This window comes from Microbacterium sp. JAI119 (genome assembly GCF_013410135.1).
Taxonomy (GTDB): Bacteria; Actinomycetota; Actinomycetes; order Actinomycetales; family Microbacteriaceae; genus Microbacterium; species Microbacterium oxydans.
The window spans coordinates 1-115343 of sequence record NZ_JACCCK010000001.1; the positions used below are offsets into that span (position 1 = coordinate 1).

The 115343-nt window shown below is 69.8% G+C and carries 97 protein-coding genes (1 of these 97 running past the window's edge); 61 read left to right on the forward strand and 36 right to left on the reverse strand.

All coding sequences use genetic code 11. From position 1 onward, the window contains the following. Positions 1–132: 132 nt before the first annotated feature. Complete coding sequence (locus HDC31_RS00005) at positions 133–462, forward strand: VanZ family protein (RefSeq protein WP_179515688.1); 330 nt, start codon at positions 133–135, stop codon at positions 460–462. 182 nt (positions 463–644) lie between these two features. Continuing rightward, complete coding sequence (locus tag HDC31_RS00010; RefSeq protein ID WP_179515689.1) at positions 645–944, forward strand: DUF1330 domain-containing protein; 300 nt, start codon at positions 645–647, stop codon at positions 942–944. 62 nt (positions 945–1006) lie between these two features. Here the strand turns inward: HDC31_RS00010 and HDC31_RS00015 are convergent, their stop codons facing one another. The 4 genes from HDC31_RS00015 to HDC31_RS00030 form a co-directional block, all read right to left on the reverse strand. Further along, positions 1007–2128, reverse strand: coding sequence for a hypothetical protein (locus tag HDC31_RS00015; protein WP_058631943.1), 1122 nt, complete (start codon positions 2126–2128; stop codon positions 1007–1009). Then, positions 2115–2738, reverse strand: coding sequence for an RNA polymerase sigma factor (locus HDC31_RS00020; protein WP_170224083.1), 624 nt, complete (start codon positions 2736–2738; stop codon positions 2115–2117). The genes HDC31_RS00015 and HDC31_RS00020 overlap by 14 nt, the downstream gene beginning before the upstream one ends. 66 nt (positions 2739–2804) lie before the next feature. Beyond that, entirely contained in the window at positions 2805–4004 is a 1200-nt protein-coding gene (locus tag HDC31_RS00025; RefSeq protein ID WP_113680566.1) for an MFS transporter, read from the reverse strand. After that, on the reverse strand, positions 4001–4537 hold the full coding sequence (locus tag HDC31_RS00030; protein ID WP_258546275.1) for a Chromate resistance protein ChrB: 537 nt from the start codon (positions 4535–4537) through the stop codon (positions 4001–4003). Before HDC31_RS00030 ends, HDC31_RS00025 begins: the two co-directional genes overlap by 4 nt. A gap of 86 nt (positions 4538–4623) precedes the next feature. On the opposite strand from HDC31_RS00030, the gene HDC31_RS00035 reads away from it, so the two are divergent. Beyond that, complete coding sequence (locus HDC31_RS00035) at positions 4624–5238, forward strand: trans-aconitate 2-methyltransferase (RefSeq protein ID WP_113680564.1); 615 nt, start codon at positions 4624–4626, stop codon at positions 5236–5238. Between the two features lie 25 nt (positions 5239–5263). Here HDC31_RS00035 and HDC31_RS20065 read toward each other — a convergent pair whose 3' ends face one another. Both HDC31_RS20065 and HDC31_RS00040 read right to left on the reverse strand, forming a co-directional pair. Next, the gene (locus tag HDC31_RS20065; protein WP_257021908.1) at positions 5264–5386 is read right to left on the reverse strand and encodes a hypothetical protein; all 123 of its coding nucleotides are present in this window, start codon (positions 5384–5386) and stop codon (positions 5264–5266) included. Positions 5387–5422: 36 nt separating this feature from the next. After that, on the reverse strand, positions 5423–6400 hold the full coding sequence (locus HDC31_RS00040) for an epoxide hydrolase family protein (protein WP_218867265.1): 978 nt from the start codon (positions 6398–6400) through the stop codon (positions 5423–5425). Positions 6401–6461: 61 nt separating this feature from the next. On the opposite strand from HDC31_RS00040, the gene HDC31_RS00045 reads away from it, so the two are divergent. Further along, complete coding sequence (locus HDC31_RS00045; protein WP_208644282.1) at positions 6462–7172, forward strand: YafY family protein; 711 nt, start codon at positions 6462–6464, stop codon at positions 7170–7172. Here HDC31_RS00045 and uxaC read toward each other — a convergent pair. Both uxaC and HDC31_RS00055 read right to left on the reverse strand, forming a co-directional pair. Next, a complete protein-coding gene (gene uxaC, locus HDC31_RS00050; RefSeq protein ID WP_179515691.1) occupies positions 7167–8594 on the reverse strand; it encodes a glucuronate isomerase in 1428 nt (475 codons plus the stop codon). The two genes, HDC31_RS00045 and uxaC, sit on opposite strands and share 6 nt — an antisense overlap. Beyond that, positions 8591–9637, reverse strand: a complete 1047-nt coding sequence (locus HDC31_RS00055; RefSeq protein ID WP_179515692.1) for a LacI family DNA-binding transcriptional regulator — start codon at positions 9635–9637, stop codon at positions 8591–8593. Before HDC31_RS00055 ends, uxaC begins: the two co-directional genes overlap by 4 nt. A 116-nt stretch (positions 9638–9753) precedes the next feature. Between HDC31_RS00055 and HDC31_RS00060 the strand changes: the two genes are divergently transcribed. Genes HDC31_RS00060 through HDC31_RS00100 form a run of 9 tightly spaced genes read left to right on the forward strand, consistent with a single transcriptional unit; the run spans position 9754 to position 18719 of the window. Further along, on the forward strand, positions 9754–11112 hold the full coding sequence (locus tag HDC31_RS00060) for an extracellular solute-binding protein (protein ID WP_113680563.1): 1359 nt from the start codon (positions 9754–9756) through the stop codon (positions 11110–11112). A gap of 18 nt (positions 11113–11130) precedes the next feature. Further along, a complete protein-coding gene (locus HDC31_RS00065; protein WP_046748543.1) occupies positions 11131–12060 on the forward strand; it encodes a carbohydrate ABC transporter permease in 930 nt (309 codons plus the stop codon). Beyond that, positions 12057–12968 (forward strand): carbohydrate ABC transporter permease, encoded by a 912-nt coding sequence (locus HDC31_RS00070; protein WP_113680562.1) that lies wholly within the window; start codon positions 12057–12059, stop codon positions 12966–12968. Before HDC31_RS00065 ends, HDC31_RS00070 begins: the two co-directional genes overlap by 4 nt. Then, positions 12965–13798, forward strand: a complete 834-nt coding sequence (locus tag HDC31_RS00075; RefSeq protein ID WP_113680561.1) for a sugar phosphate isomerase/epimerase — start codon at positions 12965–12967, stop codon at positions 13796–13798. Before HDC31_RS00070 ends, HDC31_RS00075 begins: the two co-directional genes overlap by 4 nt. Next, positions 13795–14913, forward strand: a complete 1119-nt coding sequence (locus HDC31_RS00080) for a Gfo/Idh/MocA family protein (protein ID WP_113680560.1) — start codon at positions 13795–13797, stop codon at positions 14911–14913. Before HDC31_RS00075 ends, HDC31_RS00080 begins: the two co-directional genes overlap by 4 nt. Continuing rightward, positions 14910–15770 (forward strand): sugar phosphate isomerase/epimerase, encoded by an 861-nt coding sequence (locus HDC31_RS00085; RefSeq protein WP_113680559.1) that lies wholly within the window; start codon positions 14910–14912, stop codon positions 15768–15770. The genes HDC31_RS00080 and HDC31_RS00085 overlap by 4 nt, the downstream gene beginning before the upstream one ends. Beyond that, entirely contained in the window at positions 15767–16993 is a 1227-nt protein-coding gene (locus tag HDC31_RS00090; protein WP_179515693.1) for a mannitol dehydrogenase family protein, read from the forward strand. Before HDC31_RS00085 ends, HDC31_RS00090 begins: the two co-directional genes overlap by 4 nt. After that, complete coding sequence (manD, locus tag HDC31_RS00095; RefSeq protein ID WP_113680557.1) at positions 16990–18228, forward strand: D-mannonate dehydratase ManD; 1239 nt, start codon at positions 16990–16992, stop codon at positions 18226–18228. Before HDC31_RS00090 ends, manD begins: the two co-directional genes overlap by 4 nt. Further along, complete coding sequence (locus HDC31_RS00100) at positions 18225–18719, forward strand: gluconokinase (protein WP_258546269.1); 495 nt, start codon at positions 18225–18227, stop codon at positions 18717–18719. The genes manD and HDC31_RS00100 overlap by 4 nt, the downstream gene beginning before the upstream one ends. Positions 18720–18745: 26 nt before the next feature. Here the strand turns inward: HDC31_RS00100 and HDC31_RS00105 are convergent, their stop codons facing one another. Further along, positions 18746–19201: an Lrp/AsnC family transcriptional regulator gene (locus HDC31_RS00105; protein WP_113680556.1), complete on the reverse strand. Its 456-nt coding sequence runs from the start codon at positions 19199–19201 to the stop codon at positions 18746–18748. Positions 19202–19299: 98 nt separating this feature from the next. On the opposite strand from HDC31_RS00105, the gene HDC31_RS00110 reads away from it, so the two are divergent. Beyond that, positions 19300–19923 (forward strand): LysE family translocator, encoded by a 624-nt coding sequence (locus HDC31_RS00110; RefSeq protein ID WP_061018490.1) that lies wholly within the window; start codon positions 19300–19302, stop codon positions 19921–19923. A 133-nt stretch (positions 19924–20056) separates the two neighbouring features. Next, the gene (locus tag HDC31_RS00115) at positions 20057–20524 is read left to right on the forward strand and encodes a hypothetical protein (protein WP_046748552.1); all 468 of its coding nucleotides are present in this window, start codon (positions 20057–20059) and stop codon (positions 20522–20524) included. Between the two features lie 363 nt (positions 20525–20887). Here the strand turns inward: HDC31_RS00115 and HDC31_RS00120 are convergent, their stop codons facing one another. From HDC31_RS00120 to HDC31_RS00145, 6 genes are all read right to left on the reverse strand, one after another. Beyond that, a complete protein-coding gene (locus tag HDC31_RS00120) occupies positions 20888–21115 on the reverse strand; it encodes an RNA-binding S4 domain-containing protein (protein WP_058631948.1) in 228 nt (75 codons plus the stop codon). A gap of 139 nt (positions 21116–21254) precedes the next feature. Continuing rightward, positions 21255–22112, reverse strand: a complete 858-nt coding sequence (locus HDC31_RS00125) for a hypothetical protein (protein WP_218867267.1) — start codon at positions 22110–22112, stop codon at positions 21255–21257. A gap of 71 nt (positions 22113–22183) precedes the next feature. Further along, positions 22184–23500, reverse strand: coding sequence for a cell wall metabolism sensor histidine kinase WalK (locus tag HDC31_RS00130; RefSeq protein ID WP_258546231.1), 1317 nt, complete (start codon positions 23498–23500; stop codon positions 22184–22186). Beyond that, positions 23493–24170: a response regulator transcription factor gene (locus HDC31_RS00135; RefSeq protein WP_113680314.1), complete on the reverse strand. Its 678-nt coding sequence runs from the start codon at positions 24168–24170 to the stop codon at positions 23493–23495. The genes HDC31_RS00130 and HDC31_RS00135 overlap by 8 nt, the downstream gene beginning before the upstream one ends. 50 nt (positions 24171–24220) lie before the next feature. After that, the gene (locus HDC31_RS00140) at positions 24221–24784 is read right to left on the reverse strand and encodes a putative immunity protein (RefSeq protein WP_179515694.1); all 564 of its coding nucleotides are present in this window, start codon (positions 24782–24784) and stop codon (positions 24221–24223) included. Between the two features lie 5 nt (positions 24785–24789). Then, positions 24790–25248, reverse strand: a complete 459-nt coding sequence (locus tag HDC31_RS00145) for a DUF6194 family protein (protein ID WP_113680810.1) — start codon at positions 25246–25248, stop codon at positions 24790–24792. Between the two features lie 61 nt (positions 25249–25309). On the opposite strand from HDC31_RS00145, the gene HDC31_RS00150 reads away from it, so the two are divergent. Both HDC31_RS00150 and HDC31_RS00155 read left to right on the forward strand, forming a co-directional pair. After that, complete coding sequence (locus HDC31_RS00150) at positions 25310–26065, forward strand: MerR family transcriptional regulator (protein WP_308472265.1); 756 nt, start codon at positions 25310–25312, stop codon at positions 26063–26065. Positions 26066–27608: 1543 nt separating this feature from the next. Further along, positions 27609–28391 carry a MerR family transcriptional regulator gene (locus HDC31_RS00155; protein WP_257021909.1) on the forward strand — a complete coding sequence of 261 codons (783 nt, stop codon included), beginning with the start codon at positions 27609–27611 and terminating at the stop codon, positions 28389–28391. Here the strand turns inward: HDC31_RS00155 and HDC31_RS00160 are convergent. Then, positions 28324–29073 carry a DeoR/GlpR family DNA-binding transcription regulator gene (locus HDC31_RS00160; protein ID WP_046748558.1) on the reverse strand — a complete coding sequence of 250 codons (750 nt, stop codon included), beginning with the start codon at positions 29071–29073 and terminating at the stop codon, positions 28324–28326. The genes HDC31_RS00155 and HDC31_RS00160 overlap by 68 nt on opposite strands. A gap of 54 nt (positions 29074–29127) precedes the next feature. On the opposite strand from HDC31_RS00160, the gene HDC31_RS00165 reads away from it, so the two are divergent. Continuing rightward, complete coding sequence (locus tag HDC31_RS00165) at positions 29128–29493, forward strand: DUF4406 domain-containing protein (protein ID WP_113680103.1); 366 nt, start codon at positions 29128–29130, stop codon at positions 29491–29493. 9 nt (positions 29494–29502) lie between these two features. Then, entirely contained in the window at positions 29503–29679 is a 177-nt protein-coding gene (locus HDC31_RS00170; RefSeq protein WP_046748560.1) for a hypothetical protein, read from the forward strand. A 7-nt stretch (positions 29680–29686) separates the two neighbouring features. On the opposite strand, the gene HDC31_RS00175 is transcribed toward HDC31_RS00170, so the two are convergent. Continuing rightward, positions 29687–30628 carry an SDR family oxidoreductase gene (locus HDC31_RS00175; RefSeq protein ID WP_179515695.1) on the reverse strand — a complete coding sequence of 314 codons (942 nt, stop codon included), beginning with the start codon at positions 30626–30628 and terminating at the stop codon, positions 29687–29689. Between the two features lie 121 nt (positions 30629–30749). On the opposite strand from HDC31_RS00175, the gene HDC31_RS00180 reads away from it, so the two are divergent. Next, complete coding sequence (locus tag HDC31_RS00180) at positions 30750–31592, forward strand: helix-turn-helix transcriptional regulator (protein ID WP_179515696.1); 843 nt, start codon at positions 30750–30752, stop codon at positions 31590–31592. 73 nt (positions 31593–31665) lie between these two features. Here HDC31_RS00180 and HDC31_RS00185 read toward each other — a convergent pair whose 3' ends face one another. Then, positions 31666–33048, reverse strand: a complete 1383-nt coding sequence (locus HDC31_RS00185) for an LLM class flavin-dependent oxidoreductase (protein ID WP_046748563.1) — start codon at positions 33046–33048, stop codon at positions 31666–31668. A 121-nt stretch (positions 33049–33169) separates the two neighbouring features. Between HDC31_RS00185 and HDC31_RS00190 the strand changes: the two genes are divergently transcribed. The 7 genes from HDC31_RS00190 (at position 33170) to HDC31_RS00220 (ending at position 40362) form a co-directional block, all read left to right on the forward strand. Then, entirely contained in the window at positions 33170–34627 is a 1458-nt protein-coding gene (locus HDC31_RS00190; protein ID WP_218867269.1) for an adenosylhomocysteinase, read from the forward strand. Next, a complete protein-coding gene (locus HDC31_RS00195) occupies positions 34624–35919 on the forward strand; it encodes an amidohydrolase family protein (protein ID WP_179515697.1) in 1296 nt (431 codons plus the stop codon). Before HDC31_RS00190 ends, HDC31_RS00195 begins: the two co-directional genes overlap by 4 nt. Further along, positions 35916–36344 carry a cupin domain-containing protein gene (locus HDC31_RS00200; RefSeq protein WP_046748566.1) on the forward strand — a complete coding sequence of 143 codons (429 nt, stop codon included), beginning with the start codon at positions 35916–35918 and terminating at the stop codon, positions 36342–36344. Before HDC31_RS00195 ends, HDC31_RS00200 begins: the two co-directional genes overlap by 4 nt. 79 nt (positions 36345–36423) lie before the next feature. Continuing rightward, entirely contained in the window at positions 36424–37275 is an 852-nt protein-coding gene (locus HDC31_RS00205) for an ABC transporter substrate-binding protein (protein ID WP_046748567.1), read from the forward strand. Further along, positions 37272–38138, forward strand: a complete 867-nt coding sequence (locus HDC31_RS00210) for an amino acid ABC transporter permease (RefSeq protein ID WP_058631961.1) — start codon at positions 37272–37274, stop codon at positions 38136–38138. Before HDC31_RS00205 ends, HDC31_RS00210 begins: the two co-directional genes overlap by 4 nt. After that, a complete protein-coding gene (locus tag HDC31_RS00215) occupies positions 38135–38872 on the forward strand; it encodes an amino acid ABC transporter ATP-binding protein (RefSeq protein WP_113680371.1) in 738 nt (245 codons plus the stop codon). The genes HDC31_RS00210 and HDC31_RS00215 overlap by 4 nt, the downstream gene beginning before the upstream one ends. A 128-nt stretch (positions 38873–39000) precedes the next feature. After that, positions 39001–40362, forward strand: a complete 1362-nt coding sequence (locus tag HDC31_RS00220) for a heparan-alpha-glucosaminide N-acetyltransferase domain-containing protein (RefSeq protein WP_147251188.1) — start codon at positions 39001–39003, stop codon at positions 40360–40362. A 60-nt stretch (positions 40363–40422) separates the two neighbouring features. Here HDC31_RS00220 and pnuC read toward each other — a convergent pair whose 3' ends face one another. Continuing rightward, complete coding sequence (gene pnuC / locus HDC31_RS00225) at positions 40423–41136, reverse strand: nicotinamide riboside transporter PnuC (protein WP_113680373.1); 714 nt, start codon at positions 41134–41136, stop codon at positions 40423–40425. Between the two features lie 2 nt (positions 41137–41138). Continuing rightward, positions 41139–41678 carry a GNAT family N-acetyltransferase gene (locus tag HDC31_RS00230; protein ID WP_113680374.1) on the reverse strand — a complete coding sequence of 180 codons (540 nt, stop codon included), beginning with the start codon at positions 41676–41678 and terminating at the stop codon, positions 41139–41141. Between the two features lie 235 nt (positions 41679–41913). On the opposite strand from HDC31_RS00230, the gene HDC31_RS20555 reads away from it, so the two are divergent. The 4 genes from HDC31_RS20555 (at position 41914) to HDC31_RS20410 (ending at position 46491) form a co-directional block, all read left to right on the forward strand. Further along, positions 41914–42360: a peptidase inhibitor family I36 protein gene (locus HDC31_RS20555; protein WP_113680375.1), complete on the forward strand. Its 447-nt coding sequence runs from the start codon at positions 41914–41916 to the stop codon at positions 42358–42360. Between the two features lie 11 nt (positions 42361–42371). Continuing rightward, positions 42372–43262 carry a hypothetical protein gene (locus tag HDC31_RS00240; protein WP_147251189.1) on the forward strand — a complete coding sequence of 297 codons (891 nt, stop codon included), beginning with the start codon at positions 42372–42374 and terminating at the stop codon, positions 43260–43262. A gap of 63 nt (positions 43263–43325) precedes the next feature. Continuing rightward, the gene (locus HDC31_RS00245; RefSeq protein ID WP_113680377.1) at positions 43326–44546 is read left to right on the forward strand and encodes a peptidoglycan-binding domain-containing protein; all 1221 of its coding nucleotides are present in this window, start codon (positions 43326–43328) and stop codon (positions 44544–44546) included. Between the two features lies 1 nt (position 44547). Further along, positions 44548–46491 carry an ATP-binding cassette domain-containing protein gene (locus HDC31_RS20410; protein WP_113680378.1) on the forward strand — a complete coding sequence of 648 codons (1944 nt, stop codon included), beginning with the start codon at positions 44548–44550 and terminating at the stop codon, positions 46489–46491. Positions 46492–46533: 42 nt separating this feature from the next. Here HDC31_RS20410 and HDC31_RS00255 read toward each other — a convergent pair whose 3' ends face one another. Then, a complete protein-coding gene (locus tag HDC31_RS00255) occupies positions 46534–47748 on the reverse strand; it encodes a hypothetical protein (RefSeq protein ID WP_058631966.1) in 1215 nt (404 codons plus the stop codon). 81 nt (positions 47749–47829) lie between these two features. On the opposite strand from HDC31_RS00255, the gene HDC31_RS00260 reads away from it, so the two are divergent. After that, positions 47830–49179 carry an HNH endonuclease signature motif containing protein gene (locus tag HDC31_RS00260; protein WP_113681314.1) on the forward strand — a complete coding sequence of 450 codons (1350 nt, stop codon included), beginning with the start codon at positions 47830–47832 and terminating at the stop codon, positions 49177–49179. A gap of 131 nt (positions 49180–49310) precedes the next feature. On the opposite strand, the gene HDC31_RS00265 is transcribed toward HDC31_RS00260, so the two are convergent. Both HDC31_RS00265 and HDC31_RS00270 read right to left on the reverse strand, forming a co-directional pair. Continuing rightward, positions 49311–50228 (reverse strand): DUF808 domain-containing protein, encoded by a 918-nt coding sequence (locus HDC31_RS00265; RefSeq protein ID WP_113681313.1) that lies wholly within the window; start codon positions 50226–50228, stop codon positions 49311–49313. A 36-nt stretch (positions 50229–50264) separates the two neighbouring features. Next, positions 50265–51212, reverse strand: a complete 948-nt coding sequence (locus tag HDC31_RS00270; RefSeq protein ID WP_113681312.1) for an AraC family transcriptional regulator — start codon at positions 51210–51212, stop codon at positions 50265–50267. Between the two features lie 96 nt (positions 51213–51308). Between HDC31_RS00270 and HDC31_RS00275 the strand changes: the two genes are divergently transcribed. From HDC31_RS00275 to HDC31_RS00355, 17 genes are all read left to right on the forward strand, one after another. Beyond that, on the forward strand, positions 51309–52409 hold the full coding sequence (locus HDC31_RS00275) for an iron ABC transporter permease (protein ID WP_218867271.1): 1101 nt from the start codon (positions 51309–51311) through the stop codon (positions 52407–52409). Beyond that, complete coding sequence (locus HDC31_RS00280; RefSeq protein ID WP_058631970.1) at positions 52406–53491, forward strand: iron chelate uptake ABC transporter family permease subunit; 1086 nt, start codon at positions 52406–52408, stop codon at positions 53489–53491. Before HDC31_RS00275 ends, HDC31_RS00280 begins: the two co-directional genes overlap by 4 nt. After that, positions 53491–54327: an ABC transporter ATP-binding protein gene (locus HDC31_RS00285; protein WP_058631971.1), complete on the forward strand. Its 837-nt coding sequence runs from the start codon at positions 53491–53493 to the stop codon at positions 54325–54327. The genes HDC31_RS00280 and HDC31_RS00285 overlap by 1 nt, the downstream gene beginning before the upstream one ends. A gap of 76 nt (positions 54328–54403) precedes the next feature. Beyond that, positions 54404–55423 (forward strand): ABC transporter substrate-binding protein, encoded by a 1020-nt coding sequence (locus tag HDC31_RS00290; protein WP_113681311.1) that lies wholly within the window; start codon positions 54404–54406, stop codon positions 55421–55423. A 1-nt stretch (position 55424) separates the two neighbouring features. After that, positions 55425–56081 (forward strand): isochorismatase family protein, encoded by a 657-nt coding sequence (locus tag HDC31_RS00295; RefSeq protein ID WP_113681310.1) that lies wholly within the window; start codon positions 55425–55427, stop codon positions 56079–56081. Then, positions 56078–56815, forward strand: a complete 738-nt coding sequence (locus HDC31_RS00300; protein WP_179515699.1) for an SDR family oxidoreductase — start codon at positions 56078–56080, stop codon at positions 56813–56815. The genes HDC31_RS00295 and HDC31_RS00300 overlap by 4 nt, the downstream gene beginning before the upstream one ends. Before the next feature lie 59 nt (positions 56816–56874). Beyond that, a complete protein-coding gene (locus HDC31_RS00305) occupies positions 56875–58044 on the forward strand; it encodes an isochorismate synthase MenF (protein ID WP_113681472.1) in 1170 nt (389 codons plus the stop codon). Beyond that, complete coding sequence (locus HDC31_RS00310) at positions 58041–59687, forward strand: (2,3-dihydroxybenzoyl)adenylate synthase (RefSeq protein ID WP_179515700.1); 1647 nt, start codon at positions 58041–58043, stop codon at positions 59685–59687. The genes HDC31_RS00305 and HDC31_RS00310 overlap by 4 nt, the downstream gene beginning before the upstream one ends. After that, positions 59684–61048 (forward strand): lysine N(6)-hydroxylase/L-ornithine N(5)-oxygenase family protein, encoded by a 1365-nt coding sequence (locus HDC31_RS00315; protein WP_058631977.1) that lies wholly within the window; start codon positions 59684–59686, stop codon positions 61046–61048. Before HDC31_RS00310 ends, HDC31_RS00315 begins: the two co-directional genes overlap by 4 nt. Next, the gene (locus HDC31_RS00320) at positions 61035–61292 is read left to right on the forward strand and encodes a phosphopantetheine-binding protein (protein WP_113681471.1); all 258 of its coding nucleotides are present in this window, start codon (positions 61035–61037) and stop codon (positions 61290–61292) included. Before HDC31_RS00315 ends, HDC31_RS00320 begins: the two co-directional genes overlap by 14 nt. Beyond that, entirely contained in the window at positions 61289–61513 is a 225-nt protein-coding gene (locus HDC31_RS00325; protein WP_058631979.1) for an MbtH family protein, read from the forward strand. Before HDC31_RS00320 ends, HDC31_RS00325 begins: the two co-directional genes overlap by 4 nt. Then, positions 61510–62349 (forward strand): siderophore-interacting protein, encoded by an 840-nt coding sequence (locus HDC31_RS00330; RefSeq protein WP_113681470.1) that lies wholly within the window; start codon positions 61510–61512, stop codon positions 62347–62349. The genes HDC31_RS00325 and HDC31_RS00330 overlap by 4 nt, the downstream gene beginning before the upstream one ends. Before the next feature lie 72 nt (positions 62350–62421). Next, entirely contained in the window at positions 62422–73308 is a 10887-nt protein-coding gene (locus tag HDC31_RS00335; protein ID WP_179515701.1) for a non-ribosomal peptide synthetase, read from the forward strand. Further along, positions 73305–80696 (forward strand): non-ribosomal peptide synthetase, encoded by a 7392-nt coding sequence (locus tag HDC31_RS00340; RefSeq protein ID WP_179515702.1) that lies wholly within the window; start codon positions 73305–73307, stop codon positions 80694–80696. The genes HDC31_RS00335 and HDC31_RS00340 overlap by 4 nt, the downstream gene beginning before the upstream one ends. Beyond that, positions 80693–82345, forward strand: coding sequence for an ABC transporter ATP-binding protein (locus HDC31_RS00345; protein ID WP_179515703.1), 1653 nt, complete (start codon positions 80693–80695; stop codon positions 82343–82345). Before HDC31_RS00340 ends, HDC31_RS00345 begins: the two co-directional genes overlap by 4 nt. Further along, positions 82342–84162: an ABC transporter ATP-binding protein gene (locus HDC31_RS00350; RefSeq protein WP_179515704.1), complete on the forward strand. Its 1821-nt coding sequence runs from the start codon at positions 82342–82344 to the stop codon at positions 84160–84162. Before HDC31_RS00345 ends, HDC31_RS00350 begins: the two co-directional genes overlap by 4 nt. Continuing rightward, positions 84159–84956: a 4'-phosphopantetheinyl transferase superfamily protein gene (locus tag HDC31_RS00355; RefSeq protein WP_113680635.1), complete on the forward strand. Its 798-nt coding sequence runs from the start codon at positions 84159–84161 to the stop codon at positions 84954–84956. Before HDC31_RS00350 ends, HDC31_RS00355 begins: the two co-directional genes overlap by 4 nt. On the opposite strand, the gene HDC31_RS00360 is transcribed toward HDC31_RS00355, so the two are convergent. Next, the gene (locus tag HDC31_RS00360) at positions 84947–85672 is read right to left on the reverse strand and encodes a FadR/GntR family transcriptional regulator (protein ID WP_046748580.1); all 726 of its coding nucleotides are present in this window, start codon (positions 85670–85672) and stop codon (positions 84947–84949) included. The genes HDC31_RS00355 and HDC31_RS00360 overlap by 10 nt on opposite strands. A gap of 129 nt (positions 85673–85801) precedes the next feature. On the opposite strand from HDC31_RS00360, the gene HDC31_RS00365 reads away from it, so the two are divergent. The 11 genes from HDC31_RS00365 to msrA all read left to right on the forward strand — a co-directional run bounded on the left by HDC31_RS00365 (position 85802) and on the right by msrA (position 98999). Then, positions 85802–87400, forward strand: a complete 1599-nt coding sequence (locus tag HDC31_RS00365) for an ABC transporter substrate-binding protein (RefSeq protein WP_052748768.1) — start codon at positions 85802–85804, stop codon at positions 87398–87400. A gap of 90 nt (positions 87401–87490) precedes the next feature. Continuing rightward, a complete protein-coding gene (locus tag HDC31_RS00370; protein ID WP_058631986.1) occupies positions 87491–88447 on the forward strand; it encodes an ABC transporter permease in 957 nt (318 codons plus the stop codon). Position 88448: 1 nt separating this feature from the next. After that, on the forward strand, positions 88449–90500 hold the full coding sequence (locus HDC31_RS00375; protein ID WP_113680634.1) for a dipeptide/oligopeptide/nickel ABC transporter permease/ATP-binding protein: 2052 nt from the start codon (positions 88449–88451) through the stop codon (positions 90498–90500). After that, on the forward strand, positions 90497–91297 hold the full coding sequence (locus HDC31_RS00380) for an ABC transporter ATP-binding protein (RefSeq protein WP_046748582.1): 801 nt from the start codon (positions 90497–90499) through the stop codon (positions 91295–91297). The genes HDC31_RS00375 and HDC31_RS00380 overlap by 4 nt, the downstream gene beginning before the upstream one ends. A 16-nt stretch (positions 91298–91313) precedes the next feature. Beyond that, positions 91314–92261 (forward strand): dihydrodipicolinate synthase family protein, encoded by a 948-nt coding sequence (locus HDC31_RS00385; protein WP_113680633.1) that lies wholly within the window; start codon positions 91314–91316, stop codon positions 92259–92261. Then, positions 92261–93196: an ROK family protein gene (locus HDC31_RS00390; protein WP_061015848.1), complete on the forward strand. Its 936-nt coding sequence runs from the start codon at positions 92261–92263 to the stop codon at positions 93194–93196. Before HDC31_RS00385 ends, HDC31_RS00390 begins: the two co-directional genes overlap by 1 nt. Then, positions 93193–93879, forward strand: a complete 687-nt coding sequence (locus HDC31_RS00395; protein WP_113681729.1) for an N-acetylmannosamine-6-phosphate 2-epimerase — start codon at positions 93193–93195, stop codon at positions 93877–93879. Before HDC31_RS00390 ends, HDC31_RS00395 begins: the two co-directional genes overlap by 4 nt. Then, positions 93876–94805 carry a DUF4862 family protein gene (locus tag HDC31_RS00400; RefSeq protein WP_179515705.1) on the forward strand — a complete coding sequence of 310 codons (930 nt, stop codon included), beginning with the start codon at positions 93876–93878 and terminating at the stop codon, positions 94803–94805. Before HDC31_RS00395 ends, HDC31_RS00400 begins: the two co-directional genes overlap by 4 nt. Positions 94806–94874: 69 nt before the next feature. Next, positions 94875–97829: an exo-alpha-sialidase gene (locus HDC31_RS00405; RefSeq protein ID WP_179515706.1), complete on the forward strand. Its 2955-nt coding sequence runs from the start codon at positions 94875–94877 to the stop codon at positions 97827–97829. 139 nt (positions 97830–97968) lie between these two features. After that, the gene (gene msrB / locus HDC31_RS00410; protein WP_113680086.1) at positions 97969–98457 is read left to right on the forward strand and encodes a peptide-methionine (R)-S-oxide reductase MsrB; all 489 of its coding nucleotides are present in this window, start codon (positions 97969–97971) and stop codon (positions 98455–98457) included. Continuing rightward, positions 98454–98999, forward strand: coding sequence for a peptide-methionine (S)-S-oxide reductase MsrA (gene msrA / locus HDC31_RS00415; protein WP_058632294.1), 546 nt, complete (start codon positions 98454–98456; stop codon positions 98997–98999). Before msrB ends, msrA begins: the two co-directional genes overlap by 4 nt. Positions 99000–99083: 84 nt before the next feature. Here msrA and HDC31_RS00420 read toward each other — a convergent pair whose 3' ends face one another. The 3 genes from HDC31_RS00420 to HDC31_RS00430 form a co-directional block, all read right to left on the reverse strand. Further along, positions 99084–99899: an alpha/beta fold hydrolase gene (locus HDC31_RS00420; protein WP_174799745.1), complete on the reverse strand. Its 816-nt coding sequence runs from the start codon at positions 99897–99899 to the stop codon at positions 99084–99086. A gap of 156 nt (positions 99900–100055) precedes the next feature. Next, on the reverse strand, positions 100056–101507 hold the full coding sequence (locus HDC31_RS00425; protein WP_113680087.1) for a catalase: 1452 nt from the start codon (positions 101505–101507) through the stop codon (positions 100056–100058). A gap of 67 nt (positions 101508–101574) precedes the next feature. Continuing rightward, complete coding sequence (locus tag HDC31_RS00430; protein ID WP_058632292.1) at positions 101575–101997, reverse strand: Fur family transcriptional regulator; 423 nt, start codon at positions 101995–101997, stop codon at positions 101575–101577. A gap of 200 nt (positions 101998–102197) precedes the next feature. Between HDC31_RS00430 and HDC31_RS00435 the strand changes: the two genes are divergently transcribed. Continuing rightward, positions 102198–105752 carry a GEVED domain-containing protein gene (locus HDC31_RS00435; protein WP_179515707.1) on the forward strand — a complete coding sequence of 1185 codons (3555 nt, stop codon included), beginning with the start codon at positions 102198–102200 and terminating at the stop codon, positions 105750–105752. Between the two features lie 24 nt (positions 105753–105776). On the opposite strand, the gene HDC31_RS00440 is transcribed toward HDC31_RS00435, so the two are convergent. The 9 genes from HDC31_RS00440 to HDC31_RS00480 form a co-directional block, all read right to left on the reverse strand. Further along, on the reverse strand, positions 105777–106742 hold the full coding sequence (locus HDC31_RS00440) for a squalene cyclase (RefSeq protein WP_113680089.1): 966 nt from the start codon (positions 106740–106742) through the stop codon (positions 105777–105779). A gap of 44 nt (positions 106743–106786) precedes the next feature. Beyond that, complete coding sequence (locus HDC31_RS00445) at positions 106787–108823, reverse strand: hypothetical protein (RefSeq protein WP_179515708.1); 2037 nt, start codon at positions 108821–108823, stop codon at positions 106787–106789. Positions 108824–108827: 4 nt separating this feature from the next. After that, the gene (locus tag HDC31_RS00450) at positions 108828–109811 is read right to left on the reverse strand and encodes a glycoside hydrolase family 130 protein (RefSeq protein ID WP_113681481.1); all 984 of its coding nucleotides are present in this window, start codon (positions 109809–109811) and stop codon (positions 108828–108830) included. Positions 109812–109840: 29 nt separating this feature from the next. Continuing rightward, entirely contained in the window at positions 109841–110683 is an 843-nt protein-coding gene (locus tag HDC31_RS00455; protein WP_113681482.1) for a carbohydrate ABC transporter permease, read from the reverse strand. After that, entirely contained in the window at positions 110680–111576 is an 897-nt protein-coding gene (locus HDC31_RS00460) for a carbohydrate ABC transporter permease (protein WP_113681483.1), read from the reverse strand. The genes HDC31_RS00455 and HDC31_RS00460 overlap by 4 nt, the downstream gene beginning before the upstream one ends. Before the next feature lie 4 nt (positions 111577–111580). After that, the gene (locus tag HDC31_RS00465; RefSeq protein ID WP_113681484.1) at positions 111581–112846 is read right to left on the reverse strand and encodes an extracellular solute-binding protein; all 1266 of its coding nucleotides are present in this window, start codon (positions 112844–112846) and stop codon (positions 111581–111583) included. 67 nt (positions 112847–112913) lie between these two features. Then, a complete protein-coding gene (locus tag HDC31_RS00470) occupies positions 112914–113903 on the reverse strand; it encodes a LacI family DNA-binding transcriptional regulator (RefSeq protein ID WP_179515709.1) in 990 nt (329 codons plus the stop codon). 130 nt (positions 113904–114033) lie between these two features. Next, positions 114034–114975, reverse strand: a complete 942-nt coding sequence (locus HDC31_RS00475; protein ID WP_179515710.1) for a J domain-containing protein — start codon at positions 114973–114975, stop codon at positions 114034–114036. Positions 114976–115045: 70 nt separating this feature from the next. Next, positions 115046–115343, reverse strand: partial view of a YigZ family protein gene (locus HDC31_RS00480; RefSeq protein WP_113681717.1) — the 3' portion only. It continues 356 nt past the right edge of the window; 298 of the gene's 654 nt are visible here — the last part of the coding sequence; its start codon lies beyond the right edge, outside the window — the gene reads right to left on this strand; its stop codon occupies positions 115046–115048.

A 115343-nucleotide genomic window follows, 5' to 3' on the forward strand; every position in this document is an offset into this window, starting at 1 on the left:
CACCAGCATCGAGGAAGGCCCGCCTCATGCGGCGGAGCGACCCAGAGTGGGGAATTTCGATGAGCAGAACCGAGGAATTTCAGTGAGCGCCGTCAACCGCGCCGATTCGCGGGTCCTGCCCGCGCGCTCTTCATGGACTTCGCCCACGTCTTCGCCGCGCCGCTGGTCGAACCGATGAGCTATCTCCAGCTGGAGAGCATTCTCAATGCTCTGCTCTTCGTGCCGCTCGGAGCCGCAGTGGCGCTCGCGCTCAGCAGGCGCCTCTGGATACTCGCGCCCGTGCTGGTGTTCGGTACGTCGTTCGCGATCGAACACGTACAGGCCTCGATACCCGGTCGCGTTCCCGATGTGCAGGACATCGTCTGGAACACGGTGGGCGGCGTCGTGGGAGCAGTCGTGGTGGGGATCGTCCGAAGAGTTCTCCGGCCGATCCGCCGATCGCGCGCTGGCGACGGAGAGTAGTCGTTGATGCTGCTCCGGTAGCGGTCAGCCCGGTCCTGGCCCGCACGAACACCGAGTCGGCGCCGAGCCCGCGTTCGAGCGGAATCGGCAGGATCGAGTCGATCGTCGGCGGTTCTCGGCCTGGTCGGACATACGCCGGTCGCTCAGGATGGATTCTCCGAGATCGACGGGAGAGCATCACGGTGACTGTCTATTGGGTGAACACGTTCACGAGCATTCGAGATCACGAGACGCTTGCGCGGTACGTCGAGCGCGCAGGTCCCGCGATGCGGGCCGGGGGCGGCAGGTTCCTCGCGCGGGGTGCGCCTCTCGCAGTGCTGGAAGGCGAGTCGGCGTTGCGCACGACGATCATCGAGTTCCCGGATCTCGAGGCTGCGGTGGCGGCGTACCATTCCGAGGCCTATCAGGAGGCGCTGCGCAGCCTCGGTGATGCCGCGACGAGGGAGATCCGGGTGATCGCGGCGGTGCCGGCGGCGGACTGAGCCCGGCGACACTGCGCCTCCGCACCCGAGAGGATGCGGAGGCGCACTGCGGAGTGCCGGGCTCAGCCCACCGGTTCCGTCGTGAAGGTCACCGCGAAATCCGGAATCTCCTTCGGGAGGAAGGATGCGGAGCCGACCTCGACGGGAGTGGTGTCTTCGATGGACACGTTCCCGGGACCGGGGGGAACCCGGAGCAGGAACTTCTCGATCCGGAGGATGGAGCCGGTCGGGGGATTGACCGTCAGGCGGAAGCGGGCGTCGTCGGTCTCGTACACCAGGATCTTGTCGGCGGAGGCGTCGTTCTCAACGGCCATCCCGTCTGCCAGGGCGAGTGCCTCCAGGAACGTCGCGCGATACTCCGGGGAGGCGGAGAGGATGGGCACTGAATGTCCGAGTTCGTTGAGCATATGCTCCGCGGCGGGGATGTCGAGCCGTTCCTCGATGCTCGCGTACAGTCCGTTCGACTCCGGTTCGCCGTCCATGGGCATCCTCGCCGCTTCTGCTTTGGCAGCGATCAGTTGATCCTCCATGCCGGTCGTCCATGCGGCGAGGAAGGCCGCGGGGTCCGACGGGAAGTCGGTGGTCGACACCGGGAGTTCCCCGATGGGAGGGGCGTCGACGTCGACATCGCGCACCGTGAGGGGCTCCGCGCCGATGGGGAAGGATGACCCGTAGTACGAAGTCCAGGCGCGGTGGACGGCCGTGGCGTCGCCGTAGGTCTCGGTGGCGTGCAACTCGGTGTGCGACGTCTGCGACGAGCTTCCGTCCGCCGCATGGAGATACGTCACAGCCGATTCGGTGACGACGGCACCCGTGGCATCCGTCCTGAAGCTGCCGAACGGAGGGGACTGCTCATTCCGACCACCGACGAGGCGCAGGTGTCTGGTCGCCATGGTCACCTGGACCGGCTGCGCGGCAGCCGATCGGATGGAGGCCGCGGTCTCGTTGAGATAGGTCGATGCCGAGGCGGCCGGCGGTTGGCCGACGACTCCCGGCGGGATGAGTACGGAGGCGGCGACGGCGACCGCGGCGACCGCCGTGCCCGCGAGGGAGATCCCGATGATCCGTCCGAGTGGGCGGCGACGTCGCGACTGCGCGATCGCCTGGTGGAGGGCGCGGCGAGGCGCCTGCGGCGATGTGGGGTAGGTGGGCTTCATCTCCCGCACCGTGTCAAGGATGTCCATGGATGGTCTCTTTCTCGGCAAGTCGAATGTGGGTGGTCGCCGCGCGCGGCCGGTGAGGTGGAGCCGGCGACGGCGGGGGAGGAGCGGCGAGCTTCGCCCGGATGCGGCTGAGGCGTGAACGCACGGTACCGACCGGGATCGCGAGCGCCGCGGCGATCTGCTCGTATGTAAGATCGCCCCAGGCGTGCAGGAAGAGCACCTCGCGGTCACGGGCCGTCAGCGCGGCGATGCGGGGGTAGAGGCGCTCGATCTCGCCTGCTGCATCGAGCTGCGAGGAGGAGCGGTCGTGATCGTCGGCAGCCACCTGGTCGTGCTGACCGACGGACGCCTGCAGCGCGCGCCAGTGTTGCGCCTGGGCCCTTCGGTGCTGTCCGAGGACATTCGTCGCGATGCCCATCAGCCAGGGCAGCGCGGAACTCCGCGTCAAGTCGTAGCGCCTCCGCTTGCGGAACGCGATCAGGAACGTCTCGCTCACGATGTCATCGCTCGCAGCCGGTCCGACGCGGCGGGCGACGTAGGCCGAGACGGCGCCGATATGTCGCTCGAAGATCTCGGAGAACCGTTCCGCGGCCTCGAGCGATTCGCGGATGATGTCGTTGTCGTTGCTCACACTAGGTATTCGTCCGGCACGGAGATCCGGTTCCATCGGGCGGCCTGCGTCGGCGACGAAAGTGCATCAGGTGTCGCTCTCCGCCCGCTCTCCTCCCGGTGATCGCGGCAGGACCCGGGTGGTCGCTCCCGAAGCGGCGACCACGACCGCGAGTGCCGCGAGACCCCAGGGAAGCGTCGCCGCCACCGCGACGGCTCCGACCAGCAGCGGCCCACCGGCATCGCCGAGCTCGCGGCCGAGTTCGGCCGTGCCCATCGTGCGCCCCATCCGTTCGGGTGGTGTCGTCTCGGCGAGATGCGCGAAGGCGAAAGGCGTCGAGACGCCGATCCCGATGCCGAGCAGGGCGGCGGCGACGTAGAGACACGGGAGCACGGGGACGAACGCGGCGACCAGGATGCCGGCCGTGATCACCGCGAGGCCGAGTGTCATCGCGGTCCGATCGCTCAAGCGGCCGCTGTCGCGGAGCCTGCCCGCCCAGGGCTGGGTGAGTGCCGAGCTCAGCGCCAGAACCGAGGCGATCGCGATGCTCGCGAAGAGGGGAGCACCTTCACTGCTGGCGAGAGCGGGGAGGAAGCCGATCGCCGCACCGAGCGCGCCGGTGGACGCGGCGAGCACGAGCGTCGGGATGAGGAAGCCCCGCTCCGTCGTCTGACGGACCAGGTCGGCGACCGTGTACCGGGGTCGAGGCAGCGGCTCGAGTCGGGGCAGGGAGATCGCCACCCAGATCGCGGTGAGGACGGCGAGCGCGCTCAGGCACGTGAAGAGGAGGGGGAAGCCGCCCAGGAAGATCAGTGCGGCGCCTAGGAGAGGACCCAGTGTGTAGCCGAGGCCCTTCCAGGATCCGTATCTGCCGAAGTATCGCCCCTTCGCGCCCGGGGCCGCGAGCCGTGCGACCGTCGCCGAGGAAGCGGGCGAGAACGCTGAGGCTGCGGCGCCCTGCCCGAGACGTGCGATCGCGAGGGCTGCCGTGCTCGACGACCACACCCCGACGAGCGATGCGACGCCGAAGGCCAGAAGCCCGAACACGATCACCGGCTTGGCGCCGATCCGGTCGGACAGCGAGCCGAAGACGGGTTTGAGGAACACCTCGGCGAGGTCGTAGATCGCCAGAAGCGCCCCCAGACGCAGGAGGTCGAGACCGATGTCCCCGCCGGTCGCCCCGATGCCTGCGGCGATGCTGTGGGCGCCGAACGCCGTCACGAAGCCGGCTGCATACAGCGGTGCGACCTGGCGGGTCGCCGGTGCGGCGGCGGTCGGCAGGCTCACGCGTGGACGGCCTGGTAGACGAGGTCGGCGAACCGGGCGAGATCCTGAACGCACGCGGCCAACTCGCGGTCGGCGTCCTTGGACGAGGCGGAGTCGAACACGTCGCGGGCGCGGATCGTGCGGTGCCAGCGCTGCAGTCGGTCGAGGCTCTGCTCCTCCTCTTCGAGCTCGGCCAGCGTGAACTTCTTCTTCTCGATCTCACGCGCGATCTCGGCGCGGTACTTCGCGCAGTCGGCGACGAACTCCGCCCAGTCGTCTGCTCTCGCGGCGTCGAAGAGCTTCCGAAGTGCGGCGGTGTCACCGCCGTCGGCCTGGGTGCGTAGCACGAGGATGTCGCCGTTGCCGCGCTGTGCGAGCGCCAGCGCCCGGTCGACCCCCTCGACGCACGCAGGCACATCTGGCGTGACCCAGGTACCCTGCCCTGCGGGTACCGCACCGAAATGACGCAGCTCGCGCCAGACCGCGACGCGATGCCGCGAGGGTGATGCGGGTACCTGCACCAGGAGCACGAGCCAGCCATCCGATTTCGTCACACACGAAACTGTAACAGGTGTTACATCCATCTGCGGGCGAGACCTCGATAGCGTGGAGTCCGATCATCGCGAGAGCGGGGAGGGCCATGGCTCAGCAGGAGACGGAGGATGCGCGCGTGCGCGACGGGTATGCGGCGCGTGCGGTCGAGTACACGGAGTTGTTCGGCGACATCGCGCAGATGGATGACGTCGACCGGGAGCGCATCGGTCGCTGGGCGGACGGCGTCGACGGACGCATCCTCGACGTGGGGTGTGGTCCTGGACACTGGACGGCGTTCCTCGTCGAGCGCGGTGCCGATGCCGAGGGCATCGACCTGGTGCCGGACTTCATCGCCGGCGCCTCGGCGCGATTCCCCCACATCTCGTATCGGACGGCGTCTCTGGCCGATACCGACATCCCGCTCGGTTCCTTGGGCGGCGTGCTGGCTTGGTACTCGCTGATCCACGCGACTCCGGATGGGCTTCCGCATCTGCTCGAGGCCGCTCGCCGCGGGACCCGTGAGGGCGGACATCTGCTGGTCGGCTTCTTCGACGGGGCGGACGGGCAGCCTTTCCCGCACGCCGTCACGACGGCGCACTACTGGTCGGTGCAGGGTATGTCGAACCAGCTCGAGCGCGCCGGCTTCTCGGTGCTCGACAGCGAGACCAGGGTGCAGGAGAGAAGGCGCCCGCACGCATCGATCAGCGCGGTCGCGATCTGATCGATGCGCACGGTGCCTGAGCGGATCAGGCGAGACCGCGGAAGAACCTGCGGATGTCGTCGGCCAGCAGCTCCGGCTCCTCCATCGCCGGGAAGTGCCCACCCTCGGCGAACTCGCTCCAGTGGTCGATCGCACCGGCGGGATCCATCGTGCGCCGGATCAGGGGATGCGCGTCGAAGACGGCTCAGCCGGCGCGCACCCCGGAGGGCATGACGAAGTCCAGCTGGGCGTGCTCCGACTCGTAGAAGAACTGCGCGACTGAAGCACCGCTGCGGGTGAACCAGTAGAGACTCACGTTCGTCAGGAGCTGGTCGCGGTCGACATCCGGCGCCCCGTACCCGCCGTCGATCCTGCGCTTGAACTTCTCCACGATCCACGCGAGCTGGCCGACGGGCGAGTCGGTGAGGGCCGGTCCGACCGTGTCGGGTCGATGGTTGTGCATGCCGATGTAGCCGCGTTCCGCAGCGCTCGCAGCATGTGCGGCCTCGAGCTGGGCGAGCTCTTCCTCGGACAGACCATCGGGGGCGGGGAACATGGTGCCGACCAGTCCGAGCCACACGCGGTCGCTGGCGAAGTGCGTGCCGATGACGTGCTCCGGGTGCAGCGCGGCCAGTCTGCCGATGATGCCGGTGCCGACGTCCGTGCCGTGCGCCGCGAACCGGTCGTAGCCGAAGCGCGTCATGATCTCGGTGTAGGCGTCGGCGGTTCGAGCCAGATCCCACCCGGTGCCGGAGAGCGGGTTCGAGAACCCCAGTCCGGGCAGGGACGGGATGACCACGTGGAAGTCGTCCGTCAGCAGCGGGATCAGTCGCTGGTACTCGATGAACGACGCCGGCCAGCTGTCGCTGAGAAGCAGAGGCGTGGCTGCCGGGTTCGCCGAGCGCACATGGAGCACATGGAACGTCTGACCGTCGACGACCGTCGTGAACTGCTCATGCGCGTTGAGGGCCCTCTCCTGCGCCCGCCAGTCGAATCCATCGCGCCAGTGATCCGCGAGCTCCTGCAGGTAAGGAAGCGGGATCCCGCGGCTGAAGTCGGTGCGATCGTCACGTCCGGGAACGGGGAGCGGCCAGCGCGTGCGGGTCAGACGATCGTGCAGGTCATCGATGGCATCCTGCGGGATGTCGATGCGGAAAGGGCTGAGGGAGGTGTTCTGTGTCATGCTGTTGACGCTCTCAGGCAATGCGGAAGACCAGCTTCCGCATTTGCTGAGAGGATCAGACATGCTCGAGACCTCGGCCCGTCTGCTGGAACTGCTGTCATTGCTTCAGCTCAGACGCGACTGGACGAGTTCCGCACTCGCCGACCGACTGGGTGTGAGCACGAGGACCGTGCGCGCCGACATCGGCAAGCTCCGCTCGCTCGGTTATCCGGTGGATGCGCGCCCCGGCGTCGCGGGCGGATACCGCCTGGCCGCCGGAACCGCGATGCCTCCGTTGCTGCTCGACGACGACGAGGCGGTCGCGGTCGCCGTCGGGCTGGGGGTGGCCGCCACCTGGCGGCTCGGCGTCGAAGAGACCTCGCTCACCGCCCTCGCGAAACTCGAGCAGGTCATGCCCTCGCGACTGCGCCGTCGCGTCGACGCGATCCGTGAGGCGACGAGTGTGGTTCCTGGGGCCGAACCCCCGCTCGACCTCGCGGCGCTCAGCACGGTCGCCGCGGCCGTCCGTGCCCATGAACGGCTTCGCTTCGGCTACACGAAACCCGGCGGAGACGAAGAGAAGCGGCACACCGAACCGCAGCGCCTGGTGAGCTGGGGGTCGGTCTGGTACCTGCTCGCGTGGGATCTCGATCGTGACGACTGGCGCATCTTCCGCGTCGATCGCATGGTTCCACGGGCGTCGACCGGTGTGCGCTTCCGGCCCCGCGCGATCCCGGAGGGCGACGTCGTCGAGTACGTCGTCCGCAGGGTGACGAAGGCGTCCACGTCATGAAGCTGAGGCGGTACCCCCGGGCAGGCGGAACGTCGTCCTCGGGATGTCGTCCACGAAACGGTGCGCCAATGCGAAGGCCTGTTCTTCGGTGAGCCGGTGCTCGGAGACGAGTGCCGCCAGGTAGCCGGCGTCGAGTCGTCGGGACATGTCGTGGCGCGCGGGGATCGAGCAGAAGGCCCTGGTGTCGTCGACGAATCCGCTGGTCTTGGTGAACCCGGCACTGTCGGTCACCGATCGCCGGTAGCGCGAAATGGCGTCGGGGGTGTCGAGGAACCACCACGGCGCACCGGCGTAGACGGACGGATAGAAGCCCGCGAGTGGTCCGATCTCACGGCTGAACGCTGTCTCGTCGACCGTGAACAGCACCATCCGGAACGTCTCGTTCGTGCCGAAGTCGTTGAGGATCGGGGTGAGCGGCCGCGTGAAGGCGGCGACGTCCGGCAGATCGTGCCCGCTGTCTGGGCCGAACCGCGCGAGCGTGTCACGGTGGTGGTTGCGGATGACGCCGGGGTGCAGCTGCATCACGAGTCCGTCTTCGGACGACATCTCGGCCAGCCGGTAGAGCATGTTGCGGCGGTACGCCGTCGCGTCTTCCGCCGTGACTTCGCTCCGGAGCCCCGCGGCATGGATGCGCTCCGCATCGGCACTCGTGAGCGGCTGCGATCCGGCATCGAGCACCCCGGTGTCGGTCGCTGTGCCGCCCGCTGCCCGGAACGCGGCGCGGCGGCGGCGCAGGGCCTCGAGCAGCCCGGCGTAGTTCCCGGCATCGGTGCCGGCAGCTTCCGACAGCTCCGCGATCGCGATCGTCCAGCCCGCAGCCGATGGGTCCATGTAACGGTCGGCACGGAATGTCGGGAGCACATGCCCGTGGAAGGACGGATCGTCGCGCAGTCGTGCGTGAGCTGCGAGGTCGTCGGCGGGGTCGTCGGTCGTGGCGAGCACCGCGATGCGGAAGCGCTCGAACAACGCACGTGGGTGGAACTCGGCGGTGCGCAGCTGCGAGTCGATGTGCGCGTAGAGCTCGTCGGCGTTGCCCGCACTCGGCTGCTCCGTCACCCCGAACACCTCGGACAGCGAGGTCTCGAACCAGTAGCGCACCGGGGTTCCGAGGAAGACGTCCCAGTTCGCGCAGAACGCCCGCCATACCTCCTGCGGATCAGCGGGCGCGGCTCCCCGGCCCAGCGCGTCGAGGGGCACGCCGACTGCGTGGAGCAGACGCAGCACGTAGTGGTCGGGCGTGATCAGCAGTGTCGCAGGGTCTGGGAAGGGCTTGTCGTCGGCGAGCAATGCAGCATCGACATGGCCGTGCGGGGAGAGGATCGGCGCCGCGGCGACGGCGTCGTACAGCCTCCTGGCGAGCTCTCGCACTCCGGGATCGGCGGGGAGGAGTCGGTCGACGTGCGGGCTGAGTTCTCTGCTCATGATTCTCCTCCAGGGGTACGGCGCGGTGCGGAGCCGGTCGACTCCCGCACGGTCAGATGGGTCGGCAGCGCCGCGATGTGGCGGCGGGTGAGTGCGCTCGCGCCGATGCGCTCGCTCTGCAGTCGATCGAGCAGCATCGATACCGACAGCCGTGCGGCCTGTTCGACCGGAGCGGTGAGGGTGGTCAGCGGCGGGTTGCAGAAGTCGGCGCCGAAGATGTCGTCGCAGCCGACGATGCTCATGTCCTCCGGAACACGCACGCCTCGTTCCTTGAGCCGGATGAGCATGCCGATCGCGAGGAGGTCGTTGAAAGCCACGCACGCGGTGGCGCCGGTGTTCAGCGCAGCATCCGCCGCGGCCGCGCCCGCCTTCGTGCGCGGCTGGTACGGGCCCACCTTCGTGTGCTCGATCCCGAGGCGCTCGCACGCGGCCGCCACGGCACGCCAGCGGAGGTTGCTCGCCCAGCTGGTGGGGGGACCGGCCACGTAGCAAATGCGTCGATGGCCGAGCGAGGCGAGGTGCTCGACCGCCTGGTCGAACCCGAGCGGTGTGTCGATGAACACCGACGGCACCCCTGGTACCGCCCGGTTCAGCGCGACCAGAGGAAGCTCGGCGCTGAGCTCGGCGAGCCGCTCGTCGGACAGGCGGGACGCGGTGAGGATCGCCCCGTCGTAAGAGCTGCGCAGCTCTTCGAGCGTGCTCTCCTCCATCTCGGGCGACTCCTCGGTATGCACGAGGATCTGCGAGTAGCCCGCCACCCGCAGGGCCTGCTGGGTGCCGCGGATGATGTCGAAGTAGAACGGGTTGGTGACGTCGGATACGAGCACGGCGACCATGCGGGTCGATGGTGTCGCCGAGGCGTTCGACGCGGTGACGGGGGTGTAACCGAGGTCCTTCGCGATGCGGATGATGCGCTCGCGGGTGTCGGGGTTCCCGCGACCGGGGACGGCGAGTGCGCGCGAGGCCGTGGAGATCGCGACGCCGGCGGCATCGGCCACATCGGCGAGCGTCGGCCGATGCGGAGGGGGTGTGGGAGACGACATGCGGCAACAGAATCACAGGATGGCAATTACTGGCAATGGATTGCTAACAATTGCCATGCTTGCCTACCTTGGCGAAGACGCAGTCACGTCCACTCACTGTCTCGAAGGAGAGTTCAATGAAGTCTCGACCCCTGATCGCCCTCGGGGCGATGGCCGCAGCAGCGATCGCACTGACCGCATGCTCGGGATCCGGCGCTGGTACGGATGACGGCGGCACCGGTGGCGCTGTCGATGGGACAGGCCAGACGCTCACCGTGATGATGGCCGCGAACGGCCTCTACCCCGAGCAGCAGAAGGAATGGTTCGGGAAGGTCTCCGATGCATTCGAGGAGAAGACCGGAGCCACCGTCGAGTTCGAGACCTTCGCCAGCGCCAACGACGAGCTCACGAAGATCCAGACCTCCGTGCTCTCCGGACAGGGCCCCGACGTCTACGGTCTCGGCACCACCTTCACACCGACCGCCTACGCCACGGGAGCCTTCGTGAAGCTCACCGATGCCGACTGGGACAAGGTCGGGGGCCGTGACCGCTTCGTGCCATCCACCCTGGGTATCTCCGGCCCGAGCGAGGACGACGAGATCGCCATCCCGTTCGTGAGTCGTCCCTTCGTGATGGCCTACAACACCGAGCTGCTTGCCGCCGCCGGCATCGAGGAGCCGCCGACGACCTGGGATGAGCTGACGGCTGCGGCCGCGAAGATCGAATCAGGGGATGTGCACGGTCTCGCGATCGGCTACGCCGACAGCTTTGACCCCTGGAAGTTCGTCTGGGGTATGAGTGTGCAGGCGGGCAACCCGCTGATCGACGTCGACGCCAAGAAGGCGGAGATCGACGACCCGGCCGTGGTTGCCGCCTACGACACCTACTTCGGCTGGTACCAGGACGGGCTCGTCGACCCGGCATCGGTCGGGTGGAAGAACGCGCAGGCCGTCGCCGCCTTCGCCGACGGAAAGGCCGGCTTCCTGCCGATGACCTCCGCCAACTCCAAGCCCACGTTCGCGGGCTCGCCCGTCGCGGACTCCTACTCTTACGCGCTCCTGCCGACCATCCCGCCGGGGGAGACCGAACTTCCGAAGGGCGGCAAGGAGGCAGCCAGCATCCTCTCCGGCGACAACCTCGTCGTCGCCCAGTACTCGCCGAACCAGGACCTCGCCTTCGCGTTCATCGAGATGCTCACCAGCACCGAGTCGCAGCTCGACTACTTCGACACCTTCGGAGAGCTGCCCACCGGCGTGGAAGCTGCCGCGCAGGTCGAGAAGGACAACCCCGATCTGAGCGCCAACGTGCAGGCCGCCTCGCAGTCGGTGGCCACCCCGTTCACGGGCGCCTGGGGGGACACGCAGCTCGCCCTGACCAACGTGGTCGTCCAATCGCTGCCCGCCCTGCAGGGGGGATCGCTCAGCCAGAGCGCGATCGCCGCATCGATCGCCGAGGCTCAGGCGAGCGCGCAGTCGGCGCTCGACAAGTCCAAGTAGCGACGCGAGGACACGCACATGGCGATCGCCACCGACACGCGTCGGAAACGGACCGACGACACCCCGCCGAGCGAGCGGCCCCGCCCGCTGTGGATGCTGCTGCCCGGCGGGGTGCTGATGACACTGCTGATCCTGGTGCCGCTGCTGCTGGCCTTCTGGATCTCGATGCTCGACCTGGACCAGTACACGATCCGGCAGTGGCTGCAGGCGCCGTTCGTCGGATTGGGCAACTTCGTCGAGGCGTTCTCCTCCTCGCCGCTGCTGCGCGGGATCGGGCTGAGCGTCAGCTATGCGCTGATCGTGTCGGTGGCGGCGATCCCGATCGGAGTCACGGCGGCGCTGGCCACGCAGAACGCCTTCCGCGGTCGCGGGCTGGTGCGCTCCGTCTACCTGATCCCGTACATCCTCCCCGCCTTCGTGGTGGCCACGGTCTTTCGGGCGATGTTCCAGCCCGAAGGAGTGGTCGACGAGGCATTCGGCGTGTTCGGGGTCGACCCGGGGCTGTGGCTCAACGGGCCGCAGAGCTATTGGACCCTGGTCATCGCGCAGCTCTGGGTGAGCTGGCCGTTCGTGTACCTGTTGACGCTGGCCGGACTGCAGGCGGTGGATGCGGAGGTGCACGAGGCCGCGGCGCTCGACGGCGCGGGGTGGGGCATCAAGCTGCGCAAGGTCATCCTCCCGTATCTGCGCGGATCGATCCTGCTGGCATTCATCCTCACCTTCCTGCACAGCATCAACGCCTTCACGATGCCGTTCGTGCTCTTCGGGATACCGGCGCCGGTCGATGTCGAGGTGCTGCCGGTCCTCACCTACGTCACGGCGTTCCAGAGCTTCCGGTTCGGCCTCTCGGCGGCCATGGCGGTGGCCTCGCTCGCGATCGTCGCGATCCCCCTGTTCATCTACCTGCGCGCCGTGCGCCTGGACACCGGAGAGGACGCGAAGCGATGAGCGCCACCACCACGATCGCGCAGGTCAACCCGCGCCGGAGCCGCCCCGGCGGTCACAGCCAGGTGGATCGGCTGCTGCCGCGCCCGCTTCTGGCTGCCGCGAACATCGTCCTGTGCCTGCTCGTGTTCGGGCCTGTCTCGTACATGCTGTTCGCCTCGATCAATGCGGATGTCGCGGTCGCGGGCGGCGCATACTGGCCGACCGAGCTGCGCCTCGACAACTACATCAAGGTCTGGCGCAGCGTCGATCTCGCAGGGGGCCTCGCCAACAGCCTCCTGATCTGCGGGGCTGTCGCCGTCGTCTGCGCGGCCGTCGCCGTCTCGATGGCGTGGGTGCTGGTGCGGTTCACCTTCATCGGACGCGTCACCATCCTTCGGGGGCTGCTCGGTCTGCAGTCGGTTCCGGGCACGCTCATGCTGCTGCCGGTGTTCGTGATGTTCTCCACCCTGTCGTCGGTGCTGCGCATCCCCACCATCGGCACGCACTGGTCGGTGTTCGTCACCTACCTCACCTTCGCGCTGCCGTTCTCGACCTGGGTGATGGTGACGTACATCCGCGGGCTTCCGCGCGAGCTCGAAGAGGCGGCCCGCATGGACGGCGCCTCCAACTTCCGTGTCCTCACACGCATCGTGCTGCCGCTGAGCTGGCCGGGGATCGTGGTCTCCGCGATCTTCGCGTTCCTGCAGGGCTGGAACGACGTGCTGTTCGCCTCGGTCATGACCAACCGCGACAGCCGTACCGCCGCGGTGGCACTGCAGATCTTCGGTGCGACTCAGGAGACAGGGGCGGTGCCCTTGTACGGGCAGATGATGGCGGCCTCGCTCATCTGCGCCATTCCCGTCGTCGTGCTGTACCTCGTGTTCCAGCGTTATCTCGTAGGCGGTCTCACCGCAGGAGGAGTGAAATGACCCCGTGGAAGCTCTCAGGATTCGGTGACGAGATCGATCCGGACCCGGCCGTGCAGATCGCCGTGCTCCAGGCGCTCGGCGCGCGGCACATCGAGGTGCGCAGCGCGTGGGGGGTGAACGTCGTCGATCTCGACGAGTCGCAGCTCGCGCAGCTCGCGGCCGTGGTGCGCGAGCGCGGCATGGCGGTCTCGGCCGTCGCCTCGCCGGTCGGAAAAGTCGATGTGTCCCTGCCCGTCGAGCACGAGGTCGGTCGGCTGCAACGGGCGATCCGGGCGGCCGAGGTGCTGGAGGCCCCCTACATCCGCATCTTCTCGTTCTTCCGAGCCGAGCACCTTTCGGCGGACGACATCCGCGACGAGGTGCTCGTGCGGATGGCGGCGCTCGCCCGTACCGCCGAAGCGGCCGGGGTCACCCTCGTGCACGAGAACGAGAAGGACATCTACGGCGACATCCCCTCGCGCGTGCTCGATGTGATCGAGTCGGTCGGCTCCGACCGGCTGCGCGTCGCCTGGGACAACGCCAACTTCGTCCAGGTCCGCGTCCGGCCGTTCACCGACGGCTACGCCAAGCTGCGGCCGCACCTCGAGTATCTGCAGCTGAAGGACGCTCTCGCCGCGACGGGTGAGGTCGTCCCGGTGGGTGACGGCGACGGCGAACTTCGCGAGACCCTCACGGCCCTGCGCGACGACGGCTATGCGGGGTTCGCCTCGCTCGAACCCCACCTCACCGACGTCAACGCGCTCGGCGGCTTCTCGGGGCCTGAGGCCTTCGGTCGTGCCGGCCGAGCCCTGCGCACACTCACAGACGAGATCGGAGTCACCCTCTCATGACCGACGGAATCCTCGACGTCGCCATCGTCGGATGCGGCATCATCGGCGTCAACCACGCCAGAGCGATCGCGGCCACCCCTGGCCTGCGCATCGTCGCGGTCGTCGACGAAGTGCCGACCGCGACCGATCGGCTGGCCGACCTCATCGTCGAAGAACTGGGCGGAGAGCGCCCATCCACGCACGCCGATATCGAGTCGATCCCCGACGACATCGATGTGGTCGTCATCTGCACCCCGAGCGGTTCCCATGTCGAACTCGCCGAGCGGGCGGTCGCGCGGGGGATGCACGTCGTGCTCGAGAAGCCCCTCGACGTGTCGATGGAACGTGGTCGCCGGCTGGCCTCGATCGCACGGGACGCCGAGGCGCGCGGCATCCGGATCTCGGTGATCAGTCAGCACCGCTTCGACCCGGGCGCGGTGGCCGTCGCTGAGGCCGCCCACACCGGACGCCTGGGGCGGATCACGAGTGCGGTGGCCTCTGTGCCCTGGTGGCGCTCGCAGGAGTACTACGACTCCGGCGCCTGGCGGGGCACCTGGGAGCTCGACGGCGGAGGCGCCGTGATGAACCAGGGTGTGCACACCGTCGACCTGCTGCTGTGGTTCCTCGGCACTCCCGTCGACGTGTTCGCCCACACCGCGTTGCTCGCGCATGAGCGGGTCGAGGTCGAAGACGTGGCGGTCGTCACGGTGCGCTTCGAGTCGGGCGCGCTCGCTGTGCTGCACGCCACGACGGCCGCCTTCCCCGAGCAGCCGGTGCGGCTGGCCGTGCACGGCGCGCAGGGGACCGGCATCATCGAGAACGACCAGCTCGCGCGGTTGTGGGTGGACGGCGACACCGCCGACCGCAGCGTCGACTGGGTGCCCGAGGGGCATCGGCTCGGCGACGACCGTGACCCGCAGGCGTTCGCCGAGGGTCACGCCCGCCAGTACGCCGACATCGTCGGGAGCATCCGTGAGGGGAGAGCCTCGCGGGTCGGCGTACCCGAGGCACTGCTGGCGCTCGCCGTGGTGCGCGGCATCTACGTGTCGGCGACCACCGGCTCTGCGGTACGCGTCGCCGACCTGATCGACGGCACCGTCGACGATGCGGACGTGCGGACGGGAGGCATCGCATGAAGTTCTCGGTGTTCACCGCGGCGACCCCCGACTGGGAGCCGGCAGAGGCGGCTCGCCGCATCGCCGCGATCGGGTATGACGGCATCGAGTGGCGCATCACCGACCAGGACGAGGCCGACCCGCCCGGATTCTGGGCCGGGAATCGCGCGACCTGGCCGCTCACCGGGCTCGAGGGGTCGGTCTCCGAGATCGCCCGCATCACCCGCGAGGCCGGGCTGGAGTTCAGCGGCATCGGCGGCTACGCGCTCGCACCCGACCACGACGATGTGCTGCGGACGCTCAGGGCCACCGCAGAACTCGGTGCGCGTCAGGTGCGCGTGCGCATCCCTTTCAACGACACCCAGGACTATCGCACGGTGTTCGCGCAGACCAGGGGCGACCTGGAGTGGGCCTCCCGCGAGGCGGGGGCACTCGGCGTGAAGGTGCTCGTCGAGCTGCACCATCAGACGATCTCGGCGTCGGCGTCGGCCGCCCTCCGCCTGGTCGACGGCATCGACCCGCGCACCATCGGTGTGATCCACGACCTGGGCAACCTCGTGATCGAAGGGCAGGAGGACACTCGCGCCGGCCTGCAACTCCTGGGGGAGTACCTCGCGCACGTGCATGTGAAGAACGCCGTCTGGCAGCGCACCGGGCAGACCGGGCTCGACGGCGATGTGCGCTGGGAGTCGGCATGGGCTCCGCTTCGCGAGGGCATCGCCAGCGTGCCGGACTATTTCCGCGCCCTCGCCGAGGTCGGCTACGACGGCTGGGTGACGCTGGAGGACTTCTCGACGGATGCTCCGCTGGAGGAGCGCCTGATCGACGACCTCGCGTTCCTGCGCGCGTCTGCCGGCGCCGCCGGCATCGGATCGTGACCGGGCCTGCGCGCACGCAGCATCCCCCGCTCCGTGCCGCTCATCTGGGTCTCGGCGCCTTCCATCGGGCTCACCAGGCCTGGTACACCCAGCAGGCGAACGAGCGTGCAACCGCAGACGACGGGTGGGGCATCGCCGCTTTCACCGGGCGTGCCCCTGAGGCCGCAGAGCTGCTGTCGCGCAACGACGGCGTGTACACGGTGCTGGAGCGCTCCGCCGAGGGAGACCGGGCGACGACCGTGCAGTCGATCGTGCGGGCGGTACCCGGATCGGATGAGCGGGCCTGGCTCGACACTCTCACCGATCCTCGGGTCGCAGTTCTGACCGTGACGGTCACCGAGGCGGGGTACTCGGCCGGTTCCGGGGTTCCGCGGCGCATCGCCGAAGGTCTCGTCGCTCGGGCGGATGCCGGTGCAGGAGCCATCGCGGTCGTGAGCTGCGACAACCTGCCGCAGAACGGCCGGGTGCTGAGCGACGCGGTGCGCAAGGCCGCCGGGCCCCAGGCTGCGGGAATCTCGGACATCGCATCGTTCGTCGACACGGTGGTGGACCGGATCACCCCTGCCGTCACGCCTGCCGACATCGACGCTGTGCGGGAGCTCACCGGCCTCGACGATCCGTCCGCGGTGGTCACCGAGCCGTTCACGGAATGGATCCTCGCGGGCGAGTTCCCGGGCGGTGCTCCGGAGTGGGCGCAGGTCGGTGCGCGATTCGTGGCGGATGTCGGACCGTACGAAGCGCGCAAGCTCTATCTGCTCAACGCCGGGCACACCTTCCTCGCCGCGGCAGGGCGGTTGCGGGGCTACGACACGATCGCAGAGGCGTTCGGCGATGCCGACCTGCGCGCCGACACCGAGGCGCTGTGGGCTGCGCAGCGCACCGCGGTCGACCTGCCGGTCGCGGAGCTCGACGGATGGCTCGACGATCTGCGCCTCCGCTTCTCGAATCCGCGCATCGCCCATCGGCTCGACCAGATCCGTCGGGACAGTCCGATCAAGGTGGCGCTGCGCCTCGTCGCTCCCCTGCGGAGACGCCGAGAGGCCGGCGATGCCGCCGACGACGCGCAGCTGCACGCCGTGGAGAGCTGGATCCGCTCCCTCGTCGAACTCGACCCGACCGACCCCGCGACGGCCGTGATCGCCCGCACCATCTCCGCCGTGCCCGCGGCTGACCGCGCACGCACCGTCATCGACCACCTCACTCCCGAAGGGACCCTCGCATGAGCATCGACAAGGCTGAGGTCATCGTCACCAGCCCCGACCGGAACTTCGTCACCCTCAAGCTCACGACGGCCGATGGCATCTCCGGTCTCGGTGACGCCACCCTCAATGGGCGCGAGCTCGCGGTCGTCGCGTATCTCACCGAGCACGTCGTCCCGCTGCTGATCGGTGCCGACGAGGATCGCATCGAGGACACCTGGCAGTTCCTCTACCGGAGCGCGTACTGGCGCAGGGGACCCGTCACGATGGCCGCTGTCGCCGCGGTCGACATGGCGCTGTGGGATATCAAGGGCAAGAAGGCGGGGATGCCCGTCTACCAGCTCCTTGGCGGAGCCAGCCGCACCGGGCTTCTCGCCTACGGTCACGCGTCGGGCAAGGAGCTGCCTGAACTGTTCGACTCCGTGCGCGCGCACCTCGACCAGGGGTATCGGGCGATCCGGATCCAGACCGGTGTTCCCGGGCTCAAGGCCATCTACGGCATCGCTTCGCAGGCCGCCGACACCGGAGGGGGAGAAGCCCGCTATGACCACGAGCCCGCCCGCCGAGGGGCGAAGCCCGTCGAAGAGGACTGGGATACCCGCGCCTACTTGAACCACCTGCCGGGCGTCTTCGAGGCGGTGCGCAACGAGTTCGGCCCCGACATCCCGCTGCTGCACGACGGCCACCACCGGATGACGCCGATCCAGGCGGCGAAGCTCGGCAAGGCGCTCGAGCCGTACGACCTGTTCTGGCTCGAGGACTGCACCCCCGCCGAGAACCAGGAGGCGCTGCGACTCGTGCGCCAGCACACGACCACGCCCCTCGCGATCGGCGAGATCTTCAACACCGTCTGGGATTTCAAGGACATCATCCGCGACCAGCTCATCGACTACGTGCGCGGGGCCGTGACCCACATGGGCGGTATCAGCCCCTTGAAGAAGACGCTCGACTACGCCGCGATGTACCAGATCAAGTCCGGCATGCACGGGCCCACGGACATCTCGCCGGTCGGCATGGCGGCGGCGATGCACCTCGGCCTCTCGATCCACAACTTCGGCATCCAGGAGTACATGCAGCACGGCTCGCGTACCGACCAGGTGTTCCGGCAGTCCTTCACCTGGCATGGCGGACTGCTGCACCCCGGCGACAAGCCGGGCCTGGGCGTCGAGCTCGACGTCGACGCGGCCGGCAAGTACCCGTATGAGCGCGCCTATCTGCCGTACAACCGGCTGGCGGATGGAACGGTGCACGACTGGTGAGCACCGAGCCTCGGTCGATCGTCGTCATGGGGGTTTCCGGGGTGGGCAAGACCACGGTCGGTCAGGAGCTCGCCCGCCGGATCGGTGTCGCGTTCATCGATGCGGATGACCTGCACGGGCCGGCGAACATCGCGAAGATGGCAGCCGGGGTCCCGCTCGACGACGACGACCGGTGGCCGTGGCTCGACCGGGTGGGGGCGGCGCTCGCCGCGGACCCCGGGGTCGTCATCGCGTGCTCGGCGTTGAAGCGCACCTACCGCGATCGGCTTCGGGCGTCGGCGCCGACGGTCGTCTTCGTGCACCTCGATGCGCCGCAGGAGCGGGTCGCGGAGCAGGCGACCGCACGGCGGGGCCACTTCATGCCTCCCGCACTGCTTGAGTCGCAGCTGCAGACGCTGGAGCCGCTCGGGTCGGACGAGGGCGGCCTCACTGCGGCAGTGGATGCCTCGCCCGCAGAGCTCGCGGAGCGCATCCGTCGAGCCCTCGTCTGAGGACTTCCGGCGCCTTCGGACCGGCCTCAGGGAATCGGAACGGCCCGATCTGCGCCGAGCCGCTTCATCACCATGGTCGAGGTGAGGCGCTGCACGCCGGGGAGGGTTCCGAGCGTGTTGTCGTAGAGCTCCTGGTACGAACCCATGTCACGCGTGAGGATGCGCAGCATGTAGTCGGGGTCGCCGAACAGGCGCTGCGCCTCGACGACGGCGGGGATCGAGACGACGGCTTCCTCGAACGCGACGATCGTGTCCTTGTCGGTACGCCCGATCGTCACGAAGACGATGGCTTCGAAGGTGAGGCCGACGGCTGCCGGGGCGACCACCGCCCGGTAGCGTTCGATCGCTCCGGACTGCTCCAGCTCTTTGAGTCGGCGATGGCAGGCGGAGAGGCTCAACCCGACCTGCGCGGCGAGATTCGTGGCACTCATCCGACCGTCGTCCTGCAGTAGCGAGAGGATCTCCCGGTCAAGTGCGTCCATGGTGACAATTCTTGCAGGTGAAGCCGTCAGTCGCCCGAAGAATCGAAGCACCTTTCGCGTGATTCTTCGTAGTCTCTTCCTCGAATCGAGGAGAACCGATGGATATCGCGCTGGTCATGCAGTTCTGGGTGGTCGCCGTCATGCTCGCCCTGACGCCGGGCGCCGATTGGGCCTATGCGATCTCCGCCGGCCTGCGTGCTCGCTCGATCGCGCCATCGATCCTCGGGATGATCGCGGGTTACACCGTCGTGATCGTCGCCGTCGCGCTCGGCCTCGGCGCGCTGGTCACCACGTATCCCGTCACCCTCACGACGCTGACGGTGGTCGGCGCGCTCTACCTGATCTTCCTCGGGGCGACGACGCTCGCCAGCCGCCCGGCGCCGATCGCCGAGAGCGGCGAGCCGATCGCCACGGGCGGATGGGCGCAGTTCCTGCGCGGCTCCGGCGTGAGCGGCATCAACCCGAAGGGCCTCCTGCTCCTGCTCGCCCTGCTGCCGCAGTTCACGAGCCCCGACGGCTGGCCGTCAACGACGCAGATGCTCGCGCTCGGTGGCCTGCATCTGCTCAACATCGCGGTCGTGTACACGACCGTCGGGCTGCTCGCTCGCCGACTGCTGCGGACGAGGCCCCGCGCGAGCTCCGTCGTCACCCGGATCGCCGGCATCGCGATGACGGTCATCGGCGTCGGCATCCTGATCGAGCAGGTGATCGAGTGGCTGTGACGGCAGAGGTCTCTCACCAGGGCACAGGTCGTCACCAGCGCACAGGGCTTTTCCCCGGTGGATGCTGACCTCTCCCGGACAGCGCGGAGGTAGCGTCGAGGGGCGCCATCGACCGGCGAGACAGGAGGACCACGTGACGACGACGGGACGGACGACCACGGCCCTGCGGCTGCTGCTGCCCGCGTTCCTGCTCGGCGCGATCATCGCGATCTCGTTCCTCGAGGCGCCGCTGAAGTTCCTCGCCCCCGGCGTCACGATCCCGATCGGGCTCGGCATCGGGCGACTCGTCTTCACCGCGCTGAATGTGCTCGCCGGCATCGTGCTCCTGGTGCTCACCTTCGTGAGCGTGCGAGCACGGGCGGGACGCGGGCCCCTCATGATCCTGGGCGGGATCTGGCTGGTCTTCGTCGTCGAGGTCGCACTCATCCGTCCCGTGCTGAACCGGCGCAGCGACCTCGTGATCGCGGGATCGGAGGCGCCGGGCACCAACGGGGCGCACTACGCGTACATCGCGGCCGACCTCACGATCGTCGCCCTCCTCGTGGTGCTGATCATCGTCACCGCGCGAAAAGTGCTCCCTCCACCCGGCACCGTATCCTGACCGAAGCCCGTCGCGCGTAATGGTCCCGCGCATCCAACGTCTTCTCTGCGGAGGCGGCGCACCTCCACCGGTCATCTGATCGGGACGCCGCGACGACGGACCTCAGACCTCGTCGGTCGGCGAACGGCAGTGTGTTCGACCCGTGCCCTCCTCGGCGCGGTGCAACCGCCGGCCGGCGCACGAGGGCACGGCTGGGGAGTCGTGGCCCTCGGGGCGGGGTGTCCCGTTCGTTCCCTCGCGGACCGCACACCCCGCCCACTCGACCTCCCCGGAGGAATGGTCGCGAACGGCGGGGTGATGTTCCTCCGCTACCGGACCGCCTGAACTGCGGCCGCGGACCGGTCGGCGATCAGCGGGCCGAGGTCACGGTCGGACGCGGACGGTGCGTCCCTCGAACGACACGAGGTCGCCGTCGCGCAGCTGTCGTCCGCGGCGTCGTTCGATCTCGCCGTTCACGGTCACGTACCCGTCGATGATGACCTCTTTGGCGTCGCCGCCCGAGTCGAGCAGGCCGGCGAACTTGAGGAACTGTCCGAGGCGGATCACCTCACCGCCGATGGAGATGTCGTCGATCGGGTCGGAGTTCGTCATCCTTGAATGCTAATCGGACTTGCGTGCTGATCGGCTTCGCCACCGCAGGACGCGATGGTGCCGCCGCCCCGGTGGGGAGCGGCGGCACCATCATGCCGGGCGTCTCGGGTCCGCCCGACAGGACGCGGCCCGCACCGACTCAGTCGATGTCGGTACCGACGACCGCGAAGTCGGCGTCGAACTCGATGTCGATCGATCGGCTGTCCGCAGTGAGCACCGAGGCGTCGTAGGGGCTCACGTCGTCGCCGTCGACATCGAGGTCGGTGATCATGCCCTCGGCCTCGGCGAGTGCGGCGGCGACCAGTGCGCGGATCGTCTCGTCGTCGAGGATGAGCGTCGGGCCGGTGTCGTCGCCGTCTGCCGCGTCGGTGGAGGCGACGGTCGCCGCGAGCTCCTTGTCGACGCGGATCTCGGTCTCATCTCCCGCCGCTGTGCTCAGCTGCACCTCCCAGGTGCCGTCACGCTTCGCGTCGATCGAGGTGACGTCGCCGTCGGCCGCGCCGCGTGCGGCATCCGCGATCGCGATCAGCTCGTCGGCGGAGGCGGAACCGATGCCCGTCACCGGGCCACGACCGTTCGAGGGGGTGTCGCCGCGGTCGTCGCTCCTGGGGCCGTCACCGGGACGACCGTGATCCTCGCTGTCGTCCTTGCGGGGGCCGTCCGACACCGAGGAGCGGTCGTCGTCGTCGAACTCGTCGCCGATCGCCGCGCCGATGGCGATGCCGCCGCCCGCGAGGACCACGGCTGCCGCGATGCCGCCCCCGATGAGGAGCGCGCGCTTGCGGCCGGCCTTCGGGGATGATGCCGTGGCACCGGGGGTCGGCTCGGCCGCCGGGAACGTCGGGTGCTCGCCGGCGCCGGGCGCGGGTGCCGTCCCGGCCGGGGGTGCAGGGGCCGTCGGCGCCGCTGCGGCATCGGGAGTCGGGGCCACCGGCACGGTCGGCGCGTCCGGCGTGCTCTCGGGCGTCTGGTCGGGAGAGGGTGTCTTGTCGTCCATGACTCGATGCTCTCCCGCGGGCGCTGAAGCCTCCCTGAAGCGTCCTGAAGGACTCTTCAGGAACCCGTCGCTCAGGCGCCGCGGGGGAGGGTGAGGACGAAGCGTGCGCCGCCCCATCGGGAGTCGTCGACCGTGAGAGACCCGCCGGATGAGGCGGCGATTCCGCGCGCGATCGCGAGCCCGAGGCCGCTGCCTCCGGCGTCACGGCTGCGGGCCTCGTCGAGCCGAACGAAGCGCTCGAAGATCCGCTCCCGCTCCTCGGCGAGAACCCCGGCTCCGTCGTCTTCCACCGTCACGAACACGTATCCGTCCGAGGGGATCACCGCGATCGCCACCCGACCTCGACTGTGGCGGGCGGCATTGTCTGCGAGGTTGCGCACCAGCTGGCCGAGCAGGCGCGGGTCGCCGTGCACCCGTGCGGCATGGATGCCGGTACCGTCGACGTCGAGCCCGGCCGCGCGGAGTCGGCGCACCTCGCCGAGCGCGATGTCGTCGAGGTCGACCGCCTCGTCGAGCGTGCTCGCACCCTCGTCGAGGCGGGCGAGAAGCAGCAGCGATTCGACGATGCCCTGCAGTCGGAGCCCCTCTTCCGAGACGACCTCTGCGAGCTCGCCGATGCTGGTGACCTCGGGGTGGGCCTGGGCGAGCTCTGCGTGCTGGCGGATGGTCGCGAGCGGCGAACGCAGCTCGTGCGAGGCATCCGATACGAATCGGCGTTGCGCGGTGGCAGATGCATCGAGCCGGTCGAGCATGCCGTTCATGGTGGTCGCGAGTGCGGCGATCTCGTCTGCTGTCTCGGGTACGGGAACGCGCTGGTGAAGGCGCTCGGCGGTGATGCCGTCCACTTCCTCACGGATGCGCTCCACCGGTCGGAGCGCGCGGCCCACGACGAGCCAGGTGGTCACGGCCACGAGCAGCAGCAGCAGCGGGACCGCGATGGCGAGCAGCGTCGCGACCGTCGCCAGGGTCTCTGCGTCGTCGTCCATCGAGACCGCGAGCACGAGCGTCTGATCGCCCTCGATGTCTTCCGACACCACGAGCACGGTGTCGCCGTCGAGGGTCGTCGTCTGCGGGTCGTCGTCTGCCGGGAGCGGGGTCGAACCCAGTTTGTCGCGAGCCTCCTCGCTCGCGGCACGTACCGAGCCGTCCGGACCGAGGATCTGCAGTATCTCGTCTTCGAGCGCGTCGATGCCCTTGCCGCCCGGCCCGCCGGCACGTTCGGCGAGCTCGCTGAGCCGCTGTTCCGCAGCGCGCTCGGTGCTGCTGTGGATGCTCGCGCTCAGCACACCGTAGAACGAGAAGGCTCCGATCAGCAGGGCGACGGCGACGACGACGGTTGCGCCGAGTGTGGTCCTGCCGCGCACCGTGCGCCAGCTGCGGTTAGCCACCGTCGGCCGCCATTCGATAGCCCGCACCGCGGATGGTCTCGATGGCCTCACGACCGAACGGCTTGTCGAGTTTGCGGCGGAGGTGCCCGACGTAGACCTCGACGATGTTGGGGTCGCCGTCGAAGTCGTCGTCCCAGACGCCGTCGATGAGGGCGCGCTTCGACAGCACCTGCCCGCGATGACGCATGAGGTACTCGAGCACGGAGAACTCCCGCGCGGTGAGGCTCACCGGGGTCTCGCCGCGCCAGACCCGGTGGGCTGCGGGGTCGAGCCGCAGATCGCCCGCCTCCAGGATCGCCGGGCGGGCGACGGCTCCACGGCGCACGAGGGCGCGGAGCCGTGCGACGAGGATCGCGAACGAGAACGGCTTGGTGACGTAGTCGTCGGCCCCGGTCTCGAGTGCCTCGACCTGGTCCCACTCGCCGTCCTTCGCGGTGAGCATCAGCACGGGCGTCCAGTTCTCCTCGGCGCGCAGTGCTTCGCAGACCTTCCATCCGCTCATGCCCGGCATCATCAGGTCGAGCACGATCGCGTCGTACCGCGTCTCGCGTGCACGCCAGAGTCCGTCGACGCCGTTGTGCGCGACGTCGACCGCGAAGCCCTCGGCCTCGAGCCCGCGGCGCACGCCTTCGGCCAGGCGCACCTCGTCGTCAACCACCAGGATCCGCATTCCTCCAGTGTGGTCGGTCGACGCTGAATTCGGGCTGAAGCGGTCGAGGATCAGGTGGAGAGGTGTGCCTGGATCTCGAGGATCACTTCGCCGAGGGCTCCGGAGGAGAGGAGCCCGGGCCCGAGGGGTCCGGCTGTATCGGTGCCCAGCGGTGGGAGGGTGCGCAGGGCTGCAGCGGCTTCGGGAGAGAGGTGTGCGAGTTGCCATCGCACCTCTGCGGCACGGGCGTCGGATGCACGGGCGTCGGTGGCGTCCGGGTGTGCCCGCTCGACGGCCCGCGCGGCGTAGGCGGCTGCCCCGAGAGCATGCGCACCCATGTGCGCGACCCCTGCGGCCTGTGCCGCGGAGCGGGCGGCGGCGGTGCCGGCAGGGGTCACGGCGCTGCGAGCAGCCCTGCCCGCGACGAAGCGACGACGGATCTCGCCCGCAGCCGTGAGCTCGCCCCGCGCGAAGGCGCGCGTCCTGGCGATGGCATCGCGCGCACGGTCGTCGTCCGGGGCCTCGGTCTCGAACAGCGGCAGCACGCGCTCGGCGCAGTCGGCCGCCCACACCGCGACGATCCGACGGTCGGTCTCGGTCATGCCCTGAAGAGTCATGCCCTGCGGAGTCGACATGGGGTTCACCTCGTCCGTCGTCCGGTGCGAGCGCGCGCGGCCTCGTGCGCCTCGCGGAGAAGGGCGAGCACGGCACCCTCCGTCGCCGCTGCGGGGTTGATCACGCACACCCAGCCGGCGGTGCCGTACAACGGGTGAGGCCGGAAGACGTCGACCGCCGTCGGGTCGGTGTCGCCGCCCGTGAGAGACCCCGCCGCGATGATCGACTCCGCGCGCTCGCGTCCGACGTGGATGTTCACCCGGAAGCGCCCTGGAGCGTCCAGCGCGGAGGACGTGTCGTCGGGATAGTCCTTCGTGATGATCGTCCCGTACGGCTGCGTGCGCTCCGGCATCCGGCCGTCGGGCGCGTGGTAGAAGTATGCGTCTCCCCATGACAGTTCGGGGAAGTCGCTGCCTGCCTCCGGGGCGACGACGAGCACGCCGTCGAACGAGCGGACCTCTTCGATGATCTCCTGCATTTCCATCCTTCAATGCTGAGGCTGATGTGCTTATGTGGGCTCAAGGGCCGGAAAGACAAGGAGGCACGTGCAGAACCCTCAAGAGCAGGTGATGACCACTGCGGCGCTCGGACGGCTGGTCGGCTACTCGACGCAGCAGGTGCGCGACCTCGAGCGACTCGGTGTGCTCCCCGCCGCGGAGCGCGGTGCGAACGGGTACCGGCGGTATCGGATGCCGCATGTCCTGGCGCTGCACGCCTATCGGGCGTTGGCGACGGCGCTCGGTCCGGTGCCCGCGCGTCGACTGATGCCCGCTCTCATCGGCGGATCGGTCGAGCAGGCGGCGGAGCGGATCGACACCCTGCACGCGGATCTCGCCCTCGAACGCTCACGGGTGCGCGCGGCCCTGCGCGGACTCGAGGACGCGGTGGCGGAGGCCGACGACCCGTTCGTCGAGGACGATGCCATGGCCATCGGCGAACTCGCCCAGGCGCTCGGCGTCCGCTCCTCCGCACTGCGGCACTGGGAGCGAGAAGGGCTCGTGCGCCCCCTTCGGCGTGCAGGATCGGTCCGCTCCTACGACTCCGCTGGGATCACCGAGGCGCGGATCGCCGCCGCCCTGCGTTCGGGCGGCTACGGCATCCCCGCCGTTTCGCGGATCATCGACGAGGTGCGCGCGCACGGTGACACCGCGCAGGTGCAGCGCATCCTCACGGAGCGATTGGCGGACCTCACGCGCCGCAGCGTCACGCTTCTCGCGGCGGCGGGCCATCTGCACGCCCTACTGACGGAACACCTCGCGGGGGCCGGATCGGACGGACCATCCTTCACGTCCGAGCGCTGATGTCAGATTAGCCAGCGGCCACGGGCTCGCGACATGATCACGCGCGTGGCTGACTGCTCCCATCGACACCGTGATCGCGGACTCACTCCAGTCGGACGCTGCGGGGTCGGACGAAGTCAGTGGGCCGAGTGCATCAGGCTGGCTTCGATCGATGGACGGAGCAGCCAAGAGACCTTAGTCGGTTGGCAGGGCTTTGTCTGTCGGCCGAACGTCCTACAGACACGGAGCTTGCGGGTGGGCGAAGCTATAGCTTCCAGTTACTCAGGGAGATAGCTCATGACGAAGAAGTTCTTGACAGTATCGTCACGCGGGGCGAAGGCGCTGATAGCCGAGGACGGCCACCAGGTCGAAAGTGATACATTTCATTTATGATGGTGTGGATCGTGTACTTGGAAGAAACTCCTGGTTTCATCGGCGTCTTTGACGTCGAAAGCGACGCGTACGAATTCCAGGAAAAGTATGCGGCTGATAGCGGACTCTCAGTTCTGCTTACCCCCGTCTCTGTGCCTTATCGGGTCGCGGGAACAGATGGGCCTCTTTATTCGCAGTAGACGCTACGACTCCCCTACCGCGCGTCAAGCGGCTCGAGTGTCTAGCGGAAGTTTTAGTTGACTAGAAATAGGTATTCAAAGATGAGACACCGTCACCACCACAAATTCGGTTTTATTTTCGCTGGATCATTGATCCTCGGGATCGTAGCAGCCGGCGGCAGCCCGGCTTACGCGGCATCATCAGGGAACGACGCGCCCGACCTCCCGCCACTCACAGCGGTGAGCTCGGCGGACGTTCCCGACGAGTACCTCGTCTACCCGGATGGAACACCGCTTCCTGCCGATGCGGTGGTGATGACGGACGCGGAGATGGATGCACTTGGGTCGGACACGAGCATCGGCGCTCCTGAATCGACGCCAGGTGCGACCACGAGAGCGACGGTAGTAGGAAATTGTCATTTTGCGGTGGGACAAATGTGGAAGAGATCATCCGGACAAGGGTTCCCCTCCGGTTCAGTGGGCGCGAAGCCAGCAATCTCTAGTTGTTGGGGAGCCGTCACCAAGACGTACATCAGGTCAATCGTTTTCATGCATAACGGGTGGCTCTGGGTTCCCGTTACTGAAGCCTTCGAGAGTTTTGGCACGTGGAACATGGTGCAAAAAAGTGTCCAGTACAAATGCAATGGGACCGGGCAGCACACGTTCCGCGTTGTCTCGTATTTCAAAGCCTCTGGGGCCAAGGATGTCACCGCTGCGTCAGCTCAGCTCAGCTCCGGCGATTACAAGCTCCAGTGCGGCTAAAGAACTGTCTGATCTCATGACGCGGTGAGCAATCGCTGCACTGAACCGCGAGCTGGCCCGTCACCCTCGAACCCGTCACCGTCATCTCGGACTACGAACGACGACTGCTCTCGAACAAGACGCTCGTCCACGCACTCGAGTCCGCATCGGTGGAAGTCGAGCGAGGCAATTCGTTTCGGCTGAACGTCGACACGTCGCCGCTGACCAGCAATACGAACAAGGACCACGTTCGCACGTGGTCCTTCTTCGTATTGCTGAGCGATCCAACGCTGCGAACAAGCGAGATCGGCTACTCGACGCAGCAGGTGCGCGACCTCGAGCGACTCGGTGTGCTCCCCGCCGCGGAGCGCGGTGCGAACGGGTACCGGCGGTATCGGATGCCGCATGTCCTGGCGCTGCACGCCTATCGGGCGTTGGCGACGGCGCTCGGTCCGGTGCCCGCGCGTCGACTGATGCCCGCTCTCATCGGCGGATCGGTCGAGCAGGCGGCGGAGCGGATCGACACCCTGCACGCGGATCTCGCCCTCGAACGCTCACGGGTGCGCGCGGCCCTGCGCGGACTCGAGGACGCGGTGGCGGAGGCCGACGACCCGTTCGTCGAGGACGATGCCATGGCCATCGGCGAACTCGCCCAGGCGCTCGGCGTCCGCTCCTCCGCACTGCGGCACTGGGAGCGAGAAGGGCTCGTGCGCCCCCTTCGGCGTGCAGGATCGGTCCGCTCCTACGACTCCGCTGGGATCACCGAGGCGCGGATCGCCGCCGCCCTGCGTTCGGGCGGCTACGGCATCCCCGCCGTTTCGCGGATCATCGACGAGGTGCGCGCGCACGGTGACACCGCGCAGGTGCAGCGCATCCTCACGGAGCGATTGGCGGACCTCACGCGCCGCAGCGTCACGCTTCTCGCGGCGGCGGGCCATCTGCACGCCCTACTGACGGAACACCTCGCGGAGGAGGAGGGGTCGTCGCTCACGTCCGCGCCGGGATCTGCGCCAGGACCTCGGGGATCAGCGGATTCTCGTCGAGGGGGTCGGTGATGACCGCGGCGATCGCCTCGAACGGCAGTACCGGGTAGCGCGAGGCGGCGCCGATCTTCTCGTCGCTGGCCAGCACGATGGTCGCGGCGCATCGGGAGGCGATCGCCCGCTTGGTGACGGCATCGTCGAGTTCGCCCGTCGTGAGACCGTGTCGGGGGTCGACGCCCGTGACGCCGACGAAGAACACGTCGGCAGCGAGGTGCTGGATCGCCTCCATCGCGAGTCCTCCGCCGGCGACGAGAGAGTGTCGGGCGAGCTCGCCGCCGATCATGATCACGCGCGCATCCGAGTGCTCGGCGACGGCCAGGGCGACGGCAGGACTCGGGGTGATGACCGTGATGTCGGTGCCGGAGGGAAGCAGTCGCGCCATCGCGAGCGTGGTGGTGCCGGCATCCAGCACGATCGTCGATCCGGGGAGGATGGTCGTGACCGCCTGGCGGGCGACCCGCTCCTTGCTCTGGGTCGCCAGATCGTGGCGCTCGCGCACCGGGCGATCGGCCGCGGCGATGGGCAGCGCGCCGCCATACACGCGCTGGAGCCTTCCCTCGTCGGCGAGCTCGCGGAGGTCGCGACGGATGGCGTCTTCCGATACTCCGAGTTCATCGGCCGCAGCCTTCGCCACGACCCGTCCCTCGCGGGTGAGCACGTCGAGCAGGTGGTCCTTGCGCTGAGCAGCGAGCATACGTTTCCTCACGAAGTTGCACGTTTATGCATGATTCAGACTACAGTCATCTCCATGATGAAGCCACTCCTGATCCTGATCGCCGGCCCCTACCGTTCCGGCACGAACGGCGACCCCGCCCTGATCGCTCGCAATCTCGCGCGCCTGGAGGAGGCGTCCGGTCCGATCTTCCGCCTCGGCCACGTGCCGATGATCGGGGAGCGGGTCGCATTGCCGGTCCTGCGCACCCTCGAGCCGGGCGACTCCGGCGAGGGCGACGTCATGTACGAGACCGCCCGCCGACTGCTCCTGCACTGCGACGCGGTGCTGCGGCTGCCGGGGGAGTCGTCCGGCGCCGACAAGGACGTCGAGATCGCCCACGAGCTCGGGCTGCCCGTGTACCGGTCGCTCGACGAGATTCCTGCAGCTTCGACTCCGTAGGCTGGAGGCATGACCAAGAACCTCTGGACCATCCTCGGCGTCATCCTCGCCGTCGTGATCGCGTGGTGGATCGTGAGCGCGCTGTTCTCGGTCCTCGCGTTCATCTTCAAGCTCGGGATCGTCGCGGTCGTGGCCGTGGTGGTCTTCCTCGTGCTGCGAGGGATCTTCAGCCGCAGCGACGACTGACCAGACGTCACCGCGGGTAGGTCACGCCGCTCAGCCGCTCCGAGAGGTCCCAGCTGCGCGCGGCATCCGCCGTGCTCCGTAGCGGACGGTACAGGGCCTGCTCGGCCGGAGCGCCGCCCATGTGGCCAGGACCGCGCGGGCCGTACAGGCGGCCGGGCAGAGCGGACGACGACGCTGCCGCGAACAGGGCGGGCAACGCGGCGCTCTCGGCCGTGCCGACGATCAGCCCGCGCTGGGACGCCCACCGGATCACCCTCACCTCGACGGTGTCGTCGGCGCGACCGAGTTCCGGACGGGCGGCGAGCAGGCTCGTGGGGGCGACTCCGGGGTGGGACAGGTTCGACGTGATGCCCCATCCGAGCGCCTGGCTGCGCCGGTCGAGTTCGAGGCCGAACAACCCGAGCGCGATCTTCGACTGCCGGTAAGACCGCATCCCGTCGTACGACTGCTCCCCGTTCGGATCCTGCCAGTCGATCGTTCCGCGGGCCGCGGCCACGCTCACCTGGGAGGTCACGCGCGCCTGCCCCGCGCTGAGCACGGGAAGAAGGTGTGCGACCAGGGCGAAGTGCCCGAGATGATTCGTCCCGTACTGCACCTCGAACCCGTCGGCCGTGGTCTGCCGGTCAGGCGGCGACATCACCCCGGCGTTGTTGATGAGCAGATGCACGGGGCTGCCGTCCCTCCGCATCGCCTCGCCGAACTCCGCCACGGAGTCGAGCGATGAGAGGTCGAGCGGCGCGGTCTGCACCTGCGCACCCGCCGCGGCGTCCCTGATGGTCGCGGCGGCGGCATCCCCCTTCCGCGGATTGCGCACGGGGAGCACGATCTCGGCTCCGGCACGGGCGAGACGCGTGGCGATGTGCAGGCCGATGCCGTCGCTCCCTCCCGTCACCATCGCACGGCGGCCGGCGAGAGAGGGGATGCGGATGTCGGGGATGCGCGGGCTCATGATGTGCTCCTTCGGGTCTTCCTCCAGCGTGCGTGCTGGGCGTCGCCGCAACCAGGACTCCCCATGCAGTGGATACCGGCACGGACGGATGCGAGGATCGGGGCGTCGGGAGGAGGGCCGGATGGTCATCGACAGGACGGCGCTCGCGGGGTTCCTGCGACTGCGGCGAGACAATCTGCAACCGGAGGACGTGGGTTTGGCACGGGGGGCGCGACGGCGCACCGAGGGGCTCCGTCGCGAGGAAGTGGCCGCGCTCAGCCACATGTCGGCCGATTACTACGCGCGACTCGAACGGGGTGACGGGCCGCTGCCCTCGGAGCAGATGCTCGCCGCGATCGCCCAGGGGCTGCACCTCACGATCGACGAGCGCGACCATCTGTTCCGCCTCGCCGGACATCAACCGCCGGCACGAGGGGGGATCAGCGACCACATCGGGCCGGGGATGCTGCGGATCCTCGACCGGCTGCAGGACACTCCGGCCGAGATCGTGAGCGAACTCGGAGAGACCCTGCGGCAGACGCCCCTCGGTGTAGCGCTCACCGGCGACACGGCACACCTCACCGGCATGGAGCGGAGCCTCGGTTATCGCTGGTTCCGCGAGCCGTCCACGCGGGACCTGTACGACCCCGCCGAGCACGAGTTCCTGTCGCGGCTGTGGGTGTCTGGTCTGCGGGAGGTCATCGCCCGGCGGGGCCCCTCATCGCGCGCTGCCCGCATGGCCGACGCGCTGCAGGAGCACAGCGCGGAGTTCCGCGAGATCTGGGACCGTCATGAGGTCGGCCTCCGGCCCCGCGAGACGAAGCGCTTCGTTCACCCCGACCTCGGGCCGCTCGAGCTGACGTGTCAGAGCCTCGTCGATCCCGAGCAGTCGCAGTTCCTTCTCGTCTACACCGCGATCCCGGGGTCGGAGAGCTATGAGAAGCTCGCTCTGCTGTCGACCCTGGCTCCCCGGGTCTTCGTGTAGGGGACCTTCGAATCGCGCAAATGGTGGGAAACGGCGTCCACAGCACCCGTTTGCGCGATTCGAGGCGAGAGGGCTACGCCTTCGCGAAGGAGCCGACGCGGTACTTCGCGGCGCGGTGCGTGTCCTGCACGCGGTCGCCGCGGCCGTGGAGCTTGTTGCGGAGCGTGCCGGGCGCATATTCCTCGGGGTAGGCGCCACGCGCGCGCAGCACCGGGATCACGTGCTCGATGATGTCCTGCCACGTGCCGGGCGTGACCGCATAGGCGAGGTTGAAGCCGTCGATGTCGGTCTCGTCGACCCAGGACTGCAGCTCGTCGGCGATCTCCTCGCCCGAGCCGACGATCGTGGGGCCGAGGCCGCCGATCGCGTTGTGGCGTCCGAAGTCGCCGACCGTCCACTCGCGACCGAGGTCGGCCTCTTCCTTGAGGTGCTGCAGCACCGACTGGATCGCGTTCGACTCGACGTTCCCGACCGGCTCGTCCTCGGCGTACTGCGAGAGATCGACGCCCATCCACCCCGACATGAAGGTGAGTGCGCCCTCCGGGCTGGCGTAGGAGAGGTACTCGGCGTGCTTCGCGGTGGCCTCTTCGCTCGTCGCGGCGGTGATCACGGTGAGCAGCGTGTAGATGCGGGCGTCGTGGCGGTCGCGCCCCGCGGCTTCCAGGGCGTCGCGGATGCGCTTCACCGTGCCGGCGAGCACCTCCTTCGAGGGGGCGGCGACGAAGATGGCCTCGGCGTTCTCGGCGGCGAACTTCACCCCGCGCGGGCTCGCGCCGGCCTGGTAGATCACCGGTGTGCGCTGTGGTGACGGCTCGGAGATGTGGATGCCGGGAACGCTGAAGTGCTTCCCCTCATGCCCGATCGGGTGCACCTTGCCGGGGTCGGTGAAGATGCCGCGCTCGCGGTCCTCCACCACCGCGTCGTCCTCCCACGATCCCTCCCAGAGCTTGTAGAGCACCTCGACGTACTCGTCCGCGTGGTCGTAGCGGTCGTCGTGGGCGAGCTGGTCCTCCTGGCCCATGTTCCGTGCGGCGCTGGGCAGGTAACCGGTCACGACGTTCCAGCCGACGCGGCCCTGCGTGAGGTGGTCGAGCGTGCTGAGTCGTCGAGCGAACGGGTAGGGATGCTCGAACGCGGTGCCGGCCGTGATGCCGAAGCCGAGGTTCTCGGTCACCGCGGCCATCGCGCTGACCAGGAGGATCGGGTCGTTCACCGGCACCTGGGCGCCGTTGCGGATGGCGGCCTCGTTCGTGCCGCCGTACACGTCGTAGGTGCCGAGCACGTCGGCGATGAAGATGCCGTCGAAGGTCGCGCTCTCCAGCAGCTTCGCCAGATCCGTCCAGTACGAGATGGTGTTGTACTGCCGGGAGCGGTCGTCGGGGTGGCGCCACAGGCCGGACGACTGGTGGGCGACGCAGTTCATGTCGAAGGCGTTGAAGCGGATCTGACGGGTCATGGGCTCCATGAAAGGCGAACCGCGCCGGGGAATCCAGGGTCGCCGACACGCGCCGACACATTCGGGCGCGACAGCCTCCGCTCTGGCAGTCGGCACACCCGGCGGGCTCTACCCTTGACTGGTGACCGACGAGACCGCGACAGCCCAGCGTCTGGTGCGGCGCTTCGCCCGCGAGACCAACCTGCTCGTGGCCGGTCGCGACTTCTCCGTCGTGGGAACGGATGCCGTGGCCGACGAGCTGCGTCGACTGCTGCCCGCGTTCGGTGCGCATCTCGGAAGCACCGGCACGGTCGGCCACGGAGTCGTCCTCGCACCGGGTGCGACGCCCGAGATCCTGCTCGACGGCAAGGCTCTCCCAGCGCGTGAGACGGCTCACGACCGTGTCGATGCGGCCGGACGTCACATGCCCGTCGCCACCGATCGCGCGCGACGCCTGCGCGAGGCCGGCACGGTGAAGGGTGTGCGGATCGGCATCGCGATGGTGCTGGAGCCGAAGACCGCCCAGCTCGCCCTGCTGCTGCGGGATGCCGGAGCGACGGTCGCCGTCTACGCCCACCCGGATGAGATCGACGTCGAGGTCGCCCAGGTGCTGCGATCCCGCGGAATCCCCGTCGACGGTGACCCGGCCCTGTCGGCAGCTGCGGAGCGCGCCGCCGCCGTGGCCTTCCTGCGCCGCGGCTTCGACCTGCTGCTCGACGACGGCTCCCACCTGATCCGTCTCGCGCACGAGGAGGGGATCGCGGCCGGGCTGCGCGGCGCGGCCGAGGAGACCACGAGCGGACTCATGCCCCTGCGGCTCATGGAGCGCGAAGGAGTGCTCGAGATCCCGGTCATCGCGGTGAACGACGCCCTCACCAAGACCTCCTTCGACAACCGCTACGGCACCGGGCAGTCCTGCGTGTTCGCGATCGCCGACGCCCTGGACGACGCCGGCATCGACCTTCGCGACCAGCCGGCCGTGGTCGTGGGCTACGGGCCCGTAGGAGAGGGCGTCGCCGCCCACCTGCGGGCGCTGGGCGTGCAGGTCGGCGTCACCGAGACCGACCCGGTGCGCGCACTTCGCGCCACGCACGACGGCTACCGCATCGGGCGTCTGCACGACCTCGCCCCCGGAGCGCTCGTCGTCTCGGCCACCGGTGCGCCGCACACGGTCGATGCCGAGGTGCTGCTCACGGCGGCGATCGTCGCGGTCGCCGGCGGTGTTCCGCACGAGGTCGACCTCGATGTGTCGACGCTGCAGTCGTACGCAGGAGCGGACGGGCAGAGATCGCCGTTCGTCGAGCGTGCGGGAGACGGCGCGCTCGTGATCGCGAGGGCCGGATGCGTGAACCTCGCAGCCGGCGAGGGCAACCCGATCGAGATCATGGATCTGTCGTTCGCCGTGCAGTTGTACGCCGTCGAGCACCTGCTCTCGCTCGCGCTGCCCGTCGGAGTGCATGCCCTTCCCGCCGAGGCCGACACCGCCATCGGCACGGCCGCTCTCGCCCTGCGCGGAGAGCGCATCGACCAGCGCAGCGCCGCCCAGATCGACGCGCTGCGCGAATGGCGCTCGCCGCGTTTCCGAGGAGAGTCCGCATGACCGCCGTGACCGTCTACTCCGCGGGGCTCGTCGTGCCGATCACCGCCCCGCCGATCGTCGACGGTGCGGTCGCCGTGCGCGACGGACGGATCATGCACGTGGGCGAACGCGAGTGGGTGCTGCGGTCGCTCTCGGAACGCGGGATCGAGGCGGAGGAGGTGCACTGGCACGGCGTGCTCACCCCCGGTCTCGTGAACGCGCACACCCACCTGCAATACACGGGCATGGCCTCGGTCGGGCGCGGGCAGTACGACGGCTTCGACGACTGGGTGCGCGCGTTCGATCCGGTCTACGAAGGTGGGCGCGACTGGGCGGTGGACGCGGCCGACGGTGCCGCACAGGCACTGCGTTTCGGCACGACGGCCGTTGCGGATGTCGTGACCGACAGGGCGGCAGCGACCGCATTGCACGACGCCTGCCTGCACGGCATCACCTACTGGGAGGTGATGAGCTGGACCAACGCCGACTGGGCTCGCACCGGGCGCGAGCAGGTGGAGCAGGCGCTCGACGCGCTGCCGACGCCGCCGGGGACGGGCCTCTCACCCCACGCTCCCTACTCGCTCGACATCGAGCCGCTGCTGGAGATCCCCGACATCGTGCGCGAGCGCGGCGGACGCATCCACATCCACCTCGGCGAGGCTGCTTTCGAGAGCGAGTTCGCGCACGAGCACCCGCAGGCCTGGCACACGGCGGGGCTCGCGAGCTTCCAGGAGCTGCGCAAGGCCGGATTCGGCACCAGCGCCACCGAGTTCGTCGATCAGCTCGGCGTGCTCGGACCGGACTGCCACATCGCGCACGGCGTGTACATGAGCGCCAGGGACCGTGCCATCCTCCGGGAGCGCCGCACCACCGTGGCGCTGTGCCCGCGATCGAACGCCGTCATCGGGCTCGAGGAACCCCCGATCGCCGCGTACCTGCGCGAGGGCAGCCCGATCGCCGTCGGCACCGACTCGTTGTCGTCGAGCCCCTCGCTCGATGTGCTGGCCGATGTGGCCGAGCTCGCGCGCATCGCCCGCTCGCAGGGGTACACCGACCGCGACCTGCACGCCCGCCTGCTGGGTGCGGCCACCCTCGGAGGGGCGCACGCCATGGGCATCGACGTCGGTCCCGACCGCACCGGGTACCTCGCGGTGGGGGCACTCGCCGACCTCACGTTCTTCGGCGTCCCGTCAGGCCCCGATGCCGTGGTCGAACTCGTCGAGCACGGGGCGGGCCGCACGGCCGCCACCATCATCTCCGGCGAGGTCCGCTACGCCGTCGACTCCTTCCCCGAAACCGGAGCACCCGCATGACACAGCGCCCCGCGACCGCCGAACGGCTCGACCTCGCCCCGCACCCCGAGGGCGGCTGGTTCCGTCGCACCTGGACGAGCCCGCTTCCCGTCGAGACGCCGAACGGTCCGCGCCCGGCGGCCACCTGCATCCACTACCTGCTGCTGCCGTCGGAACGGAGTGAGTGGCACGTCGTGACCAGCGACGAGCTGTGGCTGTGGCACGGCCCGGGGCGGCTCGAACTGAGTCTCGGTGGCGACGGCGCGGAGCCGGGGGTGGCGACCCCGGTGGTGCTCGGACCCGACGACGCGGCGCAGGTGCTCGTGCCCGCCGGTGTCTGGCAGGCCGCGCGGCCGCTCGACGCCGACGAGGTGCTGGTGTCGTGCTTCGTGTCGCCAGGTTTCGACTTCGCCGATTGGCGACTCGCCGCATCGCCTACTCTGTAGAGGCAGACCCGCCTCGACACCTGGCGGACCCGCCCTGCCCCGCGCTCTCCTCCCTACCCTTCTTCGCCCTGGAGTCATCGTGCCCTTCGCCCTCTCCCTCCGCCGCGCAGCCGCCGTCACCGCTGCGGCCGCCGCCATCGCGCTCACTCTCTCCGCGTGCACCTCGCCGTCCTCCGACTCCGGCAGCGGTGACGGGTCGGGCCTCTCGACCGTGACCGAGGGCAAGCTCACGATCGCCACCGGCGAGCCCAACTACGAGCCGTGGTTCGTCGACGACGACCCCTCCAACGGCGAGGGCTTCGAGGGCGCGGTCGCGAACGCGGTCGCCGAGCAGCTCGGGTACGCGGCCGACGACATCGTCTGGGTGCGCACCACCTTCGACGGCGCCATCGCTCCCGGTCCCAAGGACTGGGACATCAATCTGCAGCAGTTCTCCATCACCGACGACCGCAAGAAGGCCGTCGACTTCTCGTCGCCGTACTACACGACCACCCAGGCCGTCGTGGCAGTGGGCGATTCGCCCGCCGCATCCGCGACCACCATCGACGAGCTCAAGGCCACCAAGGTCGGCGTCGCCAGCGGCACCACGAGCTACACGGTCGCGAAGGCTCAGCTCGGCGAAGGTAACCTCAGCGTCTTCAACTCGGTCGACGACGTCGTGCTCGCGCTCAAGGGCGGTCAGATCGACGCCATGATCACCGACCTCCCCGGTGCCTTCTACGTCGTCGGCGCTCAGCTCGACGACGGCGTGGTCACCGGACAGTTCGCCGACGCGAACGGCGGAGACGACTTCGGCATCGTGCTGCCCAAGGGCTCCGCCCTCACGGCCGACGTCACCAAGGCGGTCGATGCACTGCGCGAAGACGGCACGCTCGACGAGCTGCAGCAGAAGTGGCTCAGCGACGCGGTCGACGTCCCCGTCCTGAAATGACCTCGACGCCCGTCGACGCGGAGTGGCAGCCGAGCGAGCTCGAGCTGTCACGCCGCGCTCTGCGGCGCCGGGCCACCACGCGCTCGGTCCTGATCGCCTTCGGCAGCAGCCTCGCGCTCGCCGTGGTGCTGATCGTCGTCGTCGTCAACACCCCCGGTTGGGCGATCGTCAGCCAGACGTTCTTCGACCCCCAGGTGGCGCTCGAGAGCATCGGTCCGATCTTCCAGGGGCTGCTCGTCAACCTGCTCGTGCTCGTCATCGCGGTGGTGTGCGTCGCGATCCTCGGCACGCTCCTTGCCACCCTGCGCTCTTTGCGTGGCCCCGTGTTCTTCCCGCTGCGTGCGCTCGCCGCGGCGTACACCGACTTCTTCCGCGGCATCCCGCTGCTGATCGTGCTGTACCTGGTGGGCTTCGGCATCCCCGCGCTCGGGATCTTCCCGCGCATGCCCGCGATGTTCTGGGGCACGATCGCCCTGGTCCTCACCTACTCCGCCTATGTCGCCGAGGTGCTCAGGGCCGGCATGGAGGCGGTGCACCCCTCGCAGCGCATCGCCGCGCGCTCGCTCGGACTCACGCACGGGCAGACGCTGCGGATCGTCGTGATCCCGCAGGGCGTGCGCAAGGTCGTCCCCGCGCTCATGAACGACTTCGTGTCGATGCAGAAGGACGTGGGTCTGATCTCCGTCCTCGGTGCGGTCGATGCCGTCAGGGCCGCGCAACTGATGGTCGCCGAGACCTACAACTTCACCCCCTACGTCGTGGCCGGCCTCATGTTCATCGTGCTCAGCTGGCCGATGATCCGCCTGACCGACGTCGTCACGGCACGTCTGAACAAGCGCGAGCAGGCCGGAGGAGTCGTATGAGCGTGCCGGTGATCGAAGCCAAGGGCGTGCGCAAGCGCTTCGGCGACCACGACGTGCTGCGCGGCATCGACCTCTCGGTCGGCACGCACGAGGTGGTCGTGCTGATAGGCGCATCGGGTTCGGGCAAGTCGACGCTGCTCAAGACCATGAACCTCATCGAGGGGGTCGACGACGGGCAGATCTTCCTCTCGGGGGAGGACATCACCGACCCGCGGGTGGATGCCGACGCCGTACGGGGGCGGATCGGGGTCGTGTTCCAGCACTTCAACCTGTTCCCGCATCTCACCGTGCTCGACAACGTCACGCTCGCCGCGGTCCGCGTGCACGGGATGCGCAAGGCCGAGGCGCGGGCGAAGGCGCGCGCGCTGCTCGAGACGCTCGGGCTCGGCGCCAAGGCCGACGAGTACCCCGACCGGCTCTCGGGCGGACAGCAGCAGCGCGTCGCGATCGTGCGGGCGATCCTCACGCAGCCCGAGGTGCTGCTACTCGACGAGATCACCAGCGCGCTCGACCCGCAGCTGGTCGGCGAGGTGCTCGACCTCGTGCGCGAGCTGAAGGTCCAGGGCGCCACGATCGTGATGGCCACCCACGAGATGTCGTTCGCCCGCGAGGTGGCCGACCGCATCGTGTTCCTCGAGCACGGCGTGGTCGTCGAGCAGGGTCCGCCCTCGCAGGTGTTCGACGCCCCGCAGCAGCCGGCCACGGCGGAGTTCCTGGCCCGCGTGCGGCACTGACACCCGCTAGGACCCGCACGCGCCGACTTCATCCGATCGACGGATAGAAGCGGTACTGAGGGTGGATGTGTGCCCTCGGGCGTTCGTGTTGAGCTTGAGATCTCCGCTGAATCCTCGAGAGGTCTCCTTTGAGCACGCCCCACATCATCCCGTCATTCCCTGCGCCGACGGAGGACGCTTCGGTCGCAGACTCCGGCGACCGTCCGCGACGCGGAGGAGCCACCTCCACGGGTAGGCGCCGTATCGTCGGCGTGGATGTCGCGCGCGGACTCGCGCTGGTCGGGATGTTCGGCGCGCACCTGATGGTCGCGAGCGGTCCCGACTTCACTCTCTCGGATCCGTCGACGTGGCTGGACATCGTCAACGGGCGCTCCTCGATCCTGTTCGCCCTGCTGGCGGGGGTATCTCTCGCGCTGATGACCGGCGGTGCGCAGAACGCGACTGCGGACGAGCTGCGGAAGATCCGGTTGCGCCTGGTCGGTCGAGGAGCGGCGATCTTCGTGATCGGGCTGCTGGTCGAGCTGCTGGGCTCCGGCATCGCCGTGATCCTCACGCTGTACGGCGTGCTGTACATCCTGGCGGCGTTCACGGTGCACCTGCGCACCAGGGTGCTGGTGATCGCGGGGGCGGCGCTCGGCATCCTCGGTCCTCCGCTGCTCGCTCTGATCGGCACGCTCTCGCCGGATCTGGGTGGCCCTGGGCTGTCGCTGGTGCTGTTCGGCACGTACCCGATCACGGTCTGGGCGGCGCTGCTCTGCGCAGGCCTCGTGATCGGCCGCCTCGATCTGACCCGCGTGAAGACGGCGGTGGTCATGCTCGTCTACGGTGGGCTGGTGGCGATCGGCGGATACACGCTGGGTGGGCTGCTCACGCCGCCGCAGCAGGATGTCACGACGTCGAGCTCCGCCTCCGGCTCGAGTTCGGGTTCAGTTCCGGGCTCGATGAGCATGGTCCCGGGTGACGAGGTCGACATCTCCGGGCTGACCTGCCAGACGAGCGACGGCATCGTCGCCTGCTTCGCGCCCGAGAAGGCCTCGCTGTTCGGTGGCGACGGCGGTGGCGACGTCGACGGCCAGTCGTACTTCGACCGGGTGGCGTCGCAGGACCCGCCGGCGAAGATGCTCGAGGCCGTCACCAACTTCTCCGCCCACTCCGGCGGGGTGCTCGAGATCCTCGCATCCGGCGGATTCGCGGTGGCGATCCTCGGGCTGTGCCTGATCGTCACCCGCTACGCGAGGTGGGCGGTGGCACCACTGGCCGCCTATGGTGCTGTGCCCCTCACCGGCTACGTCATCCAGGCGATCCTCATCCTGGCGGGTGCGGCGACCTGGCTCCCGAACCCGGTGCTTCCCTGGATCGCGTTGTCGCTGCTGATGATGGCCGGCGCACTCGTCTGGACGCGCACGGTCGGCAAGGGTCCGCTCGAACGGCTCACGGCGCGTGCGGCCGATGTCATGGCGCTGACCGTGAAGGGGAAGAGCCGGGCCTGAGGACTGCCTCGTTTCGAGGAGGGGCGAGAGCGAGGCGGAAGGGCCGGGGGAGGGCGGAGCTCAGGCGAGCTCTTCCTCCTCCGGACGTCGTGGGCTCGGGTCGGGCGGCAGGATCTCGATCGGCGGTGCGGCCGTGCGCTGTGCCCGCCACCAGATCACGAAGCCGACCGCGGTGAAGACACCGTAGAAGACGTACATGAAGCCGGTTGCGTAGTAGCCGGAGCTGAACAGCAGCGGCACGCCGACCACGTCGACGGCGATCCAGATCAGCCAGAACTCGGTCCAGCCCTTGGCCATGCCGTAGGTCGCGAGCAAGGATCCGACGAACGTCCAGGCATCGGCCCACACCGGCTCCCACGATCCGAGCAGACGGAACAGCGGGGTCAGGGCGACCGTGCCGACGATCATCACGAGCACCATGCCGATGCGTGCGCTCGTCGGGGCCCAGCGGGGAACCACTCGCCCGCCGTCGAGATTCCGCCAGCGGATCCAGCCGTAGATGGCCACGGCGATGAACATGATCTGCCGACCGGCCTGCCCGAGCAGGTGCGGCAGCGACGGGTCGGGGCTCAGCGCTGAGCCCAGGAAGACCGTGAGAAGCAGCAGGTTGCCGATGATGCCGACCGGCCACGCCCACACCTTGCGGCGCATCCCGCCGAGGGCGCTCGCGAGGCCGAACGCGTTGCCCACGACCTCACGCACGAGGAGGGTCTGCCCGCCCGGCAGGATCCACTGCGAGTTGAAGGCTTCGACGAACCACTGCAGCAGGTCCATCGTCAGGATCCGGTGCGGGGTTCGGTGCCGGGTTCGGGGCGATCGTCGAGCACGAGTTGCAGCATGCTCAGATCGAGCCAGCGTCCGAACTTCGCGCCGACCTGCGGCATTCGACCGACCTCGACGAAGCCCAGGCGCTCGTGCAGGGCGATGGAGGCCGCGTTGCCGCTCTCGATCCCGGCGATCATCACGTGCATCCCGGCGGCGCGGGCACGCTCGAGGAGGGCCGTCATCAGCGTGGTGCCGATGCCCCGACCGTGCTGGCCGTCCCGCACGTACACCGAGTGCTCGACCGTGTGACGGTATCCGCTGTGCGGGCGCCACTGCGCGTAGGAGGCGTAGCCCAGCACCCCGGTGTCGTCGGCGGCCACGATGACCGGAAAGCCACGGGCCGTGCGATCGGCGAGCCAGGAGATGCGGTCGGCGAGGTCGACCGCCTCCTCGTTCCAGATCGCGGTGGTGTGCAGCACGGCATGGTTGTGGATCGCGGTGATCGTCTCGAGGTCGGCGGTCTCGGCATCCCTGATTCGCACGGCTGTCATCGGCGGGCGGTCTCTCTTCTTCTGCGCTTCGGGTGCGCATCCTTCATCGGCGCTCGGGTGCGCATCGCCGACGCTAGCAGGAGCAGCGGCGTTCGGGTGCGCGGCGACCGAACAGTTACGGGGAGCGGCGCGCCGTCGCCGCTCTTGTCCCCCGAACGGCCTACAGACTCGCGCAAAGACCATGCGTACTGTGTAGAACGTATTGTTTTAGTCGGCGGGTGCATCGGAGGATCTCATGTCTTTGGAACACGCGCGTCGCACGACCGGGCGCACACGAGTGGCCAGCGCGCTGATCGCCCTCGTCCTGTCCGGTGTGGGAGTTCTCGCCTTGGCAGGCCCTGCCGCAGCCGCGCCGGGTGATTGCCCATCCGGGTACACGTGCAGTTACTCGGGTTACAAATACACCAACGACGCATGGCAGCAGCCGTCCACGCACAAGTTCGCGAACTGCGTGGATGTCATGGCCATCGGCTGGAGGTCCTACGGCAACGTCATCTCGTCCACCTTCAACAACGGTCGATCCCAGAACTCCTACCTCTACAGAGGGCCGAGCCAGGCGGGAGCGTATTTGTTCGTCCCGCGAGGGGGCGGCTTTGGGAACGTGGGGAGTTTTAACGATGACATCGAGTCGGGCTATTTCGAAACCACTCGGAGCAGTGTCGGTTCGGCCCTATGCCGGTGACCTGTCCGCGTATGGGTGGCCGCCTGTTCGTGACGACCGCCCTTGCGGTCACGGTTGCCGTGGGTCTGGCGGGGTGCACCGCGCCGGGCAGTGAGGCGGATGCGGGGGTGAAGAATCAAGCTGCGTGGAAGATGCCTCTTGATGAGTTCGTGGTGTACTCCCCGGAACTGGACAACTACGCGGAGCAGCTGTTGATCTCGGATTGTCTGGGTGCGCAGGGGTATGAGTGGCCGGTGCCGTGGCAGGACACGGAATTCCCCCGTGCGGAAGACGTCAACGAGGTGGATCTGCGGTTGTTCAATCTGGAACTGGCGAAGAAATGGGGTTACCACTTCGCGCGGCTGGATGATCCGGAGAGCGCGGAGCTGTGGTTGACATTCACTGAGACGGTCGATTCCTACTTTCCGAATCAGGAGTTGGATGACGCGCTCGTGGCCTGCACCGACAAGATCCGCGCGAAAGACAAGAGCTCTCTCTCCAACTTTGACGGACGGAACTACATTTCGGAACTGACGGCTCAGGCCATGATCATCGTGGAGCAGGATCCGGATGTGGCCAAGGCGGTGAAGGCCTGGCGGGAGTGTCTGACTCCACGGGTGGATTACGCGGTGACCCAGGAGCAGCCTTGGGAAGGAGCTCCCTCCGCTGAGAGACAGAAGTGGGGTGCGGTGACCGGATCGGACTCGCAGCCTTCGGTGGAGGAGCTTGCTGCGGCGGTTGCCGATGCGGAGTGCCAGGAGTCGAGCGGGTGGGCTTCGCTCTGGTACGAGCGGAATTGGGAGGAGCAGGAGAAGCTCGTCGCAGAGAACAGGGACAAGCTCGATCGGATCCGTGCGGACGCGATCGAACGGAAGAAGAAGCTGTTGACGATCGTGGCGGAGAACGCGCCAGCCGCGCCCTAGAGAGGCGGCGCGAGAGTTGGCTCGGTAACGAGCCTTGGCCGATCAGTGAGCAATGAGAGTTCGATGGATGAAGTAGCTGTGCCGGAAACGGCGAGACGGTCCCGCTGGATCGTCGTGATCGCCGTGGTGCTGATCGTGGCGCTGATTGGTGCGGGATTCTGGTTTGCCACGCAGTTCCAGTCGTCGGCGCAGCAGGAGGCCAACGCCAAGGCGCCCGCCCCCGGGCCGGTCTTCGCGGAAGTTGCGAAGGGTTCGCTGGATGGAGAGGTCGGCTTCACCGGGCAGGCGGGGCCGTCGACGCAGACTCCGGTGACGGTGCTTCCGGTCGCGGATGCGTCGCTCACCGTCGTCACCGGACGCCCATTGGCGACGGGTGCAACCGCTTCTTCGGGGCAGGTTCTCACCGAGGTCAATGGGCGTCCTCTCTTCGGTGTGCAATCGGCGTTCTCCTTCTATCGCGACATGGGCGTCGGGGATCGTGGACCGGATGTCGAAGCATTACAGGCCGCACTGGTGGCGCGGTCGTACCAGCTCAACGCTGATGGGCGATTCGGAAGCGAGACGGCCACGGCGGTGAAGCGCTGGTATCAGGACAGCGGCTATGAAGCCCCCACTCGCAGTGCCGCGGCAGAAAAGACGAGCCCGGGAGAGGGCGAGAAGTCGGCGGAGACGAGCGCGAAGGTGCCGACTGCTGAGGGGTATGTTCCTGTCGCCGAAATTCTGGCGATGCCTTCGGCGTCCGCTCAGGTCGTGCAGGGCGTTCAGGTCGGACAGCGTCTGGCGGCGGAGGGCGTGCCGGACTTCATCCTCGGGTCGGCGGATCTGGTGGTCACGATCACGGTTCCCGTCACCGATCTCGGGGATGTGGTCGCAGGCGACGCGGCTGTGATCTCGATCGGTGGCACTGAGGTCGAGGGCACCGTGGGGGACATCCGCCCCTCCGGCTCGGCCGAAGACCCAGAGGGAACGGGCTCGAATGGGGACGCGGAACAGGCAGCGCCCGAGGTCACCTTCGCCGTGGTCCCGAACGCAGCACTGCCGGGATCGGCCGGGCGGGCGCGGGTGACAGTGGTCAAGCAGATCGTGGCCGAGGACGCTTTGATCGTCCCGGTTCTCGCAGTCTCGGACCGAGGGCCTGACAAGACTGTTCTGACAAAGCAGCAGGCGGACGGAACGCTCTTCGAGGTGCCGGTCACGGTCCTGGGCACACTGCAGGGCGAGGTCGCCGTCGAGCCGCTCGAAGAAGGCGCCCTGGAGACCGGCGACCTGGTTCGAGTCGGTTGACGTGACGCTGATTCAGTTACGGGGAGTGCGTCGGACGTACTCGTCGGCAGGTCGGCCCGATGTCGATGCACTGCGCGGTATCGACCTGGAGATCGACCAGGGGGAGTTCGTTGCGATCGTCGGGCCATCGGGCGGTGGCAAGACGACACTGATGAACATTCTGGGTCTCCTCGACGACCCGACGGCGGGCAGCTATGTTCTCGACGGCGAGGAGGCTCGTGCCGGCGACGGCCGCCGTGCGGCGAGCGTGCGGGCACGGACGATCGGATTCGTGTTCCAGGCCTTCCATCTTCTCGAGGCCAGATCAGCCGTCGACAGCGTCGAGCTGAACCTGCTCTACCGGGGCGTGCCGCGTGTCGAGCGGCGTGAGAGTGTCCTCCGCGCCATCGACTCTGTCGGGCTCGCGGAACGCGCGTTCCAGAGCACCTCGACGCTGTCGGGCGGGCAGCGTCAACGCATCGCGATCGCCCGGGCGATCGCCGGGGACGCGAAACTGATCCTTGCCGACGAGCCGACCGGAAACCTCGACTCGGTCAACGCCGCTCGTGTTCTGGACGAGCTTGGACGCATCAATCGCGACGGGGCGACGGTCGTCGTCGTCACTCATTCGGCTGAGGTCGCGGCCCGGGCGCGTCGTGTGGTCCACATCGCCGACGGGGCGATCGTGTCCGACGAGCGACAGCCCGGCACCGGAGCGGATCCGGCACCCAAAGAGTCCGGGGATAGGTCGCTGGCTTCTGCAGTCGACGAGGGGCCCTTCCCTGTTCCGGGCGACGACGAGCAGGCGCAGCTCACCGGGCGCATCCGACTCGCCGACATACTGCGCGACGCCTGGGCGTCGGTGATGTCGAGAAAGTACCAATCGATCGGACAGGGGCTCGCCGTCGCCATTGCCGTGGCATTGACGATCACCACCCTCGGGCTTTCGGCATCGGCACGGGCCCAAGTGTCCGCCACGTTCGATGCTCACCTGAACCGCGAGGTCTCGGCGACGTGGTCGACGGGAGCCAAGCACTCGCTTCCGCCCGAGGAGGTTCCGCAGGCGATCGAGCGACTCAGCGGAGTGGATGCAGCCGCGGTCGTCATCGATCTCAATGTCAGCACGGTCTCGACGTTCGCGGAGGCACGCCAGATCCGGCCGCACGTCGCCATCGGAGACATCGTCGGCGCTGCGCGTCTCACCGTCGACGAGGCACCGTGGCATGAGGGACCTCTGGCTGCCGGTGAGGCCTACGTCGGAGATCTTCTCGCGAAGGACATGCAACTCAGCAGCATCGACGGCGCCCCCACGATCTCGGTTGATGGCATCACCTATGTCGTCGCCGGCATCATCACCACGTCCTCGCGTCTCCCCCTGCTCCGCGGTGAAGTGGTCGTCGGACCCCGCGAAGACATCACGGCGAAAGGGGCCGTCGATGTGACGATGTTGGCCGTGACTTCCTCCGGCGCAGCGCAGCAGGTCGCCAAGCAGTTGCCTTCGGCACTGAACCCGTACGAGCCGGACCGGATCGTCGTCGCTGCGCCGACCGATTCTGCACAGTTGAGAGGACAGGTCGAACAAGGGGTGCAGGCCACCCTCACCGCGTTCACGCTGCTCGCGCTGATCGTCGCGATCGCCGCACTCATGAACGCCACGCTCCTCGCTGTCAACGCACGCCGGGGTGAGATCGGCATGCGCAAAGCGCTCGGAGCCCGAGACCGACAGATCGGGGAACTCATCACCCTCGAATCCGCAATCGTCGGTGTCGTCGGAGGGGCCGCAGGTCTCGTGCTCGGCATGGCGGCAATCCTCGTCGTCACAGTGAGCCAACGATGGGCGCCCGTGTTCGATATCGTGCTGCTTCCCATCGCCATTGCCGTCGGCCTGATCGTCGGCGCCGGAGGAGGTGGATTGGCCTCCATCCGCGCCGCGCGTCTGCGCCCCGCCGAGAATCTCCGCAGCTGACATCCCTGCTGGACGTCGTGCGGGCGCGCTGCGGCCGAACAGTTACGAGGAGCGGCGCGCCGGTGTCGTGCTGACGGCCTCGCGCACGAGGATCGCTCGCCGCATGTCGGCCATGATCGGGTCGAAGAACCGCTCCCGGTAGCGTGCCTCGCTCACAGCGGAGAACACGAAGGGGAGGGCGGCGATCACGGCGAGCAGAGTGGCGGCCTTGAGCAGGTTGACGGTGAGCGGCAGCTTCGCCCCGAAGAACTCCAGGGGCTGCACCGCGAGCGGCTGGGCGGCGCTGCCGGGACCGAGCCAGATGCCGACGACGCCCTGGGGGATCGCGATGCCTCCGATCACGATCAGCAGCGCCGCGAGGAGCCCGGCGAAGAACAGCGCCTGCACGAGTTGCGCGACGGTCATCGCGAGCAGGATGTTGATGCGCTGCGGAGCGTGCAGGCGCCCCGGCCGCCCGGGTGCGGGACGCCCCTCCGCCGGGGTGCCGACGAGCAGGGCGGCTCGCTGCTCCGCGGTCGGCGCGTGCGCGTGGTCATCGATCTCCGACGCGCTGACGCGCAGCACGACGATGCCGGCGAGCACCGCGACGACGAGGCCGACGAGGGCGATCGATCCCCATGACAGCGCGGAGGCCATCTGCCAGACCTCGGCAGAGAAGAACGAGAAAACCACCAGCATGAGGATCACGGGCAGCGCGATCGACGCCATGTGCCCGATCGCCGACGCATTGCGCACCGCCAGGCGCGAGGCCCAGGAGATCATGGCACCGCCGCCCATGCCGGTCACCAGGATGCAGAGGGCGAGCACGAGCGCCGTGCGGAGGACCGGCCCCACGGTTGAATTCGGGTGGGTGCTGTAGTCGTAGACGATCGTGAAGGCGAGGCTGACGGCGATCAGGACGAGGGCGACCGCCGTGCCGATCCCCGCAGGGAGACGCCGCAGCAGGCCTCGGACGAGGAAGTAGGCGGCCCAGGCGAGGCCCACCGCCAGCAGGAAGATCGTGAGGGCGAGGGGGACGATCAGGAGCTCCCACCCGATCGAGTCGTCGTCGAGGGCGAAGTCGAACACGACCTCGATCCCGTCCTGGAAGAGGTAGGCGGCCACCGCGACCCAGGCGATGAGGGGGGCGACGCGACGGGGGAGGTCGGTGAACCAGCGCCGCAACGGCACGAAGGTCGGAAGCCCCTGCTCGCGGAACCAGCGGTCGGCGTCGCGCTTCGTGCTGCGGGACTTCGGCGACGGCGAGGTGGCGGACATGGCGATGAGACTACGGCACGGCGGCGCATCGACTTATCCACACCCCTCCAATATATCGAAGATATGTTCTAAACTGAGAGCATGACGAACCCGCATCTGAGCCCCCTCCTCGAGGCCGTGGAGTGCCTCGAAGACGTGTGGGCGGATGCGTCGAACGCGGCCGAGCTGACCAGAGCACAGCTGCTCGAGGCGCATCGCACGATGGGGCTGGTGCAGCGTCGACTCGACGGCATCCACGCCGAGATCGCGGCGAGCATCGCGCGGGAGTCGCGCCCCGAGCTGGGAGCGGCGAGCCTGGCGAAGGAGCAGGGGTTCCGCAGCCCTGCGACCATGATCGCGGCGACGACCGGCGGATCGACGGGAGATGCGGTGCGCCTGGTGAAGGTGGGGGAGGCTACGGCTCCCCGGGCGAACCTCCTGGGCGAACCGCTGCCGCCGCGTTATCCCGCGGTGCAACAGGCGATCGGCGCGGGCGCGCTGAGCGCCGCAGCAGCAGCGTCGATCGTGACCCTGCTCGATCGGGCCCGCCTGAAGGTCGGTCTGGAGCGGATCATCGAGGCCGAGCGACTGCTCGTCGAACGCGCCGCGGAGCTGTCGCTCGACGACGTGCGCAAGCTGGTCGTGCACGCCGAGGCCTGGCTCGATCCCGACGGTGTGGCTCCGCGCGAAGACGAGGCTCGTTCACGGCGCTCCCTGACGATGTTCGAGCGCGACGGGTCGCTGCACCTGACGCTGCAGACCGATGTCGCCTCCGGCGCGCCGGTGAAAGCGGCGATCCAGGCCTACGTCACTGCGACGTTCCAGGCCAGGGCGCACGTGCTCGATCCCGAGGCGCCCGATGCCGATCGACGCACGGTCGCGATGCTCCAGGCCGATGCGTTCGTCGAGATCTGCGCACACGCGAGCGGATGCGACAACGGCGGTCTCCCCGTGTCCGGAGCGACGGTCGTCGTGCGGGTGGGGCTCGACGACCTGACCGGCGGCACCGGGTTCGCGACGGTCGACGGCCTCGGCGAGCCCGTCAGCATCGCCGCCTGTCGTCGGATGGCGGCGGGCGGCGGCATCATCCCCGTCGTGCTCGGAGGTGGAGGCGAGATCCTCGACTGGGGTCGTGAGAAGCGGCTGTTCACCCGTGCTCAGCGGCTCGCGCTGGTGGAGCGTGACGGCGGCTGTGTGATGTGCGGGCTCGCGCCGCAGCTGACCAGGGCGCATCACCTGCGTTGGTGGCAGCGGGATGCCGGGCCGACCGACCTCGACAACGGGGTGCTGCTCTGCGAGAGCTGTCACCACCGCATCCACGACAACGACTGGGAGATCAGGATCGAGGGGGTCGGGGTCGCGGCACGGGTGTGGCTCATCCCACCGCCCAACGTCGATCCGGAACGCAGACCGAGACTCGGGGGTCGAGCGCGCTACGACATCGCAGCGTGACTGCGTGCCGCGCGGGTGTGTGCGTGGAGTGAGGCGCGGGCGTGCGGGTTCGACTAGGACGAGGGTGCGGCTCGAGAGCGGCACGTCGCATCCCCCGCACGGCGGATAGTCGCGAGACGGCCGACTCGGAATCAGACGTGCACGTCGGCGGGGGAGGTCTCGCCCTCGTGGAAGCTGGGCGTCTTGCCGAAGAGCCGCGCGATGCCGAGCACGATCACGACGATCAGCAGTCCCAGTGCGAGGCCCGCGATCGCCGACACGAGCGTCTCGACCAGCCAGACCACGAATCCGCCGGCCGGCTCCAGGGCGTGCTCGATCCCGTGCAGCAGGTCGGTGGTGAAGTGCAGCCCCACCTCGCCCAGGTTCACGAGCACCAGGTGGCCGCCGACCCAGAGCATCGCGACCGTGCCGAGGATACTGATGAAGCGAAACACCGCCGGCATCGAGCGCACGATCCTGGTGCCGGTGTGGCGCACGCGCTGCACCGGATTCTTCGCCATCTTCAGGCCGATGTCGTCGATCTTCACGAGCAGCGCGACCGCACCGTAGACGACGCCCGTCATGAGGAGGGCGATCACGGCGAGGATGGCCAGCGTCGCCCAGATGTCGAGCCCCTTCTCGAGACTCGCGAGCGAGATGAGCATGATCTCGGTGGAGAGGATCAGGTCGGTGCGCACGGCGCCCAGCACGAGCTTCCTCTCGTCGCGCGCGCCCTCGTCGGCGTGGCCGTGCTGCACGCCGAACCACTCCAGCACCTTCTCCGCGCCCTCGAAGCAGAGGTAGGCCCCACCGAGGATCAGCAGATAAGGCAGCACCCACGGCGCGAACGCGGTGAGCAGCAACGCCACCGGGATGATGATCAGGAACTTGTTCGCCAGCGAGCCCAGGGCGATCTTGCCGACGACGGGCAGCTCCCTCGCCGGAGTGAGTCCCTGCACGTACTGCGGGGTCACCGCGGCATCGTCGATCACGACGCCCGCCGCCTTCGCCGACGCCTTCATCGCGGCGCTCAGGATGTCGTCGACGACGGCCAGAAGTCCAACGGACATGCGTGGGTTCCCCTCGTGAAGTGCCGGATGATCACACTACCGACTTCGAGGTGCCCCGCCCGCGCCAGACGGCTTCATGTCGCGGGTCTGATGCCGTCTCATCGCGCTCGGCCGGCAGCCGTAGCCACGATGGAACGCGGCGAGCAGACCGTTGTGGGTGAGCCCGACGGCCCTGGCGGCATTCGCCACCGGGTATCCCCGACGCAGAAGCGCAGCGGCCGCTTCGAGGCGGACCGCTGTGCGCCACGTCGTGTAACTCGTGCCGAGCTCCGTCACGAAGGCGCGACGGATGCTCGTCGTGCTGGTGTGCAGGCGTCGCGCCCATCCATCCAGAGTGCGATCATCCGCAGGATCGGCGCGGAGTGCGGCGCCGATTGCGGAGGTCAGGGGGCCGCGCAGCTCCGCGTGCGCGATGCGGGCGACCTCCGACCGCATGCGTGCCCGCTCCGCAGCGGCATCGCTTCTCCGCGGAGCGGGCGCACCAACCGGCGAAACGGCGACCGCGTCGACGTGAGCAGGATCCCCCACTCCGCGGACCGAACGACGTCGACTGCTCCTGCGCAGTGCGGCGCACAGCAGGGGAGAGGCGTCCGCTCCGGAGATCGCGGTCGCCAGCAGCCGGTTGCGCAGCTCCACGGATACGGCGACAGCGCACGGTGCGGAGACGACGCCGGTGGGAGCGCCCGTGCGGTGCACGAACGGTGCGAACCCGGGATGGAACCGCGCGGAATGCGGCACACCGGCCGGGATCCAGATCCCCTCGGTCTGGTCGACCGTGAACGGCTCGCCATCCACCTCGATCACGGCACTGCCGCTCAACGCGACGATGAACTGGTCATCGTCGTGGCGGTGCCTCCCATGACCCCAGGGGGCGAAGTCCTCGTCGTCCGGACCCTCCTCGTTACCTCTCTCGCTTCCGGTCCCTATGTCCTCCGGGGCATCGACACGGGCCTCTTCGGGGATGGGGGGACGTGAACGGAACATGGGACTCCTGGAACGCTGAGTGGGAAATAGTTAGGTTAGCCTAACCTCGGCCATCGCGGGAGATCGCGATCGGGATTGAGGGGAGCAGGGCACGAGGTGAGTACGACCCAGACGGCGGATGCCTCTGAGCGGAAGGTCGCTGAGGAGATCGCCACGGACCCTCGTGCCGTCCTCGGACCGGTCCGCTCGAGCATGCGCCGGAGGCTGATCGGTCTCACCGCACTCCTCCTCTTCCTCGCGGTCGCCGCGCTGCTCTCGCTCGCTATCGGGGCCCGGGACATCGCCCCCGATGTCGTGGTCCGAGCGCTGGCCGCTGCTTTGCGCGGTACCCCGGACGGCGACTTCGAGGCCACGGTCGTGATCACCGAGCGACTGCCGAGGACCATCCTCGGCCTCTTCGTCGGGGCCTGCCTCGGCGGCGCCGGCGTGCTCATGCAGGGGCTCACCCGCAACCCACTGGTCGACGGGGGCATCCTCGGCGTCGAGATGGGTGCGGCGTGCGCGGTCGTGGCGGGGATCGTGCTGATGGGCCTCACCGGCGTGGGTGCGACGTTCTGGTTCGCCCTCGCAGGCGCGGGGATCGCCGCTGCCCTGGTCTTCTCGATCTCGCGGCTCTCCCGTGCAGCGTCCACGGCGATGAGCCTGGTGGTGGCGGGAGCGGCGACCGCCGCGATGCTCGCCGCCGTGATCAACCTCCTGATCGTCCGGGACAACACGGCATTCTCGCGCTACCGGTTCTGGTCGGTGGGGCAGCTCGCTGGGCGCGGGGAGACCATTCCGGAGCTCTGGCCCTTCGCCGTCGCCGGGATCGTCCTCGCCCTCCTCTGCGGCGCCACGCTGAACGCCCTCGCACTGGGCGAGTCGACGGCAGCTGCCCTCGGCGTCCGCGTGCGTCGAGCGCAGCTGGGGGTGGCGTTCGTGGCCGTCCTGCTCTGCGCCGCCGCCGTCGCCGCGGCGGGACCGATCGGCTTCATCGGTCTGATCGGAGCACACCTCGGGCGTCTCATCGTCGGCGCCGATCAACGGCTGCTCGTCCCGTTCGGCATGGTCTGCGGGGCCGCTGTGCTGCTGGCAGCCGACGTTGCGGGGCGCATCACTCCCGGCAACGGGGAGATCGCCGTCGGCATCATGACCGCCGTGGTCGGCACACCGGTCTTCGTCGTTCTGGCGCGCACCAGGAAGCTGGTCGAGGCATGAGCGGGACCGGCACCGTGGCATCCACGGTCGGCATGCACGTCCGACGCCCGAAGGAGGCGGAAGGCGCCGTCGTCGGGCTTCTGAGGGATGTGCGACGGCGCACGTGGCTTCGGGTCTCCGCAGTCTTCGCGGCTCTCGTCGTCATAGTCTTCGCCGCCTTCTCGGTCGAGCTCCTGGTCGGCGGGAGTGCGGAGCTCTCGCCCGGTGCGGTGCTCGATGCGCTCTTCGGCGAGGGAACGGTCGTCGGTCGACTCGTGGTGTGGGAGTCCCGGCTGCCCCGCGCGCTCACCGCCGTGCTCGTCGGCGCGCTGTTCGGCATGGCGGGTGTCGTGTACCAGCGTCTCATCGGCAACGTGCTGGCCACGCCCGACATCATCGGCGTCTCCAGCGGGGCGAGTGCCGGGGCGGTCGCTGTGCTGGTGGGGCTCGGCGGGACCGGCATCGCCGTCCAGGGCGGGGCTGTCGTCGGGGCCGTCCTCGCCGTGCTGGTGATCTTCGGTCTGAGCTGGAAGCGGGAATCGTCCACCTACCGGCTGGTGCTCGTGGGTATCGGGGTGGGGGCGTGCTTCGCCGCCGTGACGAGCTACCTGCTGACGTTCGCCGACACGATGACGTCGACGCGCGCGATGCGCTGGATGATCGGGTCGCTGGCCGGCACCCAATGGTCCGATGTCGCGCTCCTGGCCGCAGCCCTCGCCGTCGGGATCGGCGCCGTCGCCCTCATCGACCCCTCGCTGGACGCGATCCGGCTGGGCGATCCGCTCGCCAGAGGTCTGGGTACGCGAGTCGGACTCATTCGTGTCGCCGCGCTGCTTCTCGGAGCTCTGCTGGCCGCGATCGCCACGAGCGTCGTCGGTCCGATCGCGTTCCTCGCGCTGGTGTCCGGACCCATCGCCTCCCGGCTGGTCCGTCAGGGCGGGCCGTTCCCCGCCGCGCTGGTCGGCGCCGCCCTGCTCCTGCTCTCCGACATGGTCGCGCAATCCGCGCCGTTCGTGAGTCCGGTGCCGACCGGAGTCGTGACCGGACTCATCGGCGCCCCCGTGCTCATCTTCCTGCTCCTGACCCGGAAGGCGGATGCCTGATGACCGTGCTCGATGAGGCTTCGTCCGTTCCCCCCGACGTGGGCAGCGCGGAGCAGCCGATACTGGCCGCGCACGGCGTGCACGCCGGCTATGCCGCGAAGACGATAGTGAGCGACCTCGATCTACTCATCGCCCGAGGAGGGATCACCGCGCTCATCGGGCCCAACGCCTCCGGGAAGTCGACGCTGCTCGGAGCCCTCTCGCGTCTCGTGCCCCTGCAGGCCGGATCGGTGCTCCTCGACGGCGCGGACATCCATGCGCTGCCCACGCGGGAGGTCGCCCGTCGGCTGGGGATCCTCCCGCAGAGCCCGGTGGCACCCGAGGGCATCACGGTCGCCGAGCTCGTGCGGCGTGGTCGTCACCCGCATCGCCGGTTCGGGAGCGCGCGGGCCTCCGACGATCTGATCGTCGCCAGGGCGCTCCTGCGCACCGGCGTGGCCGACCTCGTTGATCGTCCGGTGGACACGCTCTCGGGCGGGCAGCGTCAACGTGCCTGGATCGCGATGGCGCTCGCGCAGGAGACGCCGCTCCTCCTGCTCGATGAGCCGACGAGCGCGCTCGACATCGCCCACCAGGTCGAGGTGCTCGATCTGCTGGTCGATCTCGTGGCCGAGGGGACGACCGTGGTCGTGGTGCTGCACGATCTCGCGCACGCCGCCCGCTACGCCTCGACCGTCGTGGCCCTGCGCGACGGCACCATCGTCGCCTCCGGCCCGCCCACCGAGGTCATCACCGCCGAGCTCGTCGAGCAGGTGTTCGGGGTGCAGGCCCGCGTCATCGCCGACCCCGACACCGGAGCGCCGCTCGTGCTGCCGCGCGGACGCCATGGGATGTGACGCGAGTCGCCCTCGCACTCTGAAGTCGCCCTCGCACTCTGAAGCCCTCCTCTCACCCCGAAGAAAGAAGAGACACATGACCCGCTCCGTGCTCCGCCGCCTGACCGCGGCAGCCGCCGCACTCGTCGTCAGCACCGCGCTGCTCGCCGGATGCGGCGCCTCCGCAGCCACTCCGGCATCGTCTGCCGGCGGGGGCGAGGGCTATCCCATGACGCTCACGAGTCCGTACGGGGAGACGACGCTCCAGAGCAAGCCCGAACGCGTCGCCGTGGTCTCCTCGGTGGACCTCGACATCGCGTTGGCTCTCGGCATCGTCCCGGTGATCAGCCCGCAGTACGGCGACGCCGAACTCGATCCCTGGGAGATCGACGCCCTGAAGGGACTGGGTGAGAAGAAGCTCACGACCTACGACTCCACCGACGGCGTGGACTACGAGGCGATCGCGGTGGCCGAGCCCGACGTGATCCTCGCCACCAGCGGCTGGACCCTCGACGCCGACTACGAGCAGCTGTCGAAGATCGCCCCGATCGTCTCCTACACGGGAGCGGACGGGCTGAGCACGATGACCTGGGAGCAGCGCACAGAGTCGGCTGCCACCGCCCTCGGCCGCAGCGATCAGGCGAAGGAGGTCATCGACAGCATCGCCGCCGACTTCGACGCCGCCGCTGCCGCGCATCCCGAGTTCGCCGGAACGACCTTCACCTATGCGGTCATCCACCCCGAGCAGATCACCTACATCTCGTACGAGGGCAGCGACGTCACGTTCTTCACGAAGCTCGGACTCGCACTTCCGGAGCGCGCCACCGACTTCAGCGCCACCTCGGCCGCGGTGAGCCGCGAGAACCTCGATCTGCTCGACGCGGACATTCTGCTGATGGGCTATCCGTTCGGCGACGAAGGCCTGCTGACGCAATCCGACCTGGAGCAGGACGCGCTGTTCCGCCAGATCCCCGCGGTCGAGGGCGGTCACTACGCCGTGATCGACGACGCCTTCGCCTCTCCCCTGGCCTACCCGACACCGCTCACCGAGTCCTGGCTGCTGGAACGGCTCGTCCCGGTGCTCGCCGACGCCGTGGCCGGAAACGGAGGGAAGTGACATGGGGCTTCCCCGCATCGCGACCTACGACGTGCCGGGCGCACACGAGCATCCGACGGGACGCGTCGACTGGACCGTCGACCCGAACCGCAGCGCGATCCTCGTGCACGACATGCAGCAGTACTTCGTCGACGCCTTCGCGGAGGCGGACGGTCCGGTCGGGCTGGCCATTGGCCACATCTCCCGCCTGCTCGATGCGGCGCGCGCGGCAGGCGTCCCGGTGATCTACACCGCGCAGCCGGCCGCGCAGGCTCCCGACGACCGCGGCCTGCTGTCCGAGTTCTGGGGCCCCGGCCTGCAGGACCAGGAGAGCGCCGCGATCGTGGCAGAGCTGCGCCCCGCTCCCGGAGACACGATCCTCACGAAGTGGCGCTACAACGCCTTCATCCGCACGCCGCTGCGGGAGACGCTCGCGGCCCAGCATCGGGACCAGCTCGTCATCGTCGGGGTCTACGCGCACATCGGGTGCCTGCTGACGGCGGCCGATGCGTTCATGAACGACATCCGGCCGTTCCTCGTCGCCGATGCCGTCGCGGACTTCTCCCGCGAAGATCACCTCTTCGCGCTGGACTACGCCGCCAAGCGATGCGCTCGTGTGCTCGACACCGACACGGTGCTCGCCGCCCTCTCCTCCGACGCGCCAGGAGCGTCCCGATGAGCACGGTGGCCCTCGTCACCGGCGCAGCGGGAGGCATCGGCGCCGCGGTGGTCGAGCGACTGCGGCGCGACGGCCGCACCGTCATCGGCCTCGACCGCGATCCGGGGACGGACGTCGTCGTCGATGTCACCGATCGTGCTGCGGTCGAGGGCGTGGTCGCCGAGATCGAGAAGACGGGAGCGAGCATCGATGTGCTCGTCAACGCGGCGGGGATCCTACGTACCGGCTCCGCGTTCGAAGCGGATCCCGATGACCTCGCCGAGATGCTCGCGGTGAACGTGCTCGGCGTGGCGACGGTGTCGACGGCGGTGGGCACGCGGATGGCGAGGCGGCGGCACGGGTCGATCGTCACGGTCTCGTCGAACGCCGCCGCGACCGCCAGGGCGGACATGGTCGGCTACGGCGCCTCCAAGGCGGCGGTCGCCCAGTACACGATCGGACTGGGTCTCGAGCTCGCTGCCGACGGAGTGCGATGCAACGTGGTCGCTCCCGGCAGTACGCGCACGGCCATGCTCGTCGCCGCCGGGGTCCGCTCCGACGGCGACGACCGCGCGGCGCAGGCGGTGGCGGCAGCGATCGCCGGCGACGCCGGTCGCTTCCGCAACGGCATCCCGCTGGGGCGCGTCGCCGAACCAGAGGACATCGCCGCCGCCGTCGCCTTCCTGATCTCGGACGACGCCCGGCACATCACCATGCAGACGCTGACCGTCGACGGCGGGGCGACGGCGTGCTGAGCGGGAACCCGGAGATCCCGGCTTCCCGGACCCACCCGCAGGCAGTGTGAGGAGAGAACATGTACGGATCGGATGACGTCATCTTCCATGGGCGTCGACGGTGGCACGGCACCGGGCGACGCGCGGTGCTCCCGCGGGAGCTGTCCGCGGGACCGGGTCTGGCCGATGCCGTGCTCTCGATGCTGCGGCGGACGGAGGCGGAGGACGGCGTCCCCCGGATCGCCCTGGGGGCCATCCCGTTCGACCCGTCCCTTCCCGCGCACATCATCGTGCCGGAGCATGTGGTCGAGGTCTCGGCCCAGGACGAAGAGGCGGCCGACGGCGTGGCAGGACCGATCGTCGGCGCATCGTCCGAACCGGCGCAACGTGCCGCGGCCGTCATCCCGCCGGACGACCCGGGCTATCGCATCGCGGTCGGTGCTGCGCTGCGTGCGATCCAGGCCGGCATCGTCACCAAGGTGGTCCTGGCGCGCACGATGGACCTGGAGGCCGGCGATCCGATCGACACCGCCGCGCTGTTCCGGGCCTTCGCGGGGCAGAACCCCTCCGCTTACGCGTATCACGTGCCGGATGACGCGGGCGGAGTGCTCGTCGGAGCCTCCCCGGAACTGGTCGCCGCGGTCGAGGGCGCGCGCCTTCGTTCCCTCCCGCTCGCCGGGACGGCCGCTCGCCACGACGACCCCCGCGCCGACGATGTCGCACGGGTGGCCTTGGGGTCGTCCGCCAAGGATCGCCACGAACACGCGGTGCTGGTCTCCGAGCTCGCCGCGCGGCTGCGCCCGTTCACCGAGACCCTCTCCGTCCCCCGCGAACCCGAGATCGTCGAGACGCCGCGCCTCTGGCATCTCGGTACGCCGATCGAAGGACGCCTGCGTCCGGGGACCACCGTGCTCGACGTCGCGGGGGCCGTGCATCCGACTCCGGCCGTGTGCGGCATGCCGACCATGGCCGCGCACGACCTCATCCGCATCCTCGAGCCGCAGGACCGCGGGCTCTACGCCGGGCTGGTGGGCTGGATGGACTCCTCGGGCGACGGCGAATGGGCACTCGCACTGCGGGGGATCCACGTCTCGGGTTCGACCGCGCGTCTGCATGCCGGCGCAGGGATCGTGTCGGGCTCCGACCCGATCGCCGAGCACGCCGAGACCGCGGCCAAGCTCGGCTCCGCTCTGCGTGCGCTCGCCGCCGTCACCCCGGTGCGTCGCCGCACGCTGGTGGGTGCCGCATGAGCGCCGTGGAGCCGCTGAGCGTGGAACCGCTGACAGTGGAGGGCGTCGTGCCCTATCCCGAGGAGTTCGCGGAGCGCTACCGGCGGGCGGGACATTGGATCGGTGCGACCTTCGACGCGCTGCTGCGCGAGGCGGTCGCGGCGGCACCGAACAGCGTCGCGATCGTGGACAGCGACCGGTCATGGACCTACCGCGACCTCGACGGACGCGTCGGCCGGTTGGCGACGGCGCTCATCGCCGACCAGGGGATCCGTCGCGGTGACCGGGTCGTCGTGCAGCTTCCGAACATCGCCGAGTTCGTCGTCGTGGTGTTCGCCCTGTTCCGAGCGGGGGCGGTCCCGCTGTTCGCGCTGCCGGCGCATCGACGTTCCGAGCTGCTGCACTTCTGCCGGACATCCGAGGCCGTCCTGATCGTCACGGCGGAGTACATCGGCGGGTTCGACCACGCCGCACTCGCCACCGAGGTCGCCGACCTCGTGCCGAGCGTCCGCGGAGTGCTCTTCGCGAGCGCCGTCGAAGCCGTGTCCGACGGGAGGACGCAGGCGCAGACCGTCCCCGTTCGGCCGGAGGACATCGCCTTCCTGCAGCTGTCCGGGGGGACGACCGGCACGCCCAAGCTCATCGCCCGCACCCACGACGACTACCTCTACTCGGTGCGCGAGAGCGCGCGCATCTGCGGGCTGCACGCGCACAGCCGCATGCTCGTGGCGATGCCCGTGGCGCACAACTTCACGATGTCCTCTCCGGGCATCCTCGGCATCATCGCGGCGCACGGCACCATCGTCCTCACCACCGACCCGGACCCCGACACGGTGCTGGCTCTCATCGAGCGGCACGGCGTGACGATCGTCCCCGCCGTGCCTCCGCTCGTCCTCTCCTGGCTCAACGCCCCGCAGCGGCAGTCGCACGATCTGCGCAGTCTGGAGGTCGTGCAGGTGGGCGGGGCCAAGCTCAGCCGCAGCGTCGCCGAGCGGATCGAGCCGGCATTCGGATGTCGTCTGCAGCAGGTGTTCGGCATGGCGGAGGGGCTCGTGAACTACACCCGGCTCGATGACGACCTCGAGACCGTGATCTCGACCCAGGGCCTGCGCATCAGCGAGGACGACGAGGTGCGCGTCGTGGACGAAGCCGACCGTCCGGTGCCGCCCGGCTCGCCCGGGGCCCTGCTGACGCGCGGCCCGTACACGATCCGCGGCTACTTCCGCGCGCCGGAGCACGATGCACGATCGTTCACCGACGACGGCTTCTACCGCACCGGCGACATCGTGATCGAGCGGGAAGACGGCTATCTCACGGTCGTCGGCAGATCGAAGGACCAGATCAACCGCGGCGGCGAGAAGATCGTGCCGGAGGAGATCGAGAACGCGCTCCTCACGCATCCGGACGTGCACGACGCGGCGGTCGTCGGGGTGCCGGACGACGCGATGGGGGAGCGGGTGCACGCCTCCGTCGTGCTGCGCCCCGGCCCCGAGGGGGTTCTCCCGCCGGTGCGACCCGTCGACCTGCGTCGTCATCTCGCCGCCGTGGGACTGGCGGTATACAAGGTGCCCGACGTCTTCGCCCTCGTGCCTGAGCTCCCCGCGACCGGCGTCGGCAAGGTCGACCGTCGAGGGGTCGCCGCACACGAGGGGAGCCGTTCGTGAACGCGGCAGCTCTGGATGAGGGGAAGGACGTCCCCGAGACCGTCGATGTCGTCGGCGTCGGATTCGGGCCGGCGAATCTGGCCATCGCGATCGCTCTGCGCGAGCACGCGGAGGAGGGCAGACCGCTCGAAGCGGTGTTCTTCGAAGCGCAGGAGGAGCCCACGTGGCACCCGGGAATGCTGCTCGAGGACGCGAGCATGCAGATCTCGTTCCTCAAGGATCTGGTCACCTTCCGCAACCCGGTCTCCCCCTACTCGTTCGTTGCGTTCCTCCATCAACGTCAGCGTCTCGTCGACTTCACGAACCGCGGGTGCGCCGAGCCCCTGCGGATCGAGTTCGCCGCCTACCTGCGGTGGGTGGCCGAGGCGTTCGTCGACGTGGTCCGCTACGGATCCCGCGTCGAACGGGTCACCCCCGTCCGCATCGAGGGTGAGGTCGAGGCCTTCGACGTGCTGGTGGCGTCTGCAGACGGCGTGCGCACGGTGCGCGCCCGCAGCGTCATCGTCGCGGCGGGACTGCGGCCGCGATTCCCGGCCGGCATCGCCCCCGGCACGCGCGTGTGGCATTCGGCCGACCATGTGCACCGCGTGGGGCAGCTGCGCGCTCCGCGTCGTCTCGCGGTCGTCGGCACCGGGCAGAGCGCGATGGAAGTCGCCCTCGACCTGTCCGATCGGTTCCCCGAGGCCACGGTCCATGTGATCTCCTCCCAGTTCGGCGTCGCGCCGAGCGACCAGGGGCCCCTGGTGAACAGGATCTTCGACCCGGCGTCGGTAGACCTGCTCTTCGATGCCACCGATGCGGTGCGCGCCAGACTCGACGTGCTCCACCGGAACGCCAACAACGGCGTCGCCAGCTCCTCGGTGATCCGCGCCTTCTTCGACCGGATGTACCGCGATGCCTGGCTCGACCGCGAGCGCCTGGTGCTGCACCGCGTCAGTCGCGTCGTCGCCCTGGAGGAGGCCCCGTCCGTTGTGGAGCTGCGGGTCCAGTCGGACCTCGACGGTGATGTGACCTCCCTCCATGTCGACGCCGTCGTGTTCGGCACCGGCTACCGGCCCTTCGACACCGCGGAGCTGCTGCAGGACGACGTCGACCTCCTCCGCCGCGACGACGCCGGTCGGCCGGTGCTCCGCCGCGATCACTCGGCCACGCTCACCGAGCCGGGCTCGGCGCGACTGGTGCTCGTGGGACAGAGCGAGCACCAGCACGGTCTGACGTCGACGCTCCTGTCGACGACGGCCGTGCGCGCGGGGGAGATCGCCGACGCCCTGGTGGCCGAAGCCGCAGAGAACCAGCACTCGCACGACAGGTCGGCCGGAGCGCACACCGCCGACAGGAAAGGAACCCATGTCACCGTCTGAAGCCCTCGAGCGCGCCCGTGCGCTCGCCGCCGCCGTCGTGCCGGACGATCTCGCCGATGTCCAGGGGGACGAGGACCTCCGGGACTACGGGCTCGACTCGGTCCGCGTGATCGGACTCCTCACCGCCGTGCGCGATGCGGGCGGCGCGATCGAGTACGCCGATCTCGTCGGCGGACCCACCCTCGACATCCTCGCCGGGGCACTCGCCGCGGCGCACCCCGCACCCCAGGAAGGCGAATCATGAGCACCAACCCCTTCGACGACGAGGACGGCGTCTTCCTCGCACTCGTGAATGACGAGGAGCAGTACTCCCTGTGGCCCGAGTTCGCCGAGGTCCCCTCCGGCTGGCGGATCGTGTTCGGTCCGGCGAACCGGGCGGCGACGCTCGAGTTCATCGAGAAGACCTGGACCGACCTGCGCCCGCGTTCCCTGCGCGAGGCGATGGCCGCGGAGGAGGCGCGATGACCGCGGTCGCCCCTGCTCCGGTCGAGTACGTCGACTTCCCCGTGCGCATCCGAGAGGTCGAGGTCGTGCGCACCACCCGGCTCTCCGACACCATGATCAGACTCACCTTCGGCGGCTCGGGTGCAGAAGGGTTCGAGAGCGCGATCTTCGACGAGCACGTGAAGCTCATCTTTCCCGAGCCCGACACAGGCGAGTTGCGGCTGCCCCGCCCCGACGGCGACGAACTCATCTGGCCTCGTCCGATCCCGACCAGCCGCGAGTACACGATCCGCGCGCACCGACCCGATCTGCGGGAGATCGACATCGACTTCGTCGTGCACGCGAGCGGGCTCGCGTCGGACTGGGCGCGTGATGCGCGGCCGGGAGACAGGGTGCACGTCGCCGGCCCTCCCGGGGGATATCGCGTCAGCGACGACTACGACTTCTACGTGCTCGTCGCCGACGAGACCGCGCTTCCGGCGGTCGCCCGCTGGCTGGAGGAGAGTCCGCGCTCGCGAACGGGGGCTGTCGTGATCGAGGTCGAAGGGCCGGGATCGGAGCAGCCGCTGGAGACGCCGGAGGGCGTGTCGGTGACCTGGCTGCACGGCGGTGGGGCGGCGACCGACAACCTCATCCGCGGCGCTCTCGCCGTCGACATCCCCGATGGTGCGCGGGTTTTCGTCTGGCTCGCGGGAGAGGCCGGCGCCATCAAGCCCCTCCGACGCTGGGTGCGAGACGACCTGGGTCTGACCAAGCACCACTCGTCGATCACCGGGTACTGGAAGCGCGGCATCGCCGACACGCACGAGCACCTCGACGATGACGATGACGACAAGGACGAGGACGACGAGGACTGACCTCGCCCCGCCCGCCAGCCCGCACCGGGATCCGCTCCTGATCTGGACCCCTCCCACGAAGAGAAGACCGCGATGACCACGACCTCCCCCGTCCCCCCGTCCGACGACCGGCTGCTGAGCGCCGCCGAGCGCAGCATCGTCGACGCGCAGCTGCTGGACCCGGACTCCGACGTCTTCGTCGTCGCCGACCGGGTGGACATCGCCGGCGATGTCTCGACGGCGATGCTGGCCGAGGCGATCCGCGCCACGATCGCCGAGGCGGACACGCTGGGAGACCGGATCGTGATCGGGGACGATGGTGCCCCGTGCCGGGTGCGCAGCGATGCACCCGTGCGGATCGAGGTGCATGACGTCGCGGACCGACCCGATCCGGAGGCCGCAGCGGAGGCGCTGTTCGCCCGCGAGCTGGCACGCGGGCGCGGGGGGCTGGACGCGGATTCGCTGGTCGGACAGGTGATCGTGCGCACCGCAGCGGATCACGTGGTGTGGCTGCTGCGCTCGCACCATGCTCTCCTCGACGGCTACTCGATCTCGCTCATCGCGCATCGGGTGGCCGAGCGGTATCGCGTGCTCGTCGGCGCAGGCCCTCTGGGCGTCGGGTTCGCGCGCTCCTCCTCATTGCGCGACGAAGAACGTGCCTATGCGGAATCGGCCGTTGCGGACTCCGATCGGGCATCGGTGCGGAGCCTGCTCGACGCGGCCGTGGTCGTGGAGGATGCGGATGTCCCTACGCTCTCCGGAGGTGTTGCTCCGGCTGTGCGGCGAGCCCATACGGTCGACGTGCCCGTCTCGGCGCAGACGGCCGCCGACCTCGGGGCCGTCGCAGGATCCGACCGGCGTCTCACCTGGGCGGACGTGCACGTCGCCGCCTTCGCCGCGTTCGCGGGAAGGGCTGCCGGCGTGCCCCGTCTCGTGCTCGGCGTGCCCTTTGCCGCACGCGCGACCGGTGTCGCGGCCCGCACGCCGTCCATGTCGGTGAGTGTGCTCCCCCTCCCGGTGCGGGTCGATCCCGCCGACTCCCTGCTCGCCGTGGCCCTGCGCGTGAGCTCCGACCTCGGGGTGCTCCGGCGTGCTCAACGGACCAGAGGAGAAGAGATCTCTCAGGAACGCGGCATGCCCTCACTGCTGCGCGGACCGGGCGTGAACATCAAGCCGTACACCCCGGTGCTCGACTTCGCCGCGGCGGTGGGAACCGTCAGCACCGTCGCCGCAGGTCCCGTCGACGACGTCGACCTCACGATCATTCCCGCGGCGGACGGCGGTGTGCGTCTGCGACTGGAGGTCAACCCCGACGTGTACTCGCCGACGGAGGCGGACCGGATCGCCGGACGGTATGCGGGATTCCTCGCCCGGATCGCCGCCGAGCCCACGCGACCGCTCGGCCGCGCGGCCGCACTCGCGGACGGTGACAGCGGTGCGTCGGGTTCGGAGCCCCTACCGGACGGCGGGTATCCGCTCGTCGACATCTCCGAGGCGCTCGCGCGTGCCGTCGCGGCCGATCCGGAAGCGGTCGCGATCCGTGCGGGAGATGATGCGGTGACCTTCGCACAGCTGCAGGCGCGGGTGCGTGCGCTCGCCGCCGTGCTCGTCTCCCGGGGCATCGGCACCGACGACGTCGTCGCGATCGCTCTGCCGCGCGGCATCGATCTGGTCGTCACGATCTTCGCGGTGCTCGAAGCCGGCGCCGCCGTCGCACCGGTCGATCTCGCCTACCCGGACGAGCGGATCGCCTTCGTGCTCCGGCATGCGGACCCGCGACTCGTGGTCGCACTCGACGGATCGCCCGCCGCCGCACACCCGCGTGCGCTCGTGCTCGGCGAGGACGGAACGGCGGAGCTGCCGGCCGCTCGGGTCGATGCCGTCTTCCCGGTGCCGGCATCCGGGGCTCTCGCCTCGGTCACCTACACTTCGGGATCGACCGGCACCCCGAAGGGTGTCGGCGTCGGCCGCGGTTCGCTCGCGTTCTTCCTCGCGCATCACGCGGACACGCTCTTCCGGCCCATCGCTGCCCATGCCGGACGGAGGCTCCGCGCCGCGCACACCGCATCGTTCGCCTTCGACTCCTCCTGGGAGCAGCTGCTCTGGCTCCTGCTGGGCCACGAGCTGGTCGTGTTCGATGAAGAGGACCGCCGCGATGCCCGCGAGATCGTGGAGGCGGTCGATCGCCTGCAGATCGATGCCCTCGACGTGACCCCGACCTTCGCCTCCGCCCTCGTGGACTCCGGTCTGCTGGAGACCGCGCACACGCCGGCCCTCCTGCTCATCGGCGGCGAGGCCGCATCCCCCGAGCTGTGGCGGCGGCTGGCCGACGGGCCCGTCCACGCCCACAACTTCTACGGCCCCACCGAGGCCACGGTCGACGCTCTCGGCGCCGTCGTCGAGGGGCCGGAGCCGCGCATCGGTCGGGCGCTCGCCGGCACCGACGCACTCGTGCTCGACTCCGCGCTCCACCCCGTTCCCGTCGGGGTCTCGGGCGAGCTCGCGCTCGCAGGACCGCACCTCGCGCGCGGCTACCTCGGGATGCCGGGACTCACCGCCTCCCGTTTCGTGGCTGACCCCCGCGGAGGCGGTGGCCGCATCTACCTCACCGGCGATGTCGTGCGCGTCGAGGAGGACGGGCTGCTCTCCACCCGAGGTCGCCGCGACGATCAGGTGAAGGTCCGCGGACACCGCGTGGAACTCGGCGAAGTGCGCTCCGCCCTTGCCTCCCTCCCGCACGTGGCCCGCGCCGAGGCCATCGTCCGCGGGACCGGGGCGTCGGCGCGACTCCTCGCGTACGCCGTCCCCGTCGGATCGACGGACGCCGCGGGCGCCCTCGACACCGTAGTTCTCGACCCCGAAGCCCTGCTTTCCGCCCTGCGAAACCTGCTGCCCGATCATCTCGTGCCGCACGGCGTCGTCGTGCTGGACGGACTGCCGCAGACGGCGCACGGCAAGCTCGACGTCGCCGCCCTCCCGGATCCCGTGCGGAGCGCCATCACCGGGATCGCGCCCTCGAACGACCGGGAGCGCACGGTGTGCCGCGCGATCGCCGACGTGCTCGGGCTCGAGGAGGTGCCGGCCGACGCCGACGTCATCGTGCTCGGTGGTGACAGCATCTCGGTGATCGCGATCACGGCCGCGCTCCGGCGCGCCGGGTGGATCGTCCGACCGCGCGAGGTGTTCGCCGCCCGCACCGCCCAGGGGCTCGCCCCGCTTCTGCGTCCGCTCGATGCCGATGCCGGCGCGCACTCCCTGACCGTCGTCGCCGCGACCGGCCCCGTGCCCCTGCCGCCGGTGGTGCGCGCGCTGCAGGCGCTCGCCCCGTCGCTCGAGGACGTGCGCGACTATGCGCAGAGTGTCGAGATCCGCGTGCCGGGTGTCGACACCGCGGGGGTGACGGCCGCACTCGCCGGCCTCGTCGCGCGGCATCCGGTGCTCTCCCTCGTCGTCCGGGAGGACTCGGGCGGAGACTGGCACGCCGAGATACCCGTCGCCCCCACGCCCATCCCGCTGTTCGAGGGCACCGACGTGGCCGATCTACTGCCCCGCATGCGTGGGGCACTGGCTCCGACCGAGGGGCGGATGGTGTCAGCCGGGTTCCTGCCGGCCGATGGGGTGCTCGTCCTCGTGGCGCACCATCTCGTGATCGACGGCATCTCCTGGCGCATCCTCGTCGACGAACTCGCTCGTCTACTCGACGGGCGCGATCTCCCGACGGCACCGGAGTCGGCCTGGCGCCGTCGGGCGCTGGCCCTGGAGGAACGCCGCCTCGATCCGGTCGAGGAATCCCATTGGCGTCGTGTCGCCGACCGCTCGTGCGCGGTCTTCCCGCATCCGATCCCCGGCCCCGAGTCCTCGACGGCGCTCCGTCTCTGGCGGGTGGGGGATGCCCGGATCGCGGCGGCCGTGCTCGACCGGATCCCGGCGGGTCTGGAGGCACGCCCGGATGCGGTCCTCGTCGCCGCGCTCGCCGTGGCCCTGCAGGACTGGGCGGAGGCCGAGGGCACGCTGCTCGTGGAGTGGGAGACCCATGGTCGCGAACCCCTGGACGACGGGGAGGAGCTCGCCGACGGCATCGGCTGGTTCACGACCGAGTTCCCCGTGGCGGTCGACCTGCCCGCGCGCGGGCTCGCAGCGGCCGAGCGTCTGACCTGCGCCATCCGCGCCGTGCGTCACTCCAGGGCGGAGGTGCCGCATGACGGCTACGGTGCGGGCGCGGTGGCGGATGCGGCCGTGCCGGGTGTGCTGCTCAACTACCTGGGACGCTTCGGCGAGGCGACGCGCTCCGCCGAGGGGGAGCGGCCCACGGTGGGCCTGCGCGGAGAGCGCCCGTTCACCGTGCATCACCCGGATCGGCTCAGGATCGGCCACGCGATCGAGGTCGCGGTGTTCGTCGCGCCGGACGATCGTGGGCTCGAGGTCGAATGGACCGTGGCGCCGGCGCTGGCCGAGCGGCTTCCGGTGCTGCTCGCGGCGTGGGACCGTGCCCTCGAAGGGCTGGTCGATCTCGCCGATCAGCTGGCCGCGCCCGGAGCGGGACCCGCGGCGACCCTCATCCCTGCCGAGGCCGCGCTCCCCGGCCTCGACCTCGGGACGATCGAGCGGATCGAGGCGGACAGAGGCCCGCTTCGCGACATCGCTCCGCTCACAGCGCTGCAGGAGGGGCTGCTGTTCCACGCGCTCCGCGACGGCACGGACGACGTCTACTCGACCGTCACGACCATCCCGCTGACGAACCCGCGCGCCGATGCCACGGAACCGCTGGCGTTGGAGACGATCGCCGAGGCCGTGCGCTCGGTGGTGCGGGCGCACCCCCAGCTCGGCGCCGCGTTCGTCGCGGATCTCACCGACCGTCCCGTGCAGCTGGTCCCTCGGGAGCCCGAGGTCGACGTCATGATCCACGAGGACGACCACACGGGGGACGACTCCGTGCTCGCCGCCCGCGCCGAGACGCGGGTCGCCGACCTCGTCGCCGCGGAACTCGCACGCACGAGCGATGTATCGCGCCCTCCGCTCCTGCATGCCCATGTGGTTCGCAGCGGGCGCTCCAGCGCCGTGCTCGTGCTCGGGGCGCATCATCTCGTGATCGACGGGTGGTCCACGCCGCTGCTCATCGAACGCGTCGTCGCCGCCGCGGCAGGGCAGAGCGTGGCGGACGGGTGGGGAGATCTCCGTCGCACCCTCGTCGCCCAGCAGGCGGAGGACCAGGCACCGGCGCGCGACGCATGGGCCGCGCACCTCGCCGGCCTCGACGGCCCCACGCTCGTCGCTCCCGCGACGCCGAAAGACGATGACACGACGGCGATGTCCACCCCACGGTCCGCGACGCGCACCATCCCGGTTCCGTTGGATCCCCTGGTCGGCGAGCGGCTGCTGGCGGCCGCACGGAGCGCGGGGCTCACGGCCGGCACCGTCGTGGTCGGCGCCTGGGCGCAGGTCGCCGGCCGCGCCGCAGGGCGCACCGATGTGGTCGTCGGCATGACGACCGCCGGACGCGCCACGGCCGTCGAGGGTGTGGATCGCGTGGTCGGGCTCCTCTCGGTGACGGTCCCGGTCCGACTCCGCATGCGTCCGGGCATCGCGTTCTCGGCTCAGCTCGCCGAGCTGCAGCAGGAGCGCGCCGGTCTGCAGGATCACGAGGCGCTGCCGCTGTCCGACATCGAGTCCCTCACCGGGGTCGGAACCCTCTTCGACTCGTTGGTGGTGGTCGAGAACTACCCCTCGCCGGTCGCGACCGGCCAGGACCGCCTCCGGGTCGGCGAGGTGCAGGCCGCCGGAGCGACGCACTACGCGGTCGGGATCACCGTGCTCCCGGGAGAGGGGCTCCGGATCGCGCTCGAGCACGATCCGGTTCGCATCTCCGATGAGCGTGCCGCCGCTCTCGCCGCGGAGTTCGCGCTGATCCTGCACAGGCTCTCCGAGGACCTGGGCATCGCACCTGCGGAGCTGCCCGTCGCGAGCGGCGAAGGGGCGCTCATCGGGCCGGACCCGGAGCGTGCGCCGCGTGCGGACGACGGCGCCCCCGCCGTGCTCGCCTCGTTCCGCGCCGCCGCGGCGAACGCTCCGGATGCCATCGCCCTGCGCTTCCGCGATCGGGTCGTCAGCGCGGGCGAACTCGCCGACGTGGCCGGCGGGTTCCAGGCGGCTCTGGAGCGCGCGGGAGTCGGACCGGAGCACATCGTCGCCCTCGCGGTACCCCGCGGTGTCGAGGCGGTCGCCGGGATCATCGGCACCCTGGCTGCCGGTTCCGCATACCTCCCGATCGACGAGTCCTCCCCACGCGAGCGCGTGCGCGAGGTGTTCGCCGAAGCATGCCCGACTCTCGTGCTCGCCCCGCGGGGGAGCACGGCGGCGGAGCTCGCCGCGGAAGCGGACATCGCTGTCGTCGACCCGGCGGACATCTCGCCGGTGACGCTCGCGCCGCGGTCGGTACCGGGCGCCGCGGCGGCCTACGTGATCTTCACCTCAGGGTCCACCGGACGACCGAAGGGCGTGGTGCTGACCAGAGACGCCCTCGACACCCACTTCGAGGGTCTGCGTTCGGGGCGTCATGCCGAACTCGTCGCGCGGATGACGGCTGAGGAGGGGAGGGACCGGATCGTCGCGGTGCACTCCGCATCCTTCGCATTCGACACCTCGCTCATCCAGCTCCACTGGCTGTTCGCCGGGCACGAGCTGATCCTCCTCGACGACGAGGAGCGTCGGGACCCCGCCCTGTTCACCGCCCGAGCGTGCGCGGCGGACGTCATCGACGTCGCTCCCGTGCTGGCGGAGCAGCTGGTCGAGGAGGGGCTGTTCGACGGAGCTCGGCCGCTTCCTGAAGTGCTGCTGGGCGGCGAGGCGGTCAGCACTGCGCTCTGGTCGGCGCTGCGTGAGCGGTCGGCCACGACCAGGACCCTCAACCTCTACGGACCCACCGAGGCGACGGTCGATGCGCTTGGCGCCGTCGTGGCGGAGAGCACGGAACCGCTGATCGGCACGCCGGTGCCCGGCGCGCGAGCCGTGGTGCGGGATGCCTGGCTGCGTCCCGTCGCCCCGGGCACCAGGGGAGAGCTGTACCTCGAGGGAGGACAGCTCGCCAGGGGCTACCTGGGGCGACCCGGCCTCACGGCGTCGCGCTTCGTCGCCGCGCCCGATGGCTCCCGCCGCTACCGGACGGGCGATCTCGTGCGCGTGGACGGTGCGGGACGCGTCGAGTACCACGGGCGGCTCGACGATCAGGTGAAGGTCGCCGGCAATCGGATCGAGCTCGGCGAGGTCGAGGCTGCGCTCCGGAGCCTGGACGGAGTGTCGCAGGCCGCGGTGGCCCTCGACGCCGACGGTCCGGTGGGCGCGCGCCTCCTCGCCGCCGTCACGACTGTCGAAGGCGCTGCTCCGACGAGCATGCGGCTGCGGACGGAACTGGCGGCTCTCCTGCCAGCTGCGGCGGTGCCTGCCCGCATCGTCGTGGTCGATGCGCTCCCGGTCTCCGTGAGCGGGAAGATCGACCGGGTGGCGGTCCGCGCTCTCGCGCTCGCCGCCCCCGGCGAGGACCCGACCAGGGACGTCGTGGCAGCGACCACGCCTGCGGAGCACGCTCTGGTCGCCGCCGTGCTCTCCGTGATCGGCGGGCCCGAGATCTCGGTCGACGACGACTTCTTCGCGCTGGGCGGTCACTCCCTGACCGCGCTGCGCGTGCTCGGGGCGATGCGTCGCACCGGCTACCTGCTCAGCGTGCGCGACGTCCTGGAGGAGCGCGTGCTCCATCGGATCGCGGCGCGTGCAAGGGAAGCGACGATCGACACCGCGCCACCGTCGTCGCCGGAACCCATCGACGCGGGGATGATCCCGGTCTCGGCAGCGCAGCGGAGGCTGCTGTTCCTCGCGGAGCTGGAGGGCCCGAGCGCGACCTACACGGTACCGGTGTCGTACGACGTGCCGGTGGGCACGAACGCGGATGACCTGCAGCGGGCCTGGGATGCGCTCGTCGTCCACCACCCTGTGCTGCGCACGGTCTATCGCCGGGCGGACGGTCGCTTCCAGGCCGAGGTGCTCGCCGATCCCCCTCCCTCGTTCGCAGTCGTCGACGTCGACGGACCCCGTGACGTGGCCGTCGCGGCGGAGGAGGGACGCGTCTTCGACGTGTTCGCCGCCCCGCCTGTTCGCGCCGCGCTGCTGCGCCATCCCGAGGGGGACGTATTCGTGATCGCCGCGCACCACATCGCGGTGGACGAGACCTCGTTCCGGGTGATCCGCGAGGACCTCTCGGCGCTGCTCGCCGATCGTGCGCCCGCGGCCTCGGTGCCCTTCGGTGCGTTCGCCATCGTCGAGTCGGCCGCCGAGACTGCAGCGGTGGAGCGCTGGCGCGAGCGTCTGCGGGGCATCCCCGTCGAGCTCGACCTGCCGACGGACCGCCCCCGTCCGGAGCAGGCCGGATACCGCGCGGAGACCGTCGAGACCGCTGTCCCCCCGGCGACCGTCGCGGCGCTCGACGCCTTCGCGACCGCACACGGCGCGACCCGTCTCATGGTGCTGCATGCCGCCGTCGCGACCCTGTTCCGGGCCCTGGGGGCGGGTACCGACATCGTGCTCGGCACCCCTGCCACGACGCGCGACGCGCGGTTCGAGCGGACGGTCGGCTATTTGGTCAACACGCTGCCGCTGCGGATCGACGTCTCCGGCGATGCGGCGTTCCCCAAGATGGTCGACCGTGCGCGCGCTTCCCTGCTCGACGCTCTCGACGACGTCGGGGTGCCGTTCGAGGAGATCGTGGATGCCTGTGCGCCGCGGCGCTCCCTCGTCCGGCATCCGCTGTTCCAGACCATGGTCGCCGTCGAGGAACGGGATCAAGGTGCTCTTCAGCTGCCGGCGGGACCGGCCGTCGAGCGCAGCGGGCTCGTCGACGCCGCGCGGTTCGACCTCGCGATCCGGTACCGGGATCCCGGTGAGGGGCACGGACCGGACGATTCCGACGGTGCTCTCACGCTCGTCGCCGCTGCCGACCTGTTCGACAGGTCGAGCGTCGAGCGTCTGGCCCGGCGTCTCGTGCTGTGGATCGGTCGGCTGCTCGATCAGCCGACGGCACCCGTCTGCACGATCGACTCCCGTCTGCCCGATGAGCCGGTGCGCGTCCCCGAGGAGCGGGAGACGTACCGCTTCACGCCGGTCCTCGACGCGCTCGCTGCTCGAGCACTGGAGGCGCCATCGGCCGTCGCCGTGCGGGGAGACGCGGAGACGTGGGACTATGCCACCCTGCTCGCGCACGCCGCAGGAATCGCCGGCGAGCTCCGTGCGCGCGGGATCGGGCCGGAGGACCGCGTGGCCGTCGCGGTGGGGCGGACCCCGGCGCTCCTGTCCGCCCTCATCGGCGTTCTCGCCGCGGGTGCCGCTTACGTCCCGCTGGACGTGGACTACCCCGATGCCCGACTGCGATTGATGCTCGACGACGCCGACCCGGCGCTCGTGCTCGTCGACGAGAGCACACGGGGTGCGGGCAGAGGACGGGACGAGCTGTCCGTCCGGTCCGTCGCCCCCGTGTCCGGTGGCGTGTACGCCGCGGCTGCGGTCGTGCGCGGCACGCCGGTGTTGCCGGAGAGCGCCGCATACGTGATCTACACGTCGGGATCGACCGGACGCCCCAAGGGGGTGGTCGTCCCGCGCGCGGCTCTCGATGCCTTCCTCTCCCACGAACGATCCGTTCTCGCCCTGACCTCGGCGGACCGCCTGCTCGCGGTCACGACGGTGTCGTTCGACATCGCAGCCCTCGAGCTGTTCGTTCCACTGATCAGCGGCGCGGCGGTCGTGGTCGCGAGTCGGAGCGATGTCCGCGACCCACAGCGTCTGGCGGCGCTCACGACGGGCGAGGCGTGCACCCTGGTGCAGGCGACGCCGTCGCTGTGGCGGCCGCTGCTGGAGGAGCAGCCGGATGCCTGGCGTGCGGTGACCGCGCTGGTCGGGGGCGAAGCCGTTCCGGCGGACCTGGCGCGTGGGCTGCGTGCGTCGTGTCGCGCGGCACGTGTCGTCTACGGTCCCACCGAGGCGACCGTGTGGGCTCTGGGTGCGAGGCTGCAAGCGGCGGACGAGGAAGCGGCGACGGTGCCGATCGGCCGACCGTTCGCGGGAGTGGGCGCGCTCGTCCTCGACGACGCGCTGCGACCCGTGCCGTTCGGCGTCGCGGGAGAGCTCTACCTCGCCGGCGCTCAGCTCGCCCGCGGGTATCGGGACCGTCCCGATCTCACGGCCGACCGCTTCGTCGCCGACCCCTCGGGCGAACCGGGGTCGAGGATGTACCGCACCGGCGACCTCGTCCGCAGAGAACCCTCGGGTGCTCTGCGCTTCCTCCGCCGCGTCGACGACCAGGTGAAGGTCGACGGTCACCGCCTCGAACTCGGCGAGATCGAAGCCGCGTTGCGCGGCGTCGACGGCGTGCACCGGGCGGCGGCCGTCGTCCGCCCGGATCAGACCGGCCGCGCTCGGCTGCTCGGATACGTGGCGCCAGAGGAGGGTGTGGACCTCGACGGAGCCGCCGTGCGCGATGCCGTCGCTGCCACGTCCCCGGCCGCATCCGTGCCCCGCATCGTCACCGTGCTGGATGCCATCCCGCTCACCCTGAACGGGAAGATCGATCGCGGAGCACTCCCCGATCCGGTGGCGGTGGTCGCGACGGGCCGCGCTGCGGAGAACGACGCGGAGCGCGCGGTCGTCGATGCGGTCGCCGAGGTTCTCGGCCTCTCCCGCGTCTCGCCCGATGAGGCCTTCTTCGAGCTCGGCGGCGACAGCATCTCCTCGATCCGCCTGGTCGCGCTGGTCCGCGCCCGGGGCTTCACGATCACCCCGGGTCAGGTGTTCGCGCACGAGAGGCTGGCCGGCCTCGCCGCCGCCGCCGTGCCTTCGGCAGACGCCGAGTCGCCCGCACCCCGTGCCGTCAGACGGACTCGCGCCCGCCTGGCCCCGCGTGACCTCAGCAGCATCGAACGACTCCTGGAGGAGACCCCGTGAGCACGACCGCTTCCCCCTCGACCGCTTCCCCGTCGACCGCTTCCGCATCGACGGCCGCTGTCCTCGACGTCTGGCCGCTCACCCCGCTCCAGCACGGTCTGCTCTTCCACTCGCTGTGGGAGCGGGAGACCGGGGCGTCTCCCACGTACCTGCTGCAGGCCGCCGTCGAGGTCGAGGGTGAGCTCTCGCCCCAAGCGGTGCGGTCGGCCGTCGCGGAGGTCCTCGCCGCGCACGAGAACCTCCGGGTCGGCTTCTTCGCGGGTTCCGACGGCGATCCGGTGCAGTTCGTGCCGGAGCGGGTCGAACCCGATGTCACCGTCGTCGATCTGCCGGAGGCCGCAGGATCGGCGCGCGGACAGGCGTCGATCACCGCGCCGGTGCAGGCGTTCGCCGCAACCGAATGGGAGCGCGGCTTCGATCCGCAGCGGCCGCCGCTGATCCGGGTCGCCCTGCTGCGTGTGACAGCGGCTCGCGCGGTGCTGCTCGTGACCGCGCACCACCTGCTGCTCGACGGCTGGTCGATCCCCCTGCTGCTCGAGGAGATCCTGAGTCGGGCGACCGGCGAGACCCCGCCAGAGTCGGAGGCGCACTTCGTCGACTACCTCGATGTGGTCGCCCCGGAGGAGCCCGACCCGACCGACGGCGCGCTCGTCACCGGACTGCTGGACGGCGTCACGGAGGCGACGATCGTCTCGGATGGAGGCGCCTCGGAAGGAGCAGTTTCGGGCGTCGATGATTCCCCCGTGCGGAAGGTGCGGCACCGACACGACGGTGAGGCGCTGCGTTCCAGGGCCCGCTCCCTCGGCGTCTCGCCGGCTGCCGTGGTGAGCGCCGCCTGGGGCATCGTCCTCGGTCACATCGTCGACCGTGATGACGTGGTCTTCGGCTTCACCGTGTCCGGTCGCGGCGTGGGCATCCCCGGAGCGGAGCGGATCATCGGCCTGCTCGGCAACACGTTGCCGTTCCGGGTGCGTGTGCGACCCGGCGACCTCGCGTCGGAGGTCGTCCAGCGCGCCCACCGTACGCAGGGCGTGCTCGCCGCGGCCCCCAGCGCCGATCTCCGCACGGTGCAGTCGTCTCAGGGGATCGTCCCGCTCTTCGACAGCCTGCTCGTCGTCGAGAACTATCCGGATGCGGTCTCGGACTGGGTGAGCGCGAGCGGCGGTCTGCGGGTGGCGGGCACGTGGGCACGTGACGAGGTGCACTACCCGCTTGCCCTCCTGGTCGAGATCGGCGACACGGTCCGGTTGGAGGTCGCCACCCGGACGGGCGCGCGATACGGCGGGGAGACCGTGCTCGATCTGGTCGATGCCGTGCTCGATGCCGTCATCGCGGAACCCTCGGTGCGTGTGGCGAGGATCCCGCTGCCGACGCAGAGCGGTGCCGAAGACGCCGGCGACGAGCTGGACGGCGGACCGGTTCCGGATGCGGACCTGGACGCGCTCCTCGACGCGGCCCGGGACGCTCATGGCGATCGCATCGCGCTCGTGGCGGGGAAGCAGCGCATCACGACAGCGGCGCTGCACGCGGCCGCCGACCAGCTCGCGCGCGTCTTCGGTGCGGGAGTCGGTCCTGTCGCCCTGCTCGCGCCGCGGTCGTCCGCTCTCGTCATCGGCGTGCTCGCGGCGCTCCGCGCAGCACGCCCGTTCGTCGCACTGGATCCAGAGCTTCCTGTGGAGCGCCGACGTGTCGCTCTCGCCGATTCCGGAGCGACGACACTGTACATCGCGCCGGGGATGGAGCCCCTCGCGGAAGAGCTGGGAGCCACGGGGGCTTCCTCCGCCCCGGTGACGGACGCCGCGCTCGGCGCCGGTTCCGTGCGCGAGCTGCGCGTGGCTGCGGCAGCTGGATTCACACTCGCTGCATCCACAGCGCCTGAATCGACAGCAGCAGACGCGGCTGCGCGTCGCCGTTCCGACGCGCCGGCGTACCTCGTCTTCACCTCCGGAACGACGGGACGCCCGAAGGGATGCGTGAACACCCGAGGGGGGCTCGTCGTGCGGCTCGCGTGGATGCGCGATCGCTATCGGATCGACGCGGGCGATGTGATCCTGCACAAGACGCCGCTCTCCTTCGACGTCTCCGTCTGGGAGCTGGTCCTGCCTCTCGTCACCGGAGCCCGGCTGGTGCTCGCTCCTCCTGCCGCACACCGCGATCCCGAGGCGCTGGATGCCCTCATCGCGGCCGAGGCGGTCACGACCCTGCATTTCGTGCCCTCGATGCTGTCCGCCTACCTCGACCTGGTGCCTCGGCCGGAGTGGTCGAGCATCACCCGCATCCTCTGCAGCGGCGAGTCCCTGCCGTCTGCCCTCGCGGAAAGGGCCGCGGCGCTCGCCGAAGCCCCCGTGCACAATCTCTACGGTCCGGCGGAGGCGGCGATCGACGTCACCGCCGGGGATCATGCCGAGGGAGCGACGGGGTCGAGCGCCCCGATCGGACGAGCGACTCCCGGCACGCGGCTGCGCGTGCTGGACCGGCTCCTGCGTCCGGTGGAGCCCGGCGGGGTGGGTGAGCTCTACCTCAGCGGCGCACAGCTCGCGCTCGGGTACCTCGGTCGCCTGGCTGTGACCGCCGAGCGTTTCATCGCCGACCCGAGTGGTTCCGGGGAGCGGCTCTATCGCACAGGAGACCTCGTCGAACGCACGCCCGCAGGGCTCGTGCACCGGGGGCGCGTCGACGATCAGGTGAAGATCCGCGGCATGCGGGTGGAGCCCGGTGAGACGCAGGCGGTGCTCGAGGCGCTTCCCGGCGTGGCGGCGGCGGCCGTCGTGCTGGACGAGGATCCGAGTCCGGCTCTCGTCGCCCTCGTCCGTGCGAAGCCGAGCGAGGGACGACCGCCCCGCGCCGATGATCTTCTCGCCGCCGCTGCCGCCCTCCTGCCGGAGGCGCAGCGGCCGGTCGCGGTCGTCGTCGTGGAGGAGCTCCCGACCACCGTGAACGGCAAGCTCGACCGGGCAGAGGCGCTGCGGATGATCCGTTCGACGAGGTCGGCTCCGGCGGCCGGGACCGACACATCCGGCACCGGCACATCCGGCGCGGAATCACCCGTCGGGGACACCGGGGTCGGCCCTCGCCTGCTCGCCGCGGCGCGCGAGATCCTCGGGGCGGAGGTGGGTGCCGCGGACGACCTCTTCGCCGCGGGACTCGACAGCATCTCGGCGATCCGGTTCGTCGCGCTCGCGCGGCGGACGGGGGCGATCGTCACGCTCGGCGCCGTCTTCGACGCCCGCACCGTCTCGGCGCTCGTCGCACGCGCGACCGATGCCGGCCGTCCGGCCGTGGATGCGGAGGACGACCGGAGCAGCGCAGGGCAGGCCGGCGCGGTCGTGCTCGACGAGCAGGAGCGTGCCGACCTCGATCGCCGCTTCCCCGGGTGGGAGGCCGTGCTGCCTCTGGGGCCGTTGCAGGAGGGACTCTATGTGCACACGCGTCTGGGCGCGGCAGCGGACGGTGTCGACGTGTACGTCGTCCAGCACAAGATCACGCTCCGGTCAGAGGTCGACGCCGACGCGCTGCGCCGAGCCGGCGATGCCCTGCTCCGCCGCCACGCGAGCCTGCGCGCGGGGTTCGTCGACGACGGGAGCGGGAACCCGATCTCGGTGATCGTCCCTCCGACCGCGATGCCCTTCGCGGAACTCGACCTGCGGGGTCGGTCGGACACGGAGCAGCAGGGGGAGCTGGAGCGTCTCACGCAAGCCCAGGTCGACGAGGGGTTCGATCTGGCCGCGCCCCCGCTCATCCGACTCGTCCTGGTGCGGCTCGGTCCCGCGCACGCGATGGTGAGCCTCGTGCATCACCACATCCTCACCGACGGCTGGTCGCAGACCCTGCTCCTGGAAGACCTGTTCGAGCTCTACGACCGCGCGCTCGCCGTCCCGGGGCCCGTCTCGGACGAGGGACTGCCGCCGACAGCCGACTACTCCGCGTACCTCGACTGGGTCGGCGAGCAGGACCGGGCCGCCGGGATCGACGCCTGGAGATCGGCCCTCGCCGGACTCCCCGGTCCGACCCTCGTCGAACCCCGGTCGATCGCCGCACCCCCGGTGCTCTCCGAGTCGGTCACGGCCGTGCTCGACGCCGCGCTCTCCCGCGGGCTCTCGGCGCTGGCCAGGCGCTCATCCGTCACCCTCTCCACCGTCCTCGGCTACGCCTGGGCGCACGTGCTCCGCGGTATCACGGGACAGGATGACGTGGTGTTCGGGACGACGGTCTCGGGCAGACCGGCAGAGGTCGCGCACGTGGACCGGATGGTCGGCCTGCTGATGAACACGGTTCCGGTGCGGGTGCGCATCCATCCCGGGCGTCAGCTGACGGAAGAGCTGCGATCGCACATGGCCGCGCAGTCCGAGGTGATGCACGCCCACCACGTCGGCCTGAGCTACGTGCAGCAGGCGTCCGGTCAGGCCGTCCTCTTCGACACCCTCTACGTCTTCCGCAATCTCCCCGTCGACGAGGCCGTGCAGTCCGAGACGTTCCTCCGGCACGGCATATCCGAGGCGGAGGCTCACGACGGCACGCACTACAGCCTCGCGATGACGGTCAATCCCGGCGAGCGCCTCGAGGTGGCGCTCGCCTACCGTCCCGATGTGGTGGACGTCGGTCGCGCGGAGCGCTATCTCGATCGGTACCTCGCCGTGCTCGGCGCTCTCGCCGCCGATACGGGCGCTCCTGTCGCACGGATCCCCATCGCGGTGCCGGATGACCGCCCGGCGATCGAACGGGTCAATGCCGAGGCGACCACCGTGGCACCGACCGCCAGACACGGTGCCGATCACGACACGGTCGCCGATCTGCTCGCCACCGCAGCATCCCGTCACCCCGACCGGACGGCACTGGTCGGGCGGGACGCGCGCGGCTCCGCGGCCTCCTGGACGTTCGCGCGTCTGCAGCGGGAGGTCGACCGGATCGCCGCACTCGTCGTTGACGGCACTCGCGGCCCTGGGTCGGTGGTCGCGCTGGAGCTGCCACGCACGATCGAGCACGTCGCGGCGATCTTCGGCGTGCTCCGGGCAGGCCGGGCGTACCTGCCGTTGGATCTCGCCCACCCCGTCGAGCGTCGACGTCGTCTCGCCGACCGTGCGGGAGCGGAGCTCGCGGTCGTCTCCCCGGGGGCCGCCGACACGGCGGACGAGGGGCCCGCCGGCATACCGCGACGGGAGCTCCCCGGCGCTTCTGACGCCGTGCACGAAGGGACGGAGGCCCGCTTCACCCCGCCGCGGCTCACACCGAACCACGCCGCATACACGATCTTCACCTCGGGCTCGACGGGCGAGCCGAAGGGTGTGGTCGTGCCGCACCGCGGGCTCATGACGATGTACGACAACCACCTCGAGGCGATCTTCCGGCCGACCATCGCCCGTGCAGGGCGCTCGCCGCTGCGGATCGCGCACACCGTGTCGTTCTCGTTCGACATGTCGTGGGAGGAGCTGTTCTGGCTGCTGGACGGTCACGAGGTGCACATCGTCGACGAGGAGAGCCGTCTCGACGTCGAGACCCTCGTGGCGCACTACGGGCGAGTGGGCATCGACGTCGTGAACGTCACGCCCTCCTTCGCGCGGGAACTGCTGCGCGCGGGGCTTCTCGACGGGCGGCCGCCGGCGCTGGTCCTGCTCGGTGGGGAAGCCGTACCAGCCGAGCTGTGGACGACCCTCCGCGACCATCCGCACACGGCGGGGTACGACCTCTACGGTCCGACGGAGTTCACGATCAACGCGCTCGGCGCCGACCTGGCTTCGAGTGCCGAGCCCTGCCTGGGGCGGCCCATCCTCGGAGCGCGCGCCTACGTGCTCGACTCGGGGCTGCGCGAGGTGCCGCCGGGAGGGACGGGGGAGCTGTACCTCTCGGGCGACGGCCTCGCTCGCGGCTACGACCGGCAGACGGCACTGACCGCCGCACGCTTCGTCGCCGATCCCTTCGGCGCACCGGGCGACCGTCTCTATCGGACGGGCGATCGGGTGCACCGCAGACAGGACGGCGGGATCGAGTATCGCGGACGCGACGACGGTCAGGTGAAGGTCCGCGGCTACCGCATCGAGCTCGCCGAGATCGAGAAGGCGGCGGAGAGCCACCCCGACATCGTGCAGGCCGCCGCGTCGGTCGGCGGCGCCACGGGCGGCGCCACGGGCGGCGTTCTCCGGGTGCATGTGGTCGTCGCACCCGGCGCGCACCTCTCGCCCGACGCCGGCGATCCCGGTGAAGCGGAACAGGCGTTCATCGACGGGCTGCGGGCGCACCTGTCCGGCATCCTGCCTCCCTACGCCGTGCCGTCCCTGTTCGCCGTCGTCCCGGTGATCCCACTCACGGTCAACGGCAAGGTGGACAGGGACGCCCTTCCCGCACCGCGTGGCTCTGGCGGCGGCGAACCTCCGCAGGGGCGGGCGGAACGGCTCGTCGCCGCCGTCTTCACGAGAGTCCTCGGCGTGGCCGTCGGGCACCGGGACGAGGGCTTCTTCGACCTCGGCGGCCACTCCCTCCTGGCGATGCGGGTCGTGGCCCAGCTGGGCGAGGAGCTGGGAGTGCGGGTTCCGGTCGGGACCGTGATGGCCGCACCGACCGTGCGTGCTCTGGCCGCCGCGATCGGCGATCCTGCGAGGGATGCCGGTCTCGCGCCGGTGCTCGCGCTCCGCGAGCCGACGACGGACGCGCCACCGCTGTTCTGCGTGCATCCTGCCGGTGGCTTCGCCTGGCAGTTCGCGCCGCTGGTCCGCTTCCTCCCCGCCGGTACGGGCGTGATCGGGCTCCAGGCTCCGCTGCTCTCCGGTCGCGAGAGTGGGGCGCGCGACGTGGACGAGCTCGCGCTGGAGTACCTCGCGCGCATCAGGGAGATCGCACCGCACGGTCCGTATCGGCTGGCGGGGTACTCCTTCGGCGGCAACGTCGCCCACGCGATCGCCGCTCGGCTGGTCGCCGAGGGGGAGGAGGTCGACCTGCTCGCCCTCCTCGACCCGGCGCCGTTGTCCGGGGAGCAGGGAGCTTCTTCCTCTGCCGAGGTGTTCGGCTCGGACGACGAGGCCGCGGTGCGCGCCGAGCAGACCGCCTTCTTCGCGGAGCTTCGGGACGGGACCGGAGACTATCCGCACCTCAAGGAGGCGATCCGCGCCTCGCGCGGTGTGCTCGGGCTCGACGACCGTGCCACGGTCGATGCGATCGTCGCCAGCCACGCGTGGGCCTCAGGACTCATGGCCGCGTCCGTCTCGCCCGTCACCGACGTGCCGACGCTCCTGTTCGTCGCGGGACGGGAAGAGCCCGCGTCGACGGGCTGGGGTGTGCGACTCGGAGAGCGCGCGGAATGCTCCGTGCTGGACGTGGACCATGCCGGGATCGTCGCTCCCGTCGCGTGGGAGCGGATCGGACCGGCCATCTCGCGCCGTCTGGAGAGGGGCAGATGAGTCGTCGACCCGCGGGCGGCACCCAGGCCCATCCGGTCCGGTCGGCCGAACGGGGGCGACTGCTCCGCAGGGCGGCGTGGAGCGTGCGTGGACCGCTCGCGCTGTCGATGGCCGGTGCCGTCGTTCGTCAGGCCGGCTTCCTGGCTGCGCCCTTCGTGCTCCGGTTCGCGATCGACGACGGTGTGATCGGGGGAGACCTCGGTGCAGCGGCATGGTGGGCAGCGGTCGTGCTCGCAGCCGGGGTCGCGCAGTTCCTCGGGATGTGCGTGTGGGACCATTTCGCCAACCTCGCCGATGCGAGGACAGGGGTGCTCCTGCGTACACGCCTGCGCACGTGCGCGATCGCCGACTCGGGGCGCGCATCGGGCGGCACCGGCGATCTGGTGATCCGCGCGGGACGGGATGTCGATCTGGTCCGGGTCTGGGTGCACGGCCTCCCCACCTGGGTCGTGATCGCGGTCACGGTCGGGGTGCTCGTGCCGGGGCTCGCGTCGCTGGACCCCTGGCTCCTGGTGGTCGCGGGCGCCACGGTGCCGTGTCTGATCGTGCTCGCGGTCGTGTACCCCCGGCGATTCGAACGCGCGTCGATGCATGCCGCCGAGGCCCACGGCCGGCGGGCGGATGCGGTCGATCATCTGCTGCGCAGCGCCGTCACCGTGCGCGGGGCGGGGATGGAGAACACGGTGGTCGAGCGCCATGCACGACTTTCGGCCGACCTCTCCGAACGCACCGTGCGGGCCGGGGGCATCCTCGCCCGATGGACGGCCCTGGGCGAGGGGATCCCCGCCGTGGCCACCGCGGTCGGCGTGGTCGTCGCCGTGTTCGCGGTTCTCGACGGACGCCTCACGGTCGGTGGTCTCGTGACGTTCAGCGGGTGGATGGCGACCGTCGGGATCGCGGTGCAGGTCGGGCTCCAGCGGTGGACGCAGAGCGCGGACGCGCGTGTGGGCGCGGCACGGCTGCAGCCGGTCCTGGACGCCCAGACGGCCGCAGCGGGTGGGACCTCGGCTCGGCGTATCGTGCTGGACGAGCTCCGGATCTTCCCTGAGGGGGAGCCGATCGCGCTCACGCTCGAGCCGGGTCGTCTGATCGGCCTCAGCGGGCCGACCGGAAGCGGCAAGTCGACCCTGCTGCGGGTGATGGCCGGGATCGAAGCCCCCCACGCGGGCCGCGTGCTCGTGGACGGTGCCCCGCCGACGGGACCCGTCGGCGGGGTGCATCTCGTCCCCCAGCGCCCCCTCGTGCTGAACGGGACCGTGCGGGAGAACCTCGCGCTCGGTGCGGCCACGGAAGACGGCGATGCCGACGACGCGCGCTATCGGCGTGCGCTCGCGACGGTCGGCCTCGACACCGAACTCGCCTCGCGATCGGTCGACGCGCTGGACGCCTCGGTCGGTGAGGGCGGAGGAGAGCTCTCGGGAGGACAGGTGCAGCGGCTCGCCCTCGCCAGGGCGCTCGTGGTCGAGCCCGCCGTGCTGCTCCTCGATGACGTCACCTCCGCTGTCGATGCGACGACGGGTGCCCGCATCATCGCGGCGATCACGGCGGTGGCGAGAGAGCGGATCGTGGTGGTGGCCGGGCATGGCGCGATCCTCGACGCGGCGGACGCGGTGCTGCGTCTTCCCGCGCGCACCGAGGTGTCGGCATGAACCGCGCAGCAGCAGCGGCAGCGGCAGCGACGGCGGCAGCGACAGATGCCACCGGCGGGCGGGTTCGGGCAGCGAACCCCGATCGGCTCGTCGCCACGCCTCCGCGGCGCGGGGTCGTGCGTGCAGCGTTGCGGTTCGCGCGCCCGCACGGCTTCCTGCTCGTCAGCGCGATCGTCTTCAGTGTCGGAGCGAGCCTCGCCGCCACGCTGGCCCCGGTGGTGGTCGGCCGGGTGACCGACGCGCTGCTGCGCGGTGAGCGTGCGGCGGCCCTTGCCTTCGCGGGGATCGGCGTGGGGCTCGCTCTGCTCCAGCTCGTGCTCTCGGCGGTGGGCAGGAGTCGACTGGCCCGCGGCGGGGAGTTCCTCGTGCGCGATGTGCGGGATCAAATCGCGGCGCAGCTGACCACCGTGGCCTTGCGATTCGTCGAACGGCATCGACACGGCGAGCTGCTCCAACGTGGCACGGCCGAGATCGCCGCGCTCTCCGCCTTCGTGCGCGAGTCGTCGACCGCGCTTCTCGTGACTGGGTCGACCGTCGTCCTGCTGGTGACCGTGCTCGCATTCCAGTCCTGGGTGCTGACGCTCGTCCTCGTCGTCGTCTTCCTCCCCCCGGCGCTGTTCGTGATGCACCGGTTCCGTTCCGGGGCCGCTCACGCCTACGGTGCGGAGGCGGCGGCTGAGGCGGACGTCGTGGCGGAGCTCGCGGAGAGCGTGCGGGCGCGGACGCTGATCGCCGATGCTCCGCCGGTCACGCGGCGCCGATTGGACGAGCGCTCGGCCGAGGTCAACGCCGCTGCCGTCCATGCCCAGATGCGCACGGTGGTCCTCGGCCGCTGGATCAGCGCGATGTCGCTCATCGAGGGCGTGACGCTCGCGGCACTCATCGTCGTCGGGGTGCCGATGGTGGGCGCGGGTGCGGTCTCCGTGGGGGTCGTGGTCACGTTCCTGCTGGCGAGCGTGACCCTGTTCTCCGGCTTCGCCGACCTGGTCGCCCTCGTCGGGGCAGTGGAGGAGGCGGCGACGGGTGCGGCGCGCGCGCACGACCTCCTCCGCGCGACCGGCTCGGACACTCCCGTCGGCGTGGGCGGTCGCGATGCTCGCCACGGTGACACCGCACCGGCTGACGCGGCGGGATCCGACGGTGGGATCGAGATGCGCGACGTCTGGTTCGACTACGGCGGCGAGCCCGTGCTGCGCGGGGTCAGTCTGCACCTGGAGAGCGGCCTGCGCTACGGTCTGGCCGGCCGCTCCGGAGCGGGCAAGTCGACGCTGGCACTGGTCATCGCCGGGCTGTACGCCCCGATCAGGGGCACGGTGCGCTGCGGCGATGCCGATCTCGTAGCGCTCGCCCCCGCGGAGCGCGCGCTCCGCGTCGCCTTCGTGCCGCAGGAGGTGCAGCTCGGCACCGGCACCATCGCCGAGGAGCTGCGTCTCGCGGCACCCTCCGCGAATGACGCGGACCTGCGGGGGGCGTTCGCCACCCTCGGCCTGTCGCGGTGGGTCGACGCGCTTCCGGAGGGACTCGATACGGCCGTCGGAGCGGACGGATCTCTCTCCGCCGGTCAGCGGCAATTGGTCGGGCTCGCCAGGATCGCCCTGCTGGAGAGCCGCGTGATCGTGCTGGACGAGGCGACGTCCGACGTGGATCCGGAGACCGCCGGACTCGTCGAGGCTGCGCTCGATCGACTCGCGCAGGGCAGGACCGTCGTCGTCGTCGCCCATCGGGAGTCCACTCTCGCCCGGCTCGACCGCGTGCTGGAGGTTCGCGAGGGCACCGTCACGGACATCACCTCCGTCGTGCGCGAGGCGACGGGATGACCTCGTCCCCCCTCCTCGACATCCCGCCTCTCGACATCCCGTTCCTCGTGCCCGGCGACGCCCGCGTCCCCGGCGATGCGCGGACCGAAGCCCCGCCCCGCCGCCTGGTGGCCGAGGTCGAGCTCGTCGATCGGCTGGAGGATGCGGATCCGCCGTCCTGGCTCCCGCTCACGCACGACGACCGTGTCCGCCTCGCCGCGTTCCGGCGTGAGGGCGATGCCCGCCGTTTCGTCACGGGGCGGGTCATGGTGCACCGTCGACTTCGGGAAGTGCGGGGAGTCCCGCTGGGCGCCGCCCGCTTCACGCGGCGGTTCACGGCGGCGGGGGAGTGGAAGCCGGTCCTGTCCGGGGAGCCGGGGCGCGGATTCGAGGGCACGCAATGGCCCGACGTGTCGATCTCGCACAGCGGGACGTTCGTGGCCGTCGCCTTCTGCGAGGGGGCGGAGGTGGGGATCGATGTCGAGCAGCACTCCGCCTTCGTGGACGGCGACGACGTGCTGTCCATGGCTCTCACCCCGCAGGAGCGGGCACGCGTGGCGTCGATCGCCGACGCCGCACGCGTCTTCACCGCCAAGGAGGCCGTGCTCAAGGCCGTGGGCTTCGGCCTGGCGATCGATCCGCTCCTGGTCGAGGTCCTCGACGGTGCGGTGCGGCGCTTCGATCACCCGGAGCGTCGCCCCGTGGTGCTGGCGCCCGTCCCGGTCCCCGACCGCCTCTCGGGCCTCGTGTCGGCGACGGTCGCGATCGCACCCGTCTCCTCCCCAGGCAGTGGGAGTCGCACCGATCAGCCCTGAGCGTCGCCCGCGGCACTCGCGAGCACGCGCTGCAGCGGCTCGTAGTGCTCGACGACAGCCCGGCGATACCGGTCGACGTCGCCGGAGCGCGCCGCTTCGAGCATGTCGCCGTGCGCCTTCGCCGTCTTGTGGATGTCATCGGGCTGCGGGATCCCCAGCTGGGGGAGCACCGCCGTGTGGACATCCCAGAAGGCGCCGACGAGCTGCCCGACCAGGCGGTTCCCGATCGTGCCGAACAGGCGGGTGTGGAAGGCGCGGTCCTCCTCGAGGAAATGCTCGCCGCGCTCGGCCTTGTCGACCATGTCGGCGACCAGCGCGTCGAGCTCGGGGTCATCATCCGCCTTGGCCGCCTCCACGATGCGTTCGGCCATCGAGAGGTCCAGCGCCAGGCGCACCTCGACGACCTCGCGCAGCGCCTGCAGCGACCCCTCCGGCGACAGCACCCCGCGGAAGACGAGGGCCTCCACCATCGGATCCAGCGACATCGGTCCGACGTACGTTCCGTGGCCGTGACGCACGTCGACGATGTCGAGGGTCGAGAGGGTGCGGATGGCCTCACGCACGGAGGATCGCGAGACGTCGAGCTCGTCGCAGAGCTCCGCCTCCGTAGGCAGCGGGTCGCCCGGGGTGAGCCCGCGCGTCAGGATGAGCTGCTTGATCTGATCCGCCGTGGTCGAGCGCCGCATGCGTGACGCCCTACTCGTGGTGGACTTCATGGGGCTCCCTCTCGTGCCTGGCAGAAACGCTCCGATCATCTCACTCTTGTGATCTGATCGAACCTGTGTTTAGAGTACATCAGACATCAGATGTCCTCAAGATGTTCCCCCCACCACCCTGGAGCACACATGAACCGACACTTCACCCGCCGTCGCGCGGGTCGATTCGCGATGGCGGTCGCCGGCACAGTCGCCGCATCCGTCGCCCTCGCGGGCTGCGGCGCCGGCACCACCGCCACCCCCGACGAGAGCGCGGCCGCGAGCGAGATCGACCCGGACGCCATCATCGAGGCGGGGATCTCGTACACGCTGAACGGCAGCTTCGACCCGATGGTCGCCTCCGGCGCCGTCACGGTCTCGGCGAACTGGCACGTCTTCGAAGGTCTCGTCGACCTCGACCCGGTCACCCAGAAGCCGGCCCCTGCGCTCGCCGCCGACCTCCCGACGAAGATCGACGACACGACCTACGAGATCGACATCCGCGAAGGCGCGACCTTCCAGAACGGCGACCCGGTCACGGCGGACGACGTCGTCTTCAGCTACGACCGCGTGCTCGACCCGGACAACAACTCGCTCTTCCTGTCGTTCGTCGACTTCATCGACACCGTCACCGCGGTCGACGAAGACACCGTGCGCATCACGACGGACTACCCCTTCTCGCTGATCAACGACCGCCTCGGCGTCGTCAAGATCGTCCCGAAGGCGGTCGTCGAGGCCGATCCCGAGGACTTCGCCGCCAACCCGGTCGGCTCCGGCCCGTACTCGCTGGTCTCCGCGGTCCCCGAGGACAAGCTCGTCTTCGAGCGCTACGACGACTACAACGGCCCGCGCCCCGCGCTCGCCGCCGGCATGAACTGGAACCTGCTCGCCGACGCCTCGGCCCGCGTCACCGCGATGTCCACCGGCACCGTGCAGGCGATCGAAGACGTGCCGTACATCGACGTCGACACCCTCGCCTCGTCGGCCGACGTCGAGAGCGTGCAGTCGTTCGGCCTGCTGTTCATGATGTTCAACACCAAGGCGGCGCCGTTCGACGACGTGCGCGTACGGCAGGCACTGCACTACGCCCTCGACATGGACAAGATCATCGGCACGGGCATGCTCGGCAACGCCACGCCTGCGACCTCGTTCCTGCCCGAGACGTACCCGAACTACCACGAGGCCTCGACGGTCTACACCTACGACCCCGAGAAGGCGAAGGAGCTGCTGGCGGACGCCGGCGTCTCCGACCTGTCGATCACGCTGCTGACGACCGACACCGGATGGGTCAAGGAGGTCGCCCCGCTGATCAAGGAGTCGCTCGACGCGATCGGCATCGACACCACGCTCGACATCGGACAGTCCGCGTCGATGTACGAGAAGGTCGACTCCGGCGACTACACGGTGGCCGTCGCCCCCGGTGACCCCTCGGTCTTCGGCGTCGACCCCGACCTGCTCATGAACTGGTGGTACGGCGAGAACGTCTGGACCCAGACCCGCACCAACTGGGCTGACTCTCCCGAGTACGCCGAGCTGCGCACGCTCCTCGACACCGCCGTCCAGCAGGAAGGCGACGAGCAGCAGAAGACCTGGGACCAGGCGTTCGACCTGCTCTCCGATCAGGCCGTGCTCTACCCGCTGTTCCACCGCAAGCTGCCGACCGCCTGGAGCAGCCAGGAGCTCGTCGGGTTCCAGCCCGTCCCCACCACCGGACTGTCGTTCCTCGACGTCGGCGTGGCCGCGAAGTAGCACCCGCACAGAAGCAGCACCCGAACAGGGGGCGCGCTCACCCGACGAGCGCGCCCCCTGCACCTCCCTCACCCTCGGAAGGAGCGGCACGTGTCCCACACGCTCCGCCTCATCGGCCGGCGACTGCTGCAGTTGCCGCTGATGATCCTCGGCATCACGTTCCTCGTGTTCTTCGTGATGTCGTTCTCGCCCGTCGACCCGGCCCGCACGGCGCTCGGCGAGACGGCGTCGCCCGCAGCCCTCGAGGCCTACCGCGAGGACCACGGCCTCAACCTCCCCCTGCTCGTCCGTTACGTGAACTTCCTGTTCGGACTCGTGCAGGGCGACCTCGGCACCTACTCCGCGCGCAGCCTTCCCGTGATCGATGAGGTCGCCCGTGCCTTCCCGGTCACCCTGGCGCTCACCTTCCTCGGGCTCATCATCGCCGTGATCGTGGCCTTCGTGATCGGCGTCCTCGCCGCCGTCTACCGCGACCGCTGGCCCGACCAGGTGATCCGCGTCTTCGGCGTCGCGGCGCTCTCCACCCCGTCGTTCTGGCTCGCCATCCTGCTCATCCAGGTCTTCACCCTCGGCCTCGGACTGCTCCCCGCCTCCGGCCCGCTCCCCGACTTCTGGGCCGATCCCTCCGGTTGGCTCGCCCGCATGACCCTCCCTGCGATCGCGCTCGCGGTGCCGGTGATCGGTCAGCTGTCGCGCGTCGTGCGCACCTCGATGGTCGAGGAGCTCGACCGCGACTACGTGCGCACCGCCCTCGGCGCCGGCATCCCGCGGGTGATCGTCGTCGGCCGCAACGTGCTGCGCAACGCCCTCATCACCCCCGTCACGGTGCTGGGGCTGCGCATCGGCTACCTGCTCGGCGGCGCCGTGGTGATCGAGATCATCTTCGCCATCCCGGGGATGGGAACCCTCATCCTCAACGGCGTCACCAACAACGAACCCAACCTCGTGCAGGGAGTGACGCTCGCGGTGGCGCTCGCCTTCGTCGTGATCAACATCATCGTCGACCTCCTGTACGTGCTCATCAATCCTCGAATCCGGGCGGTGTGACATGCGACGCAAACTCACGGAACGGCTTTCCGTCCCGGGCCTCCGCTGGGGCCGCCTGTCCCTCGGGTCGATCATCTGCATCGCCGTGCTGGCGATCATCGCCCTGGCCGCGATCTTCGCGCCTCTCATCGCGCCGTTCGACCCGCTGGCCTCCGGGACTCCCGTGCAGCCGCCGGGAGCGGAGCACTGGTTCGGCACCGACCGTCAGGGCCGCGACATCTTCTCGCGCCTCGTCTACGGCGCCCGCTACTCGCTCGTGATCGGTATCGGGGCGACCCTCGTCGCCCTGGTCGCCGCTTGCGTGCTCGGCACGATCGCCGCCACCGCCCCGAAGTGGATCTCCGAGACCCTCATGCGCGTCATGGACGTCGTGATGTCGTTCCCCGGCATCGCGCTCGCCGCGGTGTTCGTGGCGGTGTTCGGCAAGTCGCTGCCCGTGCTGGTGCTGACCATCGCGTTCCTCTACGTGCCGCAGCTCACCCGCATCGTCCGTGCAAACATCCTCGACCAGTACGGGGAGGACTACGTCTCGGCCGTGCGTGTGATGGGAGCGGGCACCCCGCGCATCATCGTGCGACACGTGGCGCGCAACGCGATGGCGCCGGTCCTCGTCTTCGCGACCGTGCTCGTCGCCGACGCGATCGTGTTCGAGGCCTCGCTGTCGTTCCTGCAGGCCGGCGTGCCCGATCCCGAGCCGTCGTGGGGCAACGTCATCGCCGCGGGCCGCAACCTGCTCATGAGCGGAGCGTGGTGGGCGACCTTCTTCCCCGGCATCCTCATCATGATCACGGTGCTGTGCCTCAACATCCTCTCCGAGGGGATGACCGACGCCATGGTGTCGCCGCGGGCGCGCACGATCACGGCCGACGCCGCGAACACCGAGGAGTCCACGCACGAGCTCGAGGTCGCAGCGATCCCGGACGACACGCACGTGATCCCCACCGTCGACACCGCGGTGAACCTCTCCGTGCCGAGCGGCGTCCCCGACACCCTGGTGCCGCGCGCGGAAGTCGTCCCCCTCGCGGAACGACTCGCCGAGCTGCGACGGCGTGAACTCACCCGCACGGATCGCCTCGAGTACACGGGCGACGACAAGCCGCTGCTCGAGGTGCAGGACCTGTGCATCTCGTTCCCCCGGCACGGCGACGTCGACGTGGTCGACCACGTCAGCTTCACGGTGCGCCCCGGCGAGACCATGTCGCTGGTGGGGGAGTCCGGATGCGGCAAGTCCATCACCTCGCTCGCGATCATGGGTCTGCTCGACCCGAAGGCCGACATCCGCGGACGCATCCTGTTCGACGGGAAAGACCTGCTGCAGATGGCCCCGAAGGAACGCAACGCGCTGCGCGGACACGACATCGCGATGATCTATCAGGACGCGCTGAGCTCACTCAACCCGGCGATGCTCATTCGCTCGCAGATGAAGCAGCTCACCTCGCGCGGCGGCACCCGCACCGCCGAGGAGCTGCTGACGCTCGTCGGTCTCGATCCGAAGCGCACACTCTCCTCGTATCCGCACGAGCTCTCGGGAGGGCAGCGGCAGCGCGTGCTCATCGCGATGGCGCTGACCCGGGATCCGCGGCTGGTGATCGCCGACGAGCCGACCACCGCGCTCGATGTCACGGTGCAAGCCCAGGTCGTGGAGCTGCTCATGCGGCTGCAGCGGGAGCTCGGCTTCGCGCTCCTGTTCGTCTCGCACGATCTCGCCCTGGTGGCCGAGCTCACCCACCGGATCACGGTGATGTACGCGGGCCAGGTCGTGGAGCAGGGCACCACCCGCGAGGTGCTCACGCAGCCCGTGCACGAGTACACGCAGGGCCTCCTGGGCGCTGTGCTCTCGATCGAGGCCGGCTCCGACCGCCTGCATCAGGTCTCGGGAGTCGTGCCCTCACCGCGCGACTTCCCGGCGGGCGACCGCTTCGCCCCGCGGTCCAGCGACCCCTCGCGGTATGCCGGCACCACCCCGGTGCGCCGACACATCGAGGGGACGGAGCACTACTACTCCGCGCATCCGGACGATGCGCCCGTCGAGGCGATCGGAGCAGGACGATGAGCGAATCCGTCATCGAGCTGAAGGACGTGCACGTCCGCTACAAGACCCGTGCGTCCTCACTCTTCCGTCCCGAGTACGTCGATGCGCTCGCGGGCGTCTCGCTCACGGTGAAGCGCGGGCAGACCCTCGGCATCGTCGGCGAGTCCGGATCGGGCAAGTCCACCTCGGCCAAGGTGCTGATCGGCCTCGAGAAGCCCACGAGCGGGCAGGTCGTGTTCGGCGGCGAGCCGGTGCGATCGTTCACGCCCGCCGTGCGCAAGCGGCTCGGGCGCATCCTGTCCGTCGTCTTCCAGGACCCGGCGACCGCGCTGAACGCCCGGATGACGGTGCGCGATGCGCTCCTCGATCCGCTGCAGGTGCACCGCCTCGGCAGCGCGGCGACCCGGAGTCGCAAGGTGCGCGACCTGGTGGGTCTCGTCGGGCTGCCGCCCTCGGCCCTGGACGCGCTGCCCAGCCAGCTCTCCGGGGGGCAGCGCCAACGTGTCGCCATCGCCAGGGCGCTCGTGCTCGACCCGCAGGTGATCGTCGCCGACGAGCCCACCTCGGCGCTCGACGTCTCGGTGCGGGCGCAGATCCTGAACCTGCTGACCGACCTGAAGGAGCAGCTCGGCCTCGGCATGGTCTTCATCTCCCACGACATCCAGACCGTCCGCTACCTCTCCGACGAGATCGCCGTGATGAACAAGGGGCGGGTCGTCGAGTTCGGCGACGCGGCCCGTGTGTTCGACGCTCCCTCCGACGACTACACCAGAACGCTGCTGGGCGCTGCGCCCTCGCTGCTCGAATCCCACCACTGAAACGACCGGAACACACATGTCTGCTGCCCCCTCCGCCCCCGTCTTCGCGGGCGTCGTCCCGCCCGTCGCCACCCCGTTGCTCGAGGACGGCTCGATCGACCACGCCTCGCTCTCCCGTCTCGTCGACCGTCTCGTCGACGAAGGTGTCTCCGGACTCTTCGCCCTCGGCTCCACGGGCGAGACCGCGTACTTCACCGACGACCAGCGCGTGGAGCTGCTCCGCACGATCGTCGCGGCGAATGCCGGCCGGGTGCCGATCATCGCCGGCGCGATCGAGCTCACGGCTCCCCGCATCATCGAGACCGCCCGCCGTCTGGTCGACGCCGGCGCGCAGGCGATCGTCACGACGGCTCCGCTGTACACGCTGAACTCCGCCGCCGAGGTCGCCGACCACTTCCGCACCATCGCCGCGGCCATCGACGCCCCGCTGTGGGCCTACGACGTCCCGGTCCGCGTGCACTCCAAGCTCGGCATCGATCTGCTCGTGCAGCTCGGCAGCGAGGGCGTGATCCAGGGCGTGAAGGACTCCTCGGGCGACGATGTCTCGTTCCGGCGTCTGATCGCGGCGAACCGGGCGGCGGGGAGTCCGCTGCAGCTGCTCACCGGTCACGAGGTCGTCGTCGACGCCATGGCGCTCGCGGGTGCCGACGGCGTGGTCCCCGGACTCGCGAATGTGGAGGCCGCGGGATACGTGCGGCTGTGGGAGGCGGCCAAGAGCGGCGACTGGGTGATCGCCCGGGCCGAACAGGAACGCATCAACCGTCTGTTCGACATCGTGTTCCAGCCGCAGGGGCTGTCGGGGGATGCGACCGGTGTCGGCGCGTTCAAGGCCGCCATGCACGCCCGCGGCATCATCGATCACGCCACCATGGCTCGCACCGTGCAGGCGCTCGACGACGATGCGGTCTCCAGGATCCGCGACATCCTCGACGAGCTGCACCTGCTCCCTGTCGCCGTCGCCTGATGGGCGAGGTCGTCCTCGCCGTCGACATCGGCGGCACCAAGACGGCCGCAGCGCTCGCCGACCGCCACGACACGCTGCTGCGCACCGAGGTGGCCACGACTCCCGCCGCGGAGGGGCCGACGGCCGTCGTGGCCACCGTCGTCGCCCTCGCCGAGCGGCTGCTCTCCGGCACCGGGCTGCGCCTGTCGGGAGTCGGCATCGGCGCCGCCGGGGTCGTCGATGCTGGGAGCGGGACGATCGTCTCGGCCACCGACACCTTCGCGGACTGGCCGGGCACCCCTCTTGCCGCCCTCGTGCGCGCCGGGCTGGGGGCGCACCTGATCACGGATGCTCCCGTGCGGGTGCAGAACGACGTCGATGCGCACGCGGCGGGGGAGTACCGGCACGGGGCGGCGGCCGGGGCGGCGAGTGCGCTCATCGTCGCGGTCGGCACCGGTGTCGGCGCCGGACTGATCCTGGGCGACGATGCCGTGCGCGGAGCGCATCACGTCGCGGGGGAGATCGCGCACCTCCCGGTGCCGGGAGCCGCACACCTGCGCTGCCCCTGCGGCAGACCCGGACACCTCGAGGCGATCGGCTCCGGCATCGGCATGCACCGGCACTTCCTCTCGCTCGGAGGAGACCCCGGGATCACCGATGCCCGGGGGATCGCGGCGGAATCCGTTGCCGGTGACCCCATCGCCCGCCGCGCCATCGGCGAGTCAGCCGCAGCGGTCGGACGCGCCATCGCGGGAGCGGCCACGATCCTCGATCCCGAGCGCATCGTGGTCACCGGCGGCGTGCCGAACATCGGTGAGGACTGGTGGCGCCCGATGCGCGACGCCTTCCACGCCGAGGCGATCGATGCGCTGCAGAGCACGCCCATCCTGCCGGGTACTCTCGGCGACGACGCCCCGCTGCGGGGAGCTGCGGCATCCGTCTGGAGGAACCCATGAGACTCGCCGACCACCTCGAGCAGCTGCGTGGCGGCCTGATCGTCTCGTGCCAGGCCTACCCCGGTGAGGCGATGCGCGACCCGCGGACGATGGCCCAGGTGGCCGCGGCTGCCCTCGTCGGGGGTGCCGCGGGCATCCGGGTGCAGGGAATCGGCGACATCCGTGCGACGGCCCACCTCCCCGTGCCCGTCGTGGGTCTGTGGAAGGACGGCGATCGCGACGTGTTCATCACTCCGACGCTCGACCATGCCAGGGCCGTCGCCGACGCGGGAGCCGACATCATCGCGGTCGACGGCACCCGTCGCGATCGTCCGGACGGGTTGACTCTCGGGGAGACGATCCAGGGTCTTCGCACGCACACCGACGCCCTGATCATGGCCGATTGCGGTTCGCTCGACGATGCGCTCGCCGCAGAAGAGGCGGGCGCCGACATCCTCGGCACCACCCTGTCCGGCTACACGGGCGAGCGCCCGAAGACCACCGGCCCCGATCTCGAGCTCATCGAGCTGATGGCGGCCCGCTGCCGTCGTCCGATCGTCGCCGAGGGGCGCATCCACACGCCGGCGCAGGCCGCGGACGCGATCGCCACTGGTGCCTTCGCCGTCTGTGTCGGCACCGCCATCACGCATCCCTCGACGATCACGACGTGGTTCGCCGATGCGGTCGCGCGAGCCCGCGCATGACTGCGCCCGTCCTCGTCAGCGCCTATCCAGCCTCTCCGGCGCACGCGCGCTGGGACCCGGAGCTCGAAGGGGAGCTGCTGCCCGCGCTGTGTGCGCTTCCCGGGGTCGCCGGGCTCGAAGTGCCGTGGATGGGAGGCATCCACCCGCACGACGAGGCCTGGTTCCTCGCGAACGTGCCCGCCGTGCCGCTCGCCGTGACGCCGATCCCCTTCGTGATGGGGCGCCTGGGGAGCGACTCGCGATATGGTCTGGCGTCGACCGATGAAACGGGTCGCGCGGCAGCCGTCGACGACCTGCGCCGCGTCGCCGCCGACATCGCGCGCATCGACCGCGAGAGCGGCGCGACCGTGGCCGTGGTGACCCTGCACACCGCCCCGCGGGTGGCGGGAGCCGTGGAACCGTTCGTGCGTTCGCTGCAGGAAGCCGCCGCCCTCGACTGGTCGGCAGCGCGCCTGGTCGTCGAGCACTGCGATGCGTCGGTGCCAGGGCAGATCCCGGAGAAGGGTTTCCTCTCCCTCGACGACGAGATCGCCGCGATCCGGTCAGCGGGAGCGCCGGTCGGGCTCTGGCTCAACTGGGGTCGCTCGGCGATCGAGCTGCGCGATGCGGACGCCGTGACCGCGCAGATCGCCGCAGCCGCAGCCTCCGGGTTCCTCGTCGGCCTCGCCTTCTCCGGCGCTGCGGCCGTGCAGACTCCGTACGGTCCTCCGTGGGTGGATGCGCATCTGCCGATCGCCTCGACGCATCCGGAATCGGCCTCGCTCCTCGATGATGCACACGTCGCTGCGGCACTCGCGGCAGCGGGCGACGTCGCCTGGCTGGGGCTGAAGACGGCCCGACGCCCTGACGACGCCAGTGCCCGGGACGCCCTGCGCACCGTCGCGCGGAACCTCGAGGTGCTGCGCCGACCCTTGTTCGACGTCTGACCTCTCGCTAGAGTGACTTGAAATCAGACATCAGACGTCTGATTTCCGCACGAACAGAAAGGTCTGTCCATGCACGTTCCTCTCCCGCCCGCCTCTCGGAATGGCCGTGGCCGCCGTCGCCCGCTGCTGCGATACGGCACTATCGCGGCGCTCGTCCTCGCCCTCACCCTCCCCGCCACCGCAGCTTCGGCGGCCCCCGCCCCCGGGTACCTGACCGATCCGAACGCCGATCCGGGCGACTACCTCGAGCTGAACATCGGTGCCGACCGTACCGCCGCGAACTACTTCTACCGCATCCCCGCGCTCGCCCACCTCGGCGACGGCGTGGTCCTCGCGTCGTGGGATGCCCGACCGGGGAACGCGGCCGACGCCCCCAACCCGAACTCGATCATCCAGCGCCGTTCGACCGACAACGGTCGCACCTGGGGCCCGCTGCAGATCATCGCGGCAGGGAAGACCGGAAGCGGCCAGTACGGCTACTCCGACCCGAGCTACGTCGTCGACCGGGAGAGCGGCCGCGTCTTCGCGTTCTTCGTGCACTCCAAGGACCAGGGATTCCAGGGGAGCGCCTACGGAGACGACGACGCGAACCGGCAGGTCATGGGCGCCGCGGTGATCCACTCGGACGACGGCGGTGCGACATGGAGCGCCCCGCGGCTGATCACCGACGTCGCCAAGACCTCGAACGGCACCACCAGCGCAGGCGTGTACACGCCCGTGGCGGGGGACGTGAAGGGCACGTTCGCGACGTCGGGCGAGGGCATCCAACTGCGTTACGGCGCCCACGCGGGCCGACTCATCCAGCAGTACGCCGGCACGGTGCGGCAGTCGAACGGATCGACGGCGATCCAGGCGTACTCGGTGTACTCCGACGACGGCGGTGTCACCTGGGAGCGCGGCGAGTATGTCGGCACCGGCATGGACGAGAACAAGGTCGTCGAGATCTCCGACGGCCGCGTCATGCTCAACTCGCGCGACAGCTCCAACGGCCGTCTGCGCAAGGTGGCGATCTCGACGGACGGCGGCCACAGCTACGGGCCGGTCACCCGTGACCCCGAGCTGCCCGACCCCACGAACAACGCCTCGATCACGCGCCTGCACCCGGACGCCCCTGCGGCCAGCGTCGACGCGAGGAAACTGGTCTTCACGAACGCCAACAACGGCGCCGACGGCAACCGCGTGAACGGGGCGGTGCGGCTCTCGTGCGACGACGGCGAGACCTGGCCGGGCCTGCGCACGCTCGAGACCGGCACGTTCGCCTACTCCAGCGCCACGGCGATCGACGACGGCAGGGTGGGGGTGCTGTGGGAGGCCGGATACACGAACACCATGCAGTTCTCCTCGTTCGACGAGGCGTGGATGAACGCGGTGTGCGCCCCGCTGTCGGTGCCGCAGACCGCTCTCACCCCCGGTGCGGCCACCACGGTTCCGGTCACCGTCACGAACCAGGAATCGACAGCGCTCAGCGGTGCCGTCACCTTCCACACTCCGACCGGCTGGACGGCGACCACGGCGCAGGTCACCGGCCTCGCACCGGGCGCGAGCGCCACCGTGAACGTGCAGGTCACCGCACCGCAGGGAGCCGCGGGCGCCCAGCGTCTGCAGGCCGCCTTCACCGCGGCCGACGGACGGCTGAGCCAGACGACCGCGACGCTCACGCTGCCGCAGTCGTCGGTGCTCGGCGCGACGCTCACAGCGACCAACACGTCGGCGGCGCGGAACGTCGTGACGAATCCGTACACCGTCGGCGAGCAGCTGAGCTTCCAGGTGCGGGTCGTGAGCACGGCGGGCATGAACACGGTCGTGACCCCGGCGGCGAACACCTTCACCACCGGCTTCGCCCCCACCGCGTGCCGGTGGCTGAACCTGCCGGCGTACGACGCCTACAACTGCAGCACCCCGCGGCGTACGCTCACGCAGGCCGACATCGACCGCGGCTGGTACACGCCGGAGTTCAGCTTCACCGTCGCGCCGGTCGACGGCTCGGCCCCCGCTGTCACCGTGACCCACGCGGCCGCGCCCGTGGTGCTGCGCGACGGCGTGCTCGCGGCGACGATCACGGGAGCGCGGGCGGATGCCGGGCGAGACCTGGCGGCGACCCCCTACGCGGTGGGTGAACAGGTGCCCTACGGCTTCCGGGTCGACAACCGCAGTCCGGTCACGGTCTCGGTGGTTCCCGCATCCGGTGACTTCTCGCCCTTCCTCCCGCCGGGGGCAGGAAACTGTCGGTATCGGGACCTGCCGGTCGGCGCGGGGTACGACTGCGGGACCGCGCGCCACACGGTGACCCAGGCCGACATCGACCGCGGCTTCTTCGTCGCCGACACGACGTGGACGGTCGAGGCGGCAGGGCAGTCGACGAAACGCATCGCCGTGGCGGGTGGCGAGGTCGATGTGATCGCGCGCACCCCCGGGGTGTCCGGCGCAGCAGTGGGTGAGTGGGCGGACGGGAACGGGAACGGCGTGGCCGATGCCTCCGACACCGTGACGTGGACCCGCACCGTCGAGAACATCGGCAACGTCGCGCTCGATGCCGTGACCGCTGCCGGAGCGGACGTGGGGGTGCTCGCCCCCGGTGAGAGGACGACCCTCGATCCGATCGTCGTCCGGCTCACGACCGACGACATCGCGCGCGGGTCGATCGATTCGGCCCCCTTCGATGCGGCGGCGGTGAACGGGGCGCTCGAGGTCTCCGCTTCGATCGACGCCTCGCCGCTCGTGCTTCCCATCGCCGCCGCATGGAGCACCGGGACCGTGTATGCCGAGGGGCAGCTCGTCTCGCTCGACGGGCGCCTGTGGCAGGCGTCGTGGTGGACGCGCGACCAGCGCCCAGGCGACCCCGTCGGTCCGTGGCAGGAGCTCCTATCCGACGCGGAGGGAGCGACCGTGTGGACGGCCACCCGCGTCTTCACCGCCGGCGATGCTGTCGTGCACGACGGCATGCGTTTCGAGGCGAAGTGGTGGACGCGCAACCAGCAGCCGGAAGCTGCGACGACCGGCGGCCCGTGGCGGACGCTCGACTGACGCTCCTCCGCAGAGGGGGCAGCCGACGAGCGTCCTGAAAACTCACAGCCCGTTCCCAGGGCTGCGGGACCAAATCGGGCCGCTCGTCGGTTCTTCTCTGAGACGGCGCAGCCAGCGATGTCGGAGAAGGAGCCAGATCATGTCGAACGACTACGGCAAGACCCCCGAGGCCGTCAGCGGCCTCACCCACCTGCAGTACGAGGTGACGCAGCAGGACGCCACAGAGCCGCCGTTCCGCAACGCCTACTGGAACAACCACGACGACGGCATCTACGTCGATGTCGTGTCCGGCGAGCCCCTGTTCTCGTCGACCGACAAGTTCGACAGCGGTACCGGCTGGCCGAGCTTCACGAAGCCCATCGACGCCGACGCGGTGACCACGCGCACCGACCGGTCGCTGTGGATGAAGCGCACCGAGGCCCGTTCCGCCGGTGCGGACAGCCATCTCGGACACGTCTTCGACGACGGACCCCGCGCCGAGGGCGGTCTGCGCTACTGCATGAACTCCGCGGCCCTTCGCTTCATCCCGGCGGACAGCCTGGAGGAAGAGGGGTACGGTCGCTACAGCGTCCTCTTCGCACGCCCCACCACCACCGACACCCCCGACACCGCTGAGGAGCAGTCATGACCGACGACGGAAACATCACCCGCACCCCTGGAACCGAGACGGCCGTGCTCGCCGGCGGCTGTTTCTGGGGCATGGAAGACCTGATCCGCCGTCAGCCCGGCGTGCTCGACACCCGCGTCGGCTACACCGGCGGCTCGAACGACCACGCGACCTATCGCAACCACCCCGGCCATGCCGAGGCGGTCGAGATCGTGTTCGACCCGACGAAGACGACGTACCGCGACATCCTCGCGTTCTTCTTCCAGATCCATGACCCGTCGACCAAGGACCGTCAGGGCAACGACATCGGATCGAGCTATCGTTCCGCGATCTTCCCGCTCACACCGGAGCAGGAGACGGTCGCGCGCGACACGATCGCCGACGTCGACGCGTCCGGTCTCTGGCCCGCGAAGGCCGTCACCACGATCGAGCCGGCCGGTCCCTTCTGGCAGGCCGAGGAGGAGCACCAGGACTACCTGATCAAGTACCCGAACGGCTACACCTGCCACTTCCCGCGTGCGGGATGGGTGCTGCCGAAGCGCGACGAGGCCGCCGCCGTCTGAGCGCATCCCGACGTGTGGCCCGGTCGCCTGTCGACCGGGTCACACGTGTGTCGGATGGGTCTCTGCGGGCGAGGACTCTGCGGGCTAGGACTCGGCGGGCTGGGACTCTGCGAGGAACGCCACGGCCGCTTCCTTGAAGTCGCGGGAACCGGGGGCATTGAAGTGGTTCCGGTTCGGGATCTCGAAGAACCGACCGTCGGGGGCGGCCGCGGCCAGAGCCCGCGAGCCCTCGATGATCGCGTCCTTCGACCCGGTGGCGAAGAGGATCGGTCGAGTCGGCGCATCCGAGGGATCGGGGTCGATCATGCCCGATGCCCGCATGCCCTCGGCGAGTGCGACGAGCGCCTGCAGGTCGTTGCCGGGCACCCGCTCGGTCAGCGCGATGTAGTTCTGTGTCGTCCGGTCGGCCACCGGCGTGCCATCGGCGATGTAGGCCCGCACCTGATCGAGGTCGAGCCGCGCGAGAGGGATGCCGTCCGGCACGCCTCCGAGCACCGCCCGTCCGATGCGATGCGGCAGCTCGCGGACGACCTCCCAGCCCACCCGCGCGCCGAGGGAGTACCCGACGTAGAACGCGTCGTCGACGAGGTACGTGTCCATCACGGTCTCGACGTCGGTGACCAGGGTGCGGATGCGATAGCCGTCGGGGTCGTGCGGCTTCTCGCTGAGGCCGTGCCCCCGCTGGTCGAGCGCCAGCACCCGATAGCCCGCACGCGTGAGCTCACGCACCCAGCCCGTGAGCACCCAGTTGTCGCGCGCGTTCGATGCGAAGCCGTGCACGATGACCACGACCGGGGCGTCGAGCTCACCCCAGGTGTAGGTCGCCAGCCGGGTGCCGTCGGCGGCGTACACGTGTTGGGGTGCGGGCATGCTGGTCAGGTCGGAGAGAGGGACGGCCACCTCTCCATCTTGGCCCTGTTCGCGGACGCGGGGCTCAGACGCCTTCGCGGGTCTGGGCGATGGGGCGGGCATCACCGGGCCACGGGGCACTGCGAGAAACGGCCCCCGGGGACCGAAGTCCCCGGGGGCCGTTTCTCGTTCCGGCGATCGCGAGGATCAGACCCGATCGCGCAGGGCGGCACCGAGCTCGGCGTCGACGTTCGTCCAGTACTGGAAGAAGCGCTCGCGGATGGCGTCGACCGTGATCGAACGCCCCTGACCGGTCAGGGTCTCCAGGAAGCGCGCGCGCTGCTCACCGTCGAACACGTCGCGGTAGAGCGTGCCCGGCTGGCCGAAGTCGTCGTCCTCGGCGTGCAGGGTCGCGGCGGAGCGCTGGATCTCGCCGTCGGCTTCCCAGTTCACCTCGATGCCCTTCGACGGGTCGGCCTCCGGTCCGCCTGCCGCTCCGTAGGAGTTCGGCTGGTAGGTGCGGTGCGCGGCATCGTTGAACTGGTAGCGCATCGAGCCCTCGTGCTGGTAGTTGCGCGCCTCGCTCGCGTGCGGCTGGTTCACCGGCAGCTGGTTGTAGTTCGGGCCGATGCGGTGACGCTGGGCATCCGGGTAGGCGAAGATGCGCCCCATCAGCATCTTGTCCGGGGAGATGCCGGTGCCGGGCACCTGGTTCGATGGCGAGAAGGCGGCCTGCTCGATCTGCGCGAAGAAGTTCTCCGGGTTGCGGTTCAGGGTCAGGGTGCCGACCTTGATGCGCGGGTAGTCCTTCTTGGAGATGGTCTTGGTGAGGTCGAACGGGTTGAACCGGTAGTCCTTGGCCTCGTCGTACGGCATGATCTGCACGTAGAGGTCCCACTTCGGGAACTCGCCGTCGGCGATCGAGCGGAACAGGTCGCGACGGTAGTGGTCGGCGTCCGACCCGGCGAGCTGCTCGGCCTCTTCGTTGCTCATCGCCTCGACGCCCTGCTGCGAGATGAAGTGGTACTTCACCCAGAAGACCTCGCCCGCGGCGTTGATCCACGAGTAGGTGTGCGAGCCGTAGCCGTTCATGTGGCGCCAGCTGAGGGGGAGACCGCGGTCTCCCATGAGATACGTGACCTGGTGGGCGCTCTCCGGCGACAGGGTCCAGAAGTCCCACTGCATGTCGGGGTCGCGCAGGCCCGAGTCGGCCAGTCGCTTCTGCGAGTGGATGAAGTCCGGAAACTTGATCGCGTCGCGCAGGAAGAACGTCGGAGTGTTGTTGCCGACGATGTCGAGGTTGCCCTCCTCGGAGTACATGCGGAGCGAGAAGCCGCGCACATCGCGCCAGGTGTCGGGCGAACCCTGCTCGCCGGCGACCGAGGAGAAGCGGATCAGGGTCTCGCTCGTCGCTCCCGGCTGGAAGACGGCTGCCCGCGTGTAGGCGGACACGTCTTCGGTGACGACGAACTCGCCGAACGCGCCGCCTCCCTTCGCGTGCGGGTTGCGCTCCGGCACCCGCTCGCGGTTGAAGGCCGCGATCTTCTCGACCAGGTAGTGGTCGTGCAGGACGGTGGGGCCGTCGGCACCGACGGTGAGCGAATGCGTGTCGCTCGCGATCGGGGCTCCGGCCTGCGTGGTGGTGGCAGGTTTCGTCATGGTGTTCTCCTTCTCCGCGTGGGCGCGACGATCACCCCCATCCGGGGACGGGCGATCGGCGGCCCTGCTACTGCGCGGCGTTCTGGCAACTGGGGCACAGGCCCCAGAAGGTGACTTCGGCTGTCTGGACGGTGAATCCCCCCGTCGAGGACGGGGTGAGACACGGAGCTTCACCGACGACGCAGTCCACATCGCCGATCGCACCGCAGGAGGTGCAGACGACGTGGTGGTGGTTGTCATCGATGCGCCGCTCGTAGAGCGCTGCGGAACCTGCCGGTTCGATCCGGCGGATGAGACCCGCCGTCGTCAGGTCCGCGAGGATGTTGTGCACCGACTGGATCGACGTGGTCGGCAGCACTTCGGACACGGCGCGGTAGACCCGCTCCGCATCCGTATGGGCCATGGAGTCGAGAGCCTCGAGAACGGCGACGCGGCCCGCGGTCGCCCGAAGCCCAGCGCCGCGAAGCGCCGAGTCGAGTTCTGTCTCCATCCCCCGAGGCTACCTTGTTTTTTGAATAACTCAAAAGAAAGAATTCCGGCATGCCGCGTCCGGCTGCGGGGAGAACCGGAGATCTAACCCAGGTGAGGTCCCCAAAAAGACCTGGGATTCCGGCGAGCCCTCCGTTACTCTGGGCAAAATCACAGCTTGGGCGGCGTGGTGGTCGCGCGAGCGAAGCCGAGGGAGCCTCGATGCCGTCTCAGACCAGCCAGCCCGGTGTCCTGTCCTCTGCGCGAGAAAAGCAGCGCAGATCGTTTCTGGCTCGTCTTCGTGTCTCCCGTGCGCGTCGCAAGCCTTTCGCCGTCGTCGCACTGCTGACTCTCGTGCTGGCAGGGCTCGTCGTCCCTGCGACGACGGCGAGCGCCGCCCCCGGTGACGCCGCACAGCTGTACCTGGGCCCGTCCTACGAGGGCCCGATCGTCGGATCGGACAAAGACCTGACCGCGCCGACCGAGTGTCCGTCGAACTCCGTCCTCACCGGGGTGCAGACCGAGAACCGTCAGCAGACCTCTCCGGTCAGCCCCAATGCGAACTCGATCCTGGTGCGCTTCGCTCTTCAGTGCTCGACGATCACGGTGAGCAATGCCGGCGTCGTCACGGGCACCGTGAACCCCACCTGGATCAACGGACCGGTCTACGACCAGAGCCGTGGAAACCTGCAGACCGGCACCTGCCCGGCCAACACGTTCGTGCACCGCATCACGGGCACGACCTATGTCGGCGACAACGGGGCCCGCTGGCCGTCGTCGGTGCAGATCACCTGCCGACCGATGATCCTCACTGGGGCCGGGGAGCTCCGCGTCGACCTCGCCGCCACCCCGACGGTCCTGACCATCGGGCAGGACTTCAACACCAACGGCGGACTCCAGACACCGACCCCGCGTTGCGGCCCCGGAGACACGACCGGCACCAGCGACATCCTGGTCCGCGGCTACCGCGCGCAGAGCGGCGGGGAGGGCATCGACGGGTTCAACCCCTCGTGCGCCACGGTCCCCGACGACTTCGGCGACGCGCCAGCCAGCTACGGTTCCGTCTCCCATGAGCTGAACGCCGCGACCTACCTCGGCTGGTCGGCCGATGCCGAGACCGCGATGCAGTACAGCGCGAACGCCACCGGCGACAACCAGGTGGGCGGCACGGCCCCGAACCAGTTCATCAACGACGAGAACGGCGTCTCCACGTTCGGCCCCATCACGGCAGGCATCACCGGCAGCTACTCGGTCTCGGTGCTGGTCGCGAACAAGGCGCCCGGCACGACCGCCACTCTCGTCGGCTGGGTCGACTTCAACCGGAACGGCGTCTTCGACGCGAACGAAGGGGTCTCGGCGCCCGTGCCGGCGGGAACCCCGGACGGCTCGTCCGTGACGCTCACCTGGCCGGGGATCATCTCCCAGACGGTCGCGGGCCCCACTTTCGCCCGGTTCCGGATCGCCAACGGCACCGGCTTGACCACGTCTACGCCCACGGGTACCGGAGGCCCCGGTGAGGTGGAGGACTATGCCCTCACCATCGCTGCGGCGAACCCCGGAATCTCGCTGTTCAAGTCCGCGTCGCCGTCCGGTCCGGATGACTTCACGGTCGGACAGGTCATCGACTACACGTTCGTGGTCACGAACACGGGCGATGTGCCCCTCACCGACATCAGCGTCGACGAGACCGCCTTCACCGGCTCCGGCACTATGTCGACCCCGGTCTGCCCGACGACGCCTCTGGCGCCTGGGGCACAGGCGACCTGTACTGCGAGCTATACGCTCACACAGGCCGACATCGACAGCGGTTCCCTCTCCAACACCGCGACCGCGACGGGCGTCCCGCCGGGCATCCTCGTGCCCCCGGTCTCCCCACCCTCGACCGTGAACGTGCCGGCGACATCCACGGCCGCGCTCACCCTCGTGAAGAGCGCTGACACCGCAGAGATCACCGCAGCGGGGCAGGCCATCGCCTACTCGTTCCATGTGACCAACTCCGGCAACGTGACGCTCACGAACGTCACCGTGGATGAGACGGCGTTCTCCGGCACCGGAACGCCCCCGGTGATCACCTGCCCGGCGGGAGCCGCCTCGATGATCCCTGGCGCGCAGATCACGTGCACGGCGACCTATACGACGACCGTCGCCGACTACAACTCCGACTCCCTCGACAACACGGCCACCGCGACCGGCACCCCGCCCTCGGGCACGCCGCCGGTGTCGCCGCCGTCGAGCGTCGAGATCCCCGTCGCCTCGGCACCGGGGCTGACCGTGGCGAAGACGGCCGATCGCACGCAGCTCACGGCGGCGGGCGAGACGATCAACTATTCGTTCCTGGTGACGAACACCGGCAACGTCACGCTCACGGGCGTGACGGTGAACGAGACGGCGTTCTCCGGGACGGGGACGCCTCCGGTGGTCACGTGTCCCGCCGGCGCGGCGTCGCTCGCGGCAGGGGCGACCGTGACCTGCACGGCGTCGTACGTCGTGACACAGGCCGACATCGACTCGGGCGGCGTGACGAACACGGCGACGACCACCGGTACCCCGCCCACGGGTGAGCCTCCGGTGTCTCCGCCGTCGACCGTCGTCGTCCCCCCTAACCCCGTGCCCGGCATCAGCGTCGTCAAGTCGGCGAGCCCGAACACCCCTGACGCCTATCAGGTGGGACAGGAGATCACCTACTCGTTCGTCGTGACCAACACCGGCAACGTCACTCTCACCAACGTGACCGTGAACGACGAGGACTTCTCCGGTTCGGGAACGCTTTCTCCGATCCAATGCCCGGCAGGCGCGGCTTCCCTCGCTCCGAGCGTTCAGATCGTCTGCACCGCCACGTACGTGCTGACCCAGGCGGATGTGAATGCGGGGCAGGTCACGAACAGCGCGACCGCGACAGGGGTTCCGCCCGGTGGTCTCGTTCCTCCGGTCTCGCCGCCTTCTGAGACCGAAGTCCCCATCGTCCCGGCTCCTGCGATCAGCATCGTGAAGTCGGCGACTCCTGCGACGATGACGGCCGTGGGCCAGACGCTCGCGTACTCGTTCGTGGTGACCAACACCGGAAACGTCACCCTCACCGACGTGACGGTCGACGAGACGGCGTTCTCCGGCTCCGGTTCACTGTCCGCGATCGTGTGCCCGGCGGAGGCTGCGAGCATGCTGCCCGGTCAGATCGTCACGTGCACGGCGGAGTATCAGACGACGCAGGCCGACGTGGACTCGGGTCTCCTGACGAACACCGCCATCGCCACGGGCACCCCGCCGTCGGGGCAGCCACCGGTCTCGCCGCCTTCGACGGTCGAGGTCCCGTTCGACGGGACCAACTCGCTCGCCCTCGAGAAGCGAGCGAACCCGGTCGACGTCAACGGCAACGGTGTCATAGACCCCGGCGACCGTATCGAGTGGACGATCATCGTCACGAACACCGGCGCGCAGACCATCGACGACATCGTCGTCAGCGACCCCACGGCTGGTCCGGTCACCTGTCCCGCCACGAGCCTCGGTTCGGGAGCGCAGATGACCTGCACGGTGCCTCCACACACCGTCACCACCGCCGACGTCGGTCGCGGCCAGGTGCGCAACGTCGCCACCGCGACGGGTGTCCCGCCCGGCGGCGGAACGATCGTGCCGCCGCCGTCGGAGACGACCACGCGGGTGTTCCCGCCGCCGCCGCCCACGCTGGCGGTCACGGGAGGCACCCTCTCGGCCGCTCTCATGGTCGGGGGACTGATGCTCTTCCTCGGGGCCGCTCTCCTGCGACGTCGGCGCACGACGTGACGTCGGCTCGTCGGTGCGGACGGTTCAGCGGCCGTCTGCACCGTCGAGCACGCGCGTGCCGATGAGGGTGAGCCATCGCGACGGCGCTCCCTCCTCGGCATCGACCGGGAACCAGGTGCGCCCGGGGAGCGCAGCGCCCTGCAGCCAGGTGCCGTCGTCCTGACGCGACCGCCTCACGAGATCGAGCGCATCGGTGATCCGCGGATCGGACGCGCCTCCCTCGTGCAAGCGGGCGTCGCGGAAGTGGTCGAGAGCGGTCAGCGCGCTGTACTGGTGCCGACTCGGGTAGACGAAGTGCGAGACGAACGGGCCCACGAGCTTGCCCGTCGACTCGCGGTACAGCAGTCGGCGGCGCAGCAGGTACTCCTCGCCCCGGTGCCTCGCCTCGCGCAGGGAATCGTCGCCGGTGAGACGTTCATACGACAGCATGCCGCGCAACGCATTGAGGGTCGAGTGGAACGAGGAGCGCACGGAATCGCCCTCCTCCGCCTCGCAGTTCCATCCGCCGTCGTCGAGCTGGTGCGCCGGGAACCAGCGGGCGAGTTCGGAGACATCGACTCCCAACCAGGCGCCGTTCGCCAGCGTGAAGGCGTTGATGCACACGTCGACCTCACCGCCCCAGAACGGCAGATCCTCGTACTCCCATCGGCAGTTGCGCGCAAGGCGCTCGGCGGTGTCTCCGAGCGCCGCGGCCTCGACGCCCCATTCCCGAAGCTGATTCAACGACCAGCTCGTGGCCGTCCAGGGCTGTATCGGCTGACGCGCCTCCTCGGTCTCGAAGTAGCCGCCGGGGAAGTGCGCTCCGCCGGCCCACTGCCCGTCGGCGTCCTGATGCGCGAGCAGTGCCGCACCCAGTCCCTCGGTCGCCACGCGTCGCCGGGTCGCCTGCCACACCCGTTCCGGTTCTCCCAGGAGGTCGCGTTCCACCTGCCAGCGCAGCGCCGGATCGGAATCGAGCAGCCAGTCCTTGGTCCGAGCCGTGATCGCCATGGGGGCACGCTACCCGTCGACCTGCGCCCCCCGGAAGGGGGGGTCTAGCTGCGCGTGACAGTGAACCCGGCTCCGCGGACGCGCACCCTTCCCCCACCGACAGCCTGCCCGCGCTGCGCGCCATCGGCCTCGTAGGCGCGTCCCGACCCCGCAGCCAGGGGAGCGACGCGCTGGTCCCGCCCCGTTCCGTCAGCGTAGAGCACGGCGGTCCCGCTCGTGGTCGCGTACACGGCGGAAGCGACGGCAGGCTGGACCACGAGCGCGTCAAGACGCACGTCTCCGCGGCTCGTGCAGCGCACGGTCACGGCCTCGCCCGGCAGATCTCCTCCCAGTCGCTCAGGCACGAGCATCCCGTCGGCCTCGGTCAACCCTCGCTCTCCCGTGCCGCCGGCGGGCGTGGTGGAGCGCCACAGCCGCTTCCGGCCACGGAACACCTCCCACACCGCGTCGCCGACCTCGGCGGACTGCCGCCAGATCAGGCCGTGCAGGATCCCGCCCGCCTCGGTCACGTCGAACTCGACCCACTCGCCGCGAGGGATGCGCACGTATGCGCCGCCGGAGAGGTTGCCTTCACCGATCCAGGCGCCGCCCTCCGGCCGCTCGACCGTTGAGCCGGGGGAGAGTCGTGCGGTCTCCGCCTCCAGCACCCGCAACCCCGAGAACGACCGCAGTCCGGTGATCGATGTCGCGAGGTCGGCCGCATCCCGGTTCGCGTCGAGCAGCTGCATCGTCAGCAGCCCGTGGATCGTCGACTCGGCACCCGAGTTGCGGTTCACCCGCCCGTCGGTCTCGACGCCATCGAAGGTGACCCCGGTCGCTGTGTCGTACACCGGAACGCCTGCCGTGTTCGCGCCGAAGAACCATCCGGCGGCGAGTCCTGCGAGCACGCGGAGTCCTTCCCCTCCGACCGCGGACGCCTGGAGCGCGCCGGCCACGCGACCGTGCGCGCCGTAGGCGATCTGCGCCTCGGCCGGAAGCGGTGCCCACGCATTGTGCGGCCCGCCCGATGCGAGCACCTGCGGGGTGAAGCGTCCGGCATCGGACAGCGCGGCCTCCGACCAGGCTCGTCGACGCAGCAGCGCCCCTCCTCGGGCCAGAGCCTCGGGGGCCGCGGCGCCCCACGCGTGCCAGAACCCGAGCGATCCGGTCCACGGCAGAACGGCGCCGAACGGCCAGCCCTGCGAAGGGTCGCTCGCCATCGCCGCGACACCGTCGCCGTAGGTCTGCAACGCAGCGCGACTGCGTGAGTCACCGGCCTCGGTCGCGGCGACCAGACCGAGCATGGCCTCGGCCGTGGCATCCGCTCCTCCGGCGATCAGCCACCCCGGCAGCCGGCGTCCGTCGCTGTGCACCCACTGCCCGGCGCGCGAGAGCGACTCCTGCCCGAGCGCGTCGAGGCACAGGTGCAGGCGGGCGAGGAGGAATGCTGCGAACTCCGGATCGTCGCGACGGAAGGCCGCGTAGCCCTCGCCGAAGGCCCAGACCGAACGGGCGAGCCAGTACGACTCCGCCGAGTCGGAGGGGTCGGGCAGTTCGACAGGGACGGCGCTGGGGGTCAGGGTGCCGTCCTCCTGCTGCCACAGCACCACACGCCCGGCATTCGGACCGGAGGCGGTCTGCAGGAAGGCGAGTGAGCGGAGCACGTCGCGGGCCTCGTCACGGCTCTGCGCGTCGCCCGCTGCCTTCCATTCGCGCAGGAACACGATGGCCGCGCGGGCGATGTCGTCGGCGTTGTACGCGCCCTGCGACCAGTGTCCCGTCACCGCATCCCGTGTGCCACCGCCGACCGGGCGATAGCCGCCTGCGCCGTCGGTGTCGGCGTAGGTCCAGGGCGCGCGGACCGCCGGTTGCGCCTCGATTCCGAACGTGGTGTGGGTCGCGCTCGCGACGACGGGAACATCGGCGAGGAGGAATCGCAGGTGGGCGAGGTTCGTCAGCCGTGGTCGACGCGCAGTCTCGGACGTCAGCACTGCCGTGCCGGTCGCAGTGTTCGTCGCGCCCCTGGCGGCGTCGACGGGGAGGAGGGCGAGCGCGGAGGCCGCCGCCGTGAACGTCAGGAAGGTGCGTCGAGAGGCATCCATGTCCTCACGCCTCTCCGCCGTCGCGCAGCGCGCGACCCCACGACTCGGCCGGATCGTGGATCGCGACCGCCAGAGTCGTGTCGGACTGCCCGTAGTACGCGAACCACTTTCCGTGGAACTTCACGAGCCCCTCCACGAAGGTCACGTTCGAGACGAGCCCGTGCATGTCCTCGAAGGTCTGCGGGCGCAGCCACGGTTCCTGCAGGCGGGCGATGACCTTCGTCGGCTCGTCCGGGTCGATGGCGATCTGCCCGCAGCGGTAGTCGACGTCGACGGTGCCGTCGTCGTGCACCACACGGGTGGCACCGTTGGTGAGGAACAGCAGCAGGCCGTTGTCGGTGACCACAGGGGAGGTGCCGATCTCGACGAGCGCCTCGTCCCAGGTGCCGGGCGTCGGCGAGTACATCGGCTCGGTGTCGGCGGTGCCGGGAGTCCAGTGGATCAGGTCGTCGCTGGTCGCCCAGTAGATCGCGCCCTCGCCGAAGTACATCCACCACTTGCCGTGCATCCGCTGCGGAACGATGACCCCGGCCTTGGACCAGTTGAAGCCGCGCGGGTCCATGGTCTTGAAGGTGTCGAAGTCGTCGAAGAGCGGGCCGTGCTTGGTCCAGGTGCGCAGGTCGGTCGAGGTCGCCAGGCACAGCTGTGCGCTCCGGCGGTCCCAGCCCGTGTAGGTGAGGTAGTACGTGCCGTCGATCAGCGCGATGCGCGGGTCTTCGCACCCGTAGGTCTCGTAGTCCTCGGAGGGGGAGAGGATCGGCGCATCCTCTCGGGTGAACGTCACCCCGTCCGTCGAGCGGGCGATACCGATGTGGGAGACGATGTCGTCGGCGTGCGCCCGGTAGAGCAGCACGACCTCGTCGCCGTCGACGATGGCCGCCGGGTTGTAGAGGTTGGCCGACTCCCAGCTGTCGCCGCGCGGACGCAGGATCGGGTTGCCCTCATAGGGCGTGAACGGACCGAGGGGGAAGGAGGCTCCGGAGAACATGGGGGCCCTTTCTTGCTGGGGGATGGAGGCTAGCCTTTGACGGCCGCGCCGAGATCAGTGGCCTTGAAGAAGCGCTGGAAGACGACGAACAGGATGACGACGGGGAACGCGAGCGCCGTGGCGCCGGCGAGGATCGCACCGTTCGGGTTGGCCGTGGACTGCGCCACGTTGGAGATGTAGTTCGCCAGTGACACGGCCAGCGGCTGCAGGCTCGCATCCTTCGTGATGAGGAATGGCCAGAGGAACTCGTTCCAGGGGCCGATGAAGGTGACCAGCACGACCGTGACCAGCACGGGGCGGATGAGCGGGATCGCGACGGATGTCAGCAGACGGATCTCGCCCGCACCGTCGATCCGCGCCGCTTCGAAGATCTCCACCGGCAGCGCCTTGAAGAACTGCACGAAGATGAACACCGCCGTGGTGTTGATCAGGAACGGCAGGATCATGCCCATGTACGAGTCGCCGAGGCCGTAATTGCGCGTGATCTGCACGTAGAGCGGGATCATCAGCAGCTGGAACGGCACCATCTGCACGAGCAGCATCAGCACCCAGATCACGCCGCGCCCACGGAAGTCGAGACGGGCGATCGCGTAGCCGGCGAGCAGGCCGAACACGACGGTCCCCAGCAGCACGCCGGCTGTGAAGATCAGCGAGTTCAGCAGCGAGCCGACCAGGTCGATGCGCGAGTCGATCGCGACGAAGTTGTCGACCGTCCACCCGCTCGTCGGGAACAGCTCGCTGGGGGAGTTCGTCGGACTCTCCTGGAACGCCCCCACGATCATGAAGTAGAACGGGAAGGCGAAGCCGATGGCCGCGATCGTGAGCAGGATGATGCTCAGGATGCGGGGGGCTGAACGCGTGCGTTTCATCATCGCTCCCTGGTCGCTCGGTTGGCCGCCAGCGAGAGCATGCCGACGAGGATCACGAGGATCATGCCGATGGCCGCTGCGGTGTCGGGGTTCTGCTGCTGGATGCCCAGCTGATAGATCAACAGCACCGGGGTGGTCGATGCGCCGTCAGGGCCGCCCCCGTTGGTGAGCAGATACGGCTCGGTGAAGAGGTTGGCTCCGGTGATGATCGACAGGATCAGCACGAGGGTCGTGGCGCTGCGCACCCCGGGGATCGTGACGTGTCGGAAGCGCGAGAGCACCCCGGCGCCATCGGTCTCCGCCGACTCGTACAGCTCCTTCGGCACGTTCTGCAGCGCCGCCAGATACAGCAGGATGTAGAACCCGAGCTGCTTCCAGGTCACGTAGAACGCGATCATCGGCATCGCGAGTCCGCTGTTGACGAGCCACGACGGGTCGGGGGCGAGCGGGCCGAGGATCGTGTTGATCAGCCCGTTGCCCGAGAACAGCAGCATCCACACGCCCACCAGCGAGACGCTCGCCGTGAGATACGGCACATAGAACGCGACTCGGTACGCCGCGACCCACCGGATGCCGGTGTTCAGGGCCGCGGCGAGCACCAGGGCGAGCACGGCCGTGAGGGGCACGTTGATGACCAGGAAGATCAGGGTGTTGCGGAACGAGCCGAGCACTCGCGGGTCGGTGAGCACCGTGACGAAGTTGTCGAAGCCCACGAACGGGCGGTCGACCTCGGTGCCGGGAGCGGTGAAGAAGTAGTCGTGGAAGGCGATGTAGACCGCGAACGCGAGGGGGTAGGCGAAGATCGCGATCACGAACACGAAGTACGGCAGCGCGAACAGTCCACCGATCGGTTGCGCACCCAGCCATCGGGTGCGCAACCTCTTCTTGTCGGTCACGGCGTCACTCGGCGACGAGCGCGTCGATCTTCTTCGCCGCGTTCCCGAGGAAGTCGTCGATCGACTCCTTGTCGAAGATCACGGCCGAGGAGTACTCGTCGCGGAATGCCTGCCACGCCTCGACGGAGTTCGGGATGCTGGGCACGTCGGCGGTCTTCTCTGCCTGCTCGGCGAACGCCACGTAGTTCGGGTTCGCGGCGAAGTAGTCGCCGTAGGTGTCGGTGAGGCCGGTGCGCATCGGCATCTGCCCCGTGGCCTCGAGCAGCTGGCCGTCGCTGTCCTCGCTGGTGGAGAACTTCAGGAACTCCCACGCCGTGCCCTGGTTCTTGCACGCCGTGAACATCGACACGCTCTTCGAGTCGGCGAACGTCGTGGGGGCCTCGCGGCCGTCGCTGGTCGGCACCGGCATGAAGCCGACGTCGACCGTGTCGGCATAGGAGGGGATCGCCCAGGGGCCGGCGAGCTGCATGGCGGTGGTGCCGGCCGACATTGCGTCATCGGTCGAGGCCTCGTTCGGCGACAGCTTCTCGTCGTAGAAGGTCTTCCAGAACTCGGAGACGGTGCGCCCGGCATCCGAGTCGAAGGTGGACTTGCCGTCTTCGACGAGCATCGTGCCGTCGGTCTCGGCCAGGTACAGCGGATAGAAGTCGAACCACGGCTGGTAGAACTCACTCGTCGGTGCCGGCCAGATCGCACTCTGCACGCCCGAGGCGACGATCGCGCGCGACCCCTCGAGGAACGCGTCGTACGTGTTCATCTGCGGTTCTTCGGGGTCGATCCCCGCGGCCTGGAAGAGCGCCTTGTTGTACATGACCATCACGGGGTTCGACTTCCACGGGAGCTGGTAGAAGCTGCCATCGCTCGCGTAGGCGTCGACCTCTCCGCCGCGCTCGGTGATGTAGTCGCTGCCGCCGTCGATCTTGCTGAGGTCGACGAGTCCGCCCTGCTTGACCCAGCCCGAGACCGCGGCCGGCGCCACGTTGTAGACGAGGCAGGGAGCCGTGCCCGCGGTGATCGCGGCGGTGATCGCCTCTTCCGACGACGAGCCAGCGGGGATCTCCTGCGCCTTGACCTTCTCGTCGGGGTGCTCGGCGTTCCATGCCTCGACCACTGCGGTGCCCCAGGCGAGTTCCTGTTCGTTGTTGGAGAGCCAGATGCTGATGGGCCCGGTGCCGTCGGCGGATCCTTCGCCGCCGCCCCCTCCGGCCGAGCATCCGGTGGCGATGAGAGCGGTGGCGCCGATCAGGGCGATTGCGCGGAGCTTCTTCATGGTGTCCTCCTTGACACTGCGGGTGATGACGCTGCGGGTGGTGATGCTGTGGTGATGCGGATATCGACTAGCTCGTGCTCTCCCGGAAGTGCACGACGTTGCAGTCGACGATCTCGGTGCGCGGCTGCGCCCCGAGGATGTCTGCCCGCAGGAGGCGGGCGGCGGCGCGGCCCCGGGCCGCGGGGTCGGACGAGACGCTGGTCAGCGCCGGAGACAGGTGGGCGGAGAGGTGGTCGTCATCGAAGCCCGAGATCGCGAGGTCCTGCGGGATCGAGAGGCCCTGGGAGCGCGCGTAGGAGAGGCCGGCGATGGCCATGGTGTCGTTCGAGTAGAGGACCGCGGTCGGGCGGTCGGGCAGGGCGAGGAGCTCGGCGGTGCGGGTGCGCCCGCTCGCGGCGGTGAAATCGCCCTCGCGGAGCAGCTCGTCGTCGCCGATCGCCGCGACGTACGCGTCGGCGCGCGCCTTCGAGTGCACGTAGTCGAGCGGACCCGAGACGTGGGCGATGCGCTCGTGCCCGGCGGCCCGGAGGTGCGCGATGATCTCGCGGACCGGGGCGGTGTCGTCGGTGCGCACGCACGAGAACCCGGTCGGCTGGTCGTAGGCGCCCACCAGCACGGTGGGCAGTCCGAGGTCGTCGAGGAAGGGCACGCGCCAGTCGTCGGTGCGCAGGTCGAGCAGGAGGGCACCGTCGGCCCTGCCGTGGGTGAGCGTGCGGTAGGCGCGCTCTTCGGCATCGCGGCCGGAGACGACCTGGAGCAGGAGTGCCGTCTCGGTCTCGGCGAGCACCGACTCGACGCCGGCGATGAACGCGGGGAAGAAGGAGTCGTTCGCGATGACCTGGGGATCGCGAGCGAGCACCACGGCGACGGCGTTGGCCCGACGGGTGGCGAGGGCTCGCGCGCTCTGGCTCGGTGCCCAGTTCAGCTTCTCGGCCGCAGCGAGCACCTTCGCCTTCGTCTCGTCGGAGATCGGGCGGTTGCCGCTGAGGGCGTGCGAGACCGTGGCCTTCGTGACGCCTGCTTCGCGAGCGACATCGGCGATGGTCGTGCGGCTCATGCCACCTCCTCGTGGATTCCGGACGCTCCGATGCGCTCATCGGTGAACCGGTTTGACGAGTGTAAACCGGTTTGATCGCGGAAGTCAACGATGCCATCCGATTCCTCCGGAGGTATGGCGAGAGGCGGGATCAGACGAAGCGGACGGTCTGCTGCAGCCGCGTGCGCACGTCGAACAGCTCGTTGCCGCCGATCGCCCGCGCCTGCGGGACGCCCTGGCGCAGCACCATGGCGAGGGCGCTGCGTCGTACCACGACGACCGGAACTCCGCGGCTCGTGCCCAGCGGCGTGACGGCCTGGGCGAGGTCGTCATCAGGCAGCACGATGATCATGCCGCCGAAGCGCACGCGCGCAGCCTTGGCGATCGTGCGCATCCTGCTGAGCGCGGCGGTGACGGGCGCGCGGGTTCCCAGGCTCGGGCCGGTGATCTCTCCGCGACGGAAGCCGACCACTCCGCCGAAGTCCTCCGACATCACGCCGTACAGTCCTGAAGGCCCCAGCACCACGTGATCGAGCTTGTCGTCGGCATCCGCTCCCACCGCGACGTCGTGCCACACCGTGAAGCCCATGCCGAGGTCGGACACCGTGCGGGCCGTGGCCTCTTCTGCCAGGGCGTCGGCGAGGAGTCGACGCAGATCGCGCGGAGCCGAGCGCACGAGGGCGGGGTCGTAGGGATCGGGGACCTCGACGCCGCGGCCGGCCCATTCGCGGATGAGTGCGAGGTAGCGCTCACGACGCCATCCGCCGGGGTGGCCGTAGGAGCGGGCGCGGGGGCGGGTGTCGGTGCGGGCTGCGGGCGGGCGCCATCCGCTCCACTCCGCCGCGGGGTCGGCTGCTGCGCCGGGCGTCGTGGTCGGTACGCCGGTGCGGCGGTCGTAGGCGGCGCGGCTCTCGACGGTGCCGACCAGCTCCCACGCGCGCTGCACCTGGATGAAGACCGCGGCGTCGCCGCCGGTGTCCGGATGCGTCTGGCGCAATCTCAGACGATAGGCACGGCGCAGCTCGACGTCATCGACGGTGGGGTCGACTTCGAGGATCTCGTAGGCCGAAGCCGAGAGCGGACTGTCGAACATCGCTCTCCCTCCGCGACCGCGGCATCCAGGATATCCGCCGCTCCTTGTGGGTTGGCCGATCCGACAAGCCTCAGGCGGGCACGTCGACGATGCGCTCCACCCCGAGGACAGGGGTGATCGAGCCGGCGGATGCCGCGGCCAGGTCATCGGCCAGGCGGGGGAGCTCTTCTTCGGGCGCCCACAGTTCGAGCGTGGCCATCGCCGCGTATGCCGGATCGCCGAGCGTCGCGCCGTGATGCGTCGCCCACTCGCGCAGCAGATTGTCGTAGCGCCCCGCCTCCGCGTGCGGAACCTCGAGCGTGACCTGTCGGAGGGCCGCTCGCCGCACGAGCGAGGCCAGATCGAGCGACTCGGACACGGCGGAGGAG

Bases quoted from the DNA above. Each gene is read 5' to 3' on its own strand.
- HDC31_RS00005 (WP_179515688.1), top strand. From the start codon at position 133: ATGGACTTCGCCCACGTCTTCGCCGCGCCGCTGGTCGAACCGATGAGC.
- HDC31_RS00015 (WP_058631943.1), bottom strand. From the start codon at position 2,128: ATGGACATCCTTGACACGGTGCGGGAGATGAAGCCCACCTACCCCACA.
- HDC31_RS00035 (WP_113680564.1), top strand. From the start codon at position 4,624: ATGGCTCAGCAGGAGACGGAGGATGCGCGCGTGCGCGACGGGTATGCG.
- HDC31_RS20065 (WP_257021908.1), bottom strand. From the start codon at position 5,386: ATGGATCCCGCCGGTGCGATCGACCACTGGAGCGAGTTCGCCGAGGGT.
- HDC31_RS00040 (WP_218867265.1), bottom strand. From the start codon at position 6,400: ATGACACAGAACACCTCCCTCAGCCCTTTCCGCATCGACATCCCGCAG.
- HDC31_RS00045 (WP_208644282.1), top strand. From the start codon at position 6,462: ATGCTCGAGACCTCGGCCCGTCTGCTGGAACTGCTGTCATTGCTTCAG.
- uxaC (WP_179515691.1), bottom strand. From the start codon at position 8,594: ATGAGCAGAGAACTCAGCCCGCACGTCGACCGACTCCTCCCCGCCGAT.
- HDC31_RS00055 (WP_179515692.1), bottom strand. From the start codon at position 9,637: ATGTCGTCTCCCACACCCCCTCCGCATCGGCCGACGCTCGCCGATGTG.
- HDC31_RS00060 (WP_113680563.1), top strand. From the start codon at position 9,754: ATGAAGTCTCGACCCCTGATCGCCCTCGGGGCGATGGCCGCAGCAGCG.
- HDC31_RS00065 (WP_046748543.1), top strand. From the start codon at position 11,131: ATGGCGATCGCCACCGACACGCGTCGGAAACGGACCGACGACACCCCG.
- HDC31_RS00070 (WP_113680562.1), top strand. From the start codon at position 12,057: ATGAGCGCCACCACCACGATCGCGCAGGTCAACCCGCGCCGGAGCCGC.
- HDC31_RS00075 (WP_113680561.1), top strand. From the start codon at position 12,965: ATGACCCCGTGGAAGCTCTCAGGATTCGGTGACGAGATCGATCCGGAC.
- HDC31_RS00080 (WP_113680560.1), top strand. From the start codon at position 13,795: ATGACCGACGGAATCCTCGACGTCGCCATCGTCGGATGCGGCATCATC.
- HDC31_RS00085 (WP_113680559.1), top strand. From the start codon at position 14,910: ATGAAGTTCTCGGTGTTCACCGCGGCGACCCCCGACTGGGAGCCGGCA.
- manD (WP_113680557.1), top strand. From the start codon at position 16,990: ATGAGCATCGACAAGGCTGAGGTCATCGTCACCAGCCCCGACCGGAAC.
- HDC31_RS00105 (WP_113680556.1), bottom strand. From the start codon at position 19,201: ATGGACGCACTTGACCGGGAGATCCTCTCGCTACTGCAGGACGACGGT.
- HDC31_RS00110 (WP_061018490.1), top strand. From the start codon at position 19,300: ATGGATATCGCGCTGGTCATGCAGTTCTGGGTGGTCGCCGTCATGCTC.
- HDC31_RS00120 (WP_058631948.1), bottom strand. From the start codon at position 21,115: ATGACGAACTCCGACCCGATCGACGACATCTCCATCGGCGGTGAGGTG.
- HDC31_RS00125 (WP_218867267.1), bottom strand. From the start codon at position 22,112: ATGGACGACAAGACACCCTCTCCCGACCAGACGCCCGAGAGCACGCCG.
- HDC31_RS00135 (WP_113680314.1), bottom strand. From the start codon at position 24,170: ATGCGGATCCTGGTGGTTGACGACGAGGTGCGCCTGGCCGAAGGCGTG.
- HDC31_RS00140 (WP_179515694.1), bottom strand. From the start codon at position 24,784: ATGTCGACTCCGCAGGGCATGACTCTTCAGGGCATGACCGAGACCGAC.
- HDC31_RS00145 (WP_113680810.1), bottom strand. From the start codon at position 25,248: ATGGAAATGCAGGAGATCATCGAAGAGGTCCGCTCGTTCGACGGCGTG.
- HDC31_RS00160 (WP_046748558.1), bottom strand. From the start codon at position 29,073: ATGCTCGCTGCTCAGCGCAAGGACCACCTGCTCGACGTGCTCACCCGC.
- HDC31_RS00165 (WP_113680103.1), top strand. From the start codon at position 29,128: ATGATGAAGCCACTCCTGATCCTGATCGCCGGCCCCTACCGTTCCGGC.
- HDC31_RS00170 (WP_046748560.1), top strand. From the start codon at position 29,503: ATGACCAAGAACCTCTGGACCATCCTCGGCGTCATCCTCGCCGTCGTG.
- HDC31_RS00175 (WP_179515695.1), bottom strand. From the start codon at position 30,628: ATGAGCCCGCGCATCCCCGACATCCGCATCCCCTCTCTCGCCGGCCGC.
- HDC31_RS00180 (WP_179515696.1), top strand. From the start codon at position 30,750: ATGGTCATCGACAGGACGGCGCTCGCGGGGTTCCTGCGACTGCGGCGA.
- HDC31_RS00185 (WP_046748563.1), bottom strand. From the start codon at position 33,048: ATGACCCGTCAGATCCGCTTCAACGCCTTCGACATGAACTGCGTCGCC.
- HDC31_RS00195 (WP_179515697.1), top strand. From the start codon at position 34,624: ATGACCGCCGTGACCGTCTACTCCGCGGGGCTCGTCGTGCCGATCACC.
- HDC31_RS00200 (WP_046748566.1), top strand. From the start codon at position 35,916: ATGACACAGCGCCCCGCGACCGCCGAACGGCTCGACCTCGCCCCGCAC.
- HDC31_RS00210 (WP_058631961.1), top strand. From the start codon at position 37,272: ATGACCTCGACGCCCGTCGACGCGGAGTGGCAGCCGAGCGAGCTCGAG.
- HDC31_RS00215 (WP_113680371.1), top strand. From the start codon at position 38,135: ATGAGCGTGCCGGTGATCGAAGCCAAGGGCGTGCGCAAGCGCTTCGGC.
- pnuC (WP_113680373.1), bottom strand. From the start codon at position 41,136: ATGGACCTGCTGCAGTGGTTCGTCGAAGCCTTCAACTCGCAGTGGATC.
- HDC31_RS00230 (WP_113680374.1), bottom strand. From the start codon at position 41,678: ATGACAGCCGTGCGAATCAGGGATGCCGAGACCGCCGACCTCGAGACG.
- HDC31_RS20555 (WP_113680375.1), top strand. From the start codon at position 41,914: ATGTCTTTGGAACACGCGCGTCGCACGACCGGGCGCACACGAGTGGCC.
- HDC31_RS00240 (WP_147251189.1), top strand. From the start codon at position 42,372: ATGGGTGGCCGCCTGTTCGTGACGACCGCCCTTGCGGTCACGGTTGCC.
- HDC31_RS00245 (WP_113680377.1), top strand. From the start codon at position 43,326: ATGGATGAAGTAGCTGTGCCGGAAACGGCGAGACGGTCCCGCTGGATC.
- HDC31_RS00255 (WP_058631966.1), bottom strand. From the start codon at position 47,748: ATGTCCGCCACCTCGCCGTCGCCGAAGTCCCGCAGCACGAAGCGCGAC.
- HDC31_RS00260 (WP_113681314.1), top strand. From the start codon at position 47,830: ATGACGAACCCGCATCTGAGCCCCCTCCTCGAGGCCGTGGAGTGCCTC.
- HDC31_RS00265 (WP_113681313.1), bottom strand. From the start codon at position 50,228: ATGTCCGTTGGACTTCTGGCCGTCGTCGACGACATCCTGAGCGCCGCG.
- HDC31_RS00270 (WP_113681312.1), bottom strand. From the start codon at position 51,212: ATGTTCCGTTCACGTCCCCCCATCCCCGAAGAGGCCCGTGTCGATGCC.
- HDC31_RS00280 (WP_058631970.1), top strand. From the start codon at position 52,406: ATGAGCGGGACCGGCACCGTGGCATCCACGGTCGGCATGCACGTCCGA.
- HDC31_RS00285 (WP_058631971.1), top strand. From the start codon at position 53,491: ATGACCGTGCTCGATGAGGCTTCGTCCGTTCCCCCCGACGTGGGCAGC.
- HDC31_RS00290 (WP_113681311.1), top strand. From the start codon at position 54,404: ATGACCCGCTCCGTGCTCCGCCGCCTGACCGCGGCAGCCGCCGCACTC.
- HDC31_RS00295 (WP_113681310.1), top strand. From the start codon at position 55,425: ATGGGGCTTCCCCGCATCGCGACCTACGACGTGCCGGGCGCACACGAG.
- HDC31_RS00300 (WP_179515699.1), top strand. From the start codon at position 56,078: ATGAGCACGGTGGCCCTCGTCACCGGCGCAGCGGGAGGCATCGGCGCC.
- HDC31_RS00305 (WP_113681472.1), top strand. From the start codon at position 56,875: ATGTACGGATCGGATGACGTCATCTTCCATGGGCGTCGACGGTGGCAC.
- HDC31_RS00310 (WP_179515700.1), top strand. From the start codon at position 58,041: ATGAGCGCCGTGGAGCCGCTGAGCGTGGAACCGCTGACAGTGGAGGGC.
- HDC31_RS00320 (WP_113681471.1), top strand. From the start codon at position 61,035: ATGTCACCGTCTGAAGCCCTCGAGCGCGCCCGTGCGCTCGCCGCCGCC.
- HDC31_RS00325 (WP_058631979.1), top strand. From the start codon at position 61,289: ATGAGCACCAACCCCTTCGACGACGAGGACGGCGTCTTCCTCGCACTC.
- HDC31_RS00330 (WP_113681470.1), top strand. From the start codon at position 61,510: ATGACCGCGGTCGCCCCTGCTCCGGTCGAGTACGTCGACTTCCCCGTG.
- HDC31_RS00335 (WP_179515701.1), top strand. From the start codon at position 62,422: ATGACCACGACCTCCCCCGTCCCCCCGTCCGACGACCGGCTGCTGAGC.
- HDC31_RS00345 (WP_179515703.1), top strand. From the start codon at position 80,693: ATGAGTCGTCGACCCGCGGGCGGCACCCAGGCCCATCCGGTCCGGTCG.
- HDC31_RS00350 (WP_179515704.1), top strand. From the start codon at position 82,342: ATGAACCGCGCAGCAGCAGCGGCAGCGGCAGCGACGGCGGCAGCGACA.
- HDC31_RS00355 (WP_113680635.1), top strand. From the start codon at position 84,159: ATGACCTCGTCCCCCCTCCTCGACATCCCGCCTCTCGACATCCCGTTC.
- HDC31_RS00360 (WP_046748580.1), bottom strand. From the start codon at position 85,672: ATGAAGTCCACCACGAGTAGGGCGTCACGCATGCGGCGCTCGACCACG.
- HDC31_RS00365 (WP_052748768.1), top strand. From the start codon at position 85,802: ATGAACCGACACTTCACCCGCCGTCGCGCGGGTCGATTCGCGATGGCG.
- HDC31_RS00375 (WP_113680634.1), top strand. From the start codon at position 88,449: ATGCGACGCAAACTCACGGAACGGCTTTCCGTCCCGGGCCTCCGCTGG.
- HDC31_RS00380 (WP_046748582.1), top strand. From the start codon at position 90,497: ATGAGCGAATCCGTCATCGAGCTGAAGGACGTGCACGTCCGCTACAAG.
- HDC31_RS00385 (WP_113680633.1), top strand. From the start codon at position 91,314: ATGTCTGCTGCCCCCTCCGCCCCCGTCTTCGCGGGCGTCGTCCCGCCC.
- HDC31_RS00390 (WP_061015848.1), top strand. From the start codon at position 92,261: ATGGGCGAGGTCGTCCTCGCCGTCGACATCGGCGGCACCAAGACGGCC.
- HDC31_RS00395 (WP_113681729.1), top strand. From the start codon at position 93,193: ATGAGACTCGCCGACCACCTCGAGCAGCTGCGTGGCGGCCTGATCGTC.
- HDC31_RS00400 (WP_179515705.1), top strand. From the start codon at position 93,876: ATGACTGCGCCCGTCCTCGTCAGCGCCTATCCAGCCTCTCCGGCGCAC.
- HDC31_RS00405 (WP_179515706.1), top strand. From the start codon at position 94,875: ATGCACGTTCCTCTCCCGCCCGCCTCTCGGAATGGCCGTGGCCGCCGT.
- msrB (WP_113680086.1), top strand. From the start codon at position 97,969: ATGTCGAACGACTACGGCAAGACCCCCGAGGCCGTCAGCGGCCTCACC.
- msrA (WP_058632294.1), top strand. From the start codon at position 98,454: ATGACCGACGACGGAAACATCACCCGCACCCCTGGAACCGAGACGGCC.
- HDC31_RS00425 (WP_113680087.1), bottom strand. From the start codon at position 101,507: ATGACGAAACCTGCCACCACCACGCAGGCCGGAGCCCCGATCGCGAGC.
- HDC31_RS00430 (WP_058632292.1), bottom strand. From the start codon at position 101,997: ATGGAGACAGAACTCGACTCGGCGCTTCGCGGCGCTGGGCTTCGGGCG.
- HDC31_RS00435 (WP_179515707.1), top strand. From the start codon at position 102,198: ATGCCGTCTCAGACCAGCCAGCCCGGTGTCCTGTCCTCTGCGCGAGAA.
- HDC31_RS00440 (WP_113680089.1), bottom strand. From the start codon at position 106,742: ATGGCGATCACGGCTCGGACCAAGGACTGGCTGCTCGATTCCGATCCG.
- HDC31_RS00445 (WP_179515708.1), bottom strand. From the start codon at position 108,823: ATGGATGCCTCTCGACGCACCTTCCTGACGTTCACGGCGGCGGCCTCC.
- HDC31_RS00450 (WP_113681481.1), bottom strand. From the start codon at position 109,811: ATGTTCTCCGGAGCCTCCTTCCCCCTCGGTCCGTTCACGCCCTATGAG.
- HDC31_RS00455 (WP_113681482.1), bottom strand. From the start codon at position 110,683: ATGATGAAACGCACGCGTTCAGCCCCCCGCATCCTGAGCATCATCCTG.
- HDC31_RS00465 (WP_113681484.1), bottom strand. From the start codon at position 112,846: ATGAAGAAGCTCCGCGCAATCGCCCTGATCGGCGCCACCGCTCTCATC.
- HDC31_RS00470 (WP_179515709.1), bottom strand. From the start codon at position 113,903: ATGAGCCGCACGACCATCGCCGATGTCGCTCGCGAAGCAGGCGTCACG.
- HDC31_RS00475 (WP_179515710.1), bottom strand. From the start codon at position 114,975: ATGTTCGACAGTCCGCTCTCGGCTTCGGCCTACGAGATCCTCGAAGTC.